General features: G+C 41.6%; 99 protein-coding genes and 1 pseudogene (2 of these 100 cut by a window edge). 80 read left to right on the forward strand and 20 right to left on the reverse strand.

Annotated features, from left to right (window positions below; all coding sequences use genetic code 11):
- From ACWIB3_RS03210 to ACWIB3_RS03290, 17 genes are all read left to right on the forward strand, one after another.
- Nucleotides 1–331, forward strand: partial view of a COG1470 family protein gene (locus tag ACWIB3_RS03210; protein ID WP_454290846.1) — the 3' portion only. 125 nt of this gene lie to the left of the window's left edge; only the last 331 of its 456 coding nucleotides appear in the window; its start codon lies beyond the left edge, outside the window; its stop codon occupies nucleotides 329–331.
- 62 nt (nucleotides 332–393) lie between these two features.
- Nucleotides 394–1,350, forward strand: coding sequence for an ABC transporter ATP-binding protein (locus ACWIB3_RS03215; RefSeq protein ID WP_454290847.1), 957 nt, complete (start codon nucleotides 394–396; stop codon nucleotides 1,348–1,350).
- 2 nt (nucleotides 1,351–1,352) lie between these two features.
- Nucleotides 1,353–2,348 (forward strand): ABC transporter permease, encoded by a 996-nt coding sequence (locus tag ACWIB3_RS03220; RefSeq protein ID WP_454290848.1) that lies wholly within the window; start codon nucleotides 1,353–1,355, stop codon nucleotides 2,346–2,348.
- 468 nt (nucleotides 2,349–2,816) lie between these two features.
- Entirely contained in the window at nucleotides 2,817–3,197 is a 381-nt protein-coding gene (locus ACWIB3_RS03225; RefSeq protein ID WP_093099584.1) for an NADH-quinone oxidoreductase subunit A, read from the forward strand.
- A gap of 42 nt (nucleotides 3,198–3,239) precedes the next feature.
- Nucleotides 3,240–3,794 (forward strand): NADH-quinone oxidoreductase subunit B, encoded by a 555-nt coding sequence (locus ACWIB3_RS03230; RefSeq protein ID WP_093099582.1) that lies wholly within the window; start codon nucleotides 3,240–3,242, stop codon nucleotides 3,792–3,794.
- Nucleotides 3,787–4,290, forward strand: a complete 504-nt coding sequence (locus tag ACWIB3_RS03235; protein WP_093099580.1) for an NADH-quinone oxidoreductase subunit C — start codon at nucleotides 3,787–3,789, stop codon at nucleotides 4,288–4,290. Before ACWIB3_RS03230 ends, ACWIB3_RS03235 begins: the two co-directional genes overlap by 8 nt.
- Nucleotides 4,291–4,301: 11 nt before the next feature.
- Entirely contained in the window at nucleotides 4,302–5,537 is a 1,236-nt protein-coding gene (locus tag ACWIB3_RS03240; protein ID WP_175486330.1) for an NADH-quinone oxidoreductase subunit D, read from the forward strand.
- Nucleotides 5,530–6,057: an NADH-quinone oxidoreductase subunit NuoE family protein gene (locus ACWIB3_RS03245; protein ID WP_093099578.1), complete on the forward strand. Its 528-nt coding sequence runs from the start codon at nucleotides 5,530–5,532 to the stop codon at nucleotides 6,055–6,057. The genes ACWIB3_RS03240 and ACWIB3_RS03245 overlap by 8 nt, the downstream gene beginning before the upstream one ends.
- 4 nt (nucleotides 6,058–6,061) lie before the next feature.
- Nucleotides 6,062–7,417, forward strand: a complete 1,356-nt coding sequence (nuoF, locus tag ACWIB3_RS03250; RefSeq protein WP_454290849.1) for an NADH-quinone oxidoreductase subunit NuoF — start codon at nucleotides 6,062–6,064, stop codon at nucleotides 7,415–7,417.
- Between the two features lie 27 nt (nucleotides 7,418–7,444).
- Nucleotides 7,445–8,461 carry a 2Fe-2S iron-sulfur cluster-binding protein gene (locus ACWIB3_RS03255; RefSeq protein WP_093099575.1) on the forward strand — a complete coding sequence of 339 codons (1,017 nt, stop codon included), beginning with the start codon at nucleotides 7,445–7,447 and terminating at the stop codon, nucleotides 8,459–8,461.
- A gap of 12 nt (nucleotides 8,462–8,473) precedes the next feature.
- Nucleotides 8,474–9,511, forward strand: coding sequence for an NADH-quinone oxidoreductase subunit NuoH (gene nuoH / locus ACWIB3_RS03260; RefSeq protein WP_093099573.1), 1,038 nt, complete (start codon nucleotides 8,474–8,476; stop codon nucleotides 9,509–9,511).
- 11 nt (nucleotides 9,512–9,522) lie between these two features.
- The gene (locus tag ACWIB3_RS03265) at nucleotides 9,523–10,047 is read left to right on the forward strand and encodes a NuoI/complex I 23 kDa subunit family protein (RefSeq protein ID WP_093099572.1); all 525 of its coding nucleotides are present in this window, start codon (nucleotides 9,523–9,525) and stop codon (nucleotides 10,045–10,047) included.
- 3 nt (nucleotides 10,048–10,050) lie between these two features.
- Complete coding sequence (locus ACWIB3_RS03270) at nucleotides 10,051–10,557, forward strand: NADH-quinone oxidoreductase subunit J family protein (protein WP_093099570.1); 507 nt, start codon at nucleotides 10,051–10,053, stop codon at nucleotides 10,555–10,557.
- The gene (gene nuoK, locus ACWIB3_RS03275) at nucleotides 10,550–10,879 is read left to right on the forward strand and encodes an NADH-quinone oxidoreductase subunit NuoK (RefSeq protein WP_185218458.1); all 330 of its coding nucleotides are present in this window, start codon (nucleotides 10,550–10,552) and stop codon (nucleotides 10,877–10,879) included. Before ACWIB3_RS03270 ends, nuoK begins: the two co-directional genes overlap by 8 nt.
- Before the next feature lie 31 nt (nucleotides 10,880–10,910).
- Entirely contained in the window at nucleotides 10,911–12,833 is a 1,923-nt protein-coding gene (nuoL, locus tag ACWIB3_RS03280; RefSeq protein ID WP_454290850.1) for an NADH-quinone oxidoreductase subunit L, read from the forward strand.
- An 18-nt stretch (nucleotides 12,834–12,851) separates the two neighbouring features.
- Nucleotides 12,852–14,300, forward strand: a complete 1,449-nt coding sequence (locus tag ACWIB3_RS03285; RefSeq protein WP_093099565.1) for a complex I subunit 4 family protein — start codon at nucleotides 12,852–12,854, stop codon at nucleotides 14,298–14,300.
- A gap of 20 nt (nucleotides 14,301–14,320) precedes the next feature.
- Nucleotides 14,321–15,706, forward strand: a complete 1,386-nt coding sequence (locus tag ACWIB3_RS03290; RefSeq protein ID WP_185218461.1) for an NADH-quinone oxidoreductase subunit N — start codon at nucleotides 14,321–14,323, stop codon at nucleotides 15,704–15,706.
- Nucleotides 15,707–15,824: 118 nt separating this feature from the next.
- On the opposite strand, the gene ACWIB3_RS03295 is transcribed toward ACWIB3_RS03290, so the two are convergent.
- Together ACWIB3_RS03295 and hmpA are read right to left on the reverse strand one after the other, a co-directional pair.
- Complete coding sequence (locus ACWIB3_RS03295) at nucleotides 15,825–16,295, reverse strand: hemerythrin domain-containing protein (protein WP_454290851.1); 471 nt, start codon at nucleotides 16,293–16,295, stop codon at nucleotides 15,825–15,827.
- 93 nt (nucleotides 16,296–16,388) lie between these two features.
- Nucleotides 16,389–17,597, reverse strand: coding sequence for an NO-inducible flavohemoprotein (gene hmpA, locus ACWIB3_RS03300; RefSeq protein WP_454290852.1), 1,209 nt, complete (start codon nucleotides 17,595–17,597; stop codon nucleotides 16,389–16,391).
- 169 nt (nucleotides 17,598–17,766) lie between these two features.
- On the opposite strand from hmpA, the gene ACWIB3_RS03305 reads away from it, so the two are divergent.
- The 5 genes from ACWIB3_RS03305 (at nucleotide 17,767) to ACWIB3_RS03325 (ending at nucleotide 23,612) form a co-directional block, all read left to right on the forward strand.
- On the forward strand, nucleotides 17,767–18,219 hold the full coding sequence (locus ACWIB3_RS03305; RefSeq protein WP_313513982.1) for an RrF2 family transcriptional regulator: 453 nt from the start codon (nucleotides 17,767–17,769) through the stop codon (nucleotides 18,217–18,219).
- Between the two features lie 97 nt (nucleotides 18,220–18,316).
- Nucleotides 18,317–20,836 carry a DUF5686 family protein gene (locus tag ACWIB3_RS03310; protein ID WP_454290853.1) on the forward strand — a complete coding sequence of 840 codons (2,520 nt, stop codon included), beginning with the start codon at nucleotides 18,317–18,319 and terminating at the stop codon, nucleotides 20,834–20,836.
- A gap of 1 nt (nucleotide 20,837) precedes the next feature.
- Nucleotides 20,838–21,608, forward strand: coding sequence for an enoyl-CoA hydratase/isomerase family protein (locus tag ACWIB3_RS03315; protein WP_454290854.1), 771 nt, complete (start codon nucleotides 20,838–20,840; stop codon nucleotides 21,606–21,608).
- Nucleotides 21,609–21,881: 273 nt separating this feature from the next.
- Nucleotides 21,882–22,868 (forward strand): sensor histidine kinase, encoded by a 987-nt coding sequence (locus ACWIB3_RS03320; protein ID WP_454290855.1) that lies wholly within the window; start codon nucleotides 21,882–21,884, stop codon nucleotides 22,866–22,868.
- A 201-nt stretch (nucleotides 22,869–23,069) separates the two neighbouring features.
- A complete protein-coding gene (locus tag ACWIB3_RS03325) occupies nucleotides 23,070–23,612 on the forward strand; it encodes a glycosyl-4,4'-diaponeurosporenoate acyltransferase CrtO family protein (protein ID WP_095067932.1) in 543 nt (180 codons plus the stop codon).
- 1,704 nt (nucleotides 23,613–25,316) lie between these two features.
- On the opposite strand, the gene ACWIB3_RS03330 is transcribed toward ACWIB3_RS03325, so the two are convergent.
- A complete protein-coding gene (locus tag ACWIB3_RS03330) occupies nucleotides 25,317–26,912 on the reverse strand; it encodes a RagB/SusD family nutrient uptake outer membrane protein (protein WP_454290856.1) in 1,596 nt (531 codons plus the stop codon).
- 17 nt (nucleotides 26,913–26,929) lie between these two features.
- Nucleotides 26,930–29,881 (reverse strand): SusC/RagA family TonB-linked outer membrane protein, encoded by a 2,952-nt coding sequence (locus tag ACWIB3_RS03335; protein ID WP_454290857.1) that lies wholly within the window; start codon nucleotides 29,879–29,881, stop codon nucleotides 26,930–26,932.
- Between the two features lie 389 nt (nucleotides 29,882–30,270).
- On the opposite strand from ACWIB3_RS03335, the gene ACWIB3_RS03340 reads away from it, so the two are divergent.
- Nucleotides 30,271–31,320 (forward strand): AI-2E family transporter, encoded by a 1,050-nt coding sequence (locus tag ACWIB3_RS03340; protein ID WP_185213204.1) that lies wholly within the window; start codon nucleotides 30,271–30,273, stop codon nucleotides 31,318–31,320.
- Between the two features lie 52 nt (nucleotides 31,321–31,372).
- Here ACWIB3_RS03340 and ACWIB3_RS03345 read toward each other — a convergent pair whose 3' ends face one another.
- Nucleotides 31,373–32,011: a 4'-phosphopantetheinyl transferase family protein gene (locus tag ACWIB3_RS03345; RefSeq protein ID WP_454290858.1), complete on the reverse strand. Its 639-nt coding sequence runs from the start codon at nucleotides 32,009–32,011 to the stop codon at nucleotides 31,373–31,375.
- Nucleotides 32,012–32,118: 107 nt separating this feature from the next.
- Between ACWIB3_RS03345 and dcd the strand changes: the two genes are divergently transcribed.
- The gene (gene dcd / locus ACWIB3_RS03350; RefSeq protein WP_093099536.1) at nucleotides 32,119–32,655 is read left to right on the forward strand and encodes a dCTP deaminase; all 537 of its coding nucleotides are present in this window, start codon (nucleotides 32,119–32,121) and stop codon (nucleotides 32,653–32,655) included.
- Between the two features lie 98 nt (nucleotides 32,656–32,753).
- Here dcd and prfB read toward each other — a convergent pair.
- Nucleotides 32,754–33,837, reverse strand: a protein-coding gene (gene prfB / locus ACWIB3_RS03355) for a peptide chain release factor 2 (RefSeq protein WP_139185500.1) whose coding sequence is annotated in 2 segments (ribosomal slippage) — nucleotides 32,754–33,776 and nucleotides 33,778–33,837 — 1,083 coding nt in all. Because the reading frame shifts where the segments join, the coding sequence is not laid out codon by codon here.
- Between the two features lie 72 nt (nucleotides 33,838–33,909).
- Here prfB and pgi point away from each other — a divergent pair.
- A complete protein-coding gene (gene pgi / locus ACWIB3_RS03360; RefSeq protein ID WP_454290859.1) occupies nucleotides 33,910–35,559 on the forward strand; it encodes a glucose-6-phosphate isomerase in 1,650 nt (549 codons plus the stop codon).
- Between the two features lie 259 nt (nucleotides 35,560–35,818).
- Nucleotides 35,819–37,420: a M20/M25/M40 family metallo-hydrolase gene (locus ACWIB3_RS03365; protein WP_454290860.1), complete on the forward strand. Its 1,602-nt coding sequence runs from the start codon at nucleotides 35,819–35,821 to the stop codon at nucleotides 37,418–37,420.
- 960 nt (nucleotides 37,421–38,380) lie between these two features.
- On the opposite strand, the gene ACWIB3_RS03370 is transcribed toward ACWIB3_RS03365, so the two are convergent.
- Both ACWIB3_RS03370 and ACWIB3_RS03375 read right to left on the reverse strand, forming a co-directional pair.
- Nucleotides 38,381–40,498 (reverse strand): carboxy terminal-processing peptidase, encoded by a 2,118-nt coding sequence (locus ACWIB3_RS03370; RefSeq protein ID WP_454290861.1) that lies wholly within the window; start codon nucleotides 40,496–40,498, stop codon nucleotides 38,381–38,383.
- A gap of 211 nt (nucleotides 40,499–40,709) precedes the next feature.
- Complete coding sequence (locus tag ACWIB3_RS03375; RefSeq protein WP_454290862.1) at nucleotides 40,710–41,801, reverse strand: tetratricopeptide repeat protein; 1,092 nt, start codon at nucleotides 41,799–41,801, stop codon at nucleotides 40,710–40,712.
- Between the two features lie 218 nt (nucleotides 41,802–42,019).
- Between ACWIB3_RS03375 and ACWIB3_RS03380 the strand changes: the two genes are divergently transcribed.
- The 9 genes from ACWIB3_RS03380 (at nucleotide 42,020) to ACWIB3_RS03420 (ending at nucleotide 53,060) form a co-directional block, all read left to right on the forward strand.
- Complete coding sequence (locus ACWIB3_RS03380) at nucleotides 42,020–43,300, forward strand: replication-associated recombination protein A (protein WP_454290863.1); 1,281 nt, start codon at nucleotides 42,020–42,022, stop codon at nucleotides 43,298–43,300.
- 25 nt (nucleotides 43,301–43,325) lie between these two features.
- Nucleotides 43,326–43,850 (forward strand): exonuclease domain-containing protein, encoded by a 525-nt coding sequence (locus ACWIB3_RS03385; protein WP_454290864.1) that lies wholly within the window; start codon nucleotides 43,326–43,328, stop codon nucleotides 43,848–43,850.
- Between the two features lie 2 nt (nucleotides 43,851–43,852).
- Entirely contained in the window at nucleotides 43,853–44,842 is a 990-nt protein-coding gene (locus ACWIB3_RS03390) for a mannose-1-phosphate guanylyltransferase (protein ID WP_454290865.1), read from the forward strand.
- Nucleotides 44,843–44,957: 115 nt separating this feature from the next.
- A complete protein-coding gene (locus ACWIB3_RS03395) occupies nucleotides 44,958–45,743 on the forward strand; it encodes a tyrosine-protein phosphatase (protein ID WP_454290866.1) in 786 nt (261 codons plus the stop codon).
- Between the two features lie 660 nt (nucleotides 45,744–46,403).
- Nucleotides 46,404–47,876 carry a hybrid sensor histidine kinase/response regulator gene (locus ACWIB3_RS03400; protein WP_093099522.1) on the forward strand — a complete coding sequence of 491 codons (1,473 nt, stop codon included), beginning with the start codon at nucleotides 46,404–46,406 and terminating at the stop codon, nucleotides 47,874–47,876.
- Entirely contained in the window at nucleotides 47,876–51,451 is a 3,576-nt protein-coding gene (locus ACWIB3_RS03405; RefSeq protein ID WP_454290867.1) for a response regulator, read from the forward strand. The genes ACWIB3_RS03400 and ACWIB3_RS03405 overlap by 1 nt, the downstream gene beginning before the upstream one ends.
- 14 nt (nucleotides 51,452–51,465) lie before the next feature.
- Nucleotides 51,466–51,831 (forward strand): response regulator, encoded by a 366-nt coding sequence (locus ACWIB3_RS03410; RefSeq protein ID WP_093099520.1) that lies wholly within the window; start codon nucleotides 51,466–51,468, stop codon nucleotides 51,829–51,831.
- 2 nt (nucleotides 51,832–51,833) lie between these two features.
- The gene (locus ACWIB3_RS03415; RefSeq protein ID WP_454290868.1) at nucleotides 51,834–52,643 is read left to right on the forward strand and encodes a CheR family methyltransferase; all 810 of its coding nucleotides are present in this window, start codon (nucleotides 51,834–51,836) and stop codon (nucleotides 52,641–52,643) included.
- A 42-nt stretch (nucleotides 52,644–52,685) separates the two neighbouring features.
- A complete protein-coding gene (locus ACWIB3_RS03420; RefSeq protein ID WP_093099517.1) occupies nucleotides 52,686–53,060 on the forward strand; it encodes a response regulator in 375 nt (124 codons plus the stop codon).
- A gap of 421 nt (nucleotides 53,061–53,481) precedes the next feature.
- Here ACWIB3_RS03420 and ACWIB3_RS03425 read toward each other — a convergent pair whose 3' ends face one another.
- Nucleotides 53,482–54,498, reverse strand: a complete 1,017-nt coding sequence (locus ACWIB3_RS03425) for a DNA topoisomerase IB (protein WP_454290869.1) — start codon at nucleotides 54,496–54,498, stop codon at nucleotides 53,482–53,484.
- 1,970 nt (nucleotides 54,499–56,468) lie between these two features.
- Between ACWIB3_RS03425 and ACWIB3_RS03430 the strand changes: the two genes are divergently transcribed.
- Entirely contained in the window at nucleotides 56,469–56,777 is a 309-nt protein-coding gene (locus ACWIB3_RS03430; RefSeq protein WP_454290870.1) for a hypothetical protein, read from the forward strand.
- A 70-nt stretch (nucleotides 56,778–56,847) separates the two neighbouring features.
- Here ACWIB3_RS03430 and ACWIB3_RS03435 read toward each other — a convergent pair whose 3' ends face one another.
- Both ACWIB3_RS03435 and ACWIB3_RS03440 read right to left on the reverse strand, forming a co-directional pair.
- On the reverse strand, nucleotides 56,848–58,179 hold the full coding sequence (locus tag ACWIB3_RS03435) for a mechanosensitive ion channel family protein (RefSeq protein WP_454290871.1): 1,332 nt from the start codon (nucleotides 58,177–58,179) through the stop codon (nucleotides 56,848–56,850).
- 75 nt (nucleotides 58,180–58,254) lie between these two features.
- Nucleotides 58,255–58,464, reverse strand: a complete 210-nt coding sequence (locus tag ACWIB3_RS03440; protein WP_454290872.1) for a hypothetical protein — start codon at nucleotides 58,462–58,464, stop codon at nucleotides 58,255–58,257.
- A gap of 843 nt (nucleotides 58,465–59,307) precedes the next feature.
- Between ACWIB3_RS03440 and ACWIB3_RS03445 the strand changes: the two genes are divergently transcribed.
- The 8 genes from ACWIB3_RS03445 to ACWIB3_RS03480 all read left to right on the forward strand — a co-directional run bounded on the left by ACWIB3_RS03445 (nucleotide 59,308) and on the right by ACWIB3_RS03480 (nucleotide 66,388).
- The gene (locus ACWIB3_RS03445; RefSeq protein ID WP_185213189.1) at nucleotides 59,308–59,787 is read left to right on the forward strand and encodes an adenylyltransferase/cytidyltransferase family protein; all 480 of its coding nucleotides are present in this window, start codon (nucleotides 59,308–59,310) and stop codon (nucleotides 59,785–59,787) included.
- A gap of 246 nt (nucleotides 59,788–60,033) precedes the next feature.
- Nucleotides 60,034–61,089 (forward strand): dTDP-glucose 4,6-dehydratase, encoded by a 1,056-nt coding sequence (rfbB, locus tag ACWIB3_RS03450; protein ID WP_454290873.1) that lies wholly within the window; start codon nucleotides 60,034–60,036, stop codon nucleotides 61,087–61,089.
- 20 nt (nucleotides 61,090–61,109) lie between these two features.
- Nucleotides 61,110–61,670 carry a dTDP-4-dehydrorhamnose 3,5-epimerase gene (rfbC, locus tag ACWIB3_RS03455; RefSeq protein WP_454290874.1) on the forward strand — a complete coding sequence of 187 codons (561 nt, stop codon included), beginning with the start codon at nucleotides 61,110–61,112 and terminating at the stop codon, nucleotides 61,668–61,670.
- Nucleotides 61,642–62,544 (forward strand): dTDP-4-dehydrorhamnose reductase, encoded by a 903-nt coding sequence (gene rfbD, locus ACWIB3_RS03460; protein ID WP_454290875.1) that lies wholly within the window; start codon nucleotides 61,642–61,644, stop codon nucleotides 62,542–62,544. The genes rfbC and rfbD overlap by 29 nt, the downstream gene beginning before the upstream one ends.
- Nucleotides 62,545–62,570: 26 nt before the next feature.
- On the forward strand, nucleotides 62,571–63,440 hold the full coding sequence (gene rfbA, locus ACWIB3_RS03465; RefSeq protein ID WP_454290876.1) for a glucose-1-phosphate thymidylyltransferase RfbA: 870 nt from the start codon (nucleotides 62,571–62,573) through the stop codon (nucleotides 63,438–63,440).
- A gap of 272 nt (nucleotides 63,441–63,712) precedes the next feature.
- Nucleotides 63,713–65,326: a tetratricopeptide repeat protein gene (locus ACWIB3_RS03470; RefSeq protein WP_454290877.1), complete on the forward strand. Its 1,614-nt coding sequence runs from the start codon at nucleotides 63,713–63,715 to the stop codon at nucleotides 65,324–65,326.
- Nucleotides 65,327–65,418: 92 nt separating this feature from the next.
- On the forward strand, nucleotides 65,419–65,940 hold the full coding sequence (locus ACWIB3_RS03475) for an ArsR family transcriptional regulator (RefSeq protein ID WP_454290878.1): 522 nt from the start codon (nucleotides 65,419–65,421) through the stop codon (nucleotides 65,938–65,940).
- Between the two features lie 58 nt (nucleotides 65,941–65,998).
- Nucleotides 65,999–66,388, forward strand: a complete 390-nt coding sequence (locus ACWIB3_RS03480; RefSeq protein WP_454290879.1) for an adenylyltransferase/cytidyltransferase family protein — start codon at nucleotides 65,999–66,001, stop codon at nucleotides 66,386–66,388.
- A gap of 257 nt (nucleotides 66,389–66,645) precedes the next feature.
- Here the strand turns inward: ACWIB3_RS03480 and ACWIB3_RS03485 are convergent, their stop codons facing one another.
- The 4 genes from ACWIB3_RS03485 to ACWIB3_RS03500 form a co-directional block, all read right to left on the reverse strand.
- The gene (locus ACWIB3_RS03485; RefSeq protein WP_454290880.1) at nucleotides 66,646–67,812 is read right to left on the reverse strand and encodes a hypothetical protein; all 1,167 of its coding nucleotides are present in this window, start codon (nucleotides 67,810–67,812) and stop codon (nucleotides 66,646–66,648) included.
- Between the two features lie 72 nt (nucleotides 67,813–67,884).
- A complete protein-coding gene (locus ACWIB3_RS03490; RefSeq protein WP_454290881.1) occupies nucleotides 67,885–68,634 on the reverse strand; it encodes a LytR/AlgR family response regulator transcription factor in 750 nt (249 codons plus the stop codon).
- Nucleotides 68,635–68,644: 10 nt separating this feature from the next.
- On the reverse strand, nucleotides 68,645–69,673 hold the full coding sequence (locus tag ACWIB3_RS03495) for a histidine kinase (protein ID WP_454290882.1): 1,029 nt from the start codon (nucleotides 69,671–69,673) through the stop codon (nucleotides 68,645–68,647).
- 84 nt (nucleotides 69,674–69,757) lie between these two features.
- Nucleotides 69,758–70,546: a hypothetical protein gene (locus tag ACWIB3_RS03500; protein WP_454290883.1), complete on the reverse strand. Its 789-nt coding sequence runs from the start codon at nucleotides 70,544–70,546 to the stop codon at nucleotides 69,758–69,760.
- 1,251 nt (nucleotides 70,547–71,797) lie between these two features.
- Here ACWIB3_RS03500 and ACWIB3_RS03505 point away from each other — a divergent pair.
- Complete coding sequence (locus ACWIB3_RS03505; protein WP_454290884.1) at nucleotides 71,798–72,283, forward strand: MauE/DoxX family redox-associated membrane protein; 486 nt, start codon at nucleotides 71,798–71,800, stop codon at nucleotides 72,281–72,283.
- A gap of 24 nt (nucleotides 72,284–72,307) precedes the next feature.
- The gene (locus ACWIB3_RS03510) at nucleotides 72,308–72,658 is read left to right on the forward strand and encodes a hypothetical protein (RefSeq protein WP_454290885.1); all 351 of its coding nucleotides are present in this window, start codon (nucleotides 72,308–72,310) and stop codon (nucleotides 72,656–72,658) included.
- Nucleotides 72,659–72,771: 113 nt separating this feature from the next.
- Here the strand turns inward: ACWIB3_RS03510 and ACWIB3_RS03515 are convergent, their stop codons facing one another.
- The 3 genes from ACWIB3_RS03515 to ACWIB3_RS03525 are packed head-to-tail and all read right to left on the reverse strand — an operon-like array spanning nucleotide 72,772 to nucleotide 78,861.
- A complete protein-coding gene (locus ACWIB3_RS03515; protein ID WP_454290886.1) occupies nucleotides 72,772–74,328 on the reverse strand; it encodes a TlpA family protein disulfide reductase in 1,557 nt (518 codons plus the stop codon).
- The gene (locus tag ACWIB3_RS03520; RefSeq protein ID WP_454290887.1) at nucleotides 74,328–75,704 is read right to left on the reverse strand and encodes a RagB/SusD family nutrient uptake outer membrane protein; all 1,377 of its coding nucleotides are present in this window, start codon (nucleotides 75,702–75,704) and stop codon (nucleotides 74,328–74,330) included. Before ACWIB3_RS03520 ends, ACWIB3_RS03515 begins: the two co-directional genes overlap by 1 nt.
- Before the next feature lie 4 nt (nucleotides 75,705–75,708).
- Complete coding sequence (locus ACWIB3_RS03525) at nucleotides 75,709–78,861, reverse strand: SusC/RagA family TonB-linked outer membrane protein (RefSeq protein ID WP_454290888.1); 3,153 nt, start codon at nucleotides 78,859–78,861, stop codon at nucleotides 75,709–75,711.
- A gap of 990 nt (nucleotides 78,862–79,851) precedes the next feature.
- Between ACWIB3_RS03525 and ACWIB3_RS03530 the strand changes: the two genes are divergently transcribed.
- The 21 genes and pseudogenes from ACWIB3_RS03530 (at nucleotide 79,852) to ACWIB3_RS03630 (ending at nucleotide 102,513) form a co-directional block, all read left to right on the forward strand.
- On the forward strand, nucleotides 79,852–80,217 hold the full coding sequence (locus ACWIB3_RS03530) for a hypothetical protein (RefSeq protein WP_454290889.1): 366 nt from the start codon (nucleotides 79,852–79,854) through the stop codon (nucleotides 80,215–80,217).
- A 365-nt stretch (nucleotides 80,218–80,582) separates the two neighbouring features.
- On the forward strand, nucleotides 80,583–81,095 hold the full coding sequence (locus tag ACWIB3_RS03535) for an ArsR family transcriptional regulator (RefSeq protein WP_454290890.1): 513 nt from the start codon (nucleotides 80,583–80,585) through the stop codon (nucleotides 81,093–81,095).
- A 4-nt stretch (nucleotides 81,096–81,099) separates the two neighbouring features.
- Nucleotides 81,100–81,576, forward strand: a complete 477-nt coding sequence (locus ACWIB3_RS03540; protein WP_454290891.1) for an adenylyltransferase/cytidyltransferase family protein — start codon at nucleotides 81,100–81,102, stop codon at nucleotides 81,574–81,576.
- Nucleotides 81,577–81,584: 8 nt separating this feature from the next.
- Nucleotides 81,585–83,006 (forward strand): nucleotide sugar dehydrogenase, encoded by a 1,422-nt coding sequence (locus ACWIB3_RS03545; protein ID WP_454290892.1) that lies wholly within the window; start codon nucleotides 81,585–81,587, stop codon nucleotides 83,004–83,006.
- 58 nt (nucleotides 83,007–83,064) lie between these two features.
- Complete coding sequence (locus ACWIB3_RS03550) at nucleotides 83,065–84,447, forward strand: nucleotide sugar dehydrogenase (RefSeq protein WP_454290893.1); 1,383 nt, start codon at nucleotides 83,065–83,067, stop codon at nucleotides 84,445–84,447.
- A 66-nt stretch (nucleotides 84,448–84,513) separates the two neighbouring features.
- A complete protein-coding gene (locus tag ACWIB3_RS03555) occupies nucleotides 84,514–85,962 on the forward strand; it encodes a lipopolysaccharide biosynthesis protein (RefSeq protein WP_454290894.1) in 1,449 nt (482 codons plus the stop codon).
- Nucleotides 85,959–87,062: a polysaccharide pyruvyl transferase family protein gene (locus ACWIB3_RS03560; protein WP_454290895.1), complete on the forward strand. Its 1,104-nt coding sequence runs from the start codon at nucleotides 85,959–85,961 to the stop codon at nucleotides 87,060–87,062. The genes ACWIB3_RS03555 and ACWIB3_RS03560 overlap by 4 nt, the downstream gene beginning before the upstream one ends.
- A 2-nt stretch (nucleotides 87,063–87,064) precedes the next feature.
- Entirely contained in the window at nucleotides 87,065–88,204 is a 1,140-nt protein-coding gene (locus tag ACWIB3_RS03565) for a glycosyltransferase family 4 protein (protein WP_454290896.1), read from the forward strand.
- Nucleotides 88,201–89,451 (forward strand): O-antigen ligase family protein, encoded by a 1,251-nt coding sequence (locus ACWIB3_RS03570; protein ID WP_454290897.1) that lies wholly within the window; start codon nucleotides 88,201–88,203, stop codon nucleotides 89,449–89,451. Before ACWIB3_RS03565 ends, ACWIB3_RS03570 begins: the two co-directional genes overlap by 4 nt.
- Before the next feature lies 1 nt (nucleotide 89,452).
- Complete coding sequence (locus ACWIB3_RS03575; protein WP_454290898.1) at nucleotides 89,453–90,349, forward strand: hypothetical protein; 897 nt, start codon at nucleotides 89,453–89,455, stop codon at nucleotides 90,347–90,349.
- A 38-nt stretch (nucleotides 90,350–90,387) separates the two neighbouring features.
- Entirely contained in the window at nucleotides 90,388–91,515 is a 1,128-nt protein-coding gene (locus tag ACWIB3_RS03580; RefSeq protein WP_454290899.1) for a glycosyltransferase, read from the forward strand.
- Nucleotides 91,516–91,792: 277 nt separating this feature from the next.
- Nucleotides 91,793–91,963 (forward strand): annotated as a pseudogene (locus tag ACWIB3_RS03585) (DapH/DapD/GlmU-related protein); the annotation flags it as partial.
- Nucleotides 91,964–92,054: 91 nt separating this feature from the next.
- Nucleotides 92,055–93,089 carry a polysaccharide biosynthesis protein gene (locus ACWIB3_RS03590; RefSeq protein WP_454290900.1) on the forward strand — a complete coding sequence of 345 codons (1,035 nt, stop codon included), beginning with the start codon at nucleotides 92,055–92,057 and terminating at the stop codon, nucleotides 93,087–93,089.
- A 12-nt stretch (nucleotides 93,090–93,101) separates the two neighbouring features.
- Nucleotides 93,102–93,524: a hypothetical protein gene (locus tag ACWIB3_RS03595; protein WP_454290901.1), complete on the forward strand. Its 423-nt coding sequence runs from the start codon at nucleotides 93,102–93,104 to the stop codon at nucleotides 93,522–93,524.
- On the forward strand, nucleotides 93,524–94,645 hold the full coding sequence (locus tag ACWIB3_RS03600) for a polysaccharide biosynthesis C-terminal domain-containing protein (RefSeq protein WP_454290902.1): 1,122 nt from the start codon (nucleotides 93,524–93,526) through the stop codon (nucleotides 94,643–94,645). Before ACWIB3_RS03595 ends, ACWIB3_RS03600 begins: the two co-directional genes overlap by 1 nt.
- Nucleotides 94,646–94,679: 34 nt before the next feature.
- Nucleotides 94,680–95,819 (forward strand): non-hydrolyzing UDP-N-acetylglucosamine 2-epimerase, encoded by a 1,140-nt coding sequence (gene wecB, locus ACWIB3_RS03605; RefSeq protein WP_454290903.1) that lies wholly within the window; start codon nucleotides 94,680–94,682, stop codon nucleotides 95,817–95,819.
- 5 nt (nucleotides 95,820–95,824) lie between these two features.
- Nucleotides 95,825–97,081, forward strand: a complete 1,257-nt coding sequence (locus ACWIB3_RS03610; protein ID WP_454290904.1) for a glycosyltransferase family 4 protein — start codon at nucleotides 95,825–95,827, stop codon at nucleotides 97,079–97,081.
- Nucleotides 97,078–97,992: an NAD-dependent epimerase/dehydratase family protein gene (locus tag ACWIB3_RS03615; protein ID WP_454290905.1), complete on the forward strand. Its 915-nt coding sequence runs from the start codon at nucleotides 97,078–97,080 to the stop codon at nucleotides 97,990–97,992. Before ACWIB3_RS03610 ends, ACWIB3_RS03615 begins: the two co-directional genes overlap by 4 nt.
- A gap of 5 nt (nucleotides 97,993–97,997) precedes the next feature.
- On the forward strand, nucleotides 97,998–98,951 hold the full coding sequence (locus tag ACWIB3_RS03620; protein WP_454290906.1) for an MraY family glycosyltransferase: 954 nt from the start codon (nucleotides 97,998–98,000) through the stop codon (nucleotides 98,949–98,951).
- 382 nt (nucleotides 98,952–99,333) lie between these two features.
- The gene (locus ACWIB3_RS03625; RefSeq protein ID WP_454290907.1) at nucleotides 99,334–100,095 is read left to right on the forward strand and encodes a polysaccharide biosynthesis/export family protein; all 762 of its coding nucleotides are present in this window, start codon (nucleotides 99,334–99,336) and stop codon (nucleotides 100,093–100,095) included.
- A gap of 15 nt (nucleotides 100,096–100,110) precedes the next feature.
- The gene (locus ACWIB3_RS03630) at nucleotides 100,111–102,513 is read left to right on the forward strand and encodes a GumC family protein (protein WP_454290908.1); all 2,403 of its coding nucleotides are present in this window, start codon (nucleotides 100,111–100,113) and stop codon (nucleotides 102,511–102,513) included.
- Nucleotides 102,514–102,588: 75 nt separating this feature from the next.
- Here the strand turns inward: ACWIB3_RS03630 and ACWIB3_RS03635 are convergent, their stop codons facing one another.
- Complete coding sequence (locus tag ACWIB3_RS03635; RefSeq protein WP_454290909.1) at nucleotides 102,589–103,074, reverse strand: transposase; 486 nt, start codon at nucleotides 103,072–103,074, stop codon at nucleotides 102,589–102,591.
- 133 nt (nucleotides 103,075–103,207) lie between these two features.
- Here ACWIB3_RS03635 and istA point away from each other — a divergent pair, with 133 nt between their 5' ends.
- The 9 genes from istA (at nucleotide 103,208) to ACWIB3_RS03680 (ending at nucleotide 110,536) form a co-directional block, all read left to right on the forward strand.
- Nucleotides 103,208–104,737, forward strand: a complete 1,530-nt coding sequence (gene istA, locus ACWIB3_RS03640) for an IS21 family transposase (RefSeq protein WP_454290910.1) — start codon at nucleotides 103,208–103,210, stop codon at nucleotides 104,735–104,737.
- A gap of 26 nt (nucleotides 104,738–104,763) precedes the next feature.
- Nucleotides 104,764–104,967, forward strand: a complete 204-nt coding sequence (locus ACWIB3_RS03645) for a hypothetical protein (protein WP_454290911.1) — start codon at nucleotides 104,764–104,766, stop codon at nucleotides 104,965–104,967.
- 24 nt (nucleotides 104,968–104,991) lie between these two features.
- On the forward strand, nucleotides 104,992–105,390 hold the full coding sequence (locus ACWIB3_RS03650) for a transposase (RefSeq protein ID WP_112375785.1): 399 nt from the start codon (nucleotides 104,992–104,994) through the stop codon (nucleotides 105,388–105,390).
- Entirely contained in the window at nucleotides 105,387–106,295 is a 909-nt protein-coding gene (locus tag ACWIB3_RS03655) for an IS3 family transposase (protein ID WP_454290912.1), read from the forward strand. Before ACWIB3_RS03650 ends, ACWIB3_RS03655 begins: the two co-directional genes overlap by 4 nt.
- A 444-nt stretch (nucleotides 106,296–106,739) precedes the next feature.
- On the forward strand, nucleotides 106,740–106,967 hold the full coding sequence (locus ACWIB3_RS03660; RefSeq protein ID WP_454290913.1) for a sigma factor-like helix-turn-helix DNA-binding protein: 228 nt from the start codon (nucleotides 106,740–106,742) through the stop codon (nucleotides 106,965–106,967).
- An 11-nt stretch (nucleotides 106,968–106,978) separates the two neighbouring features.
- Complete coding sequence (locus tag ACWIB3_RS03665; RefSeq protein ID WP_454290914.1) at nucleotides 106,979–107,161, forward strand: hypothetical protein; 183 nt, start codon at nucleotides 106,979–106,981, stop codon at nucleotides 107,159–107,161.
- A gap of 15 nt (nucleotides 107,162–107,176) precedes the next feature.
- Nucleotides 107,177–107,446, forward strand: a complete 270-nt coding sequence (locus tag ACWIB3_RS03670; protein ID WP_454290915.1) for a hypothetical protein — start codon at nucleotides 107,177–107,179, stop codon at nucleotides 107,444–107,446.
- A gap of 18 nt (nucleotides 107,447–107,464) precedes the next feature.
- On the forward strand, nucleotides 107,465–108,193 hold the full coding sequence (gene istB, locus ACWIB3_RS03675) for an IS21-like element helper ATPase IstB (protein ID WP_260045433.1): 729 nt from the start codon (nucleotides 107,465–107,467) through the stop codon (nucleotides 108,191–108,193).
- A 414-nt stretch (nucleotides 108,194–108,607) separates the two neighbouring features.
- Complete coding sequence (locus ACWIB3_RS03680; protein ID WP_454290916.1) at nucleotides 108,608–110,536, forward strand: polysaccharide biosynthesis protein; 1,929 nt, start codon at nucleotides 108,608–108,610, stop codon at nucleotides 110,534–110,536.
- Between the two features lie 333 nt (nucleotides 110,537–110,869).
- On the opposite strand, the gene ACWIB3_RS03685 is transcribed toward ACWIB3_RS03680, so the two are convergent.
- On the reverse strand, nucleotides 110,870–111,136 hold the full coding sequence (locus ACWIB3_RS03685; protein WP_454290917.1) for a hypothetical protein: 267 nt from the start codon (nucleotides 111,134–111,136) through the stop codon (nucleotides 110,870–110,872).
- A 598-nt stretch (nucleotides 111,137–111,734) separates the two neighbouring features.
- Here ACWIB3_RS03685 and ACWIB3_RS03690 point away from each other — a divergent pair.
- The 4 genes from ACWIB3_RS03690 to ACWIB3_RS03705 form a co-directional block, all read left to right on the forward strand.
- A complete protein-coding gene (locus ACWIB3_RS03690; RefSeq protein WP_454290918.1) occupies nucleotides 111,735–111,962 on the forward strand; it encodes a hypothetical protein in 228 nt (75 codons plus the stop codon).
- A gap of 436 nt (nucleotides 111,963–112,398) precedes the next feature.
- On the forward strand, nucleotides 112,399–114,381 hold the full coding sequence (gene dnaG / locus ACWIB3_RS03695) for a DNA primase (protein WP_454290919.1): 1,983 nt from the start codon (nucleotides 112,399–112,401) through the stop codon (nucleotides 114,379–114,381).
- Nucleotides 114,382–114,500: 119 nt separating this feature from the next.
- The gene (locus ACWIB3_RS03700) at nucleotides 114,501–114,740 is read left to right on the forward strand and encodes a YraN family protein (RefSeq protein WP_454290920.1); all 240 of its coding nucleotides are present in this window, start codon (nucleotides 114,501–114,503) and stop codon (nucleotides 114,738–114,740) included.
- Nucleotides 114,733–115,343 carry the 5' portion of a glutaminyl-peptide cyclotransferase gene (locus ACWIB3_RS03705; protein ID WP_454290921.1) on the forward strand. It continues 442 nt past the right edge of the window, so only the first 611 of its 1,053 coding nucleotides appear in the window; it begins with the start codon at nucleotides 114,733–114,735; its stop codon lies beyond the right edge, outside the window. Before ACWIB3_RS03700 ends, ACWIB3_RS03705 begins: the two co-directional genes overlap by 8 nt.

Genomic DNA, 115,343 nt, shown 5'->3' on the forward strand with positions numbered 1-115,343 from the left:
ACTCAAAAATTCCGGCTCATTGCCTTTAACTGAAATTGAATTGAGCGGTCTCCCACCTAAAAGCTGGACGGTGACCTTCGAGGATGCGCAAGTCAAGGAATTGGCCCCTGGTAAGTCCATTACTGTAAAGGCTCTTATTGAGGTCCCTGAAAAGAGCATTGCGGGTGACTATGTCCTTAAGGTTTCTGCAAAGAACGCCAATGTATCTGCAGAAAGTGCCATTAGGGTCCAAGTTAGGACCTCTGTCTGGACGGGGCTGTGGGGGATTGCCATAATATTGATTTCGATAGCCTCCATTTTCTTTTTGATAAGGAAATTCGGCAGGCGCTAGCAAATTTCCATCAGGTCCTAATTATATAATCCATTATTTTATTGTGGGTAAACTTCCATGAAATGAAAGAACCGATCATTGAATTTGAAAATCTTTGCAAAAATTATGGTAATAAAAAAGCCGTAGACAACTTGAACCTTCAAATATATGAAGGAGAAATCTACGGTTTGCTAGGTCCGAACGGTGCTGGAAAAACAACCACTATCTTAATGATGATGGGACTTACCGAACCAACTTCTGGTATGGCGTCCGTAGATGGCATGCAATCAAACAGGAACCCGATAGAGGTTAAGAAATTGGTTGGGTACTTACCTGACAGCGTGGGGTTCTACGAAGGAATGTCACCTTTGGACAATTTAAGGCTTATAGGCCGGTTAAATCAAATTCCTGAAAAAGAAATAGAAGAAAGATCGCATCTTTTACTCCAGCAGGTAGGGCTGGAAGAGGATAAGCAAAAGTTGGTGGGTACGTTCTCTCGGGGAATGAAGCAGCGTTTGGGCCTGGCAGAAGTGCTAATCAAAGATCCTAAAATTATTGTCCTCGACGAACCTACATTGGGTTTAGACCCCCGCGGCATTAAGGAATTCCTGGCACTTATACAAGACCTTAGCAGGAGAAGGAACATTACTGTATTGTTGTCTTCCCACAATTTGCACCATGTCCAGCAGGTCTGTGACAGGGTGGGGATATTTGTCCAAGGAAAATTGATAGCGAGTGGAAATATTGCCGATCTGGGCCATTCATTGAATAAAAAAGATGGTTTTTTTACCAGTGTTCAGACCCAGGTTTCGACCCTGGGGCCTTCTGTTTTGAAAACGCTTTTAAGGGAGCTTCCCGTCATGAGGATTGATTTAATTTCGGAAAACCATGCCGAGATCACTACCTCTGAGGAATGTACTGCTTCCATCGTAAAGATCCTTGTCACAGAAGGATACGATATTACCTCGGTACAAAGGGACAACCTGACCCTTGAACAGATTTACCAACAATATTTCCTTGAAAACCCTAAATTTTTATAAAGATGAATATCCATAGTACCTTACGCACAGCGCAAATTGGTGTAAGTCATTTTTGTAGTCCTTTTTGGATTCTGGCACGGAAAGAAATTGCTGACATGGTTAGAAGTTGGAGGTTCCGAATATTAATTTTGTTAGTTCTGTTAATATTAACGAGTTCCATTACCCACGTCGTGGAACAGGTGCCGGCCTGGATCCAGAACAATGATCTCTTAGAATCGGATTTTCCATTTCTCAAAATATTTACCTCGTCGGGTTCAACCCCTTCGTATTATGTACTCATAAGTTTCGTCGCTCCCCTACTTGGGATAAGCCTAGGGTTTGACAGAGTGAATTCAGAATTTCTAAGCGGAACGATGACACGAATTGTTACCCAGCCAATCTACAGAGACAATATTCTATTGGCCAAATTTTTAGCACCCATATTTGTCCTGAGTGTATTATTTCTTTGTGTAACGGGATTGGTCGTTGGAACCGGAATGATTTGGACTGGATTAAGCGTTCAGCTTGTAGAAATTATTCGGATATTCGCCTTCATCTTTCTGTTGATTGTTTACCTAGGGTTCTGGTTGGCCTTTTCGTTATTGATGTCCATAGTTTTTAGACAGCCCTCGTCTGCGGCCCTCACATCATTGAGTTTATGGTTGTTCCTGACCATATTTTTTCCCATGCTGACATCACTCATTGTCCAGCAGCTGCTGCCTTTGAAACCTTTCATGTCAGTAGAAGAGCAGTTCTCAAGGCAGGAATTGGTGCTGAATATATTGAGAGTCAGTCCAAGCCAATTGTTCATAGACGGGAGTACTTCCATCCTGATGCCAACCGTAAGGAGTTTAGGTCCGCTGAACATTGAGCAGATGGAGGCAGCGATCCCAGCACCATTGCCGATAATTGATAGTTTATTGATAGTTTGGTCCCAGTTAACTGGATTAATAGCGGGAACTTTGGCCCTCTTTGCCATATCCTACTATCTTTTTATGAGAAGGGAAATTAGAAATTAACCCGTTTCCTTACTGTCCCATGGCAAGGCCCCCACGGTAGCCAAATGTGCATAGCTGCAGCTCCAATGTAGGGGGACGAGCTTTTAGCGCGCAATCTATCTTCTGGCGATAGCATTAGGTTCTATCGAGGAGCTTGATTAGGGCGGACTGTAGTAGATCAAGGTAACCGTAGGCTTTTGGGAAATTTGGCTTTAGGTCCAATAACCAGGTGTCCAGACCACTTTCTTAGGATAAGCTAGGTCTTTGTCCTGCGGAATGGCGAGCGGCACACCAAATTGTGCTCGCTTACCGATGTGGAAAATCTAGCGGAATCTAAACGGTGCTGGTTCAAGCGTCAGGTATTGTCCATTGGGACTATTTATAATGTTTCAAAATAACAAAAAGCAAAGCTATACGGCTGTCCCTCACTTTTTTTATTGACATAAATTGTTATTTTTGCTAGACTACTAATAGCGATAAACTAAAGATATGGAAGGATTAGCAGGGCAAAGTGCACCTATAGATTATATTCCTATATTGATCCAATTGGCTGTGGCCGTTGGCTTCGGTGTTACGACAATCATCGGTACCCATTTAATTGGTCCTAAAGTGCGCACAGAGAATAAGCTTAGTGCTTTTGAATCTGGGGTTGAGGTTGTCGGGAATGCAAGGCAGCCGTTTTCCATCAAATATTTCCTGGTAGCAATCTTGTTCGTCATCTTTGATATCGAGGTGATCTTTATGTATCCATGGGCAGTTAACTTCCGTGAATTTGGCGTTCAGGGGTTGATAGAGATGTTTGTTTTCATGGGACTATTGCTTTTAGGGTTTATTTATGTCATTAAGAAAAAGGCATTGGATTGGGACTAGCCTTGGGCCTATTCCTTGAAGATCACTTTAATAAACAGAGAGATGAGTAATATTACCTTATCAGATGCGCCTCCTGGTGTAGAGGGAGCAGGATTTTTTGCAACGACTTTGGATAAAGCCATAGGTTTGGCGAGAGCCAATTCCTTATGGCCATTGCCATTTGCGACGTCCTGCTGTGGAATTGAGTTTATGGCAACGATGGGATCTACCTATGATTTAGCGAGGTTTGGTGCCGAGCGTCCGAGCTTTTCACCAAGACAGGCTGATATGTTGCTAGTGATGGGGACCATTGCAAAGAAGATGGCTCCGGTATTGAAGCAGGTTTATGTTCAGATGGCAGAGCCCCGTTGGGTAATTGCTGTTGGTGCATGTGCTTCTAGTGGAGGTATTTTCGATACCTATTCCGTGTTGCAGGGGATTGATGAGATCATTCCGGTGGATGTTTATGTTCCTGGCTGTCCTCCGCGTCCTGAGGCAATCTTAGATGGAGTACTAAGACTTCAAGATATTGTAAAGAACGAGTCTTTGAACCGAAGAAATACGCCTGAGTATAAGGCTTTATTAGAAAAGTACGGAATCGCAACAGATAATGGATAAGTTGACTAATCAAATGGTTATTGATAAACTGAATGCAGAATTCGGGGAATCAGTAAACCATATAACAGAACCTAAAGGACTGCTAACAGTCGAAACCGATAAGGAAAATATCATAAAGCTGTTGACCAGCATCAAGGATGATGAGGCGATGCAGTTTATTTATTTGACTGATATTACTGCGGTCCACTATCCGGAACGTGAAAAGCCTTTCGCTGTTGTGTACCATGTCCATAGTTTAGTTCATAATGTCCGCATTCGGATCAAGGTTTTCCTGGAAAAGGAAAATCCAAGTATTCCAAGTGCCACGGTTCTTTGGAACGGTGCGAATTGGATGGAGCGTGAAACTTATGATTTCTTTGGGGTCAATTTTGAAGGACATCCGGATTTAAGGAGAATTCTTAATATGGATGATCTGGGAGTTTTCCCGATGCGCAAAGAATACCCGCTGGAAGATCCAAACCGTGTGGACAAAAAGGATTTTTATTTTGGACGTTAAGAGAGGATGTCATGAGTAAATCGATTTCAAGAATATCACATAATGCACCAGTCTTTGATGATAATGATCCTCAAGACGATTTGGTGACCCTAAATATTGGTCCTACCCACCCTGCAACGCATGGTGTTTTTCAGAATGTCGTGCAGATCGATGGTGAGCGTATCGTCAGTGGGGTTTCCACCATTGGATATATTCACCGTGCATTCGAAAAAATTGCAGAGCATAGACCTTTTTATCAGATTACCCCTTTAACAGACCGCTTGAACTACTGTTCATCACCAATCAATAATATGGGTTGGCATATGACCGTTGAGAAGCTTTTGGATATAGAGATACCAAAACGCGTTCAATATATGCGCGTGATAGTGATGGAATTGGCGAGGATTGCTGACCACATCATATGTAACGGTATTTTGGGGGTTGATACTGGTGCCTTTTCAGGATTCCTGTATGTGATGCAGGAACGTGAGTTCATCTATGAAATCTATGAAGAGATATGCGGAGCCCGATTGACGACCAATATTGGGCGTATCGGTGGTTTTGAGCGTGATTTCAACGACGTGGCATTTGAAAAGATCAGAGAATTCTTAAAGAGATTCCCGCCAGTTTTGAGGGAATTCCAAGAGTTGTTTGACAGAAACAGAATTTTTATCGAGCGTACCTCCAATGTAGCCGCGGTTACCCCAGAGGAAGCTTTAAGTTATAGCTGGTCAGGTCCAATCTTACGTGCAACAGGCGTGGATTATGATGTGAGAGCGCATTCTCCATACTGTTCATACGAGGAATTTGATTTTGATATTCCAGTAGGCACAAATGGGGATGTTTATGACCGATTTATGGTAAGAAATGAAGAGATGTGGCAATCCCTTCGAATCATTGAGCAAGCTTTGGAAAAAATAGACAAGGAGCCGAAAGGCATTTTCCATGCTGATGTTCCTGATTTTTACCTCCCGCCAAAAGAGCAAGTATATACAAGCATGGAGGCCTTGATCTATCACTTTAAGATCGTGATGGGAGAATGGGACGCTCCAAAGGCTGAGGTTTATCATTCCGTTGAAGGGGCAAATGGTGAATTGGGATTCTATATGGTACATGATGGAGGAAGAACTCCATATCGTCTGCACTTTAGAAGGCCTTCATTCATCAATTATCAGATGTTTGCGCCTATGAGTAGCGGAATGTTGATTTCAGATGCGATTATCAATATGAGTAGTTTAAACGTAATAGCTGGTGAATTAGATGCTTAGTGTTAAAGAAAATATGATTGTCGAGTTTTCGGCAGAGCTTTTGGGGAAATTCTCCGAAGTGGTAAGTCGTTATCCAGAAGGTAAGCAAAAATCAGCATTATTGCCTATCCTTCACCTCGTACAGGAGGAATATGGATGGTTAAGCGTGGATGCCATGGAGAAAGTGGCGGCCTTCTTAACCATCCAACCTATTGAAGTGTTCGAGGTGGCGACATTCTATACCATGTATTTCCTACAGCCGCAAGGTAAATATGTCCTGGAGGTTTGCCGAACGGGGCCATGTTGCCTGGTTGGTGCAGAGAAGATCATGTCTCATATTGAAGAGAAATTAGGCGTAAAAGAAGGAGAGGTGACTGCTGATGGGATGTTCTCTTGGCGGGGCGTGGAGTGTTTGGCGGCATGTGGATTTGGTCCCGTGCTTCAGATCGGTCCAAGCTATACCTTCTATGAGAACCTGACACCGGAGAGTGTCGATCAATTAATCGGCGATTTAAAGAATAAATCAAAAAGCGAGGCTTAGTAATATGGGACGTAAGTTATTATTAGAACATATCAATGTGCCAGGAATCAACACCTTCGCTGTTTATCGGGAGAAGGGTGGTTACCGTGCTGTAGAGAAAGCCTTGAAAAGCATGTCTCCAGAGGATGTAGTGGAAGAGGTGAAGAAATCGGGTCTTCGTGGCCGTGGTGGAGCAGGATTCCCTACTGGAATGAAATGGAGCTTTTTGGCAAAACCAGAAGGCGTTCCGCGTTATTTAGTTTGTAATGGAGATGAGTCGGAACCGGGAACATTCAAGGACCGTTTCTTGATGACCTATATTCCGCATGCCTTAATTGAAGGGATGATCGTTTCCAGCTATGCATTAGGAGCACATACCTCCTATATCTATATCCGTGGCGAGATGATGCCTCAAATCCGAATTATGGAAAAGGCCATCGAAGAAGCAAAAGCGGCTGGATTTTTAGGTAAAAATATATTAGGGACTGGTTACGACCTGGAGATCTATGTACAACCGGGAGGGGGGGGCTATATCTGTGGTGAAGAGACAGCCCTGTTGGAATCCCTAGAGGGGAAAAGAGGTAATCCAAGGATTAAACCTCCATTCCCTGCTGTTGCGGGCCTATATGGCTGCCCAACGGTGGTAAACAATGTGGAATCCATTGCTGCGACAGTGCCTATCGTCAATGATGGCGGCGAGGAGTATGCAAAAATTGGAATTGAAAGAAGTACAGGAACTAAATTGATTTCAGCGTCAGGGAATATTGCAAAACCTGGAGTATATGAAATTGAGATGGGTGTCCCAGTGGAAGAATTTATTTTCTCCGATGAATATTGTGGAGGAATGGCAAATGGCAAGCGATTGAAGGCTGTAGTGGCTGGAGGTTCTTCGGTGCCTATCCTTCCTGCCAACCTGATTGTGAAAACGATGAAAGGCGAACCGCGCCTGATGACCTATGAGTCATTGGCAGATGGGGGCTTTATAAGTGGTACAGCAATGGGATCTGGAGGCTTCATCGTTTTTGATGAAGATCAATGTATTGTCAGGAATACCTATAACTATACTCGTTTCTACCGTCATGAGAGCTGTGGGCAATGTTCACCTTGTCGTGAAGGAACGGGTTGGATGGAAAAGATCTTGAACAAGATCGAGACCGGTCATGGTGACATGTCGGACATCGATCTATTGTGGCAAGTGCAACAAAAGATCGAAGGAAATACGATCTGTCCACTTGGTGATGCAGCGGCTTGGCCTGTTGCAGCCGCAATTCGTCACTTTAGGGATGAATTTGAGTGGCATATCCTACATCCGGAAGAAGCCCAGAAGAGAAACTACGGTTTAGCACATTATGCAGATCCATTGGTTCCAGTAACGGAATAATTAGGGTCATTTTAACAAAAAGCAACAATGGCAGAAGAAGTTCAAAATTTTAAAGTAACGATAGACGGAATAACGATTGAAGTTGCTCCGGGTACTACGATATTAAATGCTGCTAGGCAGATTGGTGGGGAGATCGTTCCTCCAGCCATGTGCTATTATTCTAAGCTAGAAGGTACAGGGGGAAAATGCCGTACCTGCTTGGTGAAAGTAAGCAAAGGATCGGAAAAGGATCCAAGACCAATGCCTAAATTGGTTGCATCATGCCGTACAACGGTCATGGACGGAATGGAGGTGCTGAATATTACCTCTCCAGATGTCGTGGATGCAAGAAAGGCGGTTGTGGAGATGTTATTGATCAACCACCCATTGGATTGTCCGGTCTGTGATCAGGCAGGCGAGTGTAAGCTCCAAGATTTGAGCTATGAGCATGGTGCTGAGAAAACCAGATATGAATTTGAGCGCAGGACATTTGAGCGAATTGATATTGGTGATAAGATCCAGTTGCACATGAACCGATGCATTTTATGCTATCGTTGTGTATATGTGGCCAACCAATTGACCAATAAAAGGGAACATGGCATTCTGTTCCGTGGAGACCATGCTGAAATATCGACTTATATCCATGAGGCACTGGATCATGACTTTATCGGTAATGTGATCGATGTATGTCCAGTTGGAGCATTGACGGACAAGACCTTTAGGTTTAAGAATAGGGTTTGGTTTACTAAACCGGTCGATGCCCACCGTGATTGTCCAAAATGTTCTGGAAAGGTGACATTATGGTACAAAGGTCCAGATGTGATCCGTGTGACGGGAAGAAAAGATGAGTACAATGAGGTTGATGAGTTTATCTGTGATACCTGCAGGTTTGAAACCAAGCGTACAGATGAGTGGATTTTAGATGAGCCGACCAAGATCAGCGATCAATCGGTTATTGCCTCCAACCACTACCATCAATTTGATCCTCCAAGTGTAATCAAGGACAATCCTGTATTGCAGGAAGCCAATGTGGAGCAGTTAGCAAGATCTGAAAAATTAAAATAGAAAATAGGGAAGATGGAAACGGCCTTTATTTTAGAGAAATTAATCTTAGTTGTCATCATATTCGTGGTTACCTTGGTCATTGCCATGTATTCCACGTTAGCTGAGCGTAAGATTGCGGGTTTTATGCAGGATCGCCACGGTCCGGATAGAGCTGGAGCATTTGGTATCTTACAGCCTTTATGTGATGGTGGTAAATTCTTTTTCAAAGAAGAAATCATTCCTGCGGGAGCACATAAAACCTTATTTATTTTAGGGCCGACCATAGCCATTATTACAGCCTGTATCAGTTCGGCGGTAATTCCTTGGGGGCAAACCTTGACCATTGGTGACAAAGCGATCAGCTTACAGGTTGCCGATGTGAATATCGGTGTACTTTACATCTTTGGGGTTATTGCTCTTGGTGTTTATGGGATCATGCTTGGTGGATGGGCATCGAACAATAAGTTCTCGTTAATGGGAGCGATTCGTGCGGCTTCACAAAGTATCAGTTATGAAATTGCCATGGGTCTTTCCTTGATCGCTTTATTAATGGTGACCGGAACGCTATCCATTGGAGAGATCGTAGCACAACAATCAGGATTTGTAAACTGGAATATCTGGGTTCAGCCTTTGGGATTCCTGATCTTTATGACCTGTGCATTTGCAGAATGTAACCGTGTACCATTTGACTTGCCAGAATGTGAGACTGAGTTAGTTGGGGGATACCATACGGAATATTCATCCATGAAATTGGGTCTTTATATGTTCTCTGAATACATCAATATGTTCGTGTCCTCATCATTGATGGCAGCATTGTATTTCGGGGGCTATAATTTTCCATTTATGTATGATCTGGGTCTTTCAGAAAACTGGATCACCATCATTGGGGTATTGGTATTCTTTGCGAAGATATTTGGATTCATCTTCTTCTTTATGTGGGTAAGATGGACCTTGCCGCGTTTCAGATATGACCAGTTGATGAATTTAGGCTGGAAGATGTTGATTCCATTGGCCATTGCCAATATCGTTTTGACAGGGATCATTACCATCGTTAAAGATACTTACTTTTAATCGGGAGAGATATGCAGTCGTTATCAAATAGGAAAAAAGTATTAGAACAAAAGCCGATGAACTTTTGGGAGCGCATTTATTTGCCTGCTATCGCCAAAGGTCTATCGATTACCATAAGGCACTTCTTCAAGAAGATCCCTACCATTAAGTATCCGGAGGAGATCAGGCCTTATTCAAAGAACTTTAGGGGACAGCATTCCTTGAAGCGTGATGAACAGGGCAGGGAGCGTTGTACAGCATGTGGCCTATGTGCCTTGTCTTGTCCTGCAGAAGCCATTACGATGACTGCGGGAGAGCGCAAGAAAGGGGAGGAGAACCTGTACAGGGAAGAGAAATATGCAGTTGTTTATGAAATAAACATGTTGCGTTGTATTTTTTGTGGCCTGTGTGAAGAAGCATGTCCAAAAGAGGCAATTTACCTAGATGGTAAACATGTTACTGCAGATTATTTACGTAAGGATTTCATTTATGGTAAAGACAAGTTGTTGGAACCAAAGTTTGATATCACCAAATTATCTCAAAATCAGCAAGCATAACCTATGACCATATTTTATTTTGTAGCGTTTCTATCGATATTCTTTGCGTTGATGACCATCTTCACGAAGAATCCTGTACATAGTGTACTCTACTTAGTTATCACTTTTTTCACCTTTACCGTGCATTATATTCTATTGAATGCGCAGTTTTTGGCCGTAGTTAATTTTATCGTTTACATGGGGGCGATCATGGTTTTATTCCTGTTTGTCCTGATGTTACTGAACCTGAACAAAGATAGCGAGCCTATGAAATCCCATTTAGTGAAATTTATGGGAGCGATAGCTGGAATGTGCCTATTGGCCGTATTCTTAGGTGCTTTTAGGGTATTGGAATCTAATAATGAGTTTGTAAAGGGCCATGAAGATATTGGTTTGGTAAAGAACCTGGGCAAGGTATTGTTCAAGGACTTTTTATTACCATTTGAATTGTCCTCCATCCTGTTGTTAACAGCGATGGTTGGAGCTGTATTATTGGCAAAGAAAGAAACACGAGCGAAACAAAATGGGTAGTTTAATTGAAAATATGCAGGGTATTCCCCTGAATCATTATTTGATATTCTGTAGCATCATCTTCGTGATCGGTGTGATCGGGGTATTGATTCGCCGGAACGTCATTATTATCATGATGTCGATTGAGTTGATGCTTAATTCGGTGAATTTATTGTTGGCTGCGTTCTCCGCTTATCGTGGGGATCCTAGCGGACAGGTTTTTGTGTTTTTTATTATGGCTTTGGCAGCTGCAGAGGTTGCGGTCGGTCTAGCGATAATTATTATGGTTTATAGGAATACCAAATCAGTGGATATTGATTCCCTGAATAAACTGAGGTGGTAAAAATAGATAAGAATTTTAGAGAGAATTGTATATGAAAGAATTCATTTGGATGCTCCCCTTACTTCCTTTATTAGGATTTCTGATGATTGGACTGCTGAGAAAAAGCACGCCAAGACCATTGATTTCAATTATTGGATGCGGAACAATCCTCATTTCATTTTTACTAAGCTGTGGTTTATTCAAGGAGGTTTATGATGCAAGACAAGCTGGGGGTGATGGTGTTATTTTCCAAGAAGTATTCAACTGGTTTACGGTAGGAAGTTTTAGTTTCAACATTAGCTTTTTGGTTGATCCATTGAGTTCAATCATGTTATTGATCATTACGGGAGTTGGATTTTTGATCCATCTGTACTCTGTAGGATATATGGCAAATGATGAAGGTTTTGGTAAATACTTCTCGTATTTGAACCTGTTTATCTTCTTTATGTTGCTTTTGGTATTAGGATCCAACTATTTGGTGATGTTCATCGGTTGGGAAGGCGTAGGCTTATGTTCTTATCTATTGATCGGATTCTGGTTCAAGAACAGCAATTATGCGAAGGCAGCGAAAAAAGCTTTTGTCATGAACCGTATCGGTGATTTAGGGTTCTTGATCGCCATGTTCTTTATCTTGGCCAATTTTGGTTCTTTAGAATTTCAACAGGTATTTCCTGCTGCCGGACAACTGGCAATGGGCGATACGTCTTTATTGATCATTACCTTATTGTTATTTGTTGCAGCAACAGGTAAATCGGCCCAGATTCCATTGTTTACTTGGTTGCCAGATGCGATGGCAGGCCCGACGCCAGTTTCGGCCTTGATCCACGCAGCGACTATGGTAACTGCTGGTATCTATATGATCGCCCGTTCAAACATCATGTTTACATTATCTCCGGTTACCATGGAGGTTATTGCGATCATCGGTGTGGCAACGGCTTTGGTTGCTGCATTTATTGCGATTACGCAAAATGACATCAAAAAAGTATTGGCATATTCCACGGTCTCTCAACTGGGATATATGTTTTTAGGTTTAGGTGTTGGAGCCTTTACCGGAGCGTTTTTCCATGTGTTGACCCATGCATTTTTCAAGGCCTTATTGTTCTTGGGTGCGGGTTCCGTAATCCACGCGATGAGCGAGGAGCAGGATATGCGAAAAATGGGAGGCCTGAAAAAGTACTTGCCTATCACCTATGCAACGATGTTGATCGGAACGATAGCTATTTCCGGGATTCCACCATTGTCGGGTTTCTTTTCAAAAGATGAGATATTGGCACATGCCTTTGTTGCCAGTCCGATCTTTTGGGCGTTAGGTTTTATTGGAGCCTTATGTACCGCATTCTATATGTTCAGATTGTTGTATCTGACCTTCTTTGGTAAATTCCGTGGAACGGAGAACCAGAAACATCATTTGCATGAATCACCTAGCTCAATGACTATTCCATTGATCGTATTGGCTATTCTGTCGGTATTGGGTGGATTAATCAATATTCCTGAGGCATTATTCGGAGGCGCATGGTTGGCTAACTTCCTAAGTCCGGTATTTGCACAAACTAATCAGGTAGTGGAACCATTCCATCTATCACATAGCACAGAGTTTGTTTTAATGGGCGCATCAGCATTAGGTGCCATCATTATGGCTTTCGTTGCTTACAATAAGTACATTAAAAAATCAGATATTCCCGGGACCGATGGTTCAGCAGAACAAGGCGGACTATATAATCTATCTTACCATAAAATGTACATCGATCAATTGTATGACACCTTATTTGTTCGTCCATTGAATGGACTGTCCAAATTCTTGCATACTGTTGTTGATAAGACCGGTATCGATGGATTAGTCAATGGAATTGGCGAATTGTTTGTTTCTTCAGGGAAGGGCATTCGTCAGATCCAGAGTGGGAATGTTGGGTTTTATATATTTATGATGGTGATCGGAGTTATTGCTTTCATGCTTTATGGATTATTTACAATCTAGATCAGAATTTAGGAATCAATGGACAACCTTTTTATACTGCTAATTTTACCTGTAATAAGTGCTATTATTTTAGCCTTTATCAAGAACAGCTCTGCTAAATGGGCTGCATTGGTCTTGTCACTTATTCAATTAGGCTTAACAATTCCTTTCATCTGTACGTTTGTGCCTGATGCAAGTATTCAGTTTGCACAATCTTGGAACTGGATATCGAGCTTGGGGATTCAATTCCAGATAGGCTTGGATGGTATTAGCCTTCCTATGTTGATCTTAACAAATGGCTTGATCCCTTTAATCATCTTGGCAAGTTTTGGCCATGAGCAAAAGGGAGGATTCTATGGTTTAGTTTCCTTTATGCAGGCTGGATTGGTATTGGTATTTATCTCATTGGATGCTTTTTCATTTTATGTAGGTTGGGAAGCAGCTTTGATCCCAATTTACTTTATCTGTGCATTGTGGGGAGATGGAAACCGTATCAAAATAAACTTGAAATTTTTCGTATATACCTTCTTCGGGAGCTTGTTGATGTTGATTGCGATTATCTATCTATATCAACAAACCGGCGGAAAGGATATGTCATGGGCAACCTTGACTCAATTGGACCTGACAGATGCTGCTCAACGTTGGGTATTCTGGGCGTTCTTTATTGCTTTTGCAATTAAGATTCCTTTGTTCCCATTCCATTCATGGCAGCCAGATACCTATACTCATGCATCTACAGCAGGTACCATGCTTTTGTCGGGTATCATGTTGAAAATGGGTCTGTTTGGTCTATTGCGTTGGTTATTGCCTTTAGCACCTGAAGCGGTTTCTCGATATGGCAATATTGCATTGATCATGGGAATCATCGGTGTCGTTTATGGAGCGATCATCGCTTTCAAAATGAAAGATGCTAAACGCTTGATTGCTTACTCTTCTATTTCACACGTGGGTCTTATTGCCGCAGGTGTTTTTTCATTGACCCAAGAAGGAATGCAAGGAGCAATCCTGCAAATGATCAATCACGGTATTTCTGTTGTTGGTCTTTTCTTTGTAATCGATGTTATCCAGAGAAGGACAGGAACCAGGGATCTTGCTGAGCTAGGTGGTTTGGCGATTAAAATGCCGATCCTGGCGGTGACTTTCTTGGTGATCATCATGGGTGCAATCGGATTGCCACTAACAAATGGTTTCATTGGAGAGTTCTTATTGTTAAAGGGAATTTTCGGTAGTGGCGATAGTGGCGTTTGGTATGCTGTTCTTGGTGGTACGACCTTGATTTTTGCAGCAGTTTATATGTTACGTCTGTATCAGAAAACCATGTTAGGTCAGATCAATGACAATCAGACCCAGGTAAAGGATATTTCTGGCTATGAGGTGGTCTTATTATCGATCATTGTCATTCTAGTTATTTTAATAGGTGTTCTTCCGAATAGTTTATTACATCTTTCAGAGGCATCAGTTTCACAGTTATTACAACAAATTAAATAGTACGAGTTTAAAGATATATTATGGGTGCGATTATTACGCTTTCTTTGTTAGGTATTCTGCTTTTGTATTTAGGCTTGTACAAAGCTAAAAATGCATTACTGCCTGTTAGTATATTAGGCTTGTTGGTTGCCTTTGGGTTTGAAGCCTATTATTGGAATGTCCAGGCAGAGCCTTTATATAGAGGAATGGTTATTTTTGATCATTTTTCCCTTTCTTTTTCGATGCTATGTATAGCATTGACCATTCTGATCCTGTTATTGTCGAAAGAGTACTTTAAGTCTATTTCGGACAATATCGCAGAATATTATTCCTTAATCTTATTCTCCTTAACGGGTGCTATATTAGTTTGTTCTTACCATAATTTCGCCATGCTGTTTATCGGTCTAGAGATTATGTCGGTAGCCTTGTATATTTTGGCGGGGATCAGAAGGACCGATAAGGCATCCAATGAAGCTTCGTTGAAGTACTTCTTGATGGGGGCTTTTTCTACTGGTTTCTTGCTGTTCGGTATAACGCTATTATATGGATCAACTGGTTCATTTGATTTAGCTGTGATCAAACAATATATTATTGATAATCCAACAGGCATTTCACCAATGTTCTATGGAGGTATCTTGTTATTGTTAGTTGGGTTGTGCTTCAAAGTTGGTGCTGCTCCATTCCATTTCTGGACTCCAGATGTATATGATGGTGCTCCTATATTGATCACGATCTTTATGAGTACCGTGGTGAAGATTGCTTCATTCGCTGGCTTCTTAAAATTGTTCAGTACCGTCTTGGTTCCATTGAATGAGTTTTGGACTCCGGTTTTATTGACCGTGGTGATCATTACCTTGTTTATAGGAAACGTGACTGCGCTTATGCAGACCAGTTATAAGCGTATGCTGGCTTATTCTAGTATTTCGCATGCTGGATATATGCTTTTTGCAATCTTGTCGATCGGTCCAAATTCAACTTCAGGAATCTTAACTTATTCAGCAGCTTACGGGTTGGCTTCGATTATTTCTTTTGGAGCATTGATCTTGGTGAAACGCCAAGCTGGATCGGATAGTTTTGAATCCTTCAATGGTCTAGGTAAAAGAAGTCCGTGGTTGGCATTCTGTATCACGATTTCTATGCTTTCATTAGCAGGTATTCCGTTGACAGCAGGTTTTATCGGTAAGTTTATGATGTTCTCCAATGTTATGAATGATTACCATACCGTACTGTTGGTTTTGGCTGCAATCAATGCTGCAGTTGGTGTGTATTACTACTTAAGGGTAGTGGTTCATATGTACTTCATGGATTCTAAGGAAGAGGTGACCGTTAGCATGCCGATTAATTTCCAGATCGTATTTGTTCTTTCCGTAATTCTGACTTTTGTGTTGGGAGTTTATCCGGATGCGTTGATTTGGTTAGCTAAATAGACATCAGACAATGGACATAAGACCTGGAGAATGGGTTTTGATGTCCGATAGAAGATATAAAGTAAAAAGGTCAGGATATCCTGACCTTTTTGTATTGATGTGTAGTTGTTGAAGATTTTTAGGCTTTGGTATTCCAGAATTCGTCTTCCCAAGCCATTTCGTTTATTGGATGTTCGTGTTTAAGGCTGATATATTCCATTTCTTCATCGGTAGCTATGCTCTGAATGAGAGGGAACAGCTGTCTTTCTTCCATTCTGATATGGGATTCCATTTTTTCTTCAATTCTGTTGAGGGATTTGACGGTATGTGGCTCATTCAATATCAGTCTTTTTATAGCTCTATGTTCAGCAATAGCTTCCTGTGCAAGTTTGTTCTCAGAACCAAGGATTGGAAAAACATATTTCTCTTCAATATTGAAATGATGGGAGATCTGTTGATGCCAAGCATTGATCAAGAAGTTGCCGATACGGTCAGGGTCGATATTTAGTTCCAGGCCTCGCCTTATCTTCCAACAAATCAAAAGGGAGAAATGATGTTCCTTACTAAGAGGCCTTAATGCTGGATGTCTTTTCAAAGGTCTAGTTTCCATTGTTCCAGTTTTTATGGTGATTCTGTTCTATAGAGGCACCCAGATCAACCGGGTGCCTATTTTCAAGAGCTGAACTCTTGGGCTACAGATTTATTAATTTAAAGACAGGGATGCTGGTCCGAATTCTTCGAAATGGATCGCTTCTGTGTCAACGCCCGCATCTTTCAGGAATTCATAATGTTTGCGGATAAAGCCTGCAGGGCCACATAAATAGTAGTTGGCTCCATTCAGCAATACCTTTTCCTGAATCTCTTCGAGATTGACAACGCCAGATGTTGCATCAGCGCTTTCTTTTTCCAATTGTTCATAGAATAGATGATTCTGCAATGATGGATTGATGGCTGAAAGTTCCTGTAATCTATCTTTGAAAGCATGGACCTGTTCATTTCTACATCCATGGACCCAAACGATCGGTTGGGTACTGTTTTTATTGAGAATCAATTCCTCAAGCATGGCCAATAGAGGAGTCTGTCCGATTCCACCACTGATAAAGACTTGTGGGTTGTTGTTTTCCTTTTGGTTCAAGACAAAGTTACCTGATGGTGAACTAAGTTCGATCTTATCACCTACTTGGATATGGTCGTGCAATCTATTGCTGATCATGCCGTCTGGATGTTTACTGCCTTTTTCTTTTTTAACAGAAATACGGTAAAACTTGCCGTTTGATGAGCTTGAGATACTGTATTGGCGAGGTTGGATCAGGTTTAATTCTGGTAAGAACAGCCTAACACTGATATATTGACCAGGTAAGTGGGCAGCGATATCTCCCTGATCGGTTGGATACAGGTAAAATGAGGTAATCTCTTGGGATTCCATTACTTTATCTCTGACCTCAAATGGCCTCCAACCGGTCCAGCCTCCTGGTCTATTTACTTTTGCTCTGTAAAGAGCGTTTTCATGACCGCTCATGATATCTGCCAATTGGCTGTAAGCAAGGGTCCATGCTTCTAACAGTTCGTCCGTAGCTGCATCGCCAAGAACTTCTTTAATGGAAGAGATCAGATGGTTTCCGACGATCTGATAATGTTCAGGGCGGATGTCTAAACTGGTATGTTTATGGCCAATATGGTCGACCACGCCTAAAAGAACCGACGGATTTTCAATATTTTCGGCATAAGCCAGCACTGCCATAGCCAAGGCCGTTTGTTGTTTCCCTGATTGTTGGTTGCCCATGTTGAAGACATGTTTAAGTTCAGGGTTGTGCTGAAACATGCGGTTGTAGAAATAGCTTGTTAATAATACTCCGTTTTCTCTCAAGACTGGTACTGTCGCTTTAATTAATGCTATTTGATTCTCTGTCATTACGTTGATAGTTTTCTAGTTTCTTATTTAAATTGAATTAAATTAAAACAAAGATAAAAAGAATAAAAGAGTTTTTTGTCCTTTATTAAGTTTCTGACATAAGAATGTTGTAGACGAGGGCGGGTAAAGAATAGGGCTCATTCTCAATTTTTATCCCTAATTTTGGAGAATGGGTATGTTTTCAAAGTCAACCGAGTATGCCATTCGAGCAGTCTTTTATATCGCTAAGTCCACACAACTTGGTAGAAAAGTGGGTATAAAAGAGATTGCCAGCAATATACAATCACCTGAACCCTTTTTGGGGAAGATCCTTCAGGAGCTGAGCAAGGGTGGTATTGTGAAATCTGTAAAAGGTCCCAATGGCGGGTTTTACCTGACTGAAGTTGAGATGAATAAGAGATTGTCGGAGGTAGTCAAAGCAATCGATGGGGATGATATTTTTATCGGTTGTGGCATGGGCTTACCGCAATGTTCCGAGGAACATCCATGTCCTTTGCACAATGAGTTTAAGGCCATCCGTTCGGAATTGGCAAGGATGCTCAACAGCATTACCCTGGGTCAGTTCAATGAGGAGCTTATTCTGGGCAGCTTAAAACTGAACCGTGTTGATAAGAATCAATAATAATTCCTTCGGTCCACAACATATTTTGCCTCCTTTTTTCGTTTAATAATTTGAACTTTCACAACAAATTGTATCTTTATAAAGTTCAGGTTTTATTATGAGAAGTGCCCCTTTCTTCTGTTTTTTGTGCGCATTTGTATCGGTCCATTGCTTCACGGTTAACCTTTCGTTGGCCCAAACTGTCATTTCTGGCAAAGTATTGGATAAGGACAGCAAGCAGGCAGTTGCAGGGGCGACCATTCTGGATTTAGATACCAAAAGGGCAACTTCTGCAGATAATAAGGGCTTCTTCAGTTTGAGTTTGGATTCTCGGTCCAAACAGATTGAAGTCCGTGCCCTAGGCTTCAGGACCCTGATCGCCAATATCCCTGATTCACTTACCAATCTCGTCTTTGAATTGACCCATGATTCCAATAAGATCGAAGCAGTCTCCATTAGCCATAAATCTAAATATCGTAACAGGAACAACAAAGCGGTCGAGTTGATCGATTTGGTGATAAGACATAAACATCAAAACAGGTTGTCTGGAAAGGACAGTCTGGAGTTTGATCAATATGATAAGCTTAAATTCGGTTTTATTGACCCTAAGGTTTCCAATAAACAGGGAATGTTGGGACTGGGCTTTCTGTTCGGGAACATCGATAGTACCAGTTATGAAGGGAAAAAGCTGCTTTCCCTGTATTTGGAGGAGAGCAATGCAAAGGTCTATGGAAAGAAGGATCCCCCGAAATTTAAAAAGATAATAACCTCCCACAAAAAGACCGAGTTTGATAGGCGATATGTCAACAACCCCAACATCCAGGAATTCCTGAACTACATGTTCCAGCAGGTAGATGTTTATGATGAGAGTATCTATATCCTGAACAAGCAGTTCTTGAGTCCAATCGCAGATAACGGTAAACTGTTCTATAAGTATTATATCACGGATACTATCTTCAATGAAGAAGGATATTTTATCCAATTGAAGTTCGAACCAAGGAATAAAACGGATCTATTGTTCAATGGTATTCTTCAGGTAAGTATGGATGGCACCTATGCTGTTAAGAAAGCTAACCTCAAGATCAATGAGGAAACCAACCTTAACTGGGTAAAGGAAGGGGAGATAGTTTTTCATTATGAGAAAGACAAAACAGGGGTCATGTTAATGGACAGCACCCGGACTTTTCTGACTTTCGGAATTCGAAAGGGGGAGACGGTTTTTGCTGATCGCATGAGTATTAACGACAATTATCGCTTAGGAACCAAGTTCCCGATAAATGTTTTTTCAGGTCCACCGACTGAGATACTTCCCCAAGCAGACATAACCATCCCGAATCGACCAATTGCGTTGAACAACGCGGAACAGAATACGTACAGGAACATTGAAACGCTAAACCAGAAAAAGAGTTTTAAGACCGTTTTGGCTTTAGGCTACCTGTTGTCCCAAGGTTTCTATAACCTTGGGATGTTTGAGATAGGTCCGCTGGAATATCTGTACAGCCAAAATAATATTGAGGGGAACCGTTTCAGGATAGGGGGCAGGAGTACGCAAGCATTGACAGACAAAGCGTATTTTGAAGGTTATGTCGCATATGGATTGGATGATGCCCGATTGAAGTACTTTCTGAGATCTGCCGTTTCCCTGAACGGTAATTCGGTGGTGACTTTTCCAGCCCATTATATTGAAGGATCTGTTCAGAACGATATAATGGAGCCAGGTCAACAGATAGGTTTCCTAAAAGGGGATAGTTTCTTCAGGTCCATTCGAAGGAATAGACCTACAAAATGGTTTGATACCCGTGCTTATCAATTGCAACATGTTGTAGAATTTGGAAACCACTTCAGTGTTACCACTGGATTCACGCATAGAAACCAGAATACGGTTGGAGATTTGCGATTGATCAACTCAGGGAACCCAGAGGCGTTGCTGACCCATATCCAGAGCAATGAGGCACATGTGGACTTGCGATGGGCACCTTTTGAGAAATTCTATTATCGCAACTTAAATAGGAAGACCATCATTGAAAAACATCCGGTTTTCAACCTGACCTATACCCATAGTCTGGACGGTTTCTGGAATACGACCCATGCCTATGACAAGCTGACTGCAGCAGCTTCCAAGCGCTTCTTTTTAAACCAACTAGGTTTTGCAGACCTCAGGGCAGTTGGGGGTAGAATATGGGGAACCCTACCATACACAATGTTGGAGTTACCGAACGTAAAACAGCGTGAAGACCGACATGAAATCGATTTCGACATGATGAACCCCATGGAGTTTGTTGCCGATAGTTATTTAAAGGTTGGGGTATACCATCAATTGCAGGGATTCTTATTCAATAAGATTCCATTGATCAAGAAATTGAATTTACGGGAGGTATGGGGAGCTCAGATGTTCTATGGTAAATTAAGTGACCAAAATAACCCGTATATTAGTAATGATGTGGTTGAATTCGACCGCAATAAGGAAGGAGAGATCTTGACAAATGTTCCTAATGGACAGCCTTATTGGGAGGGTACCTTGGGAATTGACAATATCTTGAATGTTCTGAAGGTTGAATATGTGAGGAGATTGAATTACAATGGACTACCCAATGTCAGGAGTGAACGAATAAGGTTTTCAATCAATATTAATTTTTAGTATGAGCTATCAAAACATTACGCTAGAGATCAAGAATAAAACAGCCCAAATTACCATTAATCGCGAAGGCAAATTAAATGCCTTGAATCGCGATACCATTGCGGAACTGAAGGATGCAGTAAGCCGGGCTGAAGCTGATGGGTCCGTCAGGGGGCTGATATTGACCGGTGCAGGGGAAAAGGCCTTTGTTGCCGGTGCGGATATTAAGGAGTTCCTTGGCAAGAGCAAAGAGGAGGCAGAGGCGATGTCGAGGTCCGGGCATGAACTGATGAATAAAATTGCCAACCTTTCCAAGCCTGTGGTTGCTGCCATCAATGGTTTTGCGCTGGGAGGAGGACTGGAACTCGCTTTGGCCTGCCATTTCAGGGTAGCGTCCTCTACCGCCAAAATGGGACTCCCTGAAGTTTCCCTAGGTCTGATCCCTGGATATGGAGGGACCCAGAGGCTACCCGAGCTTATCGGCAAGGGGAGGGCCCTGGAACTGATCCTGACAGGAGAGATGGTCGACGCCAAAGCGGCGTACATATGGGGCCTTGTAAGCTCGATCGTTGATCCTGATCTTCTTATTGACCAGTCCCAAAAACTCCTTGAAAGAATCTATTCCCGATCCGCTTCTGCAGTATCTGCGGCCATCGTAGCGGTAAACGGCAGCACCCAGGGAAAGGTGGAAGGATACGGGCTAGAGATCCGGACCTTTGCCGAATGTTTTGTTTCAGAGGATTTCTCTGAAGGACTGAGTGCATTCACTGAAAAGAGGAAGCCAAGGTTCTGAACAGTCCTTGCTGAGAAATCCATTTGTTTGCCTGATCCTTCGAAAAAAGCACCGTAAATATGGAGGTGGGGCAATTGGGGTTCGCAGGTGCCCAAAGTGAAATAACCTTGAGGTCCACATGCTTTTTGAGGAACCGCCTTATAGAATGATTTTGACATCGATAACCTTAATAATATTGCAATGGCAGGTACTTTAAACCCTCTTCTGGCGTTTTCGGAAAATGTATATCTGATGATTTTTTCGTTCGATCCCTCCAAATGGGAGATAAGGTACATGAACCATTCATTCAGATTTTTTATGGGATTTGAAAAGGTTGCCGAGAACCTAACGGAGATCCTTGACCATGTACACCCAGAAGATAGGGAATCTCTCCTAAGGGAAATCAAGGACATCAGGGTGAAGCCCATTGAAAAGAGAGCAGTCAGGTTTTCTGTAGCTGGAAATTTAAGGCACCTGAGACTTACCATGTACCAGGTCGATACTTCAGGTAGGCCAGAGTGCGTAGGGTTCGCCGAAGACTTTACCGGAGAGGTCGAGTTCCAGAAGAACATACTCAGCCACAATGCAAAGAAAAATGCCATTCTCAATATATTGAGCCATGATATAGCAGGGTCCTTCGCCACCCTAAGGAACCTTACTGATTTAGCCATGGGGAACATGAACAACGGGGACCCCGGCAGCCTGGAGAACGCATTGTCTGCAATAAGAGACATCTGTATGAGCAACATGTCGCTAATCAAGAGTTTCCTAAAGAAGGAATTTATCACCTCCTTGTCGGTTCCCCTTAATATGGAAAGGGTGGACCTGGTGCCGATGGTACGTGATTTCATGGACCAATGTGCCAGAATGGAGAGCCATCTAGGGGTATCATTTGTGTTCAGTTCAGATTTTCCCACTATCACCATGGACATGGATGAGGATAAACTGATCCAGGTATTGAACAACCTTATTTCCAATTCTCTCAAGTTTACCCACACTGGCGGAACGATAACGGTATCGCTCATTGATATTGGAGATAAAGTCCGCCTATCCGTCAGGGATACGGGGATAGGTATACCCGAGGACATGAAATCTCAGGTATTCAACAAGTTCAATGACCAGAGCAGGACCGGTCTAAATGGCGAAAAATCGAATGGAATCGGCTTATGGGTAGTTAAGACCGTTGTAGAGTGGATGGGGGGGCGCGTTGATTTTGAAAGCCGCGTGAATGAAGGGACAGAATTTTTCCTAGAGTTCCCCAAAACGTTTTCACATGGGTAGGGTGCCATCGGTATTAATCCTAATCAGAGCGGAATTGGATCTGATGCGGGCTAGCGAAATCCGGGGAGGGATCAGTGGGTAGGAGTCCTTCGCTCGGTGAAAATGATCAGGCAACTCTTTTCCAGCCCAGTGAAAAATGGCGCAGATTTTCTTTTACAGAACGGTTGCCCTGAAATAGTGAATTAAACAAAAAACCAAGCAATGCTCAAAACAAGACACCGTTACCAGCGGCATATGCTGAACCAGTTATTTAATCTTTTCTGGACGCTTGTATGCTTTACGCCCATATTTTGGTTCTGGTACCTGGTAGGTGCAAAGGGATCCTGGCTGTATATTGCAATTGGCTTAGCTATGCTTTTTGCCCTTGTGCCGGCATGGGTCCTAGAAAGGACCGTCTTGAGCGAGGATCCAGGATTTTATGAAAGGTACGGTGTAAGGTTCATGAGGAAATTTGTCCAGGACGGGGATATCGTGAATTCCATGACGAAAGAAAATCGACCTGCCCAAGGTAGGGGAAAGGCCCATGCGAAAAGATACCTTTCTACGATCGCGATGTATGAGCGTTACCATTGGACATGTATGGTGTTCTTCCTGCTTTCCACTGTCATTGCCTTTCTCCATGGATTTTGTATCGCAGGGATCTCAATTTTAGCTGCCAATTTCACATATAATGCAATCCCGATCTTTCTACAACAGTACAATAAGGTCCGGATAAAGAAAATTACAGATCTTCAGGATACTTAGTTGAGGATGCTCTTATCTTTTCGTCCTTTATCCTGATGTGGATGGCTGATTCCATCTTATAGCTAGAATGGCAGGGATTTCCGGCATTATGTAGCATGGTGCCGGACATTTTATTACTCCCCAGGGCATTATTTCCGAATTTGCTGGTCGGCGCAATCCCCTTTTTTCCCATTGCCCTCCAAGCATCCAAGCGGCCTCAATGCAGAGGTCCGGAATTTCCCCCACACCCTGGCTTTACGATCCTATTGGGAATGGGATTGTTGGGGCTAAGGTTCCCGAGGGCCTGGTCTTGGAGCCCTTTTTGGGTCTCTTGGAAACTCTCCTGGAATAACCTCGGGGTTTCCGTATGGTCTCTGCGGGTAATAGGGAAAATCGGTCGCTTTGCTTTCAGAAGTTTCCCAACCAACTTTTAATTTATATGTTATGGCATTAATTACAGCAATTGAATGCAAGGTCAGCAGGGAAATTGAAATTCAATCTCCAAAGATTCCTTCCATGGTCTTTTAGGGGATGTCCTTATTTCTAGGGGGATATCGGACCCACAAAAATTCGTTCGGTTGAGACAGGACAGAAGATAAAGGTCCTCTCTCCATCGGTCGATGGGCAGCACCATCCTTACGCTTAGGGATCCATAATAAAGCGGTCAAACCAATGGGGCATGATTGATTGACCATTGCCTGGCGCATAAACAAGGATTCCATTCCGAAGGCTTTAAGTACGTTAGGTAGATTGTGTAATATCTTTGGTACGCAATTAAACCTTCTGTTTTTGAGATTGTCGTTTACTTTATGAAAAGATCACCATCGATATTTCGGAAAAAAAAATTGGATATAGAGGATTTTGTTTTCACTCATGCATTTTGGGTGCTTCGCAACCATTCTAGGGACAAAGCGGTTTGTTTTGTTGATTCCCTATTGAAAAAGTACCCCAAGGCAAAAAAATCTGTTTTGCTGCGGTTGTCTCAGATAGACTGAGAAATGTCTTACCTGGTATATAGGCACATTGCCTTTGATTCTCATGTGGATTATTCGGCCATGTCCAGTGGGAGCAAGGGCATAGTTATATTCGATCCCTAGGGTGCTCGTATCGTTTTGCATATCAGGGCAAATCGGAAGCCAAAGCCTTCATTGTAGCGCTAAATAAGATCCAAACAATCTGGTCAAAATAGACATGCCGATAGATGCCGTTGTAACGCAAAGCAACTAATAACTGAGACCTCCTAACCGCTATCAACTGGTCCAGAAATTCAAGTGAATTGGCCTTACCTGTGCGCATATCCTTTCTCGACATCCCTTAACGCGTATTTGAGGATATAATGTCCCTAGATTACCTCCCGACTGAATAATCAGTCGATTGTCTGTCAGAAATGATAGGTTTTCCCTGGATTGTCAAAGAATTTCAGGTCAAGGATTTACTTGCCTTCAAGAATTCTGTCAATCCCAGGTCCATCAAAGGGAAAGGTTTCTCCAGAAACTAACTTGTTTGAAATGGATTATAAGAGTTTCGATTTAAATTAATGTACAGTGCGGATCTTCAAATATCTCATGCAACCATTCACCCAAAATGTTATTTATAAGCTCGAATTTGAATTACTTTCCGAAGTAAATAAGCTGTATTCCCGCCTTTGAGACCTATCCGCTGGAATTTTGACCATCCGGTTGAATAAAAGTTAGCCCGTCCAAACCAGACGGGCTAAAGCTTCTTTTAATATCCTGGATTTTGTGTCAGGTTCGGTTCTACCTTGAGTGAGCTCTCATGGAAAGGCCACAAGTACTGATTGTCTGTAAACCTCCGGTCTTCGATCTTCAATGACTGAAGGGTGTTATTGATCTTCCTTGTATGGCCCATTGCAGGTTGGTTCAATACTTTGTCCGCGATCTTCCAGCGTATAATATCATCATACCGTATACCTTCTCCTGCAAATTCAATCCTTCTTTCATTGCGGATTAGGTCAATCCACTGTTGCTGGGTTTTGCCCGTGAGTTTTACATCCGCGATCGTCATGTCCAATCCTGCTCTTTTGCGGATTTTATTGATGTTATCCTTCGCTAGTTCATCAGGTCCTCCGGACATAATCTTCGCTTCAGCATAGGTCAACAGCACTTCTGCATACCTTATCAGCGGGAAGGTCATGTTCCCACCGGACCTGAAGGCATCAGCTTCGTCCACGAACTTCCTGAACCAATAGCCAGATTTACTGCCCCTAAGTTGCTGATAGTACATTGGGCTGTTCACATTATAGATGTCGATCACCTCCCCCGAAAACTTATCACCGTGCCCAAAAATACTTTGTCCATATCGAGGATCCCTGTTCAATTTTGGGTCAAGCTCATATTCTTCTCTGGTATGAAGCGGACATTGGTCAATTGGACGCCCTTGCAAGGTCCAATAGCTATCAACCAAAGATTTGGTTGGGACCATATAGGATTGGCCTTTTCCGGTCCTGTAATGAGGGCCTAGATGTTCAAAGGATGCAGTTGCAGAGTTGTCGTGGCTCTCCATGTCAAATTTGATGATGAATTCCTTGTTTGTTTTGTCAGCCTTGTAACTAAACATATCCCCATAGTTGCCATGCAGGTCGTATCTGCCCGAGTCCATGATTTCTTTCGCAATTTTAGCCGCCAGGTCATATCGCTCAAAATAAAGCGCATACCTCATGATGATTGCCTTGAATGAGTATTTGTTGAACATGTAGGCATTGGTGGTTCCCTCTGACTCCGGTAACCTGGAGGCAATTTCCTCTGCCATGGGGAACAGTTTGTCCAAGATCTCTTTTTTAGGAGTAGATGGCTGTTTGGCTGTTTCAAGGTTTGCCGGTTCAAGGACAAACGGAACATCTCCCCAATGGGACACAATTCTAAAGTAATGCCATACGCGTAGTCCCTCAAGGACGCCTTTGTACTTTTTCCTCACGTTTTCATCTTCAACATAAGGGATATCGACGTTCGCGATAAAGGTATTTAGGCGTCCAACGTGTTTATTGAACAGGGTCCAATAGTACTCTGCGGCCCTTGAGTTGCTGTTGTAATTCCCATTTGCCATAATGCCGTGGTGGTCAGTTTCGATGCGGGCATAGCCGTTGTCCGATCTTCCGTCCAGCATATAGAAGACAAGCCTTCTGTCGGTCGGATGAGTGAAAACATCTCTATAAGAGCTATAGACCACTCTTCTCAAATCTTCTTCAGTATTGAAAAACTCTTGGAAATTAGTTGCTGTAGGATCTCGTTTATCTAGGAATTTCTCACAGCTCGTGGTTCCCAAAGAGCTGATCAGTGCTAATGCAAATATTGTCTTTTTCATTTCAGTAAAGTCATTCGTTAAAAAATGGTTGCTCTAACTCCAAAGCTGTATGTAGCCATTCTTGGGTACACACCATTACCTTGGTTTTCAGTCTTGGATTTGTCCAGTCCTCTTTCCGGTTCCAGGCCTTCCCATTTGGTAAAGGTGAAAGCATCCTGGGCATTGACATACAATCTGATGTTCTTGATGCTCTTTCCTATTCCTGGGAACGTATAGCCCAACTGTATCATCTTGATCCTGAAATATGAAGCGTCCCCCAGCCAGACATCGCTTAGGTAAGCATTTGAACTATTTCCGCTCCATATCCTTGGAAAACGGGCATTTGGATTGGATTCAGTCCAGCGATTATCTGCATATTCCTTACGGGGCGTCCCCAAGGAATTGCTGTCACCATCCACATAGACAGGGTAACCTTCCATTCCGACTAATCTTCCATTTCTTTTACCGACACCTTGTCCCATTACCGAGAAATCCCAGTTTTTATAGTTCAGGCCAAGGTTGATGGAGTAATTCATGTGAGGAAAAGGATCTCCTAAATAAATCCGGTCCTGGTCATTTATGATACCGTCGCCGTTTTGGTCCTTGTACCTGATGTCACCGGGCAAGGTGTTTGGTAATTTAGCTTCTGTATTTTCCACCTCAGTTGCATTCTGGAAGTAACCATTGCTCTCAAAACCATAATAGTTGTCGATAGCAGCACCATTGTACCATATTTTATCACTATCGCCCTTGAATATCAGAGTATCACCCTTGTTGTAGCCTGCTTTCAACACCTTATTGATATTGTCGAACAGCATTGCGCCGACATTGTACTTCAAATTTCCAATCCTATCGGACCATTTTGCGGATAGTTCCCAACCCTTGTTCTGGACCTCTCCGATATTGACTGCAGATTCCAATGTATTGGATCCAGTAAGGGGAGGGACAGGGAAGTTGTTGTAAATTAAGTCGTAAGAGAATTTATCGTATACTTCAGCGGTCAACGACAATCTATTGTTCAAGGCAGTCAAGTCCATACCGATGTTCCATTGTTTTTGTTTCTCCCATGAGAAATCGGGATTGGGAACTCGGATGGTCCACCCCCAATTGTTTACGATCTCTTGCCATAGGTATGGAGCAACGTTCTCATTACCGATCAATCCATAAGATGCACGGATTTTCAGATTGTTGATAGCGCCGCTTTCGCGCAAGGAGCTAAAGAAAGACTCGTTGTGCATATTCCAGGCAATCGCCGCCGAAGGGAAGAAGCCCCATTTGTTGCCCGGCGCGAACTTGCTGCTCCCATCAGAACGGCCTGTCAATTCGACCAGATAGCGGTTATCGAAAGAGTAGTTCAGTTTTCCGAAGAATGAAGCTTTGTTCTCTTCTCTATAGTCGGTGTAAGTATAGCTCATCATTTCCGTTCCCAAGGTCAAATAGAGCTTATCTTTATTATCGCGTAGGTCTTTGGTGTAATTCGCTAAAGCTCTCGCGGTCAATTGGCTAGAGCTCACACCTTGTTCCGCAGTAACCGAATTGTTCCATATCGTAACTGGTGCGCCGTCCCCGTCGTAGAACTTAAAGGTCCTGCGTTCTGCCTTATTAGCTGATTTATTGATCATGTAGGAAACATTTCCTTCGATGTTCAGGTTTTTATTGATGTTATATCGTGGCCTCAGGTTGATTGTACTTCTGTCGTGCAGGTAGTTTTTGATTCCGCCTTTTGCAATGGAAGCCAAAGGGTTCATGTTGTTATGAAGGATGTAATGCTCTGGGATGTCGGTGTCCCCATAAAAGATCTGCTGGGTAGGGTTCATTCTCCAGGCTATCTGGTAAAGGCCGTGGCCGTTGTCATTTGCCATCAGGCGATCGACCTGTAATCGATGGGCATAGAAATCCGCCAACAGGACGAATTTGTCCGCGATGTTGATGTTTGTGTTGAAACGCGCTGAGAACTTTTCGGTCCCTTCGATGTCGTTCAATCCTTTTTCCCCGATGTGCCCCAGCATCAGGTTGAATGTTCCAACACCACCACCCCCAGAAATGTTCGCTGTGGTGTTGTTTGCAAAAGGTTTCCTCGTCATGATCTCATCGAGCCAGTTCACACTTCTTGTTTCTCCTGATTCCGCCTTGCGTATGTCCTCATCGGTAAAGAGCAAGGTTTGGTTTTGGTGTGCGCGGGTCTCATTGTTCAACTTCATGTACTCCGCGGCATTTACCCAGTTCGGTAGGTCGATAGGGTTGCTGAATGCACCCCAAGCGTTTAGGTCAACCTTGAATTTGCCGGTATAGCCGCGTTCCGTCTCCACTATGATCACCCCATTTGCACCTCTGGATCCGTACATGGAGGTTGAAGCGGCATCCTTTAGGACAGTAATGCTCTTGATTTGGTTAGGGTCAAGGTCAGTGATAGACTGTTCCATTCCGTCCACAATGACCAATGCATCTGCATTCTGCAGGGTGCTGATACCTCGAATGGAAATAGTTCCTGGAACAGCACCTGGGATATTGGACCCCTGGAGCATCGTTACCCCCGGTACGGTTCCGGAAAATGCTTCTTCCATTTTGAAAATGGGCCTGGTTTTGGTCGACTCCATATCCAGACTTGCCACCGAAGACGCAACGTGCTGTTTCTCCACTTGGGAATAACCCATTACCACCACCTCATCGATGGCCTTGTTGTCCGGTTCAAGTATGACGTTGAGATAATCCTTTCCTTTTATGTCGGTCTCCTGGGTCGTGTAACCGATAATGGAGAAAATCAAGATACCATCATTTGGAACACTTATCTGGAACTGGCCGTCGTCATTGGTCTGTGAACCAATGTTGGTCCCTTTCAGGAGGACAGATACATTTGATAATGGAACGTTGTCGGCTGTTCTGACCTTTCCGTTGATCGTTCGCTGTTGACTGAATGCTCGCGTTGTGCAAACTAAGCATATGAGCAATAAAAAAGCGGACCTCGCTATGGTTTTCGAAGTAAATTTCATGAGTAATAATGGTATTTATTGATTGTTAGATTCTAGCAGATTGTATCGTTCTTTGAGATTTTTTCATAAACAAGAAATAGGTTTTGGTACAAAGGTTCTTTTTTTAAATTAAAAAATGGTTAACAAATGATTACTAAGGTATTAAATTATATTAAAAAGGCTTTCTTTAAGTTTACGCTTCTGATGTAATAATTTTGTTATCTTACTTTTTGTAACTAATTGGTGTTGCTTGAAATTCCTCTTACTGAACCAATTGGGATAGCATAGGCGAATGTCCGTTGACAAGACCAGCCGCTATCTGAGACCGGAGCATGGTAGGTTTGCAGGGATTTTAAACATGGTTCAGAACCAAATCAATAGTTCGTTGTTTTATTATTCTAAAATCAGTTATGAGCAACAACGATGTTTTTTCACAGAAGGAACGTAATGTAATCATCCTAATCATAGTCATTGTATTGGGAGGGATCATCCTTTATGCCACCTCGGGGATATTCGGTGCCTTTTTGGGGACCATGGTCATGTATACCCTATTTCGGAACCTAAATATCTTCTTGATCGAGAAATGGCATTGGCCCAAGCCTGTATCTTCCATTTTTATCATCATCCTTTCCATCTTTATCATCGTCCTTCCCTTCTTGGGGATAGGGAAGATGCTTTTTGATAAAGCTATCGAGCTCCAACAGGATCCGCAATGGGTCAAGAAGATCATGGATGCCATCAATCATTTTGTGGGTGATAAATTAGGGCAACCTGATCTCATCGAGAAGCAACTTGAGGCCAGTTCTACCTATTTAGGGGGGCTTTTGACCACAGCGCTTACCGGAGCTGCAAATGTGTTCCTGGAAATCGCGGTGATGTATTTCCTGTTATATTTCTTGTTTGTGAATTATAAAGGATTCGAAGGCGGGATAGTTCATTACCTCCCTTTTGATGATGAGAATGCAGTTACTTTTGGGGAGGAGCTAAAAAACATCACCTATTCAAATATTATTGGACAAACGATCATTGCCATTATCCAGGGAGCATGTTTGGCGATCGGTTTTTGGATTTTCGGTGCCAAGGACCCGCTGTTTTGGGGGGTGATCTGTGCTATCCTTTCCTTTATTCCATTACTGGGACCACCGTTGATTTTTGTTCCTGCTGCGGTCATATTGTTGGCCGACGGACATAACTGGCAGGGGATTGGGCTGCTTGCCTGGGGATTTGGTTTAGTGATCAATATCGATAATGTCCTGCGCCTGGTCATCGCCAAGAAACTAGGGGACATACACCCCATCATCACCGTTGTGGGGGTAATCATCGGTCTGCCTTTGTTTGGATTGATCGGGCTGGTCTACGGACCATTGTTACTGGCCTATTTCTTAATTGCTGTTAGGATCTATAAATCAAACAAACGACTTTCCTTAAAACAGCATTTGTTGCAGGATGGGCAGACATAGTGTATTAAATGAAGTATTTAGACCTATGTGCATCCCTCTGAATAGGGCTGGCCTATTCAACGACGTACCCTAACATATATTCATTGAACCTTTCATAGAACACATCAAAGGTCCGGACCGAATCATCCTTGGTGAGTATGACTTTCATGACGCCTTGCTGGGTATAGCGGAAAGGCTCAATCGTCATGTTATGGTAGAAGGAAACGCCCCTATTGCCCTGGAGTTTGTAGAGGGCTTCCTTGGCACACCAACAGGCATATAACTGGTCTACCATTTGGTCTCCTTCAATAAACGCTAGTTCTTCCGGTTTTAGGAACTTGTTTTTTATCCTGACCACCTTTTCTTTTACAATTTCAAGGTCTATTCCACAGACGCCAGCAGAGCTCAGCATCACGCCGGCATAATCATAGGAGTGGGTCAATGAAATTTCATATGGGAAGTCTGGCAAATAGGGTTTCCCATTTGAATCAGAGGGGCAGCTGATATAATCCGGAGTTTGCAGCAAATAGCGCAAAAGTGCTCTTGTTGCCAACCAATGTAAGGTCCTTTTCCCTTTTGCTAGGCTCCTGAGCTTTGTCAGTTCAGATTCGTCAAGTTGCAACATGGAAACCAATTCCTCTTCCGTTTCTTCAATTTTCCACAGGGCTATGCGGCTGTGCGCATCCAATTCTTTTAGATATGCTAGAGACATAATCAAATTTAGTGTTTACCAACTAGTATTTAGCTTTAGATATGTATTTTATTTATTTTTAATGTATTTTTGAATCCTGCTAATCAGCAGTAGTTTAGCTTCAGAATATGATATTATCAGATAAGAGAATTTTAGAAGAAATCGATAGGGGGATGATCGTGATTGAACCTTTCGACAGGAAATGTTTGGGAACAAATTCATACGATGTCCATTTGGGAAAATATTTAGCAAGGTACAAGGATGAGGTCCTGGATGCGAAGAAGCATAATGAAATCGAACACTTTGAGATTCCGGCTGAAGGTTATGTTCTTCAACCAGGCACACTGTATTTAGGGGTAACCATAGAGTATACAGAAAGCCATGGGCATGTTCCTTTCTTGGAAGGGAAATCTAGTACTGGGCGTTTGGGTATCGATATCCATGCAACTGCTGGTAAAGGTGATGTTGGTTTTTGCAATACCTGGACCCTGGAGATTTCCGTTGCACAGCCAGTTCGCGTATATGCAGGAATGCCAATCGGGCAATTGATCTACTTTGTGGTGGAAGGTGATATCGAAACGATGTACAACAGTAAGGGAAATGCGAAATACAACAACAAAACCATTCGCCCTGTGGAAAGCATGATGTGGAAAAATGCTTTCTAACGATCGATTGATAAGTATTTCCTAAGAAGATATGAATTAAAAAGGGTTGGAATCATGATTCCAGCCCTTTCTAATGTCCCTGAATTCCTAAGTTTCCATTAACCTCCGAATTCCATCAGGTACGATTTCAGGAATCCGTCCAGATCCCCATCCAGTACTGCCTGAGTATTCGAGGTTTCGGTATTTGTCCTTAAATCCTTGATCAACTTATAGGGATGGAGGACATAGTTGCGGATCTGTGAACCCCATTCAATTTTTTTCTTTGAACCTTCGATTGCAGCGGTTGCTTCTTGGCGCTTCCTCATTTCGATTTCATACAATTGGGACTTCAATAAGCGCATAGCATTTTCCTTGTTCTGCAATTGCGATCTTGACTCCTGGTTCTTGATAATAATCCCGGTAGGTTTATGGTGCAGCCTCACGGCAGTTTCTACCTTATTTACGTTCTGGCCTCCTGCTCCTCCCGAACGGAAAGTATCCCAATCAATTTCTGAGTCCTTCACTTCGATTTCTATGTTATCATCCACCAATGGATACACATAGACAGATGCAAACGAAGTGTGTCTCTTGGCATTGGAGTCGAAAGGAGAGATCCTAACCAAGCGATGTACGCCATTTTCACCTTTCAGATAGCCATAAGAAAAATTACCAGAAAACTGTAGGGTCACTGTCTTTATCCCGGCTACATCACCTTCTTGGTAATCCTGCTCCGTTACCTTACAGCCATGTTTCTCGCCCCACATGATATACATCCGCATCAGCATTGCTGCCCAATCGCATGATTCGGTACCACCGGCACCAGCCGTTATTTGCAGAATCGCATCCAACTGATCCTCTTCGGCACTGAGCATGTTCTTGAATTCCAGCTCTTCGATTTCTGTCAGTGCAATCTGGTATTGGTCTTCCAATTCCTTTTCGCTAGCATCACCGCTTTGAAAGAATTCATACAGAACACCTGTATCTTCCACTGCAGCATTGACATGATCAAACTGATCGGTCCAGATTTTATGGTTTTTAATGGAATGCAGGACCTTTTCTGCGGCTTTTGGGTCATCCCAAAAGTCGGATTGCATCGTGATTTGGGTTTCACGCTCTATCTCTTCCTTTTTGGCATCAATGTCAAAGATGCCTCCTCAGGGAAGTGATTCTGTCCCTCAAGTCTTGAATTTGTTCTTTGGTCATAGGAACAAAGATAAAATAAAATTGAGGATAGAATAGGCTGTAATCCTTATATTTGAACAAAAGTAAAGATATATGTTACCAAAAATTGATTTTACAACGACCCAAGCCTTCAAATATTTAGCCGATCATTTCATAACCATAAACGAATCCAGCATTAAGGATCTTTTTGCTAAAGATCCTGAACGTTTCGATAAGTTTTCCATCTATTTGGGCGACATCCTGTTGGATTATTCTAAAAACCGCATAAATGAGGAAACCATGGCATTGTTGATCCAATTGGCGCGCGAGTGCAAATTGAAAGATGCAATCGAAGCCATGTTCAACGGCGAGAAGATCAATGAAACAGAAAAACGTGCGGTATTGCATACGGCATTGAGAAATAGATCCGGCAAGCCTGTCCTTACCGACGGAAAGGATGTGATGCCAGAGATCAAAGGAGTCCTGGAAAGGATGAAAGACTTCTCCGGACGTGTTATTTCTGGAGAATGGAAAGGATTTACGGGAAAAGAGATCATGGATGTAGTGAACATCGGTATCGGTGGTTCTGATCTAGGGCCAGTAATGGTCACAGAGGGACTTAAAGCATATAAGACAAGGTTGAACATGCATTTTGTATCCAATGTAGATGCAACCCAGATTGCGGAAACCCTGAAAGGTCTAGATCCTGAAACTACATTGTTCCTGATTGCATCAAAGACCTTTACTACCCAGGAGACAATGGCCAATGCAAATTCTGCCAAAGAATGGTTCTTGAAGGCAGGAGCAAAAGAGGCCGATGTTGCCAAGCACTTTGCAGCCTTGAGTACCAACGAGTCTGGCGTATCAGCATTTGGTATTGATACCAGGAATATGTTCGAATTCTGGGATTGGGTAGGCGGTAGATACTCTTTATGGTCCGCTATTGGACTATCGATCTGTTTAGCGATAGGTTTTGAAAAGTTCGAGGAACTTTTGACAGGAGCATACGAAGCCGATGAGCATTTCAGGAATGCGGAATTTGAAGAGAACATCCCGGTCATCATGGCTCTATTGGGCATATGGTATAATAATTTCTTTGAAGCTGAAAGCAGTGCCATCCTTCCATACGACCAATATTTACATCGATTTGCAGCTTATTTCCAACAGGGAGATATGGAAAGTAATGGTAAGTATATTAATAGAAATGGAAAGAGAGTTGATTATGAAACCGGACCAATCATTTGGGGAGAGCCGGGTACCAATGGTCAGCATGCTTTTTATCAATTGATCCATCAGGGAACCAAGCTGATCCCTTGTGATTTCATTGCACCCGCTATTTCCCATAATCCACTGGGTAATCACCACCAAATGTTGCTTTCCAACTTTTTTGCACAGACCGAGGCCCTGATGAATGGAAAATCAGAGGAGGAGGTAGTCGCTGAACTGGAAAAAGCAGGTAAGTCCGAAGCTGAAATCAAAGAATTGACCCCTTTCAAAGTATTTGAAGGAAATCGTCCTACCAATTCATTCTTGATCAAAGAGATCACGCCTAAGACTTTAGGAGCCTTGATCGCACTTTATGAACATAAGATCTTTGTGCAGGGGATCATCTGGAATATCTTTAGTTTCGATCAATGGGGAGTGGAGCTTGGAAAGCAATTGGCAAACCAGATCCTTCCTGAGTTAGAGGGAGATGGAGCCGTTGAAACGCATGACTCCTCGACCAATGGACTGATCAATCAATACAAAGACTGGAGATCATAATCTAAGGGGAGGAACCTTTAAAGCCTCTAAAATATTTTTTTAATTAATACATGGAATTTTGATGGCCTGGGCAAATCCCAGGCTTTTTTTTGAGTTCGACAGGCTTGGCAAATCATCATAAAAATGGAAAAACCTGCATAACTCAACCGGGGCGAGCAAAGAAAAACTCCCTTTACCAGACTTATTGGTCTTATCTTTTTTGCTTTTGGCAAATTTTGCCGACCTTAGGGTTTACCTAATTAATAACTGAACATTTACTATGAAATTCAAACAACAGACCATTTGCCGTTTCAGGAAATTAGCCTTTTTATTATTTTCAACAGGGATTGCATATACTCCAACGCAAGCACAGCGCATGGGACCCAATACCCCAAGATCCGTTGACCCAATAGTTGAGCAGATCGTAAATGAGGCAACAAATAATTCAGAATTGGAAACATTAGCTTTTGAACTGCTGGATGTCGTGGGGCCGAGATTAGTTGGTACCCCTCAAATGACCCATGCCAATGAATGGGCATTGAAAACCTTTCAACGCTGGGGGATCTCAGCAAAAAACCAGCAATTTGGTGAATGGCATGGATGGGAGCGAGGGATCTCGCATATCGATATGACCCATCCCAGGCAGAAAACGTTGGCTGGAACCCAATTAGCATGGAGCCCTACCACCAATGGTAAAGCCATTGAAGCGGAGGTCATTGCCTTTCCAGATATCAAAGATTCACTCGCCTTCAGGGCTTGGTTGCCTAAGGTAAAGGGGAAATACGTAATGGTTTCAATGCCACAACCAACCGGTAGGCCTGATGCCAACTGGAGAGAATACGCAACGCCTGAATCTTATGCAAAAATGAAGAGGCAAAGAGATTCTATCGGATCCGTTTGGAATGAACGTATCAAGGCAACAGGATTAGCTCCCAACTCTATTCCTTCAGTTCTCGAGGATGCTGGAGCGGTAGGTGTACTGAGCAGCTATTGGTCGGCAGAATTTGGTGCAAATAAGATTTTCGGAGCTAGGACCCATAAAGCGCCTTCATTGGATATCTCCCTGGAGGACTACGGTATCCTATACCGTTTGGCTGAAAAAGGCTATGCACCAAAGATTAAAGTAGAGACTTCTTCTAAACATTTAGGAAATGTTCCATCTTTCAATACCATCGCAGAGATCAAGGGATCTCAGTTTCCTGATGAATATGTTATCCTGTCTGCGCACCTGGATTCATGGGAGGGTGGCTCTGGCGCAACAGATAACGGTACCGGAACCATTGCGATGATGGAAGTCGCTCGTGTTTTGAAAAAAGTCCTTCCGAACCCTAAACGTACGATCTTGGTAGGATTATGGGGAAGTGAAGAGCAGGGATTAAATGGATCTCGATCATTTGTCCTGGATAACCCTGAGGTTATCGAGAAGACTCAGGCAGTCTTCAACCTAGATAACGGTACAGGCCGTGTTGCCAATATCAATGGTTCAGGCTTTGTACATGCCTATGACTTTATGGGACGCTGGTTAGATGCAGTTCCTAGCCATATTACAAAGGATATCAATACACAATTTCCAGGATCCCCGGGTGGCGGTGGTTCAGACCATGCTTCATTCGTAGCTGCGGGGGTACCAGGCTTTATGCTTAGCTCTCTGTCATGGGGGTATTTCAGCAACACTTGGCATACCAACCTAGATACATACGATAAAATAGTCTTTGATGACCTGATATCCAATGTGATCCTAACAGCCGTATTGACCTATAAAGCTTCTGAAGAACCCGCTTTGGTGAATAGGGAAAAAAGGGTGTTGCCAGCCGACGCAAGTGGAAGACCTGGTACTTGGCCCGCTATTCGCCAACCAAGGAGAACAGGGGTGGGGTATTAGGAGATAGACATGAGGCAGGAGAACCGTTTCGCGTTAATCCACCTTATTTGGGACAGGATTGGAGGATAGAACAAGATTGTTATCCAGCTAGAAAGGGATACAGTTTTATAGTCACGGATCGCATTCGGCCTCCGGATGCAGGTATATATGTCCTATCGGATTAGGATACTGAAAAATTGGTTTAGCGCAGGCTATTCCATTTTTCAGTATCCTTTTTTTTATTGAATAACTTACGTCCCCATTAACAGAATAGCACATTCGGGTTCTCCCAATCCGAACGGTAAATGAAGGATCTGTAAGGTTCTCCCCCAGGACCCTGTCTCGATAATCGAAGATTATGCAACTGTGCGCCAATTCATGTTTTATTGGGTTTTGAAGGGTCTTAATGCTTTGTTTTTCTCATTAACCATTTCATTTTTCTATATAAGGTCGGGCACAAACTTTTAGAGTTGAGGTATTGCAAACGTCCATCCTTTCAAAGAAAGTTCTATAGCCGCAGGCTCTTTTTCAGGTTGCATAAAAATGGAAAGGATGACGTTGACCTGTGCGATGGGATTGGCCTTGGAAGATATTCCCGACAGCAAGGTATTCCTTTGAAGTGCGCTGGGCAGTGCGAAGAGCTACCTTAAATGGGCCAAAGCGTTTACTGGTCCGAGTTGTTTTTGGCGTCCGTGTGCTCCTTCGCCGGTTTGGTTATCTAGGGCATTAAAAGTAACTCAGAAGATATATTTTGCTTTTTTTTTTAATTCATGCCATCGCTTCTATGGAGTTCACCGGAGGCCGGTTTTTTTACATTTGGTTCATTGCTCAACGGTGACACGAAAATCTTCCTGATCACAATTAAATAAGGACAAGTGACCATTTATATCCATATAAAACAAAGCAGGCTGGACATTCAATGACCAGCCTGCTTCTTTTTTTATTTTTACCTAGACCAGGGTGTAATGGCCAATGTCTACCTTATTTCTTAAGCCTAATATAATCAGTCAGCACATTTGCACTTTCATCAAGCACAAAGTCGTAATCCAATTTTGGCTGCGGTTGACCTTCTTTCCAAAGTGGTTCACCTAAGAAAGAAAGCTGTTTGTTGATACGCTCTCGTTGTTTCAATCTGCTTTTTTCCCTTTCAGCTTTAAGTTTTTCCTCATTCAAGGAAATTGCAGGCATGGACTCATTTTTGCTGAATTCTGCAATGTCTTCCAGTAAGAACGAATATGCAGGTGATTTTTGCATACGTTTCTTATGGATGTCTTCCAATTGCGTACTGATTTCGGTCAAAGAACCGATTTTCGAGAATTTGGTTGGTTTGATCTGATCCCAGGGCAATGCGGAAGGCTCAGAACTTTCTCCAAATTTCTCAGCTGAATATTGTGTAGGGAATACTACGTCTGGGTCGACACCTTTATGTTGGGTACTGCTACCTGTAATACGGTAGAATTTACCCATCGTAATATTGATCTGCCCAAATTCCGGAGCACCGGTCGGGGTGTCCGGATCAGATTCGCCCGATGCCTTGATCAAAAGCTTGTTGGTGGCACTGATGAAACGGGACATATCCACCGCATTTTGGACTGTGCCTTTTCCGTAGCTCGTAGAACCAAGGATAATTCCCCTTCCGTAATCTTGGATCGCACCAGCGAAAATTTCAGAAGCAGATGCAGAGAACCTGTTGATTATCACACCAAATGGACCCTCCCATGCCAATCCCGTTTCTTGGTCGCTGTCTACCTGGACACGGTTCCGAGAATCTCTCACCTGAACTACGGGACCCTGGTCAATAAAAAGGCCGGTCAATTCAATAGCCTCTTGCAACGAACCGCCTCCATTATTTCTTAAATCCATCAATACAGCATCCACACCGTCCTGTTTCAGGCTATCCAATAACAACCTTACATCTCTTGTGGTGCTCTTATAGTCTTTATCTCCACGGCGGACCGCTTCAAAATCGATATAGAATTTAGGGAGGTTGATCACGCCGATTCTGTAGTTTTTGCCGTCCTCACCTTTAATGGTTCTTATTTCACGTTTTGCTGATTCCTCGGCAAGGATGATCTTCTCACGGGTAAGTTTTACGATTTTCGGTGCAGCGGATAATTCAGCTCCAGCAGGTAGGATCTTCAAGCGAACCACAGTTCCTTTTTTCCCCTTGATCTTTGCTACAGCAGCATCCAGTCTCCAACCGATGATGTCTTCAAAATCACCGTCGTTCCCTTGCGCAACCGCTACGATGCGGTCATTGATATGAAGTGACTTATCTTTGAATGCAGGGCCTCCAGCAATGATCTGCTTGATGGTCACCATTTCATTCTCCATTTGAAGTTGTGCTCCAATACCCTCTAATGTATTCGACATGCTCTCATTGAAAGCTTGTGCGAATGATGGATTGTAATAGGTGGTATGTGGGTCAACAGCGTCTGTCAATGCCGTCATGATCATCTGGAAAGCATCGTTGGAATTTGTTTTCTTAGCTTGGGAGATCAAGTTATTGTACCTGTTGCGAAGAGTTTCCTTGTTCTTTTGCTCGTCTACCTTTGCGGAGTCACCAGCGGTCAGTCTCAGGTTCAGAAGGTCATATTTAACACGCTTTCTCCATTGGTCCTTCAATTCGGCCTCCGAGGTAAACCAATCTTGTTTCTCGCGGAAGCCGGTATAAGCCTCATCTTTAGTGAAATCATGTTTTGCATCGATTTGCTCCAAGGCAAAGTCCATGCACTGCAGATATCTGTTGGTGTATTTATTGAAGATATAGAAGGCACTGGAAAGGTCGCCCTCCCTGAAGTCTTGACTGATGGTGTTCTTGAATTGTTGAAATTCGTCAATATCAGATTTCAACATGTAATTCTTCCCCTGGTCGATTCCTTCCAACAGGTTATTGAAAACAATATTCGAAAGGGAATCGCCCATAGGGACTTTTTTATAGCTGAAATTCTCCAGTAAATTGGCTACTTCTTTCGCAATGATCTCATGCTGCGTAGAAGGCTTTAGTTCTAAGCCATCTTGATCCAGGTTGACCCTTGGTTTTGCTCCACAGGCTACAACCGATATTAACGCGAGACAGAAAAGGAGATGTTTAAACATATATGTATAGTTCTTGAATTTGTTCATTAATTGTTCTTTCAGGAAATAGCACTTTTCAAAATAGTAAGCGGGTATTTTTATTAGCGCTCAATTTAGTTAAAAATTCACTCAATGTTAGGATGACAACGTAAAATATTCATTTCAATTGTTCTTTCCGGGCACTTTTAAGGGTTATTAACTACTTTCCGGACAACCTCTTGACAACCGCGAATTAAAATAATTCGTTTCTTAACCTCCAGTAACTTGAAAGCTCCTGTTCGGCGTCTTCAAAGTTGCCCATCATCAGGTAGATATCCCCGAGTTTATCTGCAATGGCCAACTGTAGGACCTTGTTATTTTCTACGTCTGCCAATGTTTTTGCCTTTTCAAATTCCAATTGGGCAACTTTATAGTTCTGCTGTATGTATTTGGAAAAAGCCAACATGTATTCGATCTCAGGCAATTCATTGTCGATTTTTCTTGATGTCGCTAGATCTTTTGCTTGGATCAAAAACCACTGCGCTTCGGTATGCTTGTTCTGCAGCTGATAGATCTTTGCCAGATTAATCAGAGCATATACTTTGCCAAATTGGTTTTTGGTCCTGTTGTACAATGGAAATGCACGGCGGATAATGGTGTTTTCAGCAGCAAAATATTTCTTTTCATAGGCTTGCACCAAGGCAATGCGGACCAAGGTATTGGCTTGGTCTACCAATTCCTTTTTCTGCACTGCAGATTGCAGGAATGTTTCCTGCATTGAAGCAGCGTCCGATAGGTTGCCATTGAATAGGTAGGCATTTGCAAGATTGTGCTCAAGCACGAATTTTTCGCCGGATCCTGAAGTTCTTGCTGCATTCAGTCCCCTTATCAATAGAGCGATAGCTCTATTGATGTCACCTTGTTTAAGTAGTTCAAAAGCATGCTCATTGGCCATTCCTGCCGCCAGAGGTAAATTCCTGTTATTTTCGAGTTTCGTGATCAGGCTATTCCATTCCCCTTCAGTTGAAGGGTAGGGCTTGATGTTTTGTTTTAAATAGGCCGCATTTGAAGTTGGTCTATAATCTTCAATAATGGACTGGTATTCCAATTGACGGGCAATGGAGTCAAAAAAGCCTTTTTTCTCTTTATAGGAGTCCACCAATTCCTCTTCTTTTGTCCGAGGTGCAGGAAGAACATATACTTTCGGGCCAATTCCAGCAAATGTACTGTCATATTTTGTAACAAAACCCGAAGGGTCCAATGGTTTATCATTGGTCTGGGCCTTTACGCTTACTGCCAACAGAATTAAGCCAAGAGTTAAGCTAACACGCACTTTATCAATCATTCTCAAATTCATTTTCATCAAAAGTATTAAATAATCTGAAATATAAGATAAATGCAGCTGTTGGGAAAGGTAGAATAATTATTAAATAATGTTAAAATTTTTCGTTTAGCTGGAATGACCGGAGTTTAGCGGGTAAAAGATAGACGGAATGCCACATTCGTATTACCAATGCATATTTACATTGGCTTTGCTATGAAAAATCAATAGCTTTGTGGATTATGGCTACCAGAGTACCATTGGCTGAACGGATGCGTCCCAGAAACCTTGCTGAATATGTCGGTCAAAAACATATTATAGGCGAGGGGGCCGTGCTATGGAACGCCATAGAGCAAAAGTCCATTCCTTCCATGATCTTCTGGGGACCTCCGGGGGTCGGTAAAACAACATTGGCTTTATTGGTCGCTAAATCCTTGGATAGGCCCTTCTATAGCCTCAGTGCCATACAGTCGGGTGTAAAGGATGTGCGCGAAGTGATTGAAAAGGCTGAACAGATGCGCCAGTTCAACCAGGAACAACCCATCCTTTTCATCGATGAGATCCACCGGTTTTCCAAGTCACAGCAAGACTCGCTGCTTGGGGCAGTGGAAAGGGGAACGGTAACCTTGATCGGCGCTACCACTGAAAACCCGTCATTTGAGGTTATATCCGCTCTTTTATCCCGGTGCCAGGTGTATGTATTACAGGAGTTGACCAAGGAAGACCTGGTCCAGATCGTTGATTTGGCCCTGAACCAAGATGAATTCTTAAAGGAAGAGAATATTTCCATCAAGGAATATGATGCCTTGCTGCAACTCTCAGGTGGGGATGCTAGAAAACTGTTGAACATCTTGGAATTGGTTTCCCAAGCGGCATCGCATGGTAATCAGGAAATAACAAATGAATTTGTTGCAAAGCATGTTCAACAGAACAGAGTGCGATATGATAAGTCGGGAGAGCAGCATTACGATATCATTTCGGCATTCATTAAATCGATCCGTGGGAGTGATCCCAATGCTGCGGTATATTGGCTGGCCAGAATGATTGAAGGGGGAGAAGACCCTAAGTTTATTGCCAGGAGGCTATTGATCTTGGCGTCGGAAGACGTGGGGAATGCGAACCCGAATGCCTTGCTGCTTGCAAATAATTGTTTCCAGGCCGTAAACGTGATCGGATGGCCGGAATCTAGGATAATTTTATCGCAAACAGTTATCTATTTGGCCTGTTCTGCAAAAAGCAATGCTTCCTACGAAGCCATCAATAAAGCTCAGGCTATCGTGCGCAAATCTGGGGACCTGTCGGTTCCACTTCACTTGAGGAATGCACCCACCAAATTGATGAAAGAGCTGAATTACGGAACTGAGTACATGTATGCCCATGCCTATAGCGGAAATTTTGTTGACCAGGAATATATGCCGGAGGGCCTGCATGACCAGAAAATGTACGAGCCGGGAAAAAATCCCGCTGAGGAGAAACTCAGGATTGCACTTCGAGATAAATGGAAAGGTAAATATGGATATTGAGTTTAATTTTTTTACTTTTATATAAATGTCTAAAACATTTACAACTATAGACTTTGAGCTCGCAACGGCAAAATACAATAGTGTTTGTGCTGTTGGTATAGTGGACGTTGTTGACGGCAAGATCGTAAATGAATTTTACAGTTTGGTCCAGCCCCCACAGAACAGGTATATGTGGCAAACGTCCAGAGTGCACGGTATTAAACCAAAGCATACAGCTCAGGCTCCGACCTTTATTGACCTATTTCCAAGCATTAAAGATTTGTTGGTTTCCAAACATATGGTAGCACATGATGAATTATTAGATCGTTCAGTGCTGAAGGAGACCATGAACTTTTATAACCTTCCATTCGAAGAACTTGGTCTGGAACCTGTTTGGGAGTGTACAAGCAAGATCTATCGATCATTGGGATTTGCACGTACCAAGTTGAGCATATGTTGTGAATTGATGGGCGTGGAACTTAAGCACCATGATGCACTGTCCGATGCTAGGGCCACCGCCGAACTGTACCTAAAAGTGGACGATGCAATTGAAATGAAAAAATTAGGTTAACAATGGGTAAAATAATCAATGTAATATTATCTGGTGGTGTAGGCTCAAGGTTATGGCCGCTGTCCAGAAAGTCGAAGCCAAAACAATACCTGCCGATTTTTGAAGGCAAGACCTTGTTTGAATTGACCATCGCTAGGAATCAAGAGATAGCTTCCAAGGTGATCCTGGTAGGGTCGGCATCCAACAAAACAATTGCCGAGCCATATTTGAAAGGTTATGACCATGATATCATTGCAGAGGCGGTCCCCAGGAATACGGCTGCCGCTATTGCATTTGCTGCCTTCCACGCGGATCCAGATGATATATTGATCGTTTCGCCTTCGGATCACCTGATCGAGGGATTGAAGAACTACCGAGAGGCCATCAACCAGGGCATTATGTATGCCGAAGAAGGATTTATCGCAACATTTGGAATAGTCCCAACTAGACCCGAAACCGGCTATGGATATATTGAGCACGAAGGCAATACCGTGCTCTCTTTCCGCGAGAAACCCAACGAGGAAACCGCAAAGGACTTTCTAAAGAAAGGCAGCTTCTTGTGGAATTCGGGGATCTTCTGTTTCAAGGCTGGGGTATATTTAGAAGAATTGATGCGTTTTGAGCCCAAGCTGTACAATGCTGCCGAGGTGGCATTTGAATATGCCCAGGACCTGGCCCTTGATGTGGCGCATTCCAAACTGATCCCTTCCAAGAGTATCGACTATGCGGTAATGGAACGGAGTGACCTGATCAAGGTCGTGCCTGCGAGATTTGAGTGGTCCGATATGGGGGCATTCGATTCTTTATTTGAGTATTTTAAGAGCAAGGGACATCCAGAAGACGAGAATGGCAATATTGTTGTAGGAACTAATAAACACACGGTCTTTGTTGGTTTAACTGATTGTATGTTAGTGAGTACTGAGGATGCGGTCCTGGTTTTGGATAGAAACAGGGCGCAGGATGTGAAGCAGGTTTATGAACAGTTGGAAAAGGATAATCCTGCGTTAATTTAAGGTGTTTTGTAGCAAATGGGTTTTATTGAACGTATTCATTAAACCTTATTGATAAACAGGATGTCTAATATATAATTAGGGACCTATTACCAAACAACTAATATTTTTAGAAACTATGGGATTTTGGAGTAATTTATTTGGGGGCAAGAAAAATGACGGAAAGTCTTACGCTAATAGATTGGCATGGGTAGGCTGGGACATACACAACCATATCCTTCCAGGGATCGATGACGGTAGCCCCAGCGTTGAGGAATCTTTGATCCTGATCAAAGGACTGAAGGAGTTGGGTATACATAACAGCGTTTCGACACCGCACGTTATGGCCGGGGTGCACAACAACACACCGCAGACCATCAAATCTGCTCATGCAGAGTTAAACGACCATTTAAAGGCAAATTCGCTGGATTTTAAACTTAACTTCAGCGCCGAGTACATGATCGATGACCAGATTCAGGAATGGATCCAGGCAGATAATCTGTGTCTGATCGCTGATAAGTACATGCTGGTAGAAATGTCCTACCTCTCAGAGTCCAAGGCCCTGTTCAGTGTTATCAAGGACATCCAGGATCGGGGATACCAGCCCATCCTTGCTCATCCCGAGCGCTACAATTATTTCCACAATAATTTCAAGATATTCGAAGAGATCAAACAAGCGGGTTGCCAACTGCAGTTGAACCTCCTTTCCATAAGCAAGTACTACGGAGAGAACGTGAAGACCTGTGCTCTGACGCTGATCCGTGCTGGGATGTATGATTTTGTAGGTACAGATATGCACCATACGCGGCACTTGGAGGCACTCAAGACGGTGGTTACCAAATATGACATCCAAGAGTTATTGAGGGGAAATCCAATCAAAAATTCAAAACTTTTCGAATCCAAAAGTGAAAAGAAAACAGCCTGACTGATTATCCAGGGGAGTTCACGGTCAAGGAGATAAATCACTTTGCCAACCCTGCCCTGATCCTGATATTCGATCCCCAGAGGCTTTGGGCGTTCTTTATCTCAGGTTAACTTATTTTGAAAATAGGTTAAGCAATGCAGCGATCGGTCTATGATTCCTTAGAGGTCGAACCTATCCTTTCGCCAAGGGGTCATATGGACTCTAAATAAAAGTTTAGGTTTCCATGGTCCCTAGTTCCTCCTCTGCTTAATAATGGACAAAGTTGGGGCATTTAACTATATGTTCCTTGACCTAGCCATACTCCATAGATTGAATCCATGAGACAATCACCTTATTATACCTTTGGAACGGTCGAATCTTTAAGTATCAATAACTAATTCCCATTTTTTAATTTTAAAGCGCCCGATTTTTCGAAAATTCTTAAATTTCCCGGAAATTTGTGGATTTGGATCCGCTTTTGCCGGTCAAATTTATATTTCTAGTAAATCTACGGGGAACCAAACTCTTTGAATTGCAGGAAAGTCTCTAAAGAAGAAAAATATAGACTTTCCTTCGTGTAGATTAGCGTTTTTTCACTCTTTTTTTGATAATTTAGTTCTATCACCTACCTTCGGCAATGGTCCTGAAATAGGCGGGTACCACCGAAAAATAGATTAACAAATGATCCTAATAGTTGACGACAAACCCGAAAACATCTTTTCTTTAGAAAAGACTCTGAAATTTAAAGGCTTTCGTACCGATTCTGCCCTTTCTGGAGAAGAGGCGTTGAAAAAATGCCTCAAGAACGAATATGCCCTGATCATCCTAGATGTACAGATGCCCGAAATGGACGGTTATGAAGTCGCAGAGTTCCTGTCATCGACAAAGAAGACCAAGGATGTCCCGATAATCTTCCTGTCCGCCGTCAACAGGGAAAAGAAGTATATCGCCAAGGGCTACGAATCAGGCGGCATCGATTACATTACCAAACCGGTGGACCCCGATATCCTTTTGCTGAAGGTTAATACCTTCTATCGACTATACGAACAGACGGCAGCATTGCATAAAATGCAGGAAGAGCTGCAGAGAGAAATCGAATGGCGCAAATCAGCTCAAAATGAGCTTTCCTCAAAATTTGAGGAACTGAACACGACCCTAGAATCATTGCCCCAGGTCGCTTTTACAACGGATTCCCAGGGGAATGTGGATTTCGTTAACGAACAGTGGTTCCGGTATTCTCATGATAGGTCCACATGGCCCGAACTCCATCCCGAGGATGGACACATTTTTGAGAAATGGAAGTTCCAATTGGAAGACAAGCTTCCATTGGAGGCAGAATTGAGGCTTCGGGAAAAACAATCTGATAATTACCGTTACCATCTCCTAAAGCTTGTGCCCGTTGCCCAGGGGTCAGCTGGGCACAGCTGGGTCGGTACCATGACCGATATAGATGAGCGCAAGCAATTAGAAAATAAAAAAGATGAATTCCTGAGCGTTGCGAGCCATGAGCTCAAGACCCCATTGACCAGTATCAAGGCCTTTGCAGAAATATCGCTGCGCTCAATGAAGGACATGAAGGACCACCGTGCCTACAATTATCTCTCCAAGGTTAAGGAACAGGCTGAAAAGCTCCATAGCCTAGTGGAGGACCTTCTGGATATATCCAGGTTGGAAAACGGCGGAATTAAAATCGCCCTTCAGGAAGTTGATTTCGAAGATCTCATCCAGCAGTCTGCTGATTCTGCAATGGTAGAACACCACGGTTCCGCAATCAGAATTGAGCGAACAGGCGCAAAGATCGATAGACCGATTTTAGCTGATCCCATAAGGTTGGAGCAGGTCCTGACCAATTATCTCAGCAATGCCATAAAGTACGCTCCAGGTTCGCAAGTAGTCCGCATTAACACAACTGTTAAGGACGATGCCCTGACCATAGAGGTCAGCGATGAAGGCATAGGGATCCCAGAACAGAAAATTCCTTTTGTCTTTGACAAGTTCTACAGGGTACAGGAAGCATCAGCAAAGTTCCAGGGCCTAGGCCTAGGACTGCACATTTGCAAAGAGATCATTTCCCTTCACGGGGGAGAATGTGGGGTCAGGAGCAAGCTTGGAGAAGGATCGACATTTTTTTTTACTCTCCCAATCAATAAATAATGGCAAAAAACGTATTTAGGAACCTTCAGATCGGTTTCGGTTTTTCCATGGCCATCCTTCTGGCCTCCTCCGCGGTCATGTTCCTCTCGCTCCGCAAACAGCGGGAGAACAAAGCCCTTATGGATCAGTCCCAACGGACCATACTCAATTCTCAGTTGGTCCTGATCGACCTGCAGAATGCTGAAACCGGACAGAGGGGCTATCTGCTGACAGGCCAGGAAGAGTTCCTGGCGCCGTACCGGGACAGCCGTAGGGATCTGCCCCAGCACCTGGGCAACCTTGTCAATGGAGATCTGAGCCCAATCCAAGTGACCAGGGCCCAAGGACTCGGGCGCTTGGCCATGGAAAGGATTGAAGTGCTGGAGGAACTCATGGCACAGCGTTTAAGTTCCGGCAACCTATCTCCCGATCACCTAGACAGAGGGAAATCGATCATGGATTCATGTAGGGTCCTTATCGGCGAGATCCAACATGAGGAAGAAGCCAGGGAAGGAAAGCGTTCCGAGGAACTAGATAGCTCCACCTTGACGACTACCATCTTGTTTGCCTTTGCCTCCTTAATGTCCTTGGTCATCACTGCCATCCTGTTCTGGAAACTTCGAGGCGACTACAGAAGGCGGGCAGAACTACAGCAGGAACTGCTAGAGAAGGACAGTGACATGAAACATAGGTTGAACATTATCAGGGGGATCGCCCGACAGGTTACCAAGGGAAACTATTCTGTGATCATAGATGACACGAAAAAGGACGATCTTGGGAACATAGCTGAGAGCCTTCGCATAATGACCGAGTCCCTGAAGAAGAACTTTGATCAGCTCCAAAGGAACGAATGGCGGAAAAATGGACTGGCCCAGCTGAATTCAGGTCTGATGGGAAACCCCGGTCTTGAGGAAATTGCAAAGTTCAGCATGGAATTCATCACCGACTACATGGATTTGGAGAACGGAGCAGTTTTCATGGTCGAAAGGAGTACGTTCAAGGTCATGCATACCGTCGGGCTCCAAAGCCTGCCTTTCTCAGAGGTCCCACTAACTGGAGGTATCTTGGGAGAGGTCTACAGGACCAAACGGTACAGGGTCCTAAAGGACCTATATCCAGAAGAGTTCAAGCTTTCCTTTGCACAGGGTGAAATATTAGTCCGCCAGATTGCATTGGTGCCCATTATCTACCAACAGGAATGCATGGGGATCCTCGAAGTCGGTTCTCGGGGAGATATAAGCGAAGAGAAGATTGGGGTAATTTCCGACTTCTGTGAAACCATCGGGATATCCATGGCCGCGGCACAGAGCCGGCGCAGGGTCCAACAGCTATTGGAAGAAACCCAGACCCAGACTGAGGAGCTTCAGGTCCAGCACGCAGAACTGGAGACCCTCAATAGCGAGCTGGAAGCCCAGGCCGGTAGGTTGAGGGTCTCAGAAGAGGAGCTAAGGTCCCAGCAGGATGAGCTCCTGATCTCCAACCAGGAACTCGAGAAAAGATCACATCTCTTGGAGGAAAGAAACCAGGTGATCGTCGCACGGAACAGGGAAATCCAGGAAAAAGCAGAAGCCCTTGCCCTGAGCACCAAATACAAATCGGAGTTCCTTGCCAATATGTCCCATGAATTGAGGACCCCCCTTAACTCCATCCTCTTGCTTTCCCGTGTGCTCACTGAGAACACGGATGGAAACCTTAACCAGGAACAGGTTGAATCAGCCCAGGTCATCTGGTCATCAGGAACAGGGTTGCTTACCCTGATAGACGAAATATTGGACCTTTCCAAGATCGAGGCAGGGAAGATGGACATAGAGCTCGAGGAATTTAGGTTGGCAGACCTCATTTCGGAGCTCCAGCAGATGTTCAGTCCCCTCACCAAGGAAAAGAACCTGGAGCTCCGGATCGAGAATGGACTGCCGGGAGATTTCAACCTGAAAAGCGACAGGCTCAGGTTGGAACAGGTCCTAAGGAACCTGCTGTCCAATGCAATCAAGTTCACAGAAAATGGCCACATAACCCTCAGGGTGGAGAGGACCTCTGGACCTGGGGCTTGCGTCCGGTTCCATGTCAGAGATACAGGGATCGGGATTCCCCAAGAAAAACAGAAACTGATATTCGAGGCCTTCCAACAGGCGGACGGGTCTACCAGGCGGCAATACGGGGGAACCGGCCTGGGACTTTCGATCAGCAGGGAAATCGCAAGATTGCTACATGGTGAGCTTACCGTGGAGAGCACCCCGGGCCAGGGAAGCTGCTTTACACTCTCACTGCCGCTTGATTTTGTGAATGGTGAGCAGATCGATGTCCAAAATGAGGAACCCATAGCTCCCCTAAATGAGGCCTTAGAGAATCCGGCAATTGGTCCTGGTATCCTTATCCCGCAATTTATTCCAGATGACCGAGGGACCATTGTTCCGGGAGACAAGGCGATCCTGATAGTGGAGGACGATGAAACTTTCGCCAGATTGGTACTGCAATATGCAAGAAAAGCTGGCTACAAGGCAATAGCTGTCGGCAGGGGTGACCTGGCCATGGAAGCTGCCCTGAGGTTTTCGCCGAAGGCTATCCTGCTGGACATCGTCCTGCCCCATATGGACGGGTGGCAGGTTCTCGAAGGATTGAAGTCCAATCCGGATACCCGTCATATCCCAGTCCACATGATGTCGGCCGAACAAGCCAAGAAAAGCGAAAGCATACGCAGGGGCGCAATCGATTTTATCAGGAAACCTTTCCAAAACCAGGGCTTCCAGGAGATTTTCTCCAAAATAGATTCGGCCTTGAGCAACGGTCCCAAAAAGGTATTGATCGTTGAGGAAAATCCAAAGCACGCCGAAGCGCTTTCGTCCTATCTTGAGAGCTTCGACATTTCCACAGAGGTGAAGTCCTCCCTTGAACAGGGGGTAAAGGCCCTTACATCGGGTAAAGTTGAATGTGTCATCCTGGACATGGGGATCCCGGATCCAGGGGCATATGAGACCCTGGAAACAATAAAGGGCCAAGATGGCCTAGAGGACCTTCCCATAATCGTCTTTACCGGAAAGAGCCTCTCTGGGCAGGAAGAGATGCGCATTAAGGAATATGCGGACTCGATCGTCCTGAAAACGGCCCATTCCTTCCAGAGGATCCTAGACGAGGTGAGCCTATTCCTTCATCTGGTGGAAAATAAGACATCTGGTTTATCTCCGCAGGTGAATGCAAAAGGTAGCCGACTTGCCGAAATCTTGCATGGAAGGAAGGTCCTGATTGCCGATGATGATATCCGCAACATCTTTTCCATATCAAGGGCCCTGGAAAAATTCAATATGGAAATCTACTCTGCCATCGATGGTGTGGAAGCTTGCCAGGTCCTGGAAAGTCATCCCGACATCGACATCGTGCTGATGGACATAATGATGCCAAAGATGGACGGTTTCCAGGCCATCGAAAAGATCCGTTCCATGGAAATCTTCAGCAAACTCCCGATAATCGCAGTCACGGCAAAAGCGATGATGGGAGACCGGGAGCGGTGCATGAAGGCAGGAGCCTCAGATTATATATCCAAACCTGTGGATCTGGACCAATTGGTCTCTTTGCTCCGGGTGTGGCTTTTTAACCGTTAAACCTTAGAAAACAGATGAGCATATTGATTATTGATGATGACAGGCGGAATATCTTCGCCCTTAAGACCGCACTCAGATCAAGGGGGTACGATTCCCATGGCGTCCTCAGTGCCCAGGAGGGACTTGACCTCATAGAGGTTGGAATGGGCATCAGCGTAGTGCTGCTGGACATGATGATGCCGGAATTTGATGGATTCCAGTTTTTGCAGCACATCAGGGATTCCAGCGGGAAGGATTACCCACCCGTAATTGCGGTGACAGCAAAGGCCATGAGCGGGGACAGGGAGAGGTGCCTTGGTGCGGGCGCGGATGGTTACGTATCCAAACCAGTGGATATAGATGTTCTCCTGGCCGAGATCCAGGGTTTAACGGGAGGGTGAGAATGGATATCGATTCCCAGTTAGATATTTTCCTTTTCAGGTTCCTCGAGGAATTCGGCTATGATTTCACAGGTTATAGCAGGGACTCCATTCAGAGGAGGATTTTACGGATTATGTCCTTATGGAAGGTTTCCGATCTGGAGGAGCTCTTGGACAGGATGCTCATGGAAAAAACATTGGCAGGGGACTTCGTGCAACAGGTCAGCGTTCCCCTGACCACGATGTTCCGAGATCCAGCTTTTTTCCTGGCCCTCCGTCAGCACGTGATCCCTTTCCTGAGTACCTTCCCCCTGATCCGGGTCTGGGTAGCAGGTTGCTCCACTGGTGAGGAAGCGTATTCAATGGCCATATTGTTAAACGAATCTGGACTTCTTGAAAGGTCCCTGATCTATTCAACAGACCTAAACCCAGTCTCTGTGGAGCGTGCGTCCATGGGCCTGTTTCCCTTAGAGAACCTTGGGGAATTTGCAGATAATTATGTCAGTTCGGGCGGTACTAGGGATCTATCTGACTATTACTTGCCTAAACTGGGCAGCATTAGCTTCAATGATGAGCTCCGTTCCCGAATGGTGTTCTCTACCCATAACCTTGCCAGTGACTCTTCCTTTAATAGCTTTCAGCTTATCCTGTGCAGGAATGTTCTGATCTATTTCAGGCGCTCCCTGCAGGGTTCGGTAATGGAGCTCTTCCACACGAGCTTGGAAAATGGCGGATTCCTAGGCCTGGGTCCCAAGGAAACCCTCCTGTTCTCCTCGCTTAGGGATAGGTTCCAACAAGTTGGTGACCAAAAAATCTGGCGGAAAATAAATTAATGTTTCAAATTTTGGGGAGATTTAATATTTTCGCATAATACAATGGAAAACAAAAGGATACTTATTTTCGATGACGACCGGCACGTACTGGAGATATTTACGATCGTGCTGGAGGACATGGGGCATATCGTCGAACAGTGCCAGACTTCTCATGATGTTCTGGAAAAAGTGGAAAGGTTTCAGCCTGACCTGATATTGATGGACAATTGGATACCGGATATCGGAGGTGTAGCAGCAACCCAGATCTTGAAATCAAATCCCCAATATCGAGACATCCCGGTAATCCTGGTATCAGCGAACAGCGACATAGAAGACTTGGCCGCCACTGCAAAAGCTGACGGGTTCCTTTCCAAACCTTTTGACCTTGACAGTCTGGAGGGCATAGTCAATGAAACCTTCCAGGATAAGATAAAATAAATAGAATCCAAAAAGGTCATTTCGTTTTAAAAAGCGAATGTTGAACTAGGGTGATGTACCAGACACTTTGGTAGGTTTCCTAAAAAGAGCAGCCTAAGCTCCGATCTGTTTACCGCCGGGACAAACAACCGGGAAAATATGTGTTTTTCATAGAATCTTTATCTGATGATACTTAGACTGATCGCTTCCTGACCCCTCTTTCTGGTAGTCGGTTAGGTATATTCTAGGCGTGTTTCCTCATCAGTGGCTTAATGGGATTATAGCTATTTCTTAGAAAAACGTATCCCTTAGCTCTGCTAAATCTGTTATATCCATAACTTTCTTCCCTTAGGAACCTTTCATGCCTCTCTGTTCTCAGGGCATAATGGACGGTAACCCCTCCAATGGAATTTATTTTTTTAACCAGCGAAAAATCCGGGACTTATCTGTCTTGGCAACCTTTGAAGAGCTTTAATAGTTTTTTCTGTACAGCTGCTTCCCTATCCCTTTTGTTTGCCCTTGCGTTCCGCTTGATCCAGCTGTCCAGTTTTCCCGCTTCGAATTTTTCCAGTATAACGGGACATATGTAGCTTTTTCTTGCTATCGATGGTGTATTGCCAAGATGGTAGGCCACAGACCTGACTAGTTCTTTGCTGCTCTTCTCCCTTACCTTTATATTTCCTGGGTAATTTTCCAAGAGATGTCCCAATGCTCGAAAGCAGGCATTCCACGTCCTGATGGTCTTGCTGGTCACGTCTCCTGCATATACCTCAGAAAGGTAATTGTTCAAATGGGTTGGTTGGATTGGCCTCTTTTTATTTTGGTGATCAAAGTATTGCAGGAGTTGCCTGCCCGGTAATTCCAATAATCTTACGATCTGGGAACAGATCATTTTCTTGTCACACGCTTTCTCCTGTCTGATTCCTCTCTTCCCCTTATATCTGAAAATCAACTTGCCATTGATTATCTTGACATGCCTGTTCTGCAGTGTTGTGAGACCGAATGATCCATTTGAGTTACTGTAGAATGTATTTCCCGGTCTTATTGAAGTATATTGTATGATCGTAATTGCCAGGGCGCACACGAACCTTTGATCAAGATTCTTCCCTTTCAGGTCCCTTGCCAATTGCTTTTTCAAGGCTGCCAGTCCCTTACCGTAAAGGTATAGCTTGCTGAATTTGTTCTGGTCCCGAAAGGAGGTCCAATTAGCGTGGTAAATATATTGCTTTCTCTGTCTATTATCGAGTCCCGTGGCCTGGATGTGCCCATTTTTGTGGGGGCAGATCCATACATCCGTCCAATTTGGCGGTATCGACAGAGAATGGATGCGAGATAAAACCGAAGGATCAGCGATCTGGGATCCTTCATGGTCACAATACTCAAATTCTCTTCCGGTATTGATCCTGTAAATTCCTGTTGAAAAACTACGTATGTACCTAAAGGATTTTTTTGCTGCCATTTTCTTTCCGAGCGGTTATATTGTCCGTTTGCTTACTAGGGATAATCTCCTTGCTGACTAATTTGTTTTAACATTTGGTTATTTCCTGGAAAGAATCTCCTAAGGGCCTCCTGCCACCAATTATCTTTCTCCGTGACGACGACGGCACCTTGAATCAAATACTCATCGTTCAATGTCGTTCCACCATTTATTTAAAGAACTTAATATCTCTCTTGGTTCAATGGTTCGTTTTACAGTTTAGCGATTGCATTCCCTGAGCCTTTCAGGATTGACTCCTCGGACTCAGTATGGCATTTAATGCACCCCCTTGGAATCCGGGGATCAAAATTTTGCCATTTCCATTTTGATTTTATGTTCAACCCGATGTGATTTCCGAATAGACCTTCAGCGCGACCTGGATGGGATCTGGCTTTCTTTTCCCACTAAGGATAACCAAATCGGTCCTAATCGACCTGGATCCGTTAAAATCCTACCGTCGAGCCTGGGAAGGCGGTATATCGTCACGGTATTTAGGACAGAGAGGGTCCTCTTCGTACAAGTTGTGACCTTCCCCAGACTCTATTATTTGTCCATTTAACGGCACAGGTTCTAGGTTCTGCCGAGAAAGATAATTTAATAGGATGGTTTACCCCTCCAGATTCTTTCGACATGCCATTGGTTGGATGGGATAACCGAAGTATCTGGGGGGAGAGCTAGGTAGAGTGAAGGTCTGTATGTGCACCTCTAGGGAGCATCTTGGGAAAAACGGACAAGCTCAGGGAAATAAGTCCCCTAGATCAGCAAAGGTCCCCTCTGATGGTGAGAGGGACCTTCTATCGCTGGACATTATAACTATGGAAAATAACAAGACAGATAACAAATCCCGGCCCAATTTATGCAAAGGTCGGGATTCGTGTTGATACTGAGAATTAATGGGAAACTAATTAGCAGCATTTAAGAGACCTGGTTCCGGTGAAGGAACCGGGTCCACGATGGATATATAAACTTAATTTGATCCTCTTCTGGTGCAAATTTAAAATCGGACAAAAGACAAATCAAGGGATTTAAGATTTTTTAACAGTTTCTTGAGAGGCTGCTCTTCAAACATCCCCGATCTTATTACCAAGGGCAACAGTTATGGATCACAAGGACAGGGTAGCTGGCAGTCCATGCCTGGTACGGAGGGTACTTTGGATGTTTACCAGGAAATGTGGGGAATAAATGCATGTAAGGCAGTATGAGCTTTTTGACCGTCCTTAAACGGCCAATAAATAACATAGCGGTTTTGGAGCCTAGGATACAATCAAGGCCGCCAAGAAGGTGAAAGGTGCAACCCGTATAACCCTGTTGTCCAAGGGGTAAGGTTTAGATGGACGTCCGGTGCCGGGAGATAGAATAGTGACATGGACTGGAAATGTACGTTCTGGGTCTCAATTTAATATTTTGTGAATCAACGCGGATACCAAAGCTAAGGGGATCGCCAATAGATAGTAGCCGGGGTGTAGGCCGTCCGATAAATATTTTCCTACTACCATGAAAAACATTGCGCACAGCGCGGAACAGCCACCGAATATTACAGCGGCACCATACCAGTCCGCTCTCGAAAACCGAAATGGTGAACAGCTGGCCTTTCTCGCCAATAAGGTCCTTATCGCCAAGGCCAGGTAATAGATATAAAATGCCCAGAACAGGGATACTAAAAAATAAAACACTGTACGTTCTTCACAACCCATTGTCTGCCTTCGTAAAAACACAGATATCTCCCAAGACCACTTGTCAACCATATCGATTCGTGGATAGGGAATTACCCGCAAACTACTAATTTACCAAATTTCCGGTATTCCCAAAGTTTTTTCCCTACGGCCACTTTGTACCGACGGGACTCCGTTCGCCGCTCAACCTAATTTGACCGGCTCCTATTTGCCCAATTACCTTCGGGCCATACCATTCTGGCGGTTTCCGGATTGTTCAGGTACCAGAGATGGTACCAAATGGCAATCCTGATGCTTCCAATCGCTGGAGAATTGTTGTCAATCGGTTACGCACAGTGCCTGCCAAACTGTTACCCTTCACCAAATCACCTAGCCATGTCGGTCATCAGCTGCGTCCTCAGCATTCCGGGATTAACCCGATTAAGGTCATTGCGGGCTGATGGCTTGTTAAATAGCGTATGTGATGGCATCGGTCCTTCCAGATCTGACTGGATTTCCGGAGCTCGTGACAATTCCAGTATAATTGGCCTGGATAGATGCTATGCTAAATTGAATGTAGCGCTGTCTCTCAGGGGAACTATGCTTTAAGGGGAAATCCCTGTTCAGTTTAAGGTGAAAGCCCTGGAGAATTACGGAACGGACACGGCTAGGTATTCCCCTAAGGATGGGAAGCTGCTCGGGAGCCCTCCCCCTGGCTTTCCTTCAGGATATATCGAAGGTCGTCCGAGGCCGGGAGTTCAAAGACCTCTAAACCGAAGTATTTTATAGAGGCCAAAAGGTGGTCAAACAGATCGGAGATTACGTCCTCATAGAATGTCCACTGTGTCCCTTTTGTGAACATGTACAGTTCCAAAGGCAGGCCATGCTGTGTCGCGGGAAGCTGACGGACCATAGCTGTCATCTTTTGGTGGATATTGGGGTTTTCCATGACGTACGCTTTTATGTAGGCCCTGAACAGACCAATGTTCGTGATCCTCCTCCCGTTCACTGGCATTTCGGGATCGATCCCATTTTCCGCGTTGAACGTTTTGATCTCCTGCTGCCTCTTCTCGATGTATTCAGAGAGAATGGATATTTTCTTGAGCGTTTCAAGTTCCTGGGGGTCTAGGTACCTTATCGTTGATATCTTGATATTTATGGCCCGCTTTATCCTGCGGCCGCCGCTTTCTTGCATTCCCCTAAAGTTCTTGAATGAGTCGCTCAGCAGTGTGTGGGTCGGGACGGTAACGATCGTCTTGTCCCAATTCTGTATCCTGACGTTGTTGAGGTTGATCTGTAGGACGTCCCCATCTGCCCCGTATTTTGGCATCTCTATCCAGTCACCTACCCGGACCGAATCGTTAGCGGAGACCTGTATGCTCGCAACAAAACCGAGAATGGTATCTTTGAACACCAACATCAGGACTGCAGAGGCCGCACCCAGGGAGACCAGGAAGGACCATGGGGAATTTCCAGTAATGATAGAAACCGCCAAGGTACCCCCGACAAACAATAGGAATATCTGCAGTACCTGAAGGTAACTGTCCAGGGGCTTGTCAACAAACGTCCTTGATGAGCGCAGGATGTCCCTTAGGGACTTAAATAAACCATTTAGCAGCGAATAACCCGCAAAGATCATGAAGATGTCCAGTAATTTGGCCAGACCTGAATTAAGGGCTGGAAATCCCACAAAAACCAAAGGGAGAAGCTTTTGGCAGATCCCCAGGAGGATCAGTCGGCTCAAATGGACGTTTACCCTGTTGTCGATGAGATGGTTGTCCCATTGGGTCCTTGACCTTTTTATCAACCGGCTAACGATCGAATTGAAGAACAGCCCCATTAGATAATCCAGGATGGCCAAAAGGAGAAAAGTCCCAATAAGGAGACATGCAGTTGTAAGGATATGGGAAAGTCCTTCCGATATCCCGCTGGAGCTGGCAAGGTCGAATATTGACTGATATAGGGTACTTGTTGTGCGTTGGTCTATGTTAATGATGTATGAGTTTTCCATATTAACGAACAAATGTACAAAAAAACAACAGGAATACGGGTAAGATAAGGTCCCTGGTCCATGGTCAGGTCATGTTTAAGTGCGGATCTTACATTCCATCTCAGTGGCGGCACTTGCCAAGGAGCAGTTGGGAAAACGGTTGGGATGCCGGGCCAGTTCAGCTTTCAGGTCCAATGAACGGCATGTCCTCTGGTCCGGAAATATCGCCCTAGCTCCCATCTTAGCTTTGGTGAAGGTTATTGCGGATTGCCCGTCCACAGGAAGCATCTGGCCCTGACCGAACATTTCCAGGGATTGCACCGATACATTCGGGATGTTTGCCTGGGGGTACGGCCGATTATCCAAATTGGCCGGAGACTTTGGTCCAAACTTAACTCCTGCACGATTTTAAGGATGGGAAAGGGCTTTTTTTGGTATTCCGTCGTACTTCCGGTTTTGGTTACCGCATTGAAGGGCCTCCGGAAGATAGGGTCCCTGGAACCGAGAGGTATGTTAGCTCGTCCCGTGAGTTTCTGGATATGGCGTTCCCCGTGGAATCTAGTTTCTCAATAGAAGGGCTTCCAAGGCTGTCGACCTTCAGGATGATCCTTTGCCTGCCCCGTGGATCATCCTGAAGGGAGGACCCTTGGTTGCAGTGGGCGCACCACTTTCTATTTCATCAAGCCACGGGAAAGCATGCCAGGAAACAGCGAGGTCGAGGATCCATCGATTCCTCAAATCTGGGCTCTTTGATGAATTCCTCTTGCAAATCGCGCCGGTGCAAAGGGATCGATAGGAAAAAATATCACAGGAAGAATAAGCAAATTTTCCTCTCAGTCCTGACGACCCATTTGAGCTATGATCTGAAAAATGAGATGGCTTATTTCCCCAGCTGAGATCCAGGTTCAGCTGGAACCGTTAGAGCCCCACGGTGCGCGCCAAATGTATAAGCCGATGATTTGCACCTCCCCCCAATTGCGAGCTTATAGCCATAAGGCTACAAAAACGCAAATTCAGGTACAGTTTAACGGATATTTCCGGCTCCACGGCTTTCCGAAGGTGAAGTTGTTTCAGGATCTTCATACATTTTGCTAAATTGTTACGGGCATTACCCAGCATGGGCGATGTCCACGAAAATCTGAATGAAATATGAAAAATGAGAAGAAGGTCAACAAGCAACCTGACTACAATCCCGGGCCGAGGGTGGGCATCACATTTTCGACGTTCGATCTCTTGCATGCCGGTCACATCATGATGCTGGCCGAGGCCAAGCGCCAGTGCGATTACCTGATCTGCGGCCTGCAGATGGACCCAACTTTGGACCGTCCGGAAAAGAACGCCCCGACCCAGACCGTCGTTGAACGATATATCCAACTCAGGGGATGCATATATGTCGATGAGATTGTTCCCTATTCCACCGAGCAGGACCTAGAGGACATATTGCGTTCCTTTAAACTTGACGTCCGGATAGTTGGGGACGAATATAGGGACAGGGACTTTACGGGCAGGAAGTACTGTGAGGAAAAGGGGATCGAGCTCTATTTCAACAGTAGGGACCACAGATTCTCGAGCTCTGGCCTGAGGAAGATCGTGGCCGAAAAGGAAAACCAGAAGAATGGCCGAACTTAACAGGGCATCTTCCCTTTAGCCAAATGGACCTGCCAGGTCGGGCCGGCCTCGGCATGCCCCTGGTCTGGCGCGTGTTCCCGAGACCTTTCCCGGACCAAAATCGGTGCCATTTGTGGTTTCGGAGGATGCGATCTCCGTTTTTGAGGATACAGGGCCAAGTAATGGATCCTGGCTTTCCAACTACAATTTGCTGTAATTTGCAGCAGACCCATATGGCCAAATGGTTTTATTTGCTTATTTTGTATCATGAACAGAACAATTCTTATCACCGGTGGTGCGGGATTCATTGGTTCTCATGTTGTTAGGCACTTTGTTCTCAAATACCCAACTTACCGGGTGCTGAATCTGGATGCACTGACCTATGCGGGAAACCTGGAGAACCTGAGGGATATCGAGGAACGCCCCAACTATTCCTTTGTGAAGGCCGATATACGCGACGTGGAAGCCTTGGACGGGATATTTTCAGAACATAGGCCAGACTCAGTCATCCACCTGGCGGCAGAGTCACATGTGGACCGTTCAATAGCGGACCCGCTGGCATTCGTCAATACCAACGTGATCGGTACGGTCAACCTACTGAATGCTGCAAAGGGGATCTGGGAGGGAGATCTTGAGGGCAAGAGGTTCCACCATGTGTCCACGGATGAGGTTTATGGCGCACTGGGAGATACTGGTTTTTTCACTGAAGAGACGAGTTATGACCCCCATTCGCCATATTCTGCTTCCAAGGCCGCTTCGGACCATTTTGTGCGGGCTTACCATGATACCTACGGGATGCCGGTGGTGATCACGAACTGTTCGAACAATTATGGTCCCAACCACTTTCCAGAGAAGCTCATCCCGCTGTGCATCCTGAACGTCATCAATAACAGGCCTCTGCCAATCTATGGCGACGGGAAATATACCCGCGACTGGCTGTACGTTATCGACCATGCACGAGCGATCGATACCGTTTTCCATAATGGTGAGAATGGGAATTCCTATAATATTGGAGGGTTTAATGAATGGAAGAACATAGACCTGGTTAGGGAACTCTGCCGGCAGATGGACGATAAATTGGGCCGGGATCCGGGCACTTCCGAAAAGCTGATCCAGTTTGTAAAGGACCGTCCCGGCCATGACCTTAGGTATGCAATCGATGCAGGCAAGATCCAAAGGGAACTTGGATGGGAACCGAGCGTAACCTTCGAACAGGGGCTTTCACAAACCATCGACTGGTTTTTAGCGAACCGGTCCTGGTTGGATAAAGTCGCTTCAGGTGACTACCAGAGTTATTACGATAGACATTACAGTGGAGCTTGATAACAATGGGGGAAATATTCATGAATGCAGTAGCGACAGGTCTTAAGGACTGTTATATTTTAGAGCCCCGGGTCCATGGGGACGAAAGGGGATATTTTTTCGAGAGTTACAACCAGGAGGTTTTCAAGGAAATCACCGGATTGGACGTACACTTCGTGCAGGATAACCAGTCCTTCTCCACCAAGGCCGTTTTACGCGGTCTCCACGGCCAGTCAGGCGAATTCGCCCAGGCCAAATTGGTCAGGGTCATACAGGGAGAGGTATTGGACGTTGCTGTCGATGCGAGGCCCGGATCCGAAACCTTTGGGCAACATTTCTCTGTCCTGCTTTCTGCGGAGAACAAAAGGCAGCTTTTTGTCCCACGGGGTTTCCTACACGGTTTCGTCGTTCTTTCCGAGACCGCAGAATTCTTTTACAAGTGCGATAACCTTTACAACAGGTCAGCGGAATGGGGAGCTTCTTTCATGGACCGGCAGCTGGACATTGATTGGATACTGCCGGAGGAGGACCTGATAGTTTCAGAGAAGGACCGGCACCTTCCACTCTTCAGGGATGCGGTCGGAAAATTATTTTCAATTTAGGGATAGGATGGCAGCCAAAAGAATAGTGGTTACCGGCAGTTCTGGGCAGGTGGGTTCTGAGCTCAGGGGAATCTGGCATCCTGATGGTGCCCTTGGGACGGTTTTCTTGGACCGCAAGGACCTGGACCTGGCACTGCCTGAGTCCGTTAGACCGTTCCTGGAAGCAATTCGGCCGGACCTCATCATCCATTGCGGAGCATTTACCGCAGTGGACCAAGCAGAAACAGAAACTGACCTGGCCAATAGGGTAAACCATCTCTCTACTTTGGAGATTGCTAAATATGCCAGGGAAAATGGCTGTAAACTGCTCTACATATCCACAGATTATGTCTTTCCAGGGGATGTCGACCAGGCGCTGGAAGAAGATTATCCCACCGGCCCGGTCAATGTCTATGGGCAGACCAAGCTCTGGGGTGAGCAGGCCATAGGGAAGCACTGCCCAAGCGCCATCATAATCCGTACTTCTTGGGTCTACTCGACCTACGGGAAGAACTTTGTGAAGACGATGCTGGACCTCATGAAGAGCAGGGATGAGATCAGTGTGGTGTCAGACCAGATCGGATCGCCGACCTATGCCCGTGACCTGGCAGAGCTGATAGGACATGTTGCCAAAGCCGGAAATTGGGTTCCGGGCACCTACCATTATTCCAATGAAGGCAGGACCAGCTGGTATGGTTTTGCCCTTATGATCAGGGAGGCCTCCGGGCTTAACTGTAAGGTAAACCCGATCCCGAGCTCGCAGTACCCGACACCAGCAGAGAGACCGCTTTTTTCCCTCTTAAGCAAGGAAAAGGTAAAAAGGACATTTGGCGTTACGGTCCCGGAATGGGAAGTAAGTCTGGGGCGGATGCTGAAAGATCTGTCCGGCCGATAAGAACGTTACATTAGAATACAACAGATATGAAAGGAATAATTTTAGCCGGAGGTTCAGGTACCAGGCTCCACCCGCTTACCCAGGTCGTTTCCAAGCAACTCCTGCCAGTTTACGACAAGCCGATGATCTACTACCCGCTATCGGTCCTTATGCTGGCAGGGATCAGGGAGGTCCTGATTATTTCCACCCCCCAGGATCTCCCGAATTTCAAAAGGCTCTTCGGGGACGGCGGTCAATTGGGGATCTCGATCAGCTATGCAGAGCAGCCTTCGCCCGATGGCCTTGCACAGGCCTTCCTAATCGGGGAAGGGTTCATTTCTGGCGATGACGTTTGCCTGATACTGGGCGACAATATCTTTTATGGTGCGGGCCTGCAGCAGCAATTGCTGGAAGCCAGGACCAAAGTAGAGGAGCAGAGAGAGGCGGTGGTATTCGGATATTACGTAGAAGATCCTGAGCGTTATGGCGTAGCGGCTTTCGATGAGTCCGGTAAGGTCCTTGGCATCGAGGAGAAACCAAGGGAACCTAAATCGAACTATGCCATCGTAGGGCTCTATTTCTACCCGAATTCCGTAGTCGAGATCGCAAAGGGCGTGAAGCCCTCGGATAGGGGCGAACTGGAGATCACCACGGTAAACCAGACGTACCTCAACCGAGGGGTGCTCCAGCTCCAGCTCCTGGGGCGCGGGTTTGCCTGGTTGGACACAGGTACACATGAATCGCTCTCAGAAGCGACGGAGTTCATCAAGACCATTGAGAAAAGGACTTCCCTAAAGGTCGCCTGTCTGGAGGAGATCGCTCTCTCCAAGGGCTATATAGAAAAGGAAGCCCTCTTCGATCGGGTAAAGGACCTAAAGGGCGTCTATTTTGACTATTTAAAGAAAATCAGTAGGTAAGTCCACCTGATAATATAAGTGTATCTGGCCGGGATTTTGAAAATTTTATTCCCTGGGCCTTTCCTTCGGGGGCGGTGTTCGTCGTTCGATGGTAAAACCATACCGATATTTGGTAATTTTCGATATTGGGCCATGGATGTTCACAAATTGTCCCGAAATTTGAGATGATGAAACCTAGACCGAAAATATTGAACCTCTTTTTGATATTCGCGATGCTATTGCTCGCGAGCCCATCCTGCTCCCTTAGCGCGCAAACGAAAAGAGAGAAGGAGATGGCGGCATTAGAGGAGGTCCTGGGGACCAATGTGAACTTCAACGGTGATACCCTTGCCCTTGTCGCTCGGTTGGATTCGGTCAAATTGCTCGCCGAGGCGGAGAGGAGCGTTCCCCTAAAATGGGCCTATTACATGTTGATGGCAGATGGTTTCTCGATTGCTTTTGACAGGGTAAACCCAGTTACCGACCGATATTACCGCTTGGCCAGCGAACTCGCATCATCTCCAAAGACAAGGGAACTCCTCCAGGTTGGGCTTATTCGCCAAGGATACTACCACTTTATCTACAGGGACGTTTCAAGGGCGATCCCGTTTTTCTTGAGGGCAGATGACATGGACCAGGAGGTTGATCTGGGAAAGGTGCCTAACATTACGGAAAACTATGGGTTTGCAGCTGGTTTCTACAGCTTCATCGGCAATCAGGCAAGGGCAAGGGAATATCTCCAAAAAGCCCTTCCCTTTGCCAAAAACCCAAGCAGGAAGCGCATCGATATGTTGAATTCACTAGGTGTATACAGTGTAAAGGACTCCCTGATGGACGAGGGGAACCGATATTTCAAGCTCGCCATTGCAACGGCAAAATCAGCTCATGACTCGGTATGGATTGGGATAATCACTGGGAACATTGCCGATATCGAGGGGAAAAAAGGTAACAGAGAGCTTGCCATAAAGTTGCTCTCGGAGAACGTGGCGCTCTCCAGGAAGTTCGGAGAGACCCAGGATGCGATGAGGGCCAACCTTGAGCTGGCAAACCTGTACATCGCAAAGGGTGAACCGGAAATGGCCAGGGGCCATGTTCTGGATGCCCAGGCTTACATGGCCCAAAAGCCGTACTATCTACCATACATGATGGAGTCCAAGAGGCTCCTCTCCAAGGTTGCGGGGGTACAGAAAAGGCCCCAAGAGGAACTGAAGTACATAAAGGAGTACCTCCAACTAAAGGACAGCATGGACGAAAAGCTTGATTTTGACAAGCTCCAGAAAGTGGCCTACCAGTGGGAAGTACAGCGATATGCACAGGGCCTGGAGAACGAAGGGCTGAGGCGGAGGAAGGATTTACAGACCTACATCTATGTTTTCATCTTCATTGTACTTGGACTTGCGCTGATACTCCTGCTCGTGAACCGTTCCAAGAACCGGATCATGTACATGAACGCTGCGCTTGAAAGGGACCAACTTGAGCTTTCGTACGAAAAACAGCTGGTGGACCATGAACTGGAGGCCCTGAACAGGTCGCTCCAGGAATTTACCGATACCATCAAGCAGAACGACCTAACCATCCAGAGGTTCCGCAACGAGGTCATACAGAACCTGGACCATTTTCCCGACCGTCAGGAACTGTTCAACGACAGCCTGAACAAGATGTTGGAAAAGCAGGTGATGACCGAGGAGAGATGGGTAAAGTTCAACGACATTTTCGAACGTGTTTATCCGGGTTACCTGGCAATGGAGAAAGAGGCGTATCCAAGGCTTACCGATTATGATTTCCGCCTGATCTCCCTGATGAAGCTCGGACTGAGCAACAGGAGCATGGCCGATCTCCTGGGGATCACGCTGGAAGGGGTGAAGAAGGCGAAGCAACGGTTGAAGAAGAAAATGGAGGGACAGTAACCTGTTATTAAATTGTTAAGTTTTTCGTTAGGTAATTATATTCTTGATATTATGGAAAGCTATGAGTACTTTTGTTGCTCACTTTTAATGGTATGCTAGATTCGCTTATCACTTCCAAGACCCGACTGAAACTACTGATCAAGTTTTTCGTAAGCTCGACCAATAAGGGGTACCTGCGGGGAATCGCTGAAGAATTCAATGAATCGACCAATTCAATACGAAAGGAGCTCAACCAGCTCTCAGACGCTGGATACCTGATCAAGTCCCAAGAAAACAACAAGATTTTTTATCGAGCCAATGTAGAACATCCTCTTTTCCAGAGTTTACAGAATTTGGTGCGTACCTTCTTAGGTATAGACCATGCAATCGACCATGTGCTTGAAAAGACGGGTGACGTAGAGCAGGTTTCATTATTGGGGGATTACGCAAACGGTGTGGACTCCGGGACTATCGAAGTATTAATAACTGGAAAAAATATAGATTCGGCATATTTATTGCAGGTTAGCGGCAAAACTGAGAAGATATTAGGAAAAAAGATCCGGATTTATCTAGATTGGCCCAAAAATGTTGATCAACAGATTATTTTGTATCAAAAAAGATTTAAAAAAATGTAAATTGGTGTAGCCATTTACTCGGTTTTATAATATGTGAATTTATAGCAAAACGAATCTTATGGAAGAGACAATTATCGAGAAGCAAATGGATTATAATCCCGGTCCCCGAGTAGGGATTACATTTTCCACCTTTGATTTATTACATGCAGGTCATATAATGATGTTAGCAGAAGCAAAGCGTCAATGTGATTATTTGATCTGTGGTTTACAAATGGATCCAACATTGGATAGGCCAGAGAAGAATGCTCCAACACAGACAGTTGTTGAACGATATATTCAACTAAGAGGCTGTGTGTATGTTGATGAAATTGTTCCTTATTCAACTGAAGAGGATTTAGAAGATATATTAAGATCATTTAAATTGGATATAAGAATTGTAGGGGATGAACTCAATTCAAACCTACAAAATAATGCCCAGAAAGAGATCTATTATAGATTGTGGAAATGATGGGCCCAAGAACCTTTGCTAGCTAAATCATGTCAGGCAAAGCTCGGTAAATCCTTGCAGGTGCATCGGCAGCTTAAGATTATTTCCTAAAAAGCCTTGTTTGAACATTCAGTTTGAGCAGCAAGAAAACCAATTACTCCTTGCTGCGTAAACCGAACGTTAATTATAACCCTCAATAAAGGCTCACCTTTGGATTGGCAAGGTCAGAAATGCCATACCAACTTTCGGACTTGTCCTTTGGAGAGCCGGGATAAGGGTTAATATTCCTTTACCCTTTCCACCATACGCTCAAGGGCGTTGATTACCTTATGTTTATCAGAGCCTTCGGGATGATATGACTTTACCCGGACCGATGAAGGAGAAAGGTCGGTTCGGTGCTTTGTGGACAGAAAAGGTACAATGGTCTGGTATACCTGGTTCAGCGACCTTGCTGAGACCAGGTGCTCTTCATCTATCAGTCTCAAGTAAATTGCGAGCTGATCAGCCGAAATGTTGCATTGAAGTTTTTCCATCCCAACCTCCTGAACGTTAGACCCTGAAATTTTTGCACCATTTCTGTTCCATGTTGCACAATGATGGACATAATCTATTTCATTTTCGAACCAGTTGTTAATAAACCAATCAAGCGGATGATAACCCGGGTTCAGGACAAGTCCTGGTTTTCGATGTAATTGGTTGTATGCCTTGTGGTAATCCATTAACAGCAACAGTTTTTTATTTGGGTCTTTATGCAGGGTTGTTTGTTCTTTGATTCGGCCGATTAGCATGTCCATGAATTCCTTACTATTGAAGTTGATGTAGATTAGAAACTCTTCAGCCGCAGCGTAGTGTATTCCCTGTTTTGACCAATCCCAATCCGCCAACCGGCGCGTGAACTCCAGTTTATATTGTAGAGAACGTCTTGTGATCTCAAAATTGAGGTCATTTTCTTCTATGAAATTTACTATTTTATCGGTCACGAGACAGCCTAATCGGTCTTGTGGCAAATTTTTACGGATGAGCTCGAATTGTTTGCCGATGTGACTGAGCATAACGGTTTTTAATGGCACGGGGACGATCACATCGCCGCTTATGACCTTTCCATAATCTGTTTCCAAAACCTTGCAGAAATTCACCATGTGGTCTATTGCCAGGTCGAGTAGCATGGTTTGACCATCGGAAGATTTTAATAGTTCCTCAGCTAATTCCAGAAGGCGCCCAGCTTCCTTGTAATAGGCACTTACACAAATAGAGAATCTTTTATTTTCTGCCGAATTCATCTCATGCTTTCTGATTTTCTCAAGTAGTCTGGTACTTTCCAGTTTCATTTTTTGTCCCACCTTTTCCAGGTCAAGTTCATTATCGTTTTTAATTCCTTGGTTTAAAGGTTTCAGGTTTAGCAACTCTTCAAAAAAGAACAAACCTTCTTTGTTTAATGTTTCCATAATAGACTTTGCTTACGGTTTTGAACCCAACATGGAATGGATCGCTTAGGTAGGTCTAGTGGCGCCGAGGCACTAAATGTGGTTATGGTCTAAGAATTTACGGAACTGTTCGTATATTTTTAAATCTCCGACAACTATATCTTGTTTAACATGATTTAGGCGGATCTTTTTTTTGTTATACGATTGAAAGAAGTTAATGTTAAAGGCGATCGATCTGGAGCATTGCTTGAACCACTCCTGAGGCAATAAATCAAAGAGATCCCGAAAGGTTGAAATACTCGTGTACAATTTTGATTCTGTTGTCACATGAATAGCGACATACCTGCTTTTAGCCTCAATGTATATGATGTTCTTGAAAAGAATCTTCACCCGGCCATATACGTTGTCGACCTTGACCATAAAGTAATTATAGGAATCTCCTAGTGAACCTGACTGTGAACTCCCAGGATTTTGTAGGCGGTAATCCATATCTAATCGGTGAATGGCCGTTATAAACCGTGTATATGAAACAGGTTTGAGCAATACATCGATCACATCTCTGGAGTATCCCTCGTCCTCAAACTGTTTAAAGCCTGTATAGAGGATGATCTTGAGATTAAATCGGGTAACGGTAGATATCCACTCCAAGCCGTTAATCTGTTGGCCCAGGTCCACATCAAGGATAACCAGGTCCACGGGATTGACCCTCACAAAGGTCAATGCACGAAGGGGGTCCGTAAAGGTGCCAATGACTTGGACATGCTTAACTTTTTGGAAATGGTCCAGGAGGTGGTCGATGCTCGATTGGTGGTCATCGACGATGATTGCATTGAAATTTCTCATAGTAATTCTTTTAAAAATCAACGAGTAGGTGTACTGTAAAAATTTCATCTTCCTTCGAATAGAACATTTTGAAATTTTTATCGTAAACATATTTTAGCCGACCTCTTAAGTTCTCCAGTCCCATCCTGTGGCTGTCCAATCCGCAACTTGGAGAACGAACTTTATTGGTCATTGTAATCTTAAAGCCCTCTCTCTGGATACATACACTGATTTTTGGAGGATGGGATAGGCTGTAAGGATCACCATGTTTGTATACGTTGTTGACCAAGGTAAGAAGACATGCTGAAGGAACGATCGACCCGTAGATGTTCCCCATTATATCCCAGATGAAGTTTGATTTCTTGGAGGCAATAGTGTCGCTGATGTCTATGTACTGTTTGGCTATCAAGATTTCATCTTCCAAAATTACCGAGGTCGGGCCATCGGGCCTGCTGGAATCCATAAAATAGCGCATTAAGGAATATAGTTCCAGCAACTGCTTGCGCAATTCAGGACGAATATCCTTTAGCTGATATTCCAGAAATTGGAATATGTTCGCCAGCAGATGCGGTGATACCTGTTGAGCCAAGGTGGTGTATTCGTAACGTCTACGCGATTCACGTTCTTGCTGCTCTTTTTGCATCGACAGAACCTTCAATCGATAAATGTACCCTAGCAGTGCCCAGATCGAAAAGCTCCCGATGAGCTGAAGGTAGGTCTGCATAAATTTATTTAGCTCGAAATCCGGTTTAGAGGTCATGTAGTCGGAATATAATCTGCTGAGGTTCGTCCTCTCGCCAGTGAGGGTGAAGACCCCTATAAAGGTAACCCCATAGATCAACAGGGCCATTCCAATGGCACGTAAGTAATGTTTACGGTACAGATGGACATTTAGACTATAGGATATCCCATAATAGATCAGCATAAAAACAGGCAGGGAATATAGCACGGTCATTATCGAGATGTTCTCGTTCCCCAATCGATTAATACCGAAGAAATATGCCGCATAGATTGTCCATAATATCAAGTGCCGTAATATGGGCTTGTGATTTCGGTTCATGTGGTTAGTTTTTAGGTTGTTGGGTCCCAATCAGGAGATTAAAATTAAACAGAAAAAACGCACATTTGAAAAAAAACCAGAATCTTACGGCGGATTTCCTTTAGCGATCCTAAAGGATCGATAGGTGTATCGATCTAAGATATAGCGCCCTTGCTTCCAGAGGAATGGAATGATACGATCCTCAGCTTCTTGGTCGAAAGGCTCTGAAACGGGGACGGAAGTACGATGGAGGTACAATAGGGCCTCCCAAAAGAACGGACGTTTGTCCAATATTTTGCCGAACGCTCCATAAATTTCCACCGAGGAATCTGCAACAAAATTTTTGCGGTTTTTCCTAGGGGGCAGTTTGTAACAAAATAGGGCCGATTCACCCTCTTTTGCATGGGCGGGATCGGATGCCAGATCTATAAGTACATACGCGGCAATTCCCAGTAGGTAGGAAAAATCTAGGTAACCTGTCCGAACAGGCATTGTGGCATTTAAAAGCTTAACCCTTTGCAGGCCGCGCTCTGAGGGCAATGACAAAGTTCCTTTCGCTCCATCGGCATAAACGAATATGGAGATGTCGTTTGCAACCATCTCCCGCAATTTAAAGAAGAGAGTAGGGTCCTCTGCTTTAAGCAGATGAAGACATGCTCGAGATTCCCCGTGAACACGAGGGATATCCAGGAGCTTCCGGTAGTAATCTGCATATATATCGTATACATCCTGCGACAACAGTACACAGATCGACCTCCCTTGGGCCAGGATCTTTAAAGGAAGGGTACGGTAGGAACCATAATGAAACGAAACGAACAGGGAAGGCCCCTGATCAATAGCGTGTTTCAATCGCTGATTGGTTGTGCCGGCGGTCAGGCCACAGCGCAGGTCCAAGGCAGCCTGTTCGGTGAAGTACTGCTTGAGCTGGTGATAATGGCGGAGGTGGGTTTCTCCGAAGGGAATTCCGCATATATGCTGCAGGTTCGCTGAAAAGTAGGCGAATTCCCTTGATGACTCGGGAGTAAGTTGTTTATAGATTTTTTCGATCGTTTCGGTATTCATGATCATCGATGATTTCTAGAAAGGTACCTAACAGGGAAGATATTGCATAACACCATAATAAAAGGAGGGTTGGCAAGAGGTCAAAAAAAGAGCGCACAGCAAATGGGCTGTGCGCATTGAGTGCCCTAACGGGGAAATACGATGTTGCATTTCGGATCGTCAGGTTCATCTTTTGTCAACTCCATCATCTCCCGAGGGCTTACGGGGTCATCTGACAGGAGGCCATAGCGGTCTAACTGTTGAATCCATTCCATGTTGTGGTTCCTTTAAATTAATAACATGCTCCGATTTCGCATCGGAATAGCGGCTTCAGGCCATGAAGTCTTTCGATATATCATCCCCAAAATGAAGGAAAGCCATTGATAAAACAAAATTGGAAGGTCCGAAATGGGAGTGTTTTCCGGCTAAATGAAAGTAAGGTGGATTTTCCGTTAAAAAAGCGACTTCGAACGCTAAAAATAATGTTTCGAACCTGTTCTGTGGAGGTAAATAACTGAAATACAGTGATTGGCAGTCGTTTGTTAAAAGGGCCGTAACCCACTTTTTAACGGTTAAATTTTTTTTTTAGTAAGCCGAATTGCCGAAAAGTGATTTGGACACTTTAATATGGCACTTGGTATGGAAATATTGTAAACCTATGCCGTTAAACAGCCTAACTGTTGATTTTCGATTTTGCTCCCAAGCTTTAATTACTGAACTTTACGGTGACCAATTCGAAAAGATCTGCCGAAGGAATCAGGATACCCGACCTGATGAATTCCTGCTTCATATTCCCATTTTGGGACTTAGAATTTTAGCCGATACCATACCTGTCAAAAGGTCAAAAGAGAAAGCCCGATTCCTGAGGATTCCTTGAGATAAAGAAGATTTCACTCCTTCAAAAATAGGTGTTCCCGAATTTCTCTCTTTCTATAATTAAAATCGTCCAATCATGAAAGGAATAAAGCCACATACCAGAAAATTTGCCGTCTTCCCCCCGGGGCCGGGGTAAGAAGCGATAAAATTTTAGGCTTAGGGATTATATCTTCGAGCCTTTAGGGAACCATTCGATACACCATACTTTTTAACATCATCAATTATCCAATGAATCAACAATACCATCATCATAGAACAGGACCTCAAGGTATGGTTCCTGAACAGGCATCCGAAAAAGACCGTTTATGGAATTTTTCCTGGATTCCGGCCGCGATCCGTTATTTCTACGTCTTTTTGTTTACCTACACGGGTTTCAGTAAACTTCAGGATATAGGATCCTTCGCAAAAGGATTCAGGAAAGTCCCATTTTTTGCAGGCCATGCCGAGCTTATCGGATGGGGAATTCCAATTCTGGAACTTATGCTAGCGATGGGTATGATCCTGCCCTTTGTAAAAGTCCAAAAGTGGTCCTTGAGAATCTCGGTTGCACTCATGGGTATTTTTACGATCTACCTGTTTTTGATGATTACGTTGGTCAAGGATAAGTTATGCCATTGTGGTGGTGCGATCGGATCATTGGGATGGACGCAGCATTTGGTCCTTAATCTTATCATTATAGGACTGGGGCTGTGGGCTGCCCGAAAGAAAAACTGATTTTCAAACATTAAAATAAACATCATGAATTTTATTAAAAAATTATCCGGTTCGTTCCTGTGGGGACTTGCCGTGATTGGATTGGCACTCTCAACCAGTGCTTTTACAAACTCTGTTAAGGAGCATGGTCAATTTGCTGGAGAGATCTACGTCAACACCTCGAGCACTGGAGAATATGAACAATTATCCTCCCCCAGTCTGTATGACGACAATAACTGTGAGAATACCAGTAATCATGTCTGTTCCTGGATTCGGACGGATGTTCCAGGTAAGGTGCCTAATGATTTTAACGTTGCGCAGGCTGATTCGTTAAAGCTTGAAGGGCTAATCCAGGAAAACAGCAATAAGAAGGGCATTTACCCTGCACCCCAGTAATCTCTGGGTTGTTTTACTGATAACCGGGTAGGGGAAATCCTTTCATTATTGGTAAAAGGAGCGTTCAATTACCTATTGCGCGCTCCTTTAAATATCAGATATTTTTGAAGGCCTTATTTATTATTTCCAAGTAGGGCTTGCTCAATCCTAAAGATCAACTCACGACCCTTTTTTTCATCCGTAGGTCTTGGAGGATTGACCATCATGAGCTCATCATTGGCATTGACCAGCACCATGGTGGGATAGGACGCTATATTATAATGTCTTACAATGGGATGCGAAAGTTTTCCAGGCCCCACCCAGAGTTTTATATCGCGGTCATCGGTATATTTTCCGGACAATATGGAATTTTTCCAGTGTTCTTCCTTTGAATCCACGCAGACGCTGACAAACACCACATTCGGATCGTCTTTGAAGTGTTCCTTTATGGGTTTCATTTTTTTATGTAGCGAGATGCATCCGGAACATCCCGTAAACCAAAAATCAAATAGGACCGCTTTACCTTTAAAATCGGCATTCGTGGTATATTCACCGGATTCATTGATCAGGCGGAACTGGAACGATTTTTTGTTGCTTTTTTTGCTTTCGTAATCTTTTTTGATGTAGGCCCTCAATTCGGGATGATCGATGGATGTGTATAAACGGATATAATTGCTCTCCTCGATGTCCTGTGATATGGTTTTTTGCATATATGCCGCAAAGGCGACCTGGTCATATACCTCCCCATGGAATCTATTAACTGCCACATCAAGAATCAACGCTAAATTTATGTTTATTTTTTTTCCGATTCTTGAGGTCGCCATCCATAGGTCAAAGGTTATCTTTGATAAAAGGTACGAAGCAAAAAATGGAGATTTCCCCATAAAATTGGATACCAATTGATCCTCCTCATACTGAAGGTGATTTTGCAGATAATAATCAATTACATATCTGCTGATCCTGAGATCATTTTTTGCGCTGAAATAACTTGTTCTTAATTCCCAAATCCTTATCAAACCAATGAAGTCGTACAAAATCTGAATTCGGATTGATACGGGTATATCGTGGTAGTGGTTTTCTACCAACATTGTTCCCCGCTTTTCCATTTGATCACATATTGCTTTTAATTTATGGAGAAAATCATGGGTTTTCCCTTCTATGTTTTCCTTGTCATTAAAGTCATATTGGGATTTAATGTTGATCTTTGATGTGCTCAAATCGGATTGAAGTTGGTTCAGCGCTAATTGGCAGTCAAGCATCGCTTCGTTCTCACCTTGAAAAGAAACTTCCTGGGGAGAGATTCGGATGTTCGTGCTGGTGTTGGATTTCAGTAAAAATGGATTTCCTTCAAATGCCCGATAGCTGTCACTTTTGAGTTTGATATCCACCTCGGGAAATCTAAACAATATGTAAAACGTCTGTGAAAGATCGGTCAATTCAATATTAAACAACCCATCTGTTACCTTAACCGTTTTTTCTTCTCCTTTTGCGTAGATGTTATTTTCCTGTACGGGATCCTTTGTGTAGGCAATCGTAAAAGAGTCAATTTTGAATGAAGGGTCTATTTTTCCATGGATTATGGTCTGGGCATGGAGCCCGTTAACTCCAAGTGCAGATATCACATTTAGAAATAAAGTAAGGGTACAGATCCTAAAGAATATGCAATCCGTTTTTCTGTTTATTTTCATCATTATCTATTATTTTGTTCAATTCCACTCCTATTAATCTCATCTTGGGGGATGTTGAATACATATCTCGGGGAATTGGGTTCAAGAGTATATTCTTTATTACCAATAACGCGCTTCAAAACGATGTTTGCCCCTTCCTTATTCAGCCTTTTAATGTCTTCCCATCTCCTGCACCTCCAAATCAATTCTTTCCTACGTTCAAGCAGAACAAATTCTAAGGCAACTTCCTGATTAGGGAACGTGATGGGTACATATGTACCGGTCCTATATCGCTTTATGAGGAGCAGGTTCATTAGATCGGCAGCCTTTTTTATTTCATTTTTTCTGGCAAGGCATTCGGCTTTTATTAACATGATTTCATCTACTGCAACCCCTGTAAAGGGACTTAGGGTAATTCCATTGTAACCTGCCTTCATAATATATTTGCCCTGAACTAGCTCCTTAAAATAAATTGACAATCTTAAATCGTTATCGTCATAAAAATTGATTAAAGTTGAATCAACAAAAACTGTCTGCGTTGTATTGTTGCATCTGGCATTATTATATACGTTGGTCTTCCCGTACATAATAAGTTCGTCATGGGCAGTAGAGAAGGGATATATTGAACTTTCGGATAGCGTATTGTAGTCATTGACTTTATTATACTTTTCTAAAAAAACATCCGCCCATTTTTCTGCTTGACCATATTCCCTTCGATTAAGGTGAATTCGGGAAAGTAGACCATATGCGGCAAGTCTGGTTGGCCTGTTCCGCTGTTCGATCGGTTGACTGTACTGAAGGAAATCCAGAGATTTTGATAAATCCGAAAATATAAGATCATAGCACTCCTGAACTGTTGAGCGCCCGACCGTATAATCGACCGATGCATCATTTCTCAAAGGAATCCCAAGATCCGTTGATTGGGTCTTTGCATCGAAAGGAACGGAGAAATTGGATAATAAATCATAATATGCATTGGCCCTATGGAACAGGGCCTGTCCATAAATGTCCGATAGGCTTTTATCCAGCCTATTGAGGTCGTTATTCTCTTCTATCTTATTTAGGATATTGTTTACATAAAAAATCGTCTGGTAAGGGAAGTTCCAGTCGCCAATATTTACCTCTCCCCCATATATATCTTTATCCCATATGTAGGTGCTTTTCTCCACAGCCGTTCGACTTGAAATCCAGTTTTCCTCAGTTACAATGTAATATTCATCAGCGGACATCTGAGGTAGGACATTGCCAACGCCAACATATTCAAAGTTGTCCAGAAGCCTCTGAAAGTCATCTGGTTTTTCCGGGGTAAAAATATTGCTGTTGGGCTGTTCATCTAAAAATCGATCTGAACAGCCGATCAATAAAAAAGCAATAGTCACTATTCGTATTAGATTTTTCATGTCATTAAAAATTTAATTTAAAGCCCAGAGACCATTCAACCGGTACTTTATATCCTGAAATCAGGTCAGGATTTAGCCCTTTTTTATTTTGTTTCCATAATAGTCCTAAATTTGATGCATAGAGATACATCTGAAGGTTGGACTGTTGACGCTTAAGTGGCTGTAGGCTATATGAAAGTTTAACATCCTGCAGTCGGGCCATTCCACCGGGGATGGAAAGAACTTCAGATGCTTGATAAAAAGCCATCCTATTATAATCTTTAGGATAGGTAAATGCTGGAACGGTGGTCGTTTTCTCGTCCCCTGGTGACTTCCATCTCTGGTGATAATCGGAGAATCTGTATACTCCATCGATTAGGCCATTTGAATTAAATGAATTTCCGATCATCACATAGTTTCCCCATTTATAGAGAACCTGGAAAGAAAGATCAATTCCTTTGTAGGAAAAGCTATTACGAATGCTTCCAAATCGGGTAGGAACTTTCGATCCCAATATATTTATGCTGTTCCTGTCCGTACCGTTCATAATCTCACCATAATCGGTTGAAGGGTTTCCTTGGAGTATCCCCAAAGGATTTCCTGAACCATCTAGTCCATTGGACCTATAGACAACTAAGGAATTTATTGGGTGCCCCACCAAAGGGGTGATTCCAAAGGAGGAAACGATGTCCGTATTAATCCCCGGTTCAATAAAGTATTTGGTCACCTTGTCTCTTACCATGTTAAATATGAAATCTGTTTGAAATTTAAAATCCGGACTATCCATCCAAATGGATTTCAGCTGGAAATCTACCCCCTTGGTTGAGGTGTTGGCCGCATTTCCATAAAAGTTAACTATTCCAACTTGAGGGGCTAGAGGACTATTTCCCATCAGGTCCTGACCGTTTTTCTGAAAATAATCTATCGATCCTGACAGCCGTGACTCCCATAGACTAAAATCCAGTCCAATATTTATGTTTTGAACTTTTTCCCATCGGAGCGTACTGTTTGGAGGATTGACAATTTCATCCATTGGGTACCCCCAAATATTCATTTGCCTAAACAGTTTGGAGGTTAAATAAGCGGTTGTAGATTTATCTATATTTCCATTATATCCATAAGTTGTTCGAAGTTTGAGTAAGTTCAGTGACTTCCAGTTAACTAGCTTCTCAAAGGAATAGGAAGCACCCACTGACCATAAGGGAACACCTTTTAAATTCGCCTGGACACCAAAAACATTTGATTCATCCTTTCTGACACTGGCATTGAGCGTCAGATTATCATCGTAACTGTAGGAGATTAGGCCGTAGACGGATCTGTTGTTGTCCACATTTCGGCCTCTAAGACCACCTTGGCTAATTAATGAGTTTCTTCTGGAGTGGTACAGCTTGTAATAAGAGAAGATATTGACAGGAGAGTAGGATTCCAGATCTTCTTTGTAACCATATAAATTTCCGTAATCTTGAAAATCGCCTCGGTCGGTTCTCCACTCCATACCTAATAGTCCACTGATGGTATGTTTATCTTTGATTCTTTCATTCCAATCCAATTGCACCCTGCCATAATGGGCTTTCTTTTGGGTGGCGTTCTTATTTAATATAGCTCCAAGGGGAATGGGATATGTAACGGTTTGATTTTCATGGTCAACTTGACTGAATTGATTGATTAGGTCTCTCGCCCAGAAGGATTCCTGATTTGATAGGCTGGTATAATCAATCCAGTTCTTATTAAATAGGTAGTTCATACCCAGATTGAAACTTCGATAGATCTTGCCTTTCAATCCCAGTTGAAACCTCAGCTGTTCGTCTTTGGTCCTGGCATGATTTAATTCTTCGCGCAGCTCATCCAATGGCCTATATTTCCAGTCCAGCAAAAGTCCATTTCCTGCCGTATCCGTATAAGACTTACGAAGGCCCGATTTCCTAGGTACCTCTAAGGCGTTTCCCTTGTCGTCAACCAGTTTATCATAAGGATATTTTGGCATGTAACCCTTGGCATTAATAACGCCTACATTATTCTGGGTATACCAAATTTCTGTATTTAACATTATTCGATCTTGTAGGATATTCCATTGGTTGGCATTACGGACATTCAACCTGTCATTCTTGTTGCCGACTTTATCACTGAACGATTGATCAAAGGATCCACTTAGAATATTTTTGAAGTTTGGCGTCCCGGAAGAGATGCTGAATTGCTGTTGGTGCTGAAATAGGTTGCGGTAGAAGTATTTTTGCAGGTCAGTTCGGACGTCGTGGTTCCTATAGGAATCAATTTGGGAATTGGCTTGTTCTTGAGTTATTTCACCAATTCTCAGTTGATTTAAAATATTGACAATCGGAGAAATCTGTTGGTAGGGGACACTAATGTCTCTGTCGAAATATCCCTGGTCGAACAAGAATATTTCGGAATCTATAAAATCACTTGGGGACATTAATTTTTCAGTAAATAAATTGGGCTTCTTCCTAAATAAATAATTAGATGAATACTCTATGGATAGCTTACCCTTTGGTGTTTTTGTCGTAATTACAATCACTCCATTTCCAGACCTTACTCCCCAAATTGAGGCAGCTGTGGCATCCTTTAGCACAGTTATACTCTCAATATCATTGGGGTTAATATTATCTAGGTCACCTTCATAAGGAAAGTTGTCGATTACTATAAGTGGCTTGGTATTGGAAAATATAGTGCTTCTTCCTCTAACGCTAAGACCATCTGGATTACCTGCATTCCTATCAATAAGTAATCCGTTGGTCACTCCATTCAATCTCGATATAAGTGCCATTCCAGGATTGCGTTGTAGGGTTTTGGAATCTACATAAGAAAAACTCCCTGTTGCCCTTTCTTTCGGGATTTTCTGATATCCCGTACTGACAACTTCAACTTCCTCGATTCGATTATCAATAGGATTCAAAACAATCTCTAGGGTTTTAATAGTTGAGGTAATCGTAAAGATTGTATCGTTATATCCTAGGTGGGATATAATAAGTTTATTCGTTGAGGATGGTCCTCTAAGAGAGAATTTACCTTCCATATCGCTTTTAGTGATTAATTCTCCAAGCGTAAGTGTTGCACCGATCAAAGGCCTATTGGTTTGAGAATCTCGAACTGTTCCAGTAATAGTAAATTTCCCATTTGCCCCATGAAGGGGCTCCTGGGCTACTAACTGATTATTAAACAAACTGAAACATATCGTAAATATGGTTATTAAAAGAAATCGAATTTGTACTATAATATTGTTGTGACTACACCTGCGGACATCGGGCGATATTCTAGATATTAAAAGGTCCACAAGCCCTTTTTGATTAACTTGTTGCATTGGTTAAATAGTTATATGAAGATTTGGAGAATCCTAAAAAGGACCATATTCTTCATATGTGAACATTTCTCCCGAGATAGCTCTTAGTTGGATTGTTTGGTTTATAAATGGTTCGAGCGGAGCTAATTCGGAAATAATTAACATATACCAGCCCCTTCCCAGATCGGATTGACCTGCAAACTTTCTGCGGCACGCTTGACAGTATGGAAAAATTAGCCTAGATTTAAATTGTCGAGAAGTAAACCTTGTTACTAACCTTAACAGAGGCAAGTAGCCGTTGTTAGTTGTTTTAAGAAGGTGACTGGTAAAACAGGAAGACTAGAGGGATTTGGCCTGAAACTACGATTCGAAGGGCCCTTTTGTCTCCTGTTATATTGGCCGATACTTATTCTGGCGAACAGAATATGTTCTTGTAAAGAATAGTTTCGGAAAACCATGAACACGGCTCCTTGAGCTGGTTCTTTGGAATCTTGGTTTGCACATTCGTTATCATAATTTTAATTATCTGAAACGACGTCAATGCAGGTAGATATTGCCAATAAAAATAGCAAGAGGCGACCTCACACTTTGAACCCAAGGGGAGCTAACCCTTCATCTTTTTTAAATCTTCAAGATTTAAAAAAAGATGCCGTCAAAGTTTACGTGAAGCCGCCCCAATGCTATATTCCAAAAGTAAGAAACTTTTCTTAAAGCATGGAGCGAACAACACGGTGTTCTCGACGGAAATCTAGCTCTTTTTCGGGTTCGAGAAAACATCGTTTTTATGGCTTTGAAGCCTTATTAACTGTTCACTTTTTCAAAGATAATAAAAAAAATCAATGAACCAATAATTCGGTACAAAAAACTCAAGAAATGCCTACAGCTCTCAAAACAACTTCAATTTATAGGATTGATTATGAATTAATTATTAACATTAAAAAATTCAGAAAAGATCAGGGGTGGTCCCAACGAGAATTAAGTCAAAAGATGGGATTCGTTGAAACATTCGTTGGCAAATGCGAATCATTGGAACAACCTGAAAAATATAACTTACGCCATTTAGGAATTCTAAAAAAGATTTTTGATTTTAAAAGTTTGGACGACTTTTTCCCTCATGGAATACCGAAAGATGAAAAAATAGTAATTCATTACATCAAAAAACCAAAGATTAAAAGTAATGGAACCTTATCAAAGATATTGGAGAACGAAGTGATTAAAATTGAAAAAGTAAATTGTTAGATTATCTTGCAAATAAAAGAATTGATGAGATTATTCTTAACAAGGTTTAATGTAATAAAATATTGATCTGATTCGATTCTTGTTTAGGCTGCTTCACAAGAAGAAGGATTGACTTTATCTCTTTAATACTTTTTATAATGACATATTGCTTTATTAAGACCCCTTTGTTACGAGTCAAAATTAATTAACATAAAATTAATGTAGTACTTTAAATAAATAAAAACGATTATTAATATAATTAAAGGCATATTTTGGTGACATGAAGAACTTATTTATTAGCTTTACGTTGCTCTTTTACCATCCAAACTAATCCAACTTTTTGAAATAAAAATAACAATGAGTACTTTTGTTGCTCACTATTTGATATGTTGGATTCACTCATTACGTCCAAGACTCGTCTAAAGCTATTAATCAAGTTTTTTGTAAACTCGGCTAATAAGGGCTATTTACGTGGAATTGCCGAGGAATTCAACGAATCCACTAACGCAATTAGAAAAGAATTGAACCAGCTGTCAGAAGCCGGTTATCTGATTAAATCCCAGGAAAACAATAAGATCTTCTACCGGGCAAACATTGAACATCCGCTCTTTAAAAGTCTGCAGAATTTAGTTCGTACTTTTTTAGGTATAGATCAGGCAATAGACTATGTGCTGGATAGGACAGGTGATGTGCATCAGGTAGCGCTGTTGGGCGATTATGCCAATGGTATTGATTCCGGGACGATAGAAATTCTAATTACGGGTGAAAATATTGATTCGGCATATTTATTGCAGCTAAGCGGCAAAACTGAAAAATTGTTGGATAAAAAGATTATTTTGTATTTAGATAAGCCGGAAGAGGCTACGCAACAAATAATATTGTATCAAAAAGAAGATTAATTTTATGGAAGAAACCAAAACCCTGCAACATAGAGACTATAACCCTGGGCCTCGAGTTGGGATTACCTTTAGCACTTTTGATTTATTACATGCAGGTCATATTATGATGCTGGCAGAAGCAAAACGTCAATGTGATTATTTAATCTGTGGACTTCAAATGGATCCTACTTTAGACCGTCCTGAAAAGAATAAGCCTACGCAAACTGTTGTCGAACGTTATATTCAGTTGCGCGGATGTGTGTCTGTAGACGAAATTGTACCATATTCAACAGAGCAGGACTTAGAGGATATTTTACGATCCTTCAAATTGGATGTACGGATTGTTGGTGATGAATATAGAGAAAAAGACTTTACTGGTCGAAAATATTGTGAAGATAAAGGCATTGAATTATATTTTAATGGGAGAGATCATCGATTTTCTAGTTCTGGGTTACGAAAAATTGTAGCTGAAAAAGAGAATGAAAAAAACGGAAAGAAGTAGTTTCTATTTTGAATAAGATAGCGGTCATAGGTTTAGGGTATGTTGGTTTACCATTGGCAATCGAATTTGCTAAGTATTTTTCTGTAGTGGGTTATGATATTGATTTAGAAAGAATTGATAAACTTAAAAAAGGGACCGATACAACAAAGGAAGTGGCCTTAAATGATTTAAAAAATGTTCAACTAAAACTTAATCCATTCTCAATAAATCGCATTGAAATTGTTTCAGATTTAAGTTATGATAAATCTGATATAAACAGTAAATCCTTGAATTCTAATAATGGGAACGGAGAAGAAATTGAAACCAATCCAATTGGTCTCTACTTTTCGTCAGATTCTATTGATATAATTGAAGCTAATGTTTTTATTATTACTGTTCCTACACCTATTAATAAATATAACTCACCTAATCTTTCACCATTACAGGATGCAACGAGAGCAGTTGCTAGTATTTTGAAAGTTGGAGATTTAGTAATATTTGAATCCACAGTATATCCTGGTTGTACAGAAGAAGAATGCGTTCCTATTTTGGAAAATAATTCAGGATTAATATTTAATAAAGACTTTTTTGTAGGATATTCACCTGAACGGATTGTCCCTGGGGATAAAATAAACACCTTAACAACCATAAAAAAGGTAACCTCAGGTTCAACCGAATCTATAGCCGAGAAGGTTGACCAACTTTATAAGAAAATAATTAAAGCAGGCACTTTTAAAGCTGCAAGCATTAGGGTAGCTGAAGCTGCGAAAGCTATTGAAAATGCCCAAAGAGATATTAATATTTCTTTTGTCAATGAATTGGCTTTGATCTTTGATCGAATGGGAATAGATACGAATGATGTATTAGATGCTGCTGAGACGAAGTTTAATTTTTTAAAATTTAAACCTGGATTGGTGGGGGGACATTGTATATCTGTCGATCCTTTTTATTTAGCACATAAATCATCTCAGCTAGGTTATCATCCTAACGTTATTCTTTCTGGTAGAAGAGTCAATGATCAGATGGGCAGCTTTATTGCATCAAAAGTGGTTAAGTTAATGACTCAAAAAAATATTCCTATTAAAAAAGCTAAAGCATTAATATTAGGCCTTACTTTTAAGGAAAACTGTTCAGATGTAAGAAATACAAAAGTGATTGATATTTATAATGAATTAATTGAGTATGGCTTAGATGTTGATGTATTTGACCCTATTGCTGATAAGGAAGATGTTCGAAAAAAATACAACATCCCCGATATAAATGATAATTTTAAAATAATTGAAAATAATTATTTAATTAATTCTAAAGGGGTTGAGTATGACGTAATAATCCTTGCGGTGGCACATAAAGAATTTAAAGGCATTAAACTCAAGTTTACCCTAAAAGATTTACATGTTTTATTTGATGTTAAAGGGATTTTACCAAGAGAAATAATAGATGGAAGGTTATAATTAACATTATTTGAAATTAAGAAAATAAAAATATTACCCAATAAATAGTTAAGTAAGAATGAGAACAATTAAAAAAATTACTTGTATTGGCGCCGGTTATGTTGGAGGACCAACAATGGCTGTTGTTGCACAAAAGAACCTAAATGTGCAGGTGACTGTGGTAGATTTAAATCAGGCTAGAATTGACGCTTGGAATGATGAAAATTTAGAGAATTTACCTGTGTATGAGCCTGGATTGGATGCTGTTGTAAAAGAGGCTAGAGGAAGAAATTTGTTTTTTTCTACAGATGTTGAGAAAGCTATTGACGAAGCAGATATGATTTTTATTTCTGTTAATACGCCTACTAAAACCTATGGAAAAGGTAAAGGGCAGGCTGCAGATTTAAAATTTATCGAGCTTTGTGCGAGACAAATTGCGGCAGTCGCAAAGGATGATAAAATTGTTGTTGAGAAATCTACTTTACCTGTAAGAACTGCAGAAGCACTAAAAAGTATTTTAGAAAATACAGGAAATGGTGTAAACTTCCATATTTTATCCAATCCGGAATTTTTGGCAGAAGGAACGGCTGTCTCCGATTTACATAACCCCGATCGTGTACTAATTGGAGGTGAAGACCCTGAAGCTATTGAAGCACTGGTGCAAGTCTATGAAGCTTGGGTACCTCGTGAGCGGATCTTGACTACGAATTTATGGTCATCGGAATTATCGAAGTTGGTCGCAAATGCCTTTCTTGCACAAAGAGTTTCCTCCATTAATGCAATTTCTGAGCTATGTGAAGTAACGGGAGCCAATGTGGATGAAGTATCACGGGCAATTGGATATGATAGTCGTATTGGGGCCAAATTCTTAAAAGCATCAGTGGGTTTTGGTGGATCTTGCTTTCAGAAAGATATACTAAACTTAGTCTACATTGCACGTACTTACAATTTAAATGCTGTTGCAGACTACTGGGAACAAGTTATTATTTTAAATGATCATCAAAAATCTCGTTTTGCTGAAAAGATAATCCAGACAATGTATAATACAGTAAATGGTAAAAATATTACGTTTTTAGGATGGGCATTTAAGAAAGATACTAACGATACCCGTGAATCGGCAGCGATTTATGTAGCGGACCATCTTTTAGATGAGGAAGCATCTATTATTGTTTACGACCCGAAGGTCTCAAAAGAGCAAATATATAAAGATTTAGATTATTTAGGGACTCGTTCTCCAGAGGACAACCGCAGATTGGTAAAAGTTGTTGACGACCCTTACCAAGCTATAAATGATTCACACGCAATAGCTATATTAACTGAATGGGAGGAGTTTAAACATTATGATTGGCAGCTTATTAAAGATGAAATGAAGAAACCTTCATTTGTTTTCGATGGTAGAAAAATCTTAGATAGGAAGAAAATGGAAGAATTAAAATTTGCGTATTACGCAATAGGAGAATAGTTAGTTGGATTGAGATGAAATTATATAACTAAAAAATAAATGATAAATATAAATCCAAGCTAACTCATGTCTTTAAAGAGTACAGCAACATCAGGACTACTTTGGACCATTTCACAACAGTTCGGTTTTCAAGGAATAAATTTTTTAGTACAAATAATACTTGCAAGAGTTTTATTACCCGAGTCATTTGGAATAATTGCTTTATTACAAATATTTATAGCGATAGGTTTAAGTCTTGTCGATTCGGGAATGGCCTCATCATTAATAAGAAATAAAAATGTTGATGATGATGATTATTCAACCGTATTTTATTTAAATATTTTTATATCATTAGTGGTATATTTATTACTTGTTGTTGTATCTCCTTATATAGCAATTTTTTATAATATGCCTATACTTGTAAATATCATAAAAGTTTATTGCTTGAGCTTTATTATAAGTGCATTTTCGATAGTACAAGTTACCCAGTTAACCAAAAAGATGATGTTCAAAGAGCAAATGCTTATGCAGTTACCGTCTTTGATTGTTGCTGGCGTTGTTAGTATATTAATGGCATACAATGGTTGGGATGTTTGGAGTATTGTTGTATATAATTTGCTTCAAAATTTCTTAATGACCTTACAATACTGGATTAAATCAAAATGGAGACCAAAGCGCGTATTTAATCTACAAAAGCTAAAGTACCATTTTAATTTTGGATACAAACTTACGTTAGCGGGATTATTAAATGCAATTTTCGATAATATTTATGGTGTGGTAATAGGTAAATTTTTCTCACCTCAAATACTTGGTTTTTATAATAGAGCGGAGCTATTTCAGTTGTTTCCAGGGAAAAATATTTCTACAGCTGTTGAAAAAGTCACTTATCCTATGTTTGCTGATATTCAGGATGATAATGAGAAGTTAAAGAGATATTATAGAGAAATTTTTGGTTTTGTTGTGTTTTTTCTTACCCCTACTATGGTCATTTTATGCGCAATAGCTGAACCATTTTTTAGGTTACTTCTAACAGAGAAGTGGTCCCCAATGGTGCCCTATTTTCAGGTTTTAACTATTGTTGGAATTTTACATCCATTCCAGAGGTATAATTTAAATATTCTTCGAGTAAAAGGACGATCTGATTTAGTGTTAAAGCTAAATGTTATAAAAAAGATTATATTAACTATTTTAATAATAGTCTCAATTCCGTACGGAATTTACGGTATTCTAGTATCACAATGCGTGTTTGCCATTATATCAGTTTACTTAAATACATTATATTCTTCGAAAATGATTAAATATTCATTAATTGAACAAATCAAGGATGTGATAGGTATCTATATTATCGCGGGATTAGTTGGCGTCTTAATTTATGTTTTGGATAATGTGTTATTAAATGATTTTGCTGATTTTTGGCGAATTTTAATCGGAGTTATTATTGGGTTTGGTACTTATATGTTGGTCGCCTACTTTTTTAAAGTAAGGGCGATTTACAGCTTATTACAATTTATTAAAGAAAGAAGAAAGAAAAGATGAATAATAAAGGGCAAAAGGTGTTTGTGTGCTTGCATGGTGCTAGCCGAAACTACAACTATGGGGATGTTTTGTTAATGGATATCTATAAAAATTGGATTGAAATTAGTGACGAAAGGCATGAGGTAGTTATGGATATGGCCAATGACTATTATGGTAAATGCTTGGGTGTAAAACCAAATATTTCAATTGTTGAGTCTGTAAATAGTGCTGATTTTATTGTTCATGGAGGTGGTGGATATTTCGGGGAACCAAGGTTACCATCACTTAGATGGAGAGTGAAATTTGTTTTACAGCATATGATGCCTGGAATTTTGGCAAGGTTGAAAGGCAAGCCATATGGTTATTTTGGCATAGGTTTTGGGCCGCTAAATAACTGGTTTATTCGAAAGATTGGAATGTATGTAATCAATGGTTCAAAAGTTGTTAGCGTGAGAGATAATGAATCAAAGGAGTATCTCTTACAATATGGATTTAAAGGAACTATTAATGTTGTTCCAGACAGTGCTTTATCAATTCGCTATGGTCTAAATAAATATTCTAAGCATATTAAAGAAAAAAGGACTAAGAATAATATTTTGGCTTTGCATATTCCTTTAGATCCTGGAGTGGATACTCAAAATATTCGCCCTGAATTGATGAAGTTCTTAGAACGGTTAGATAAAGAGATTTTGGAGAGTAAAATTTATTTTTTAGTTGATCATGGATTAGGAAAAGATTGTTATCAATATAAATTTTTTAAAGATTTGTTAGATGAGTTAGGTTTATCTTGGGATATTAAAGAATATTTAAATCCTGACGATACTTTGGAGTTTTTAAGTACTTGTGACAAAGTGATAACTACAAAATTGCACGTTGCAATAACTTCTTATGCATTAGGTGTTACTCCAATTGGGATCTCTAAGCATCCAAAAACTAAAAGATTTTTTAATCAGGTAGGTTTATCAAATTTTCATTTTGAATTATATGATCTTTTAAATAACGAAAAACAAAATGAAATCCTTTCAATCTTAACTGGAGATTTTCAAATTGAAGTTGATAAAGAGTTAATTAATATGTCAAATAAAAATTCTGTTCTATTGAAAGATTTTTTGAATAAGTAACCATGAGAATATTAAAAATAGTTAATAGCAACGATACAGGTGGTGTTTTTACTTGTGAGAGTCAATTTCTAAGGTTATTGCGTGAAAGAGGTGTAGATGTTGATTTAATAATTATTGGTAATGGTGATAAATTAAAAATTTATGAAGATCTTGCAGATGAAAAGTTCTATCTCCCCCAGACCGATTTCCTTTTTAGTGGGAGTGCATTAGATAGATTAAGTTCTTTAAAGAAAGCATACTTATTTGGAAAGAAATTTGCAAAGGAAATTCTGAAAACTTGTATTAAGAAGGATTATCAAGCTATCATATACAGAAGAGAAAATTTAATGTTTTTATCGGGATTAATAAGTAAAAAACTCAATGTTCCTTGTTACTGGCATATGGCGAATAGTGTTGGAAATAATACATCTAAAGTTGTCTATCAAGCTATCTGTAGATATTTAAATATAATTCCCATTGCAAACAGCGAATATACCCGAATTTCTCTAGGAGCTAATTTTTGCAAATATGTTATTTATCCTGGATATAATGAACAAAGATTAAAAAGCGGGAATGATTCATTTAGAAAAAAATATATTAGTGATAAGCAAAATGTAATTTTTGGAATGTTGACTAGGATCGAAGAGGATAAGGCTGTTGAGATTGTTATTAAAGCTTTTATAAAGAGTGAAGCATTTAGTGATTCTGTGTTAATAATTGCTGGAGGTCCTTTAACCACTGAATACTCTAAGTTTTGTCAAAGCATAGTGAAAGAATATTCTAATATTGTAATGATTGGCCCTATAACAGAAGTTGGTGATTTCTATTCAAGTGTAGATATAATGATTAATGGTAGAAGAAATGCAGAACCGTTTGGAATAACTATTGCGGAATCATTGTTTGCTAGTAAACCTATTATCGCATATTACAAAGGTGGCCCCAGTGAAATGATTAAAGAGGGAGAGAATGGATGGCTGGTTTATGATCCAACTATTGACGCATATAAAGATGCAATTAATATATCAATACGTGATAGACTAAAATGGCGGGAAATGGGAATCAAAGGTAGAAAACTCTCTGAAAAATATTCTGCTAGTGTAAATGTTGACAAATTAATTAAGATTTTAGTTAATCAATATACAAGCCTGAACCCTAAAAAATGATGCTTTATTCAAAAAATATCCAGGGAAGAGTAAGTGATATATTCGTTTTATATTTAGTTTTTGGGTCACCTTTATTACTTTGTATACCATCGATCATTGGTGGATCTTCACAATTATTTGTATGGTTGAATGTTGGAATTTCTACTTTTTTGGCGAGCATATTGATTTTTATGGGACCATTCTTAAACCGAAATTCTTTAACAATTTTGATAAAGGAGAACTTCCCATTAATAATTTTCTTTTCGATTTATTTATTTCATATGGTTTATGACTTGTATTTTTCAGATGTTGTTACTAGCACTTATTCTGATAATACGAGTTACTTTTTATATGTGTTTTTTGTGACACTTCTACCCACAATTGGTATAGCTTTTTCAAAAAATATCGATTTTGAAAAAATTTTATCAAAAGGCTATTATTTATTGTTGGCTACACTTTTACTATCAATGTGGTATAACTTTACTCATGGATCTCAGGTTAGCGACGACTTAAGAAGTGGAGGAAATGAAGTTATGGGACCATTGTCATATGGGCATTACGGAGTTAGTTTCGCTTTATTGTCAGTCTTTCAATTAATCAATAAGAACAATCTATTTTTTAAAATACTATATGTTTTAGGTATTTTATTGGGAATATTGGTAATGTACTTAGCTGCTAGTAGAGGTCCGCTCTTAGCTTTATTTGCGTGTTTATTTTTCCTTTTTGCGACGAGAATTGGAATGGTAAAAACCGTTTTACTGATGACATTATTAATTCTACCGTTTGTTTTCTTTTGGCAACAAATTGCTAGTTTTTTAAGCCAGTTTAACAGTAGTTTAATTGATAGGGTAATATATGCTGTTGAATACGGTGATTCATCAGGACGGGATGTTATATATGTTCAAGCATTTAAACAGTTCTTAAATAGTCCTTTTATTGGTGATTCGTTTTTGATTAATGATGGACTTTACGAAGGGTATTACCCACACAATCTTTTTATGGAGGCAATTATGGCAACTGGTTTAATAGGGGCTTTTTTCTTCTTATACTGGTTTTGTAGAACTTTATCTAGGTCCTATATAATTGTTAAAAATTACAAGCAATTTGGATGGATATCTATGTTGTTTGTACAATACATTGTATTTGGATTAAGTTCTAAGTCCTTTTATACAAATTATTTATTCTGGTTCTTTGGATTTTTAGTAATAAATTTTTACCTGCAGAGAAGAGAATTAGAGATTAGATTAGTAACAGATAAAGAGAAATAACATGAAAAATCATTTAATTAAATTTATAGTTTTAATCGTTTTTGTTTTACCAACTAATAACTTTGCCCAGACTTTTAAGGTGTTTTATTTACAACCAAGATATGAAAAAAGCGAGATTGATTATTTGAAAAATAACACTCTATACCATAAGTATTTTTGGCTAGGTCAAAGTGTGTTTTTTCCAAAAGGAGACAATAATTTTGATGTAAATAGTGTAAAAAAAAGATTAGAATTGTTTTTTCCTGATGTTAATGATAATTCTTATGTTTCTATTGATATTGAAGGAAAGATTATACAAGACCTTAATAGCGGTAAGCCAGGAGATGAAAAATTTGATAAATCAGAAGCTATTTTTATAAAAGCAATAAATGTAATAAAATCTTTTCGACCTAATTTAAAAGTAGGTATCTATGGCTTGCCAAGTCGAGTATATTATCAAAACCATTACAAGGGTGATGATAGTAAACTAATACCGATTTTAGAGAAATGTGATTATATATCTCCATCATTATATGTTGTTTATGCAGATTCGGATAAAGGAAGTGTTAAAAACGATGAATATTTTAAGTTCAATTTACAAAGGTCATTAGTCCTTGCGAAAAGATTAAATAAGGAACTTGTGCCATATGTATGGCCAGTAATTCATGGGAATAGTTCGAAGCACGGGGGCAAGTTAGTTGATGTGACTGCAATGAAAAGATATTTGAATATCATAAAAAGCTATTCTTACCAAGGTAAATCTGCAAATGGTGTATTATGGTGGGAGGAACCTGTTAATAGTAAATATTCGATTAAAAAAATTCAATCTAATGGATTTAATACTCGTAGTTTAAATTCTAGTAGTAAAAGTGCTAGTAATCCTGGCAAAGTTCTAATAGAATCAACTCAAGGGTTATGATAATTTTATATAAATATTAATTTTCTTAGTATAAATAGATGTCGAACAAAACCTGTTTAATATATAATTTTGGACAACATTATAGACTTGGTATTTTTAAATTAATTGATCAAGAGATTGGTTGTGACTTTTATTTTGGAAACAAGATGGATGATGTCAGAAAGTTGAATTATGCAGAATTAACTGGTTTCAAAAAGGAACTTAAAAACATTAGTCTGTTTTCTAATTTTTATTGGCAAGAAGGTGCAGTAAAAATATTATTCAATCGCGAATATAAAAACTATATAATTTTAGGCGATTATTATTGTCTTTCTACGTGGGTAATTCTTGTTTTGAATGTTTTTTTTAGAAAAAACGTATTTTTATGGACTCACGGATGGTATGGTAAAGAAACGCTGATAGTTTCTGCCATAAAAAAAACTTTTTTTTCTATGGCAGGAAAAATTTTGTTATATGGTGAATATGCTAAAAGATTAATGATGATTAAGGGTTTTAAGTCAGATAAGTTAAAAGTTATATATAATTCTCTTGATTATATAAATCAGAAAGTCATTAGAGAATCATTATTTGCAGAAAGTATCTATAAAAATTATTTCTTAAATAATAATCCCACAATCCTTTTCATAGGAAGATTAACAAAAGTTAAACAACTTCATCTAATATTTCATGCTCAAAAGAAAATGTTCATGGAAAAAAACTTCCCCATAAATGTAGTAGTTATAGGAGAGGGGGACGAAAAAAATAATTTATTAAATATTGTAAATGAATTAGATCTGAATAGCTATACATGGTTCACGGGCAAGTTATATGATGAAAAGAGTATCGCTAAATATATTTTTAACTCTGATTTATGTGTTTCGCCTGGAAATGTTGGTTTAACTGCTATACATTCATTAATGTATGGAACTCCTATTGTTACCCATAATGATTTTTCTTATCAAATGCCTGAATTTGAAGCGATAGTTGAGCATCAAACTGGATTGTTTTTTGAAAAGAATAATGTTGATTCTTTAGCAGATGCAATTTATAAGTGGTTTCAAATTAAACATAGTCGTGAAGATGTTAGAAAAAATTGTTTCAATATAATTGATGAAAAATTCAATCCTTTGTATCAGATTAAAATATTAAAAAATGTTATCGGAACTAATGATGAAACAATTGATTAGGAAATTATTTAGAAAATTGAAAATGTTTTATTACAGAACATTTGGTGGTTATAAGAATGTTCATTCTACATTTTATATTGGCGGAAGATCTATTATTTCTAAAGATATAAAAGCAGGACCGTGGTCATATATTGGTCCAAACTGTATCATTTATGAGAAAGTTGAGTTAGGTGATTATGCGATGTTAGCAAATAATGTTTCTATTATTGGTGCAGACCATGTTTATAACAATGCTGGTACTCCGTGCATTTTTTCTGGTAGAGATAAAATAGACAAGACAATTATTGGGAAAGATGTGTGGGTTGGAGCATTTAGTAAAATTAAAGCCGGAATAAAAATAGGAGATGGTGCGATTATCGCGTTTGGGTCAGTAGTAACAAAAGATGTAGATCCCTACTGTATATATGGAGGCGTACCTGCAAAGAAAATTAAAAACAGGTTTCTAGATGAAAATGACAAATTGATACATACCTCTATGTTGGCACAAAATTTTCAAGTAATAGGTTTTGATTTCGATGATTTATGTAAATAACAAAAAAATGAAAATAAAAGATAAGATACTTTTAATTACTGGAGGAACCGGGTCGTTCGGAACTGCTGTACTAAATCGGTTTTTGCAAACAGATCATTTTAAAGAAATAAGAATTTTCTCTCGTGATGAAAAAAAGCAAGACGATATGCGTAATCTTTATAAGAATAATAAGATTAAATACTATATCGGAGACGTACGTGATTTTGTATCAGTAGAACCAGCAACACGTGGTGTTGACTATGTGTTTCATGCAGCCGCTTTAAAACAAGTTCCGTCTTGTGAATTTTTTCCAATGCAGGCAGTTAAGACAAATGTAGAGGGCACTCAAAATGTTATTCGAGCTGCAGCATCTAATGGTGTAAAAAAAGTTATTTGTTTAAGTACAGATAAAGCTGCATATCCTATTAATGCTATGGGTATTTCTAAAGCAATGATGGAAAAAGTTGCAGTTGCAGAAGCTAGAAATCTGAAGGATACTGTTGTTTGTCTTACAAGATATGGGAATGTAATGGCTTCTAGAGGATCTGTAATTCCATTATTTCTAAATCAGATTCAAAAAGGAGAAGCAATTACAATTACAGATCCTAACATGTCGAGATTCTTCATGTCGTTGGAAGACGCAGTTGATTTAGTATTGTTTGCTTTTGAACACGCGAATCCAGGAGACTTATTTGTGAATAAGGCTCCGGCTGGCAGTATTGGCGATTTAGCTAAAGCGTTAATGGACTTGACAGGTAAGGATGTGCCTGTAAAAATAATTGGTACCCGTCATGGTGAGAAATTATACGAAACATTATGTACTCGCGAAGAAATGTTGAAAGCGGAAGACATGGGTGAATTTTATCGCGTACCGGCAGATAATCGTGATTTGAATTACGCGAAATATTTTTCAGAGGGAGAAGAAGATGTCTCAAAAGTAGAAGATTACCATTCTCATAATACACAGCAACAAGGAGTTGATGGCCTTAAAAAATTAATTTCCAATTTGCCATTAATACGTAAGGAAGTCTTTGGAGAAAATGTGACGCAATATCCGTATTAAATTAAGTGCAAAATGATTGAGAATATTCAAGGTGGTATTGCTAAAGACCACAGAGGACAAATTCGTTTTGTTAATGATTTTGATATGTCATTAGTTAAACGCTTTTATATAATAAAGAATACAGATTTGGCCTTGATTAGAGGATGGAGAGCACATCAAATAGAACAACGTTGGCTTTATGTCTTATCCGGTTCTTTTGCTATAGATATAGTAGAAATTGACAATTGGGATAACCCATCTAGAGATTTACCAATTATTAAAGAAATATTGAAATCTGATGAAAATCGAGTATTCCATTTGAGCTCTGGATATGGGACTGCTTTTCAAGCATTAGAAGAGAATAGCGAATTATTAGTTTTTTCTGATTTTGGTATAGATAATGCAGTAAAAGATGATTTCACATATTCATTAGATTTTTTCTTAAATAAACAATAATGATTTTAAAAGTTGGAATTACTGGACAAAATGGATTTGTTGGGAAACATTTATATAATAATCTGGGCTTATTAGCTAATGATTTTCAAGTAGTTGATTTTAATAAAGTTTGGTTTACGAATCCCAATTTGCTAGATGAGTTTGTTTCTAAATGCGACGTTATAGTGCATTTGGCCGCTATGAATAGACATGAGAATGAACAAGTTATCTACGACACGAATGTTGAGTTAGTTAATAATTTAGTCTCATCCTTGTTAAGAACAGGTTCCAAAGCACATGTTTTCATTTCTTCATCAACACAAGAGGAACGAGATAACTTATATGGACGTTCTAAACGTATAGGTAGGGAGACTTTAGTTAAATGGGCAGAAAAAAATAATGGTAAAACAACCGGCTTGCTAATCCCTAATGTATTTGGCTCTTTTGGGCAACCTTATTACAATTCTTTCATTGCTACTTTCTGTCATCAGTTAACTCATGGTGAAAGCCCATCAATTGCAAATGATGGAACTGTTAATTTAATTTATGTTCAGGAATTAGTTGAAGAGATAATTTTTTTAATTAAAAAAGCTGAACACCAACCCCTATCCATTGTAGAACCCACATCAACTAAAAAAGTAAGTGATGTTCTGGGGCTATTAGAAAAATTCAAGGTACAATATCTCGAAAAGGGAGGAGTTCCTGAATTAGAAGATAAATTTGAATTAAATCTTTTCAATACCTTCCGCTCTTATATGGAGCATAAAAATATTTATCCTCGAAAATTTCAATTACATTCTGACCCGAGGGGGACTTTTGTCGAAATAATTCGGACGGGAATTGGAGGACAATCATCTTATTCAACGACTGTTCCCGGAATTACCCGTGGCAACCATTTTCATACACGCAAAATAGAACGATTTGCCGTAATACAGGGTAAAGCATTGATTCAATTACGTAAAATGGATACGGAGGAAATCATCGATTTCTATCTTGATGGGACTGAACCTTCTTATGTTGATATGCCTATTTGGTATACCCATAATATAAAAAATATTGGAGAAGAAGAGTTAATTACCCTGTTTTGGATAAATGAACCATATGATGCAAATGATCCAGATACTTATTTTCTGGAGGTGTAGGAATTGTTCTAAATTAATTAAGGAATAGAAATTTATGAAAAAAATGAAAGTAATGACGGTCGTGGGTACTCGACCAGAGATTATTAGATTATCAAGAGTATTATCAGCATTAGATGCATCTGAAGCTGTTGAACATATTATTGTCCATACTGGGCAGAATTATGATTATGAATTAAATCAAATTTTCTTTGAAGATTTAGGATTAAGGAAACCTGATTACTTCTTAGAAGCCGCAGGGAAAACAGCAACTGAAACAATTGGAAATATCTTGATTAAGATTGATCCATTATTGGAAGAGTTGAATCCAGAAGCTTTTTTAGTTTTAGGTGATACAAATTCTTGTTTATGTGCCATTCCCGCCAAAAAAAGGCATATCCCTATATTCCATATGGAAGCAGGTAATAGATGTTTCGATCAAAGAGTTCCTGAAGAAACCAATAGAAAGATAGTAGATCATACAGCAGATGTTAATCTAACCTACTCTGATATTGCCCGAGAATATCTTTTGCGAGAAGGGTTGCCCGCTGATCGCATTATAAAAACAGGTTCACCCATGTATGAGGTTTTAAATTATTATTTATCTGAGATTAAAAAATCGAATGTATTAGAGAATTTAGGGCTTAAAGAGCATGAATTTTTTGTGATTTCTTCTCATAGAGAAGAAAATATCAATAATGAAAAGAACTTCCGCGGATTAATGGAGTCATTAAATGCTATTGCAGATAAATATCAATATCCAATTATTGTATCCACCCATCCCAGAACCAAAAATATGATAGAGAAGATGCAAATTGAAATGCGTCCACAGATACAGTTTCTAAAACCCCTAGGTTTTCATGATTATAATGCTTTGCAAATGCGTTCTTATGCATGTCTTTCTGACTCGGGTACAATCTCAGAAGAATCATCAATCTTAAATTTCAGAGCTTTGAACATTAGGCAAGCCCATGAACGGCCAGAAGCAATGGAGGAAGCCTCAGTAATGATGGTGGGACTCTCGCCTCAAAGAATTTTACAAGGATTAACGCAAGTGCTCTCCCAAAAAATTGGTGAAGATCGGAATTTTAGACCAGTAACCGATTATTCTATGCCAAATGTCTCTGAAAAAGTAGTGAGAATTATATTGTCCTATACAGATTATGTGAAAAGAGTTGTTTGGTCTGAGGAAATTTAATTTTGATGATAAAGAAAAAAATATTGATACACAGTATCGCTTTTAGCCCTGATGGAGTTTCAACAGCATACTTATATAACGATATTGCATTAGCATTTCAGAAAGCGGGATATGAGGTATCTGTATTAACTACAACTCCCCATTATAACGTAGTAAGTGAAGAGTTATTAAAGCAACCCATAAAGAAGAAATATTTAGGCTTGTTCTACGTTAGTGATTTTCATGGAATAAAGGTTATCCATATTCCACAAAAGAAGTTTAAATCTACTTTTTTACGAATCATTGGGTTTATTTATTGGCATTTATTAGGTATTTTAATAGGAGGAACTATTAAAGGTATTGATGTTATAATATCTCCTTCTCCTCCACTAACAATCGGTCTTATTAATTTAATAATAGGAAAGATTAAGGGGGCAAAAGTTGTTTATAATGTCCAAGAGATTTATCCAGACTTTTTAATAGAGCAAGGAGGATTAAAATCTAAATCAATTATAAATTTATTAAAATGGTTAGAACGATTTATCTATAATAAATCAGATGCAATCACAACGATTGATCAAGTTTTCTATGATACTATCATTGATAGATTTGACAATAAAGAAAAGCTTCATATAATACCAAATTTTGTTGACGCCAACTTATATGCTCCCCTAAAGGGTAATGAAGTTCAATTGGGTAAAGATTTTTCTCATGGCAATGCCTCACTAAAATTGATGTATGCTGGAAATATTGGACATGCTCAAGATTGGGAACCTCTGATAGAAGTTGCAAAACGTTTGAAGGGCCAAGAAATTGATTTCTATATAATTGGAGAAGGCATTATGAAGGATTATCTCATAACAAAAAAACAAACCCTCAAATTGGATAGAGTCCATATTCTACCTTATCAACCAAGAGATAAGATGCCTGAATTGTTGGCGTTTTCTGATTTGCAATTTATTTTTATGTCAAAAGAAATGGAAGGACATGGTTTCCCTTCAAAAGTCTATACAATTATGTCTTGTAAGCGACCGTTAATAGTATGTTCAGGAAAAAATACTTCAATTATCAATTTTCTTGAACCGATTGGTTGCGCAAAATTAATTACAGACAGTATTTTTGAAGATAAGGTAAACTCGATAGTAAATTTTATTTCCCAAGTAAAAAAGGAAGAACTTCATATTATGGGTGAAAATGGTTATGAAGTTATTCACTCAAGATATACGAAAGAAAAAGTAACCAAACAATATATAGATTTGGTGGAAAAACTTATAATCTCATGAAGGTTTTAATTACGGGTGCTTCTGGCTTTGTAGGGCAAAATTTGAGTCAATATTTAATTCTTCAAAACGAATACGAAATAATGGATGTTTCATTAAGAGATAGTAGCTGGAAAACTATTTCTCTAAATGGCTTTGACGCTATTATACATCTAGCAGGAAAGGCACATGATACATCAAACACATCGAATCCTGAGGAGTATTTTACTATTAACCGCGATCTTACTATAAGTTTATTTAATATGTTTTTGACTTCTGATGTGAGAGACTTCTTTTATTTTAGCTCTGTAAAAGCTGTTGCTGATACTATTGATGAGGTATTATCAGAGGATATCTTTGCCAATCCTTTGACTTCATACGGAAAATCAAAATTAGAAGCTGAAGAATACCTATTATCTAAAGAATTACCTAAAGGTAAAAGGTTTTTTATTATCCGTCCCTGCATGATCCATGGTCCAGGAAATAAGGGTAATCTTAATTTATTATTTAATTTTGTTAAACAGGGAATTCCTTGGCCATTAGGAGCATTTGATAATCAACGCTCTTTTTTAAGTATTGGTAATCTCTGTTTTTTAATTGAAAAAATGTTGAAAGATGAAAGTTTAGACTCTGGAATTTATAATTTTTCGGATGATAAATCATTATCGACAAATGAACTAGTTGCTTTGATTGGACGAACTTTAGGTAGAAATCCTAAGATTTGGAGAATAAATAGGAAGGTAATTAGTGATCTAGCAAAATTTGGAGATAAGTTATCCCTGCCTTTAAATTCAGAAAGATTGAAAAAGTTGACTGAATCATATGTCGTTTCCAACCAGAAAATAAAAACTAAATTAAGCATCGAACAACTACCTATTTCTGTAGAAGATGGCTTGATAACAACTATTCAATCATTTAATGTTAATGTAAAATAGATATTATGGAGTACCTAGTTTTATTTATTTTATTATTTTTTTTGGAATTGTTTTATTTCAAAGTAGCGCTTAAATTTAATATTATAGACAAACCCAATCTTCGATCTTCTCACACCACCATAACTTTACGAGGGGGAGGAGTTATTTTTTATTTAGGGGCAATCGCTTATTTTTTTTATTCAGGATATCAATACCCATGGTTTTTTCTCGGGCTTACATTAATGACATTGGTTTCATTTTTGGATGATATTTTAACGCTGTCAAATAAAATAAGGTTATTTATACATTTTGGATCTGTTTTATTAATGGCTTATCAGTTAGATGTTTTTAGTCTTCCGTGGTATTATCTCTTAATAACATTTATTGTCATTGTAGGTGTAATTAACGCGTATAATTTTATGGATGGAATTAATGGGATTACTGCTTCCTATAGTATAGTTGTTGCTACTCTATTAATAATTGTAAATTGTAATATTGCTTTTGTGGATCAGCGATTACTAAGCTATTCATTGATTGCACTCTTGGTGTTCTCATTTTTTAATTTTCGTATAAAGGCTAAAACATTTGCGGGAGATGTTGGATCAGTATCTATAGCCTATATATTATTGTTTGCACTAGGGGCACTAATTATTAAAACGGGCAATTTGATATATATATTGTTCTTAACCGTTTACGGAGTAGATACGGTATGGACTATTATTCGACGATTAACCTTAAAGGAAAATATTTTTGAAGCTCATAGATCTCATTTATATCAATATTTAGGGAATGAGGTTGGTGTAAACAAATTGCTAGTATCATGTTCGTATGCTATTCTTCAATTTCTAATTGGATTATCGGTTATTTGGATAAGCAGTTATCAGTTCGAGCTCCAATTGATTTTTGCAGGAAGCTTATTATTCGGTGTAAGCCTTGTTTATTTAATAATAAAAAGGCTTGTGATTAAAAAGTATGTTTAAAATGATTATCTCTTTTATATAGTTTTTATCACTGATAATCTTGTATTCTTGTCAGTATTTGAAAATTCAACTAATTATTAGATTTTAAGTTTTATAAATTATTTAGTGATCGTTTTTATTATAAATAACTGATTTGCAGCTCTTGTGAAGTTTTTGCAAGGTTGTATTAATTAGTTGTTATTGAGTATACTATTAGTGATTATTTTATTAAATAATAGGATTCTACTGGTATGTAGGTCCAAAGTCGGTATTAGGTTTTTCTATTTATTCTTACAAATGTGAGTTTTTATTAGAATATTGAGATTAATAGTTTATTTTTGTGCTTTTAGCTAACTTGGACTGGTTTTTGTTTGTCTGACCAAATAATATTAATAATAGTTTTATGAGAATACTTCTCTGCTTTATTGTTGCATTAGGCTTGTTTACATCTTGTGCATCTAGAAAGGATTTAATTTACTTTCAACCTGATTCTACGCAGTTAAATACTTCATATGAGCTTAATGCTCCGAAGTTACAACCTGGCGATATCTTAGCAATTTCCGTTACTGCAGACGATGTAAGGGCCACGACTCCTTTTAATCAAATTTCTCCTTATCAAGGAGCATCAGGAACTATTCAATCCACAAATCCATTTATTCCTACTTATTCAGTAGACGTTAATGGAGAGATTGATTTTCCTAAATTAGGAAAAGTAAAATTGGCAGGAAAAACAAGAACCCAAGCCATGGAATTTCTTAGAAAAGAGGTTGCTCGTTATATTGTTGATCCAGGAATAAGTATGGAGGTCCGAAACTTTCGTGTCACTGTTTTGGGAGAAGTAAAGAATCCAGGTTCTTTCCCAATTAACAATGATAGAATTACTATTTTAGAAGCTCTTGGGCTTGCAGGTGATTTAACTATTAATGGAGTAAGGAATAATGTGATGGTTATTCGAGAACAAAATGGAAAAAAGGAAGAGTACAGGGTGGACTTAACTAAGAAAGATGTCTTAAATTCGCCTGTTTATTACTTAGCTCAAAATGATGTAATTTATGTTGAGCCGAATGGTGCAAAAGTTCAATCATCTAAATATACTCAAAATACAGGGGTTTTTGTTTCTGTTGCGAGTTTAATTATTACAATGGTATCAGTTTTAACTCGTTAGTTATTATTTTAAAACATGAATAATCATTCTACAAATTCATATTCCTCTAATAAAGAGAAAGACGAACCAGAAATAAATATTAAACAACTGTTTGAACAATATGCTTATTATTGGAAGTGGTTTTTTGTCTCTATAGTTATTTGTCTGATAGCTGCATTTGTTTATTTGCGATATGCGGATAAAATATATAATGTTACAGCGAAGATTTTGTTACAAGATGAAAATAAAGCAACTGGAGAATTAGCCGGTCTATCTGAATTAGCTACTTTAGCAGGAGGAGGGTCAGCCTCTGCTTTTGTCTTAGATCAGATTGAAGTAATGAAATCTCGAAGGATATTTAATAAGGTTATTGAACAGAATAGATTAAATACAATTTATTTAAGCAAGGGAAATGTAAAGACTTCGGAGATGTTGGAATCTCAATCTCCCCTTAGAGTAGTTTTCTTGGAACCTAATAATCCTAAATTAGATTCGGTTAAATATAATTTGATTATTCAAAAGAAGCAGAATAGATTTTTTATTGAGGATGAAGAAAATGGATCTAGAGCCTTTTCTTTGGGAGAGAGCATAACAAGCCCATTAGGGCCTATAATGGTCTTGCCTCAAGGGAATAAACCAATTGAATCTGATATTATTATTTCATATTCACCTGTTAACAAAGCTGTGGATGATCTCCTAAATGCGATCCAAATAAATTCCAGCAAAGAAAAGCAATCTTATGTTGTTAGTTTTTCTATGAATTCAGGTAATAAAAAAAAGGCCGAGTTAATTCTCAATTCTTTGATTGATCAATATAATAAAGATGTGACTGAAGATAAAACTAGATTGTCAAGAGCTACTACTGCATTTATTGACTCAAGATTAGAACTAATCTCAAAGAATTTATCGGAAGCGGATTCTAAAGTTGCGGATTATAAGGATCAGAATAATATGGTTGATATGAGCTCCGAAATTCAGATGTATATGCAGAATGCTTCTGAAAATGAGCGCAAGCTTATTGAATACCAAACGCAATTACGCTTAGCTGATATAATGGGAGGAGCCGTGACTGGAAATGAAGGTGATTTATTACCTTCAAATATAGGGCTCAATGATTTGTCAATTCAAAGTTCTATTAAAAGCTACAATGATCTGATATTAGAAAGGGATGATCTGTTAAAATCTGCTACTCCCGACAATCCTATTGTGCAAAATCTTAACAAAAACATCAATGAAATTGGTATATCTTTGCGCACATCCTTAAATAATTATCGACAAGTTCTACAAAGCAATGTAAATGCCTTACAAGGTCAAAAGGATAAATTCGAAAATAAATTAAGCTCTTTGCCGAATCAAGAAAGGGGTTTTAAGGATATCTCAAGAGAACAACAAATTGTTGAAACGTTATATTTATTTTTATTACAGAAAAGAGAAGAAACTGAAATTCAAGCAGCTGCTACTCCAGCAATTTTGAAAGTTATCGATGAAGCTTACGGGTCGGATCAACCTGTTGCACCAAGGGGGGCGATTATCTTATTGGCTTCTTTGATTGCAGGATTTCTAATTCCATTTGGGATTCTTTATTTAAAATTCTTGATGGATAATAAGGTTCATTCACGTAGGGATATTGAGGACAAATTTAATGCCCCGATTTTAGGTGAAATTCCGGAATCGGAGGATCCAGTAGTTAAGGATAATGATAGATCATCTTTAGCTGAAGCTTTTCGAATTTTACGTACTAATGTTTCCTTTATGTTGGGAACTAAAAAAGATTCGGCTGTAATCTTTGTGACATCAACGACATCAGGAGAAGGGAAATCGTTTGTGGCAACTAATCTTTCGAGAATTTTAGCAATGTCTGGAAAAAAAATTTTGTTGATAGGAGCAGATATTCGGTCGCCGAAAGTTTTAGATTACTTGGGTCTATCTCATTTACAACATACAAATATTGGTGTTACTCAATATCTAATTAATCCTGATATGCCGGTGGATAATATTATTATTCATAAACCGGCTCCTTATGATTTTGATATTATATATTCTGGTTATATAGCTCCAAATCCTGCAGAATTATTAATGAATGGACACTTTCATGAAGTGATTGAATATGGTCGAGAAAATTATGATTTTGTTATTGTAGATACTGCACCTGTAAGCTTGGTTACGGATACCTTATTGATTTCGGAATTTGCTGATCTTACTATATATGTTGCTCGTGCGAACTACTTAGATAAACGCTTGTTAAATGTTCCTAAGGAACTATATGAACAGGGTAAATTGAAGAATATGGCTGTGGTGTTAAATGATGTCGATTTTGCCAGAGGTTATGGCTATGGCTATGGCTATGGCTATGGTTATGGTTATATAGATTCTAGTTCTGTCTCGATCAGAGCAAAACTCAAAAAACAGTTTAAGAAACTTTTTAAGAATAATAAATAATAAGAAGGTGTCTAAAAAGGCACCTTCTTCTGTTTTATAGCTTTCTGGAGCTCAATTATAATTTCATGAGCAATATTAAGCTGCAAGTCGATGTTTTGTACTTTTCAGCATGTTGATGGCTTGATTTATCGCAAATAGGAAGTTTTTGCCACCTGGTTTACCAATAAAAGCTTTGTTTTTCCACTTTTTTGCCCATTTTCTTAGGTTATGGGCAATAGCCATCAAGCCGAACTCCACGGTAACTTTCTCCAGTCCTTTCATACTAAATCGGGTAAACCTGTTGTTGCTTTTCATCTGTCCAAATACCGCTTCGACTTCCACGGGTCTTTTGCTTCGATGGTATAGCCCCTGTGCCGACAGTAACCTTTCTCTAGCTCTGGCCTTAAGCCAAGCAAGGCGGTGATTGACTTCAATCAGACGATTGCCCTGGGCTTTATGACATCCACCACGCATCGGACAGCCCTCACATCGCTGAGCTTGATAGCAGCTCACCTGGGCGGTGGATATTCTGGAGTAAGCTGACCCCAGCAATCTGGACAAAAAAGAAATCACCATCTGCATTTAGAGGCTGTTAAAGCATGGAATTCTGGCGGATATTGACCCCTTATGCACTCATTTTTCATGGGTTTCTGTTTTTTGGTTTATTTGGGCTAGACCTAATCGATATATTCCAATGGCCGGTAAATCAAGACCCATGAGTCAGATCAAACAGTTAATACGATTGCACAGGGAGAATTATCCCATTAAAACAATAGCCCGTCATCTTTCCATCAGCAAGAATACGGTAAAGTCCTATCTAAAGAAGGTAACGGACCTGAATCTATCTCTGGAAAGGATACTGGAACTGGAAGATCCAGTTCTTGAGCGGATGCTCAGATCGGGGAACCCCGCCTATCGGGACGAGCGTTTCGAGTATCTAAAAGAAAGGCTTCCTTATTTTGAAAAAGAACTATCACGAATAGGTGTAAACCGGAGACTTTTGTGGGAAGAGTATTTAGTAGCTCATCCACAGGGATATAGCTATGCCCAGTTCTGTTTCCATCTAAAGCAATTACTGGTCTCACGTCGTGATGGAAGCATGATACTGGACCACGAACCCGGTGACAAGCTTTTCATCGATTTCTCCGGCAAGAAGCTGGGTTACATCGACCATGAGACTGGTGAAATCATTTTATGCGAGATATTTGTTGCGTGCCTGCCATATTCCAACTATTGTTTTGCCATGGCCGTTCCCAGTCAGCGATCCCCCGATTTTCTCTATGCACTGGACTGCTGCCTGCAGTTTCTTGGAGGGGTCCCCAGAGCGATTGTCCCGGACAACCTCAAGTCAGCCGTCATACGAACCGATCGGTATGAACCAGAGATCAACAGGTCCATGGAAGATCTGGCAAACCATTATGATACGGTCGTAGTGCCTGCAAGGCCTGCCAGGCCCCGGGATAAAAGTGCCGTAGAGAACCACGTGAAGATCATCTATACCCAGGTATTTGCCCGGTTACGCAACAGGCAGTTCTTTGATCTCCCCTCACTCAACCTTGCTATCGGAGAGTGTATCGAGAGATTGAACCAGACCAGAATGCAGGACAGGAACTATTGCCGTCAGGAACGGTTTCTCAGCAACGAGCTGTCCAGTCTCAGACCACTTCCTCGGGACCGCTTTTCGATGAAATATTATACGACCCTCAAAGTGGGAACCAATGGACATGTACATCTCAAAAGGGACAGGCATTCCTATAGCGTTCCTTATGTCCATATTGGCAAACAGGCCCTAGTGGTCTATACTGAGCGTTTAGTCCACATCTATATTGAGAACGTACAGGTAGCCCTGCACAGCAGGAATTTTGTTGCCAACAAATACTCGACGCATCCCGAACACCTTGCTTCCAAGCACCAGCAGTATGGCACCCGTTCGCCAGATTATTATATCAAGCGCGCTCTGGATATCCATCCGGACTTTCACTTACTGGTCGTTCGGGTCTTTGGGCAAAGCGACCGATATCCGGAACAACTCTACAGAACGTGCGAAGGACTCTTTAGGCTGCACCGTAGCTATGGGGAAACATTCTTCAAAGCATGTGAAATTGCCTTAAGGAACGACATGCTGTCCTATAAGTTCCTACAAAGAATATTGGAAAACGGAATGGTGGAGCAACAGCAAGAGGGGGCGGATAACAAGCAATTGCCACAACATGAAAATATCAGGGGAGCATCCTATTACTCATAAAAATGAACTATAAAACTTAGAAACAGATGAATGTAGAACAACAATTGAACACGCTCCGCTTCCATGGAATGGAGCGTCAATGGAAAGCGATGAAAGAAACACGGCAGATCGGAAAACTGGCGCTGGAAGAAGGACTTACCCTGTTGCTGCAGGCCGAATCTGACAGTCGCTTCGAACTGCGGTTCGAGAGGTTAAAGAAGAATGCAGCCTTCTGTCTTGTCCTGAAATAGCTTTACACCAAAATTGTAAAGGACATGGGAAAAGTTCCAAAAAATGGTGTTAAACAGCCATTCAAAAAGAGGGGTACATCGTATTCAGAAGAAGTAAAGCGCAAGATCGTTGGTGAGATAAAATCAGGTTTTCACAGTCATCGTACAGCGGCTAAAATTTATGGTATAAGTAGAAATACAATTAATAGTTGGGTTATTCAGGATTCTTTGCTTCCTTTGATAAGACCGATTCAAAAGCCGATGAAGGAACCAAATGAAACCTCAAAAGTAAAGGCGCTCTCTAAGCAGGTGATAGATCTACAGAAAGCTTTGGAAAAAGCCAACCTAAAGATTGAAGGACTGCAGACCATGATCCAGGTTAGTGAAGAGGAACTCAAGATCAAGATCAGAAAAAAGCTTGGTGCCAAACGGTCAAAAGAATGAGGCAGAGCCATCCCCACATAAGTCTGGGAGATCTCTGTGCACTGTTTGGCGTCACTAGACAGGCTTATTACGACGCTATCCGCTATGCGGAAAAAACAACGATAGCAAATATGGTCGTCCTGACTCTGGTAAAGGAAATTCGGATACAGATGCCATTGTTAGGGACAAGGAAGCTGCTTCACGTTCTCGAACCACGGCTGATCGAACACGGTATAAAAATGGGGCGCGATCAGCTGTTCAATTTACTTCGGTTCCATGGCCTGTTGATCAGGCGGCGCAAGCGCATAGTCCGCACCACAGATTCCAACCATATCTTTAAGAGATACCCTAACCTGATAAAAGAACTTATCATCACGGGACCTGAACAGCTCTGGGTAAGCGACATTACTTACATCAGGACGGTACAGGGCTTCAGTTATCTCAGCCTCATCACCGACGCGTACTCCCGAAAGATTGTTGGATATGCATTACATCCCACTCTTGAGGCGACGGGCTGTTTAAGGGCATTGGAGATGGCGATATCTAACTGGAAGCATGTGTCTCCCTTCTACCTCATCCATCATTCGGACCGTGGGATCCAGTACTGCTGCAACGAGTATACCGAAATGCTTCAACGTTATGGAGTCGCTATAAGCATGACCCAAAACGGCAGTCCCTACGATAACGCTCTGGCCGAACGGGTAAACGGGATCCTGAAAAACGAATTCTATCCCAAACGGGTTTACCAGAATCATAAAGATGCTTCTAAGAATATTGACAAGATCATCAGGATATATAACAGTCAACGTCCGCATGCCAGCTTGGATTTCCGAACGCCGGAAGGAGCGCATTTTCATAACGGCGAAATCAAAAAGCGATGGAAGCGTTATCCAAAAAAGTTAACGTCAACTGAAAAAGTAATTTGAAAAGATATTTTAGATGAAAGAAGGAGTTTGTATACTTGTAAAGGATTTTCAGGATTACCAAATAACACCTGTAAGATCTTTCTAGGACTAATGGTTAAATCTGTAAAGTTTTTTTAGGACGAGACAGTTAAATCTGTAAAGTTTTTTTAGGACGAGACATTGTGCCAGTCATTTAAGTCTGTTAGGGCCAGTTATTACGGTTCAAAGTGTGCCAAATGACCAGTAATGATTTAGTATATTACGGATCGATTTGTGCCAAGATTAGTTTTCAAGAAAATTTTGGTTTCATATTCTCTCCTTAATTTGTTATTACGGTTCGATTTGTGCCACCGTCCGTCAATCATCATCTATGTCACTACTCTTTAAACAGCAGTGGTTTACGGTTTGATTTGTGCCACTTTCTGAGATCAATAAATTACCTTGTCGCCAAAAAAAATCAGCGACATGGCCAATATACTTGATCCAATGGACTTAAAACAGATCCTTACATTACATATTGATGGTTTGAGCAATCGTAGAATAGCCGTCATTTTGGGTATTTCACGCAATACCGTAAATACCTATATCAAACTGTTCTCTGCCAGTGATTACCCTTTCACGTCTCTTCTGGAGTTGGCTATGTCTACTTCTCTCCCGACAAGAGCTATTATAGCGTTCCATACCGTTTCATAGGAAAAGAGACCATGATACACTATACAGATACCCGTGTGGAAGTATATTATAATCATCAGCGCATTGCTCTCCATCCCAGGAATCTCTCCAAGGGTAGCTATATTACCAATACGGATCACCTGAGCAGTACGCACAAGTTCTATTCGGACTGGAATCCGGAGTTCTTTAAGAGAAAGGCAGCTACCCATGGATAATATGTACTGAAGTGCGTGGAAAGGATCCTCACTTCTCAGGACTATCCGGAAATAGGTTACAAAAGAGCGCTGGGTGTCATTGAACTTTATCGATCATATAGCTCAGAGAGACTGAACAATGCCTGCAGAAGAGCTTGGGAAACTGAGGCTTGCTCATATGGACACATCAAAAACATCTTAAAGAATAATATGGATAAACTGCCCTACGATGAAACTGGGGGAGAAGAGCCAAAGCCCCATATCCCTTACCATGCGAACATCAGGGGCGCATCTGCCTATAAATAATACTAAAATCATAACATTATGAACAATCAGACAATCGAGAAACTAAAGAACATGCGCCTGGGTGCAATGGCGCGACTGCATCAGCAGAACGTAGAACAGAACAAGCTTGAAGGGATCACCTGTGATGAATATCTGGCAATCCTGACGGATCACCAATGGGAAGAAAGAGAAAACAATAAAACGGAACGACTGATCAAACAGGCCTGCTTTAGACAAACGGCGAGCATAGCGGACATCAATTACCGGAATGAGAGGAACCTGGACAAGAACATGTTCCTCAGGTTGAGTACGTTGGACTTTATATCACGCAAAGAGAATATAATTATATGCGGGGCCTCCGGAACTGGTAAAAGCTATATTGCACAGGCACTGGGAAATCAGGCGTGCCTTTATGGAAAGAAAACCTTCTATGGGATAACTTCCAGGATCTTCAAGAGGCTAAAGCTGTGTAAAGTGGACGGGACATACCTAAAAGAACTCGATAAACTAAATAAAATGGAATTATTGATACTAGATGACTTTGGCTTGCAAGCCCTTGATGTTCAGGACAGGGAATCGCTAATGGATATAATAGATGACAGACATGGAAAGAGATCGACGATCATATCTTCCCAGATACCTGTGGCAGCATGGTACGAAATTATTGGTGGAGAGGGAACCGTAGCAGACGCCATACTCGATAGAATTGTGAACTCTTCTCATAGGATAAATCTAGAAGGAGACTCTTTACGTAAAGGAAAAATATGATGGATATAAAATAACTTTTTCATATAATTGTACGATCTCAAAAGTGGTACGGTTTGACCCAAATCGATGGCACAATCCCTCCGAAATACCCACGCAATGCGGACTCCTGATTACTATATCACGGAATGATTTTTTATTAGAATTTTAAACCGCATAAGGTTTGGTTGTTAATTTTCCATTAAATGAGCTGGTTGGATTGTGCGTTGTTCGGAGAAATGTTACTTTTGGTAAAAGTTCCGTAAACTTAGAAAGGAATCGGTTTCACATTGGGCTTGGCCGCACCACGGGAAATTCAGCAGGTCAATAGTAGGGTCAAGATGGCATTAACTTTGCAGGTGATGTATTTATTGGACGCGCCCAGGTCTCCCCTCAAGGCTTTTGCTCGTAATTTTTTAGGTATAACAGTAACAGTTAATGGATATAATAGGATTAAGAAGGTATTTTAAGAAAGACAGCCCTAGATGGGTTATCTTGTTGATTGACATGGCGATCGTGCTGTTCAGTTATTACTTTTCCAACTTTGTGATCAACAGTTTCAAGGGTAGGTTCGGAGTTGAGCTGATGGCCAAGAAGTCGATACTCATTGCATCTGTATACTATCTTTCCTTCCTATATTTTAGGACATACAGAGGTATCGTCAGGCAGACGGGATTCCGTGATGCCTGGGGGATATTCAAGGCGGTATTTGTGGCATGGTTGCTACTGATGGTCGTTTCGACCATTATAAGGACGGCCTATGACCGTCAGGCTGAGATCAGTGCATTCCTCAGACCTTCGTATGCCGTATTATTTACCCATGCGATCTTTACTACAGTATGCTTGGTTGCGGCAAGGGTTTCCTACCGCAGGGTCTATGAGAGCTTCTTTTTGGGTGGACGTGCGATTGAGAACGTGCTGATATTTGGAGCGGGGAACATGGGCATGACCACGCTTAACCTACTACGCAACGATACGCGCAAAAAGGTGAAGGTCGTGGCTTTTGCCGACGACAACCAAAACCGCATCGGAAAGCTGATCAATGGCTATAAGATCATTGATATGAACAGCCTTAACGAACATTTCGTACGGGAACTTAAGGTCGAAACTATCATTATTGCTTTGGACGATAACAATAAGGACCGTCTCTCGAAGATCTCCTCTAAGATCGAGCCATTGCCCGTAAAATTGAAGATTATGCCAACTTCGGCTAAATTATTGAGCGGAAAGGTTGCCACTCGGCAGTTGAGGACATTAAAGATCGATGATCTATTGGGTAGGGAGGCTATCAAGCTCGAGAATCCGGTCGTCCACGAGATGATGCGGGAAAAGGTGATCCTGGTGACCGGGGGGGCCGGGTCGATTGGCTCGGAATTGGTAAGGCAGATAAGCTTTACGGATTTTGATAAGTTGATCGTAATCGATCAGGCGGAATCCGCCTTATATGATATCCAGCAGGAATTAAAGGGGAACTGCCATAAGGACACCCTGTTTATGGTGGGGAACGTTCGTGACCGTCAGTTCATGGATTCTGTATTTGATAACTATCGACCACATATCGTCTTTCATGCGGCGGCCTATAAGCATGTTCCACTTATGGAACAGAACCCCTACGAGTCGATTCTTACCAATGTCTGGGGGTCGAAGAACCTTGCCGATATGGCCGACAGGTACTGCGTAGAGAAATTCGTTATGGTCTCTACGGACAAGGCGGTAAATCCAACCAATGTTATGGGAGCCACCAAACGTACCGCAGAGATCTATGTATCGGCGTTAAACAGCAGGAGCCGGACCAATTTTATCGTTACGCGATTTGGGAATGTTCTGGGTTCAAACGGTTCGGTTATACCGCTGTTCGAGCGTCAGCTGAAGCGCGGTGGTCCCCTAACGGTGACCCATGAAGATATCACGAGGTATTTTATGACGATTCCGGAGGCCTGTCAGTTGGTCCAGGAAGCTGCCGTTATGGGGCAGGGCGGTGAGATATATGTCTTTGATATGGGGCAGCCCGTAAAGATAATGGACCTGGCAATCCGCATGATCCGCTTGAAGGGTTATCGGTACCCGCAGGATATCGGAATAGAAGTAACCGGACTAAGGCCAGGGGAGAAGATCTATGAAGAATTGCTTGCCGATGGCGAAAGTACCACTAGGACCTATCACGAGAAGATTATGATAGCTAGGGTTCGTACCGATGATCTTGATGTTAATCGAGAGCGTATAGAGCATCTTTGTAATCAGGTAGCTTCACAAGGAACTAATCATAATCCGATGGTACTGGTAGAACTTCTAAAGGAAATCGTTCCAGAGTATAAATCGCAGAACTCTGTGTTTGAACAGCTGGATAAGACACCTTTAAATTTATAAAGGGAATATGTTGCAGCCAGGACCTCTTTGAAGTTCCTCTACTGCTACAGGTACTTTCAGGAGAATCTATACTGGATTACAACTATTTTCTTATTTTAAAACTCGCCTGGGTGCCGGTCCGAAGATAGGGAAGGTTACATGGCCAATCAGGTTCATGGCCATTACCGTACCATTGCAAGATATGATGTGGTCTGGTGATATTTGTAAACCTAGGATATCATTCAAGAAATTTTCTAGGACGGCCCTAAAGCTATCGCTACCTTTCGGATCACCGTAGCGGCCATATCTATAACAATATCCGCCTCTGTTCAACTGGCTCCGGTAAGCCTGGTATTATTCTTTCAGAAAGCTGAGCTTGGGATCGGTTAAACCGTCGTCCAAGCTCAACCCCGACCCTGTTACGATTGGAGGGGTTGATAGTTTACTGATATCTGGGAATTTTTTGCTGGACAATATTTGATTCCCCGATCCCCGGGGGGCATTGTCGTCCATTCCCGTTTGTGGGGTTTCCGTGTGCAGTATATTCCCGATGTAATGCCCACTTCCAACTTTTGATCTAATCCAGCCCTGCAGTTCCAGTTCTTCATAGGCCTTGGACACCTTAGACCGGTTGACCAGCAGCATTTCACCTCATTTCCTGCTACTGGGCAACCTTTGGCCCATCAGGAGCTGTCCCGAACTAATGTATTTCAGAAGTATCTGAGAGAGAACCAAAGATTTTCTATTTCCAGAATATTGGTTTAATTCTAATTTCAGTTTACATAAAATTGAATTTTCCATTCATTGAATATCGGCTTGTTTATGTCGTCCAACTTAATTCTAAATTCGAACGATTAAAAATTAATTTATGTACATCCCAACTGAATTTCGACCAGAAGGCCAAAGGAGCGATATGGATTTTTGCTTAGATATGGTTTTGCCACACTGCTTAACATTAATGGCCAACGAATAATCGGAAGCCATGTACAATCCCTTGCGGAACAACCAAATGTAGATATGGCCATTCTATATGGACCTGTTTCAAAATTGAATAGCCATTCTGATACCGGGAATAGTTCAGGATGTCAAGCGATTTTTCAGTGGCCCATGCCTAAATTTCTCCAGTCAATTACGATAATAAACTTTCTTTTCCGACTTGGGATATTATAGCGGTCCATGCTTAGGGAACGGTCCAGAGAATTTCCAACAAACTTGAATCATGGAAAAAACGATTGCAAGATACGAACCGGCCTGTTTTCAGCGGTGGACTGAAATTCCGCTTAAGTATGTAAAGGTTATGATGGATCATATCGAGGCCTTCAGGGTCGATGTTCACGAAATACACGCGAAAAAGAAATTAAGCCAGAACAGAACAGGTTCGGAAATCAAGAGAATTAAGGCAGATAAACCGAGGGGAAAACATGGATGCACGTCCATTTTTCCCTGATCTTTGAAGAGGAACAAAATGTCATCCTTTTGGGTATAGACCTAAACAGAGGCCTTCTGATCCAAATCGACTGTATAAAGGCCGGATCCTTTACTGTGCCCGAACAACCCTCCCTAATAAAACGGCGTGCCAGGCGAAGGACGGGGAATGGAGATTTCCGCCCCGTATTTTTTTAATTCTAATATCCGGTGAACTATAGGAAAGGGAGCCCAAGTTAAAGAGTGGCGGGCCCATGAACAAAGGAACATGGCCCCCTTTTAATGACCAGCCTTAAATTTTTCCATGTTTTTGGGAAAATTTTTGGCACCATGCGATTATCCGACCGTGCCCTGGACAACTGAAAGGGGCGCCTGCAGGTTACGAAGTCCGGCTTTTGGGAACCTGGACAACTTTGGGTTCAGTATTCAGCCGGAGTATTGCTATATTTGTTCCTGGCATGATCAAAAAAGAGACCATAGAGAAAGTACTTGACGCAGCTCGGATAGATGAGGTGGTCGGGGATTTTGTCGATCTCAAGAAGAGGGGCACCTCCCTTATCGGGAACTGTCCCTTCCACAACGAGAAGACCCCTTCCTTCCACGTATCGGTCTCAAAGGGTATCTACAAGTGCTTCGGGTGCGGGGCCGGGGGGGATTCCCTGAAGTTCGTGATGGAGCATGAGAAGTATGCCTATCCAGAGGCCATCCGGTACTTGGCCATTAAATACAATATTCCTATCGAAGAGGTTGAGCGCAGTCCAGCACAGCTTGCAGCCCAGGATAAAAGGGAAAGTCTATACGTCCTGAGCCAGTGGGCTGGGAAGTACTTCAAAACCCAACTTTGGGAAACCGACCTGGGCAAGAGCATTGGCCTGAGTTATTTCCGCGAACGTGGATATCGGGATGAGACCATACAGAAGTTCGACCTGGGCTATTCGCCAGAAGCCTGGACAAGTTTGGTCGATGCAGCCTTGACAGAGGGGTTCAGTAAAGAATACCTAGCAGAGGTCGGACTCGCGGTTGAGCGGGATGATAAGTCGCTATATGATCGCTTCCGGGGCAGGGTCATCTTCCCGATCCATAACCTGACCGGTCGGGTGATCGGTTTTGGAGGCAGGACCCTAAAGACCGATAAGAACGTCCCTAAGTACGTGAACTCCCCGGAGTCCGAGATCTACCATAAATCGAACGTCCTGTACGGCCTGCACCTCGCCAAGAAAGCGGTTTCAGAACACGATGTGTGCTATCTGGTGGAAGGCTATGCCGATGTGCTCTCCTGTCACCAGGCAGGAGTGGAAAATGTCGTTTCCTCTTCAGGGACCTCCCTCACCACAGGGCAGATAAAGCTGATATCCCGCTACACAAAAAATGTCGTGATCCTGTACGACGGTGACGAGGCGGGGATCAAGGCTTCCCTGCGCGGGACCGATATGCTATTGGAAGAGGGACTGAACGTCAAGGTCCTGCTATTTCCCGATGGCAATGACCCGGATTCCTTTGTACAGAAGTTTGGAGCCTCGGCCTTCAGGGACCATATCAATAGACATCAGGAAGATTTCGTCTTCTATAAGACCAATATCCTTCTTCGTGATGCAGGGGAAGACCCCATCAAACGTGCCGAAGTCATCCGAGAGGTCGTAAACAGTATTGCCCTGATCCCAGATGAGATCAAGGTCTCTGTTTATATCCGTCAATGTAGCGGATTATTGGATATCGAGGAACGCGTGCTCCTTACCGAACTGAATAAAATCCGGATGGACCGGAACAAGGCCAAGGATAGAAAGGCTGCCAGTGCGGCTTCTGGACCTGGCCCAGATTACCCAACGGATGATTTTATCCCTGCGGAGATGTTGGTTGCGATGGCGGCCGAGGGAATCACGGTCCCGGAACCCCAGGTCCAGCAGATTACATCCGAAATCCTGATGGAAAGGGAACTCGTGCGTGTGCTGCTGAACTATGGGCGTGAGCTGGTTGTCTGGGAAGGGGATGGCGATATACCGGTAGCCCCTTATCTATTGGCGAGCATGGACGATGTCAGATTTGAGGACAAGGCCAGCAACAAGATCATAGAAGAGTTTAAAAGGCAAGCCGAAAGCTTTGAAGTACCGGAAGCCAAATTCTTTTTCTCCCATGAGGACGAGGAAGTCTCCAGGCTAGCGGTCGACAGCATTGCCACAAAATACGAGATAAGCCCTAACTGGAACGACGATAAGCGTAAGATCTTTGTTCCCGAGGAGAGAGATCAGTTGAAAGACCTGGTCAATCAATTGATCTATAGGGTAAAGAAGAATAAGATCGAACAGGAGATGCATAGGATCAGGGAAGAACTTAAGACATGTAAGGACCCTGATGATATGCTGGTCCTGATCGCTAAATATCAGAAGCTCAAAGAAGGAGAGAAGTTATTGGGCGATTTTTTAGGGAACACCATCGTTAAGTAGATATGATAGACCGCAAGGACCCTTGAACAAAAGGTGAAGAAATGACGGTTTTATTTATAAAAAAGATTGGTTTCCAGATTTTTGGATTAAATTGTCGACATAAAGATCTATAGGTAGATATGATCGCCCATGATAATGACGTTGTGGTATCTGTAGAAGTGGAAGTTAGGTCTCCATCGGCCCTTGTTCCACCGCAGGACCTGATCATTCCGCGAAAACGGAAAAGGCTGACCATAGCTGCTGAAGCCTATATCAGTGAAATCAACCGATATGGCGAGATCAGATTTGGTGCCATTACCTTTATCGACGGAAAATCGGACTATATAAAAGATGCATTTTGGAATTATACATATGAATAAGAAACTAAAGCTTGGTATCCAGGCACTCACTATCCTTTCCATTTCCTTCATCATTGGTTGTAAGACCCAACAAAGCAAGGTTGAATTTGTAAACCCGACCAATAACAGCAAGGTCCTGAAAGGGGAGAAGGTGCAAGTGAAGTTGAAATTTCCTGACGCTTCGGTAGACTCAGTGGTCTATTCGGTGGATGGCGATATTTTTGACCGTAAAACCGACACCACGGCCGTCGTATTTGATACCGGTTCCCATAGCTATGGAAATAAGAGATTGAGTGCAAAGGTGTATTCCGGGGGCAAAGAGGATATCGCATACAGCGAAGTCCTGGTCGTTCCGCCTGCTCCAAAGCAATACGCTTTTGAGGTGGTAAATACCTATCCGCACGATCAAGGGGCCTTTACCCAAGGACTCTATTATGAAAACGGAACTCTGTTCGAAACCACTGGACAATTAGGCGAATCTACCCTTAGGAAAGTTGAATTGGCATCTGGTAAAGTCCTCCAGAAAGCCGATCTCGCTGCTGATGAATTCGGAGAGGGGATGACGGTCGTCGGAAATAATATGTATGTATTGACCTGGCAGAACAACAAAGGCCATGTTTATGA

The sequence above is a fragment of the Sphingobacterium sp. NPDC055431 genome (assembly GCF_053644255.1).

Bases quoted from the DNA above. Each gene is read 5' to 3' on its own strand.
- ACWIB3_RS03245 (WP_093099578.1), top strand. From the start codon at position 5,530: ATGCTTAGTGTTAAAGAAAATATGATTGTCGAGTTTTCGGCAGAGCTT.
- ACWIB3_RS03635 (WP_454290909.1), bottom strand. From the start codon at position 103,074: ATGCAGATGGTGATTTCTTTTTTGTCCAGATTGCTGGGGTCAGCTTAC.
- nuoK (WP_185218458.1), top strand. From the start codon at position 10,550: ATGGGTAGTTTAATTGAAAATATGCAGGGTATTCCCCTGAATCATTAT.
- ACWIB3_RS03420 (WP_093099517.1), top strand. From the start codon at position 52,686: ATGGAAAACAAAAGGATACTTATTTTCGATGACGACCGGCACGTACTG.
- ACWIB3_RS03595 (WP_454290901.1), top strand. From the start codon at position 93,102: ATGATTGAGAATATTCAAGGTGGTATTGCTAAAGACCACAGAGGACAA.
- ACWIB3_RS03680 (WP_454290916.1), top strand. From the start codon at position 108,608: ATGGATATAATAGGATTAAGAAGGTATTTTAAGAAAGACAGCCCTAGA.
- ACWIB3_RS03425 (WP_454290869.1), bottom strand. From the start codon at position 54,498: ATGGCAGCAAAAAAATCCTTTAGGTACATACGTAGTTTTTCAACAGGA.
- ACWIB3_RS03410 (WP_093099520.1), top strand. From the start codon at position 51,466: ATGAGCATATTGATTATTGATGATGACAGGCGGAATATCTTCGCCCTT.
- ACWIB3_RS03590 (WP_454290900.1), top strand. From the start codon at position 92,055: ATGAAAATAAAAGATAAGATACTTTTAATTACTGGAGGAACCGGGTCG.
- ACWIB3_RS03645 (WP_454290911.1), top strand. From the start codon at position 104,764: ATGAATGTAGAACAACAATTGAACACGCTCCGCTTCCATGGAATGGAG.
- nuoH (WP_093099573.1), top strand. From the start codon at position 8,474: ATGGAAACGGCCTTTATTTTAGAGAAATTAATCTTAGTTGTCATCATA.
- ACWIB3_RS03230 (WP_093099582.1), top strand. From the start codon at position 3,240: ATGAGTAATATTACCTTATCAGATGCGCCTCCTGGTGTAGAGGGAGCA.
- ACWIB3_RS03325 (WP_095067932.1), top strand. From the start codon at position 23,070: ATGCTCAAAACAAGACACCGTTACCAGCGGCATATGCTGAACCAGTTA.
- dcd (WP_093099536.1), top strand. From the start codon at position 32,119: ATGATATTATCAGATAAGAGAATTTTAGAAGAAATCGATAGGGGGATG.
- ACWIB3_RS03565 (WP_454290896.1), top strand. From the start codon at position 87,065: ATGAGAATATTAAAAATAGTTAATAGCAACGATACAGGTGGTGTTTTT.
- wecB (WP_454290903.1), top strand. From the start codon at position 94,680: ATGAAAAAAATGAAAGTAATGACGGTCGTGGGTACTCGACCAGAGATT.
- ACWIB3_RS03495 (WP_454290882.1), bottom strand. From the start codon at position 69,673: ATGAACCGAAATCACAAGCCCATATTACGGCACTTGATATTATGGACA.
- pgi (WP_454290859.1), top strand. From the start codon at position 33,910: ATGTTACCAAAAATTGATTTTACAACGACCCAAGCCTTCAAATATTTA.
- ACWIB3_RS03485 (WP_454290880.1), bottom strand. From the start codon at position 67,812: ATGGAAACATTAAACAAAGAAGGTTTGTTCTTTTTTGAAGAGTTGCTA.
- ACWIB3_RS03560 (WP_454290895.1), top strand. From the start codon at position 85,959: ATGAATAATAAAGGGCAAAAGGTGTTTGTGTGCTTGCATGGTGCTAGC.
- ACWIB3_RS03530 (WP_454290889.1), top strand. From the start codon at position 79,852: ATGCCTACAGCTCTCAAAACAACTTCAATTTATAGGATTGATTATGAA.
- ACWIB3_RS03310 (WP_454290853.1), top strand. From the start codon at position 18,317: ATGAGAAGTGCCCCTTTCTTCTGTTTTTTGTGCGCATTTGTATCGGTC.
- ACWIB3_RS03380 (WP_454290863.1), top strand. From the start codon at position 42,020: ATGGCTACCAGAGTACCATTGGCTGAACGGATGCGTCCCAGAAACCTT.
- ACWIB3_RS03445 (WP_185213189.1), top strand. From the start codon at position 59,308: ATGAAAAATGAGAAGAAGGTCAACAAGCAACCTGACTACAATCCCGGG.
- ACWIB3_RS03655 (WP_454290912.1), top strand. From the start codon at position 105,387: ATGAGGCAGAGCCATCCCCACATAAGTCTGGGAGATCTCTGTGCACTG.
- ACWIB3_RS03650 (WP_112375785.1), top strand. From the start codon at position 104,992: ATGGGAAAAGTTCCAAAAAATGGTGTTAAACAGCCATTCAAAAAGAGG.
- ACWIB3_RS03505 (WP_454290884.1), top strand. From the start codon at position 71,798: ATGAATCAACAATACCATCATCATAGAACAGGACCTCAAGGTATGGTT.
- dnaG (WP_454290919.1), top strand. From the start codon at position 112,399: ATGATCAAAAAAGAGACCATAGAGAAAGTACTTGACGCAGCTCGGATA.
- ACWIB3_RS03555 (WP_454290894.1), top strand. From the start codon at position 84,514: ATGTCTTTAAAGAGTACAGCAACATCAGGACTACTTTGGACCATTTCA.
- ACWIB3_RS03390 (WP_454290865.1), top strand. From the start codon at position 43,853: ATGGGTAAAATAATCAATGTAATATTATCTGGTGGTGTAGGCTCAAGG.
- ACWIB3_RS03220 (WP_454290848.1), top strand. From the start codon at position 1,353: ATGAATATCCATAGTACCTTACGCACAGCGCAAATTGGTGTAAGTCAT.
- ACWIB3_RS03510 (WP_454290885.1), top strand. From the start codon at position 72,308: ATGAATTTTATTAAAAAATTATCCGGTTCGTTCCTGTGGGGACTTGCC.
- ACWIB3_RS03320 (WP_454290855.1), top strand. From the start codon at position 21,882: ATGAACCATTCATTCAGATTTTTTATGGGATTTGAAAAGGTTGCCGAG.
- ACWIB3_RS03480 (WP_454290879.1), top strand. From the start codon at position 65,999: ATGGAAGAGACAATTATCGAGAAGCAAATGGATTATAATCCCGGTCCC.
- ACWIB3_RS03690 (WP_454290918.1), top strand. From the start codon at position 111,735: ATGGAAAAAACGATTGCAAGATACGAACCGGCCTGTTTTCAGCGGTGG.
- ACWIB3_RS03575 (WP_454290898.1), top strand. From the start codon at position 89,453: ATGAAAAATCATTTAATTAAATTTATAGTTTTAATCGTTTTTGTTTTA.
- ACWIB3_RS03700 (WP_454290920.1), top strand. From the start codon at position 114,501: ATGATCGCCCATGATAATGACGTTGTGGTATCTGTAGAAGTGGAAGTT.
- ACWIB3_RS03285 (WP_093099565.1), top strand. From the start codon at position 12,852: ATGGACAACCTTTTTATACTGCTAATTTTACCTGTAATAAGTGCTATT.
- ACWIB3_RS03240 (WP_175486330.1), top strand. From the start codon at position 4,302: ATGAGTAAATCGATTTCAAGAATATCACATAATGCACCAGTCTTTGAT.
- ACWIB3_RS03265 (WP_093099572.1), top strand. From the start codon at position 9,523: ATGCAGTCGTTATCAAATAGGAAAAAAGTATTAGAACAAAAGCCGATG.
- ACWIB3_RS03370 (WP_454290861.1), bottom strand. From the start codon at position 40,498: ATGTTTAAACATCTCCTTTTCTGTCTCGCGTTAATATCGGTTGTAGCC.
- ACWIB3_RS03620 (WP_454290906.1), top strand. From the start codon at position 97,998: ATGGAGTACCTAGTTTTATTTATTTTATTATTTTTTTTGGAATTGTTT.
- ACWIB3_RS03475 (WP_454290878.1), top strand. From the start codon at position 65,419: ATGCTAGATTCGCTTATCACTTCCAAGACCCGACTGAAACTACTGATC.
- ACWIB3_RS03470 (WP_454290877.1), top strand. From the start codon at position 63,713: ATGGCGGCATTAGAGGAGGTCCTGGGGACCAATGTGAACTTCAACGGT.
- ACWIB3_RS03330 (WP_454290856.1), bottom strand. From the start codon at position 26,912: ATGAAAAAGACAATATTTGCATTAGCACTGATCAGCTCTTTGGGAACC.
- ACWIB3_RS03375 (WP_454290862.1), bottom strand. From the start codon at position 41,801: ATGATTGATAAAGTGCGTGTTAGCTTAACTCTTGGCTTAATTCTGTTG.
- ACWIB3_RS03630 (WP_454290908.1), top strand. From the start codon at position 100,111: ATGAATAATCATTCTACAAATTCATATTCCTCTAATAAAGAGAAAGAC.
- ACWIB3_RS03415 (WP_454290868.1), top strand. From the start codon at position 51,834: ATGGATATCGATTCCCAGTTAGATATTTTCCTTTTCAGGTTCCTCGAG.
- ACWIB3_RS03570 (WP_454290897.1), top strand. From the start codon at position 88,201: ATGATGCTTTATTCAAAAAATATCCAGGGAAGAGTAAGTGATATATTC.
- ACWIB3_RS03625 (WP_454290907.1), top strand. From the start codon at position 99,334: ATGAGAATACTTCTCTGCTTTATTGTTGCATTAGGCTTGTTTACATCT.
- ACWIB3_RS03340 (WP_185213204.1), top strand. From the start codon at position 30,271: ATGAGCAACAACGATGTTTTTTCACAGAAGGAACGTAATGTAATCATC.
- ACWIB3_RS03255 (WP_093099575.1), top strand. From the start codon at position 7,445: ATGGCAGAAGAAGTTCAAAATTTTAAAGTAACGATAGACGGAATAACG.
- istA (WP_454290910.1), top strand. From the start codon at position 103,208: ATGAGTCAGATCAAACAGTTAATACGATTGCACAGGGAGAATTATCCC.
- rfbB (WP_454290873.1), top strand. From the start codon at position 60,034: ATGAACAGAACAATTCTTATCACCGGTGGTGCGGGATTCATTGGTTCT.
- ACWIB3_RS03600 (WP_454290902.1), top strand. From the start codon at position 93,524: ATGATTTTAAAAGTTGGAATTACTGGACAAAATGGATTTGTTGGGAAA.
- ACWIB3_RS03405 (WP_454290867.1), top strand. From the start codon at position 47,876: ATGGCAAAAAACGTATTTAGGAACCTTCAGATCGGTTTCGGTTTTTCC.
- ACWIB3_RS03615 (WP_454290905.1), top strand. From the start codon at position 97,078: ATGAAGGTTTTAATTACGGGTGCTTCTGGCTTTGTAGGGCAAAATTTG.
- ACWIB3_RS03660 (WP_454290913.1), top strand. From the start codon at position 106,740: ATGGCCAATATACTTGATCCAATGGACTTAAAACAGATCCTTACATTA.
- ACWIB3_RS03365 (WP_454290860.1), top strand. From the start codon at position 35,819: ATGAAATTCAAACAACAGACCATTTGCCGTTTCAGGAAATTAGCCTTT.
- rfbA (WP_454290876.1), top strand. From the start codon at position 62,571: ATGAAAGGAATAATTTTAGCCGGAGGTTCAGGTACCAGGCTCCACCCG.
- ACWIB3_RS03550 (WP_454290893.1), top strand. From the start codon at position 83,065: ATGAGAACAATTAAAAAAATTACTTGTATTGGCGCCGGTTATGTTGGA.
- ACWIB3_RS03295 (WP_454290851.1), bottom strand. From the start codon at position 16,295: ATGGAAACTAGACCTTTGAAAAGACATCCAGCATTAAGGCCTCTTAGT.
- ACWIB3_RS03540 (WP_454290891.1), top strand. From the start codon at position 81,100: ATGGAAGAAACCAAAACCCTGCAACATAGAGACTATAACCCTGGGCCT.
- istB (WP_260045433.1), top strand. From the start codon at position 107,465: ATGAACAATCAGACAATCGAGAAACTAAAGAACATGCGCCTGGGTGCA.
- hmpA (WP_454290852.1), bottom strand. From the start codon at position 17,597: ATGACAGAGAATCAAATAGCATTAATTAAAGCGACAGTACCAGTCTTG.
- ACWIB3_RS03665 (WP_454290914.1), top strand. From the start codon at position 106,979: ATGATACACTATACAGATACCCGTGTGGAAGTATATTATAATCATCAG.
- ACWIB3_RS03345 (WP_454290858.1), bottom strand. From the start codon at position 32,011: ATGTCTCTAGCATATCTAAAAGAATTGGATGCGCACAGCCGCATAGCC.
- nuoF (WP_454290849.1), top strand. From the start codon at position 6,062: ATGGGACGTAAGTTATTATTAGAACATATCAATGTGCCAGGAATCAAC.
- ACWIB3_RS03490 (WP_454290881.1), bottom strand. From the start codon at position 68,634: ATGAGAAATTTCAATGCAATCATCGTCGATGACCACCAATCGAGCATC.
- ACWIB3_RS03315 (WP_454290854.1), top strand. From the start codon at position 20,838: ATGAGCTATCAAAACATTACGCTAGAGATCAAGAATAAAACAGCCCAA.
- ACWIB3_RS03610 (WP_454290904.1), top strand. From the start codon at position 95,825: ATGATAAAGAAAAAAATATTGATACACAGTATCGCTTTTAGCCCTGAT.
- ACWIB3_RS03270 (WP_093099570.1), top strand. From the start codon at position 10,051: ATGACCATATTTTATTTTGTAGCGTTTCTATCGATATTCTTTGCGTTG.
- ACWIB3_RS03305 (WP_313513982.1), top strand. From the start codon at position 17,767: ATGGGTATGTTTTCAAAGTCAACCGAGTATGCCATTCGAGCAGTCTTT.
- ACWIB3_RS03395 (WP_454290866.1), top strand. From the start codon at position 44,958: ATGGGATTTTGGAGTAATTTATTTGGGGGCAAGAAAAATGACGGAAAG.
- ACWIB3_RS03520 (WP_454290887.1), bottom strand. From the start codon at position 75,704: ATGAAAAATCTAATACGAATAGTGACTATTGCTTTTTTATTGATCGGC.
- ACWIB3_RS03580 (WP_454290899.1), top strand. From the start codon at position 90,388: ATGTCGAACAAAACCTGTTTAATATATAATTTTGGACAACATTATAGA.
- ACWIB3_RS03215 (WP_454290847.1), top strand. From the start codon at position 394: ATGAAAGAACCGATCATTGAATTTGAAAATCTTTGCAAAAATTATGGT.
- ACWIB3_RS03535 (WP_454290890.1), top strand. From the start codon at position 80,583: ATGTTGGATTCACTCATTACGTCCAAGACTCGTCTAAAGCTATTAATC.
- rfbC (WP_454290874.1), top strand. From the start codon at position 61,110: ATGAATGCAGTAGCGACAGGTCTTAAGGACTGTTATATTTTAGAGCCC.
- rfbD (WP_454290875.1), top strand. From the start codon at position 61,642: ATGCGGTCGGAAAATTATTTTCAATTTAGGGATAGGATGGCAGCCAAA.
- ACWIB3_RS03435 (WP_454290871.1), bottom strand. From the start codon at position 58,179: ATGGAAAACTCATACATCATTAACATAGACCAACGCACAACAAGTACC.
- ACWIB3_RS03515 (WP_454290886.1), bottom strand. From the start codon at position 74,328: ATGATGAAAATAAACAGAAAAACGGATTGCATATTCTTTAGGATCTGT.
- ACWIB3_RS03385 (WP_454290864.1), top strand. From the start codon at position 43,326: ATGTCTAAAACATTTACAACTATAGACTTTGAGCTCGCAACGGCAAAA.
- ACWIB3_RS03225 (WP_093099584.1), top strand. From the start codon at position 2,817: ATGGAAGGATTAGCAGGGCAAAGTGCACCTATAGATTATATTCCTATA.
- ACWIB3_RS03290 (WP_185218461.1), top strand. From the start codon at position 14,321: ATGGGTGCGATTATTACGCTTTCTTTGTTAGGTATTCTGCTTTTGTAT.
- nuoL (WP_454290850.1), top strand. From the start codon at position 10,911: ATGAAAGAATTCATTTGGATGCTCCCCTTACTTCCTTTATTAGGATTT.
- ACWIB3_RS03335 (WP_454290857.1), bottom strand. From the start codon at position 29,881: ATGAAATTTACTTCGAAAACCATAGCGAGGTCCGCTTTTTTATTGCTC.
- ACWIB3_RS03430 (WP_454290870.1), top strand. From the start codon at position 56,469: ATGGCAATCCTGATGCTTCCAATCGCTGGAGAATTGTTGTCAATCGGT.
- ACWIB3_RS03235 (WP_093099580.1), top strand. From the start codon at position 3,787: ATGGATAAGTTGACTAATCAAATGGTTATTGATAAACTGAATGCAGAA.
- ACWIB3_RS03400 (WP_093099522.1), top strand. From the start codon at position 46,404: ATGATCCTAATAGTTGACGACAAACCCGAAAACATCTTTTCTTTAGAA.
- ACWIB3_RS03440 (WP_454290872.1), bottom strand. From the start codon at position 58,464: ATGTTCGGTCAGGGCCAGATGCTTCCTGTGGACGGGCAATCCGCAATA.